110 protein-coding genes and 1 other RNA gene (2 of these 111 only partly in view) are annotated in these 115343 nt (G+C 53.2%); 59 read left to right on the top strand and 52 right to left on the bottom strand.

Annotated features, from left to right (window positions below; genetic code table 11):
• The 6 genes from WCT94_RS03915 to WCT94_RS03890 form a co-directional block, all read left to right on the top strand.
• Window positions 1-926, top strand: the 3' portion of a protein-coding gene (locus WCT94_RS03915; protein WP_336868059.1) for an ABC transporter substrate-binding protein. Its footprint begins 112 nt before the window's first position; the window shows 926 of its 1038 coding nt (coding positions 113-1038); the start codon falls outside the window, past its left edge; it ends in the stop codon at window positions 924-926.
• Entirely contained in the window at window positions 923-1918 is a 996-nt protein-coding gene (locus tag WCT94_RS03910) for a FecCD family ABC transporter permease (protein ID WP_336868057.1), read from the top strand. Before WCT94_RS03915 ends, WCT94_RS03910 begins: the two co-directional genes overlap by 4 nt.
• Window positions 1915-2673: an ABC transporter ATP-binding protein gene (locus WCT94_RS03905; protein WP_336868056.1), complete on the top strand. Its 759-nt coding sequence runs from the start codon at window positions 1915-1917 to the stop codon at window positions 2671-2673. The genes WCT94_RS03910 and WCT94_RS03905 overlap by 4 nt, the downstream gene beginning before the upstream one ends.
• Before the next feature lie 55 nt (window positions 2674-2728).
• Window positions 2729-3550, top strand: coding sequence for a class I SAM-dependent methyltransferase (locus tag WCT94_RS03900; RefSeq protein ID WP_336868054.1), 822 nt, complete (start codon window positions 2729-2731; stop codon window positions 3548-3550).
• Window positions 3547-4395, top strand: a complete 849-nt coding sequence (modD, locus tag WCT94_RS03895; RefSeq protein ID WP_336868053.1) for a ModD protein — start codon at window positions 3547-3549, stop codon at window positions 4393-4395. Before WCT94_RS03900 ends, modD begins: the two co-directional genes overlap by 4 nt.
• Window positions 4396-4488: 93 nt before the next feature.
• On the top strand, window positions 4489-6480 hold the full coding sequence (locus WCT94_RS03890; protein ID WP_336868052.1) for a TonB-dependent receptor plug domain-containing protein: 1992 nt from the start codon (window positions 4489-4491) through the stop codon (window positions 6478-6480).
• A gap of 72 nt (window positions 6481-6552) precedes the next feature.
• On the opposite strand, the gene accC is transcribed toward WCT94_RS03890, so the two are convergent.
• The 6 genes from accC to acuI all read right to left on the bottom strand — a co-directional run bounded on the left by accC (window position 6553) and on the right by acuI (window position 11915).
• A complete protein-coding gene (gene accC, locus WCT94_RS03885; protein ID WP_012772968.1) occupies window positions 6553-7896 on the bottom strand; it encodes an acetyl-CoA carboxylase biotin carboxylase subunit in 1344 nt (447 codons plus the stop codon).
• 11 nt (window positions 7897-7907) lie between these two features.
• A complete protein-coding gene (gene accB, locus WCT94_RS03880; RefSeq protein WP_010681551.1) occupies window positions 7908-8375 on the bottom strand; it encodes an acetyl-CoA carboxylase biotin carboxyl carrier protein in 468 nt (155 codons plus the stop codon).
• Between the two features lie 24 nt (window positions 8376-8399).
• Window positions 8400-8852: a type II 3-dehydroquinate dehydratase gene (gene aroQ, locus WCT94_RS03875; protein WP_180743609.1), complete on the bottom strand. Its 453-nt coding sequence runs from the start codon at window positions 8850-8852 to the stop codon at window positions 8400-8402.
• A gap of 254 nt (window positions 8853-9106) precedes the next feature.
• Window positions 9107-9706 (bottom strand): protein-methionine-sulfoxide reductase heme-binding subunit MsrQ, encoded by a 600-nt coding sequence (gene msrQ, locus WCT94_RS03870; RefSeq protein ID WP_014913834.1) that lies wholly within the window; start codon window positions 9704-9706, stop codon window positions 9107-9109.
• A 58-nt stretch (window positions 9707-9764) separates the two neighbouring features.
• Window positions 9765-10766 (bottom strand): protein-methionine-sulfoxide reductase catalytic subunit MsrP, encoded by a 1002-nt coding sequence (msrP, locus tag WCT94_RS03865; RefSeq protein WP_336868050.1) that lies wholly within the window; start codon window positions 10764-10766, stop codon window positions 9765-9767.
• A 171-nt stretch (window positions 10767-10937) separates the two neighbouring features.
• Window positions 10938-11915, bottom strand: a complete 978-nt coding sequence (gene acuI, locus WCT94_RS03860; RefSeq protein WP_039282849.1) for an acrylyl-CoA reductase (NADPH) — start codon at window positions 11913-11915, stop codon at window positions 10938-10940.
• Window positions 11916-12288: 373 nt separating this feature from the next.
• Here acuI and csrD point away from each other — a divergent pair, with 373 nt between their 5' ends.
• The 9 genes from csrD to tldD all read left to right on the top strand — a co-directional run bounded on the left by csrD (window position 12289) and on the right by tldD (window position 24664).
• Window positions 12289-14226, top strand: a complete 1938-nt coding sequence (gene csrD, locus WCT94_RS03855; RefSeq protein WP_336868048.1) for an RNase E specificity factor CsrD — start codon at window positions 12289-12291, stop codon at window positions 14224-14226.
• Window positions 14227-14391: 165 nt separating this feature from the next.
• Window positions 14392-14550, top strand: a complete 159-nt coding sequence (locus WCT94_RS03850) for a hypothetical protein (RefSeq protein ID WP_156890158.1) — start codon at window positions 14392-14394, stop codon at window positions 14548-14550.
• Window positions 14543-15586, top strand: a complete 1044-nt coding sequence (gene mreB / locus WCT94_RS03845) for a rod shape-determining protein MreB (protein ID WP_010300322.1) — start codon at window positions 14543-14545, stop codon at window positions 15584-15586. Before WCT94_RS03850 ends, mreB begins: the two co-directional genes overlap by 8 nt.
• Before the next feature lie 174 nt (window positions 15587-15760).
• Window positions 15761-16744 (top strand): rod shape-determining protein MreC, encoded by a 984-nt coding sequence (mreC, locus tag WCT94_RS03840; protein ID WP_319848670.1) that lies wholly within the window; start codon window positions 15761-15763, stop codon window positions 16742-16744.
• Window positions 16741-17229, top strand: coding sequence for a rod shape-determining protein MreD (gene mreD / locus WCT94_RS03835; RefSeq protein ID WP_010300327.1), 489 nt, complete (start codon window positions 16741-16743; stop codon window positions 17227-17229). Before mreC ends, mreD begins: the two co-directional genes overlap by 4 nt.
• Window positions 17230-17237: 8 nt before the next feature.
• On the top strand, window positions 17238-17831 hold the full coding sequence (locus tag WCT94_RS03830; RefSeq protein ID WP_012772978.1) for a Maf family protein: 594 nt from the start codon (window positions 17238-17240) through the stop codon (window positions 17829-17831).
• Window positions 17821-19290, top strand: coding sequence for a ribonuclease G (gene rng, locus WCT94_RS03825; RefSeq protein ID WP_319848673.1), 1470 nt, complete (start codon window positions 17821-17823; stop codon window positions 19288-19290). The genes WCT94_RS03830 and rng overlap by 11 nt, the downstream gene beginning before the upstream one ends.
• A gap of 41 nt (window positions 19291-19331) precedes the next feature.
• Window positions 19332-23162 (top strand): AsmA2 domain-containing protein YhdP, encoded by a 3831-nt coding sequence (gene yhdP / locus WCT94_RS03820; RefSeq protein WP_336868047.1) that lies wholly within the window; start codon window positions 19332-19334, stop codon window positions 23160-23162.
• Between the two features lie 56 nt (window positions 23163-23218).
• On the top strand, window positions 23219-24664 hold the full coding sequence (tldD, locus tag WCT94_RS03815; protein WP_336868045.1) for a metalloprotease TldD: 1446 nt from the start codon (window positions 23219-23221) through the stop codon (window positions 24662-24664).
• Window positions 24665-24701: 37 nt separating this feature from the next.
• Here the strand turns inward: tldD and aaeR are convergent, their stop codons facing one another.
• Complete coding sequence (gene aaeR, locus WCT94_RS03810; protein WP_320702957.1) at window positions 24702-25646, bottom strand: HTH-type transcriptional activator AaeR; 945 nt, start codon at window positions 25644-25646, stop codon at window positions 24702-24704.
• 426 nt (window positions 25647-26072) lie between these two features.
• Between aaeR and aaeX the strand changes: the two genes are divergently transcribed.
• From aaeX to aaeB, 3 genes are read left to right on the top strand one after another with little or no spacing between them, the layout of a single operon-like run.
• Complete coding sequence (gene aaeX, locus WCT94_RS03805; protein WP_005975424.1) at window positions 26073-26276, top strand: p-hydroxybenzoic acid efflux pump operon protein AaeX; 204 nt, start codon at window positions 26073-26075, stop codon at window positions 26274-26276.
• A 7-nt stretch (window positions 26277-26283) separates the two neighbouring features.
• Window positions 26284-27249 carry a p-hydroxybenzoic acid efflux pump subunit AaeA gene (gene aaeA / locus WCT94_RS03800; protein ID WP_336868044.1) on the top strand — a complete coding sequence of 322 codons (966 nt, stop codon included), beginning with the start codon at window positions 26284-26286 and terminating at the stop codon, window positions 27247-27249.
• A gap of 11 nt (window positions 27250-27260) precedes the next feature.
• Window positions 27261-29249, top strand: a complete 1989-nt coding sequence (gene aaeB, locus WCT94_RS03795; RefSeq protein WP_336868088.1) for a p-hydroxybenzoic acid efflux pump subunit AaeB — start codon at window positions 27261-27263, stop codon at window positions 29247-29249.
• Window positions 29250-29317: 68 nt separating this feature from the next.
• On the opposite strand, the gene WCT94_RS03790 is transcribed toward aaeB, so the two are convergent.
• The 3 genes from WCT94_RS03790 to yjgA form a co-directional block, all read right to left on the bottom strand.
• Window positions 29318-29641, bottom strand: a complete 324-nt coding sequence (locus tag WCT94_RS03790; RefSeq protein WP_219993356.1) for a type II toxin-antitoxin system RelE/ParE family toxin — start codon at window positions 29639-29641, stop codon at window positions 29318-29320.
• 5 nt (window positions 29642-29646) lie between these two features.
• Window positions 29647-29907, bottom strand: coding sequence for a type II toxin-antitoxin system Phd/YefM family antitoxin (locus WCT94_RS03785; protein ID WP_110162842.1), 261 nt, complete (start codon window positions 29905-29907; stop codon window positions 29647-29649).
• A gap of 168 nt (window positions 29908-30075) precedes the next feature.
• Window positions 30076-30627, bottom strand: a complete 552-nt coding sequence (gene yjgA / locus WCT94_RS03780) for a ribosome biogenesis factor YjgA (RefSeq protein ID WP_012772989.1) — start codon at window positions 30625-30627, stop codon at window positions 30076-30078.
• 296 nt (window positions 30628-30923) lie between these two features.
• Here yjgA and pmbA point away from each other — a divergent pair, with 296 nt between their 5' ends.
• On the top strand, window positions 30924-32264 hold the full coding sequence (gene pmbA, locus WCT94_RS03775; protein WP_012772990.1) for a metalloprotease PmbA: 1341 nt from the start codon (window positions 30924-30926) through the stop codon (window positions 32262-32264).
• 87 nt (window positions 32265-32351) lie between these two features.
• On the opposite strand, the gene rnk is transcribed toward pmbA, so the two are convergent.
• The 12 genes from rnk to WCT94_RS03715 form a co-directional block, all read right to left on the bottom strand.
• A complete protein-coding gene (gene rnk / locus WCT94_RS03770) occupies window positions 32352-32762 on the bottom strand; it encodes a nucleoside diphosphate kinase regulator (RefSeq protein WP_182100472.1) in 411 nt (136 codons plus the stop codon).
• 304 nt (window positions 32763-33066) lie between these two features.
• Window positions 33067-33339, bottom strand: a complete 273-nt coding sequence (gene npr, locus WCT94_RS03765; RefSeq protein WP_010296626.1) for a PTS phosphocarrier protein NPr — start codon at window positions 33337-33339, stop codon at window positions 33067-33069.
• A gap of 31 nt (window positions 33340-33370) precedes the next feature.
• Entirely contained in the window at window positions 33371-34228 is an 858-nt protein-coding gene (gene rapZ, locus WCT94_RS03760; protein WP_010296630.1) for an RNase adapter RapZ, read from the bottom strand.
• Between the two features lie 160 nt (window positions 34229-34388).
• Window positions 34389-34862 (bottom strand): PTS IIA-like nitrogen regulatory protein PtsN, encoded by a 474-nt coding sequence (ptsN, locus tag WCT94_RS03755; RefSeq protein ID WP_039279069.1) that lies wholly within the window; start codon window positions 34860-34862, stop codon window positions 34389-34391.
• Window positions 34863-34958: 96 nt separating this feature from the next.
• Window positions 34959-35246, bottom strand: a complete 288-nt coding sequence (gene hpf, locus WCT94_RS03750; protein WP_011091920.1) for a ribosome hibernation promoting factor — start codon at window positions 35244-35246, stop codon at window positions 34959-34961.
• A gap of 23 nt (window positions 35247-35269) precedes the next feature.
• Entirely contained in the window at window positions 35270-36703 is a 1434-nt protein-coding gene (gene rpoN / locus WCT94_RS03745; protein WP_336868043.1) for an RNA polymerase factor sigma-54, read from the bottom strand.
• A gap of 49 nt (window positions 36704-36752) precedes the next feature.
• Window positions 36753-37478: an LPS export ABC transporter ATP-binding protein gene (gene lptB / locus WCT94_RS03740; protein ID WP_336868042.1), complete on the bottom strand. Its 726-nt coding sequence runs from the start codon at window positions 37476-37478 to the stop codon at window positions 36753-36755.
• 3 nt (window positions 37479-37481) lie between these two features.
• Window positions 37482-38054 carry a lipopolysaccharide ABC transporter substrate-binding protein LptA gene (lptA, locus tag WCT94_RS03735; protein WP_336868041.1) on the bottom strand — a complete coding sequence of 191 codons (573 nt, stop codon included), beginning with the start codon at window positions 38052-38054 and terminating at the stop codon, window positions 37482-37484.
• Entirely contained in the window at window positions 38035-38601 is a 567-nt protein-coding gene (gene lptC / locus WCT94_RS03730; RefSeq protein ID WP_336868040.1) for an LPS export ABC transporter periplasmic protein LptC, read from the bottom strand. The genes lptA and lptC overlap by 20 nt, the downstream gene beginning before the upstream one ends.
• Window positions 38598-39164, bottom strand: coding sequence for a 3-deoxy-manno-octulosonate-8-phosphatase KdsC (kdsC, locus tag WCT94_RS03725; protein WP_010296644.1), 567 nt, complete (start codon window positions 39162-39164; stop codon window positions 38598-38600). Before kdsC ends, lptC begins: the two co-directional genes overlap by 4 nt.
• 18 nt (window positions 39165-39182) lie before the next feature.
• Window positions 39183-40274 (bottom strand): arabinose-5-phosphate isomerase KdsD, encoded by a 1092-nt coding sequence (kdsD, locus tag WCT94_RS03720; RefSeq protein ID WP_336868038.1) that lies wholly within the window; start codon window positions 40272-40274, stop codon window positions 39183-39185.
• A gap of 57 nt (window positions 40275-40331) precedes the next feature.
• The gene (locus tag WCT94_RS03715) at window positions 40332-41297 is read right to left on the bottom strand and encodes a calcium/sodium antiporter (protein WP_336868036.1); all 966 of its coding nucleotides are present in this window, start codon (window positions 41295-41297) and stop codon (window positions 40332-40334) included.
• Between the two features lie 301 nt (window positions 41298-41598).
• Here WCT94_RS03715 and mlaF point away from each other — a divergent pair, with 301 nt between their 5' ends.
• The 7 genes from mlaF to murA all read left to right on the top strand — a co-directional run bounded on the left by mlaF (window position 41599) and on the right by murA (window position 46441).
• Window positions 41599-42411 carry a phospholipid ABC transporter ATP-binding protein MlaF gene (gene mlaF / locus WCT94_RS03710; protein ID WP_336868034.1) on the top strand — a complete coding sequence of 271 codons (813 nt, stop codon included), beginning with the start codon at window positions 41599-41601 and terminating at the stop codon, window positions 42409-42411.
• Window positions 42412-42418: 7 nt separating this feature from the next.
• Window positions 42419-43201: a lipid asymmetry maintenance ABC transporter permease subunit MlaE gene (gene mlaE, locus WCT94_RS03705; protein WP_181848318.1), complete on the top strand. Its 783-nt coding sequence runs from the start codon at window positions 42419-42421 to the stop codon at window positions 43199-43201.
• A gap of 4 nt (window positions 43202-43205) precedes the next feature.
• Window positions 43206-43772 (top strand): outer membrane lipid asymmetry maintenance protein MlaD, encoded by a 567-nt coding sequence (gene mlaD, locus WCT94_RS03700; RefSeq protein WP_336868032.1) that lies wholly within the window; start codon window positions 43206-43208, stop codon window positions 43770-43772.
• Window positions 43773-43784: 12 nt separating this feature from the next.
• Entirely contained in the window at window positions 43785-44414 is a 630-nt protein-coding gene (gene mlaC / locus WCT94_RS03695) for a phospholipid-binding protein MlaC (RefSeq protein WP_319848687.1), read from the top strand.
• A gap of 13 nt (window positions 44415-44427) precedes the next feature.
• A complete protein-coding gene (gene mlaB / locus WCT94_RS03690) occupies window positions 44428-44718 on the top strand; it encodes a lipid asymmetry maintenance protein MlaB (protein ID WP_336868029.1) in 291 nt (96 codons plus the stop codon).
• Window positions 44719-44841: 123 nt separating this feature from the next.
• Entirely contained in the window at window positions 44842-45096 is a 255-nt protein-coding gene (ibaG, locus tag WCT94_RS03685; RefSeq protein ID WP_010280170.1) for a BolA family iron metabolism protein IbaG, read from the top strand.
• A gap of 82 nt (window positions 45097-45178) precedes the next feature.
• Complete coding sequence (gene murA / locus WCT94_RS03680) at window positions 45179-46441, top strand: UDP-N-acetylglucosamine 1-carboxyvinyltransferase (protein ID WP_336868027.1); 1263 nt, start codon at window positions 45179-45181, stop codon at window positions 46439-46441.
• 121 nt (window positions 46442-46562) lie between these two features.
• Here murA and degS read toward each other — a convergent pair whose 3' ends face one another.
• The 3 genes from degS to zapG form a co-directional block, all read right to left on the bottom strand.
• Window positions 46563-47660, bottom strand: a complete 1098-nt coding sequence (gene degS / locus WCT94_RS03675; RefSeq protein WP_336868025.1) for an outer membrane-stress sensor serine endopeptidase DegS — start codon at window positions 47658-47660, stop codon at window positions 46563-46565.
• Between the two features lie 203 nt (window positions 47661-47863).
• The gene (gene degQ, locus WCT94_RS03670) at window positions 47864-49234 is read right to left on the bottom strand and encodes a serine endoprotease DegQ (RefSeq protein ID WP_271875797.1); all 1371 of its coding nucleotides are present in this window, start codon (window positions 49232-49234) and stop codon (window positions 47864-47866) included.
• Between the two features lie 275 nt (window positions 49235-49509).
• On the bottom strand, window positions 49510-49914 hold the full coding sequence (zapG, locus tag WCT94_RS03665) for a Z-ring associated protein ZapG (RefSeq protein WP_005975485.1): 405 nt from the start codon (window positions 49912-49914) through the stop codon (window positions 49510-49512).
• Between the two features lie 215 nt (window positions 49915-50129).
• On the opposite strand from zapG, the gene zapE reads away from it, so the two are divergent.
• The 5 genes from zapE to sspB all read left to right on the top strand — a co-directional run bounded on the left by zapE (window position 50130) and on the right by sspB (window position 53840).
• Entirely contained in the window at window positions 50130-51281 is a 1152-nt protein-coding gene (gene zapE / locus WCT94_RS03660; RefSeq protein ID WP_336868024.1) for a cell division protein ZapE, read from the top strand.
• 237 nt (window positions 51282-51518) lie between these two features.
• Entirely contained in the window at window positions 51519-51947 is a 429-nt protein-coding gene (gene rplM / locus WCT94_RS03655; RefSeq protein ID WP_012773011.1) for a 50S ribosomal protein L13, read from the top strand.
• 15 nt (window positions 51948-51962) lie between these two features.
• Window positions 51963-52355 carry a 30S ribosomal protein S9 gene (rpsI, locus tag WCT94_RS03650; protein WP_039346610.1) on the top strand — a complete coding sequence of 131 codons (393 nt, stop codon included), beginning with the start codon at window positions 51963-51965 and terminating at the stop codon, window positions 52353-52355.
• Window positions 52356-52686: 331 nt separating this feature from the next.
• The gene (gene sspA / locus WCT94_RS03645; RefSeq protein WP_336868023.1) at window positions 52687-53328 is read left to right on the top strand and encodes a stringent starvation protein SspA; all 642 of its coding nucleotides are present in this window, start codon (window positions 52687-52689) and stop codon (window positions 53326-53328) included.
• A 5-nt stretch (window positions 53329-53333) separates the two neighbouring features.
• Complete coding sequence (gene sspB / locus WCT94_RS03640; protein ID WP_336868022.1) at window positions 53334-53840, top strand: ClpXP protease specificity-enhancing factor; 507 nt, start codon at window positions 53334-53336, stop codon at window positions 53838-53840.
• 76 nt (window positions 53841-53916) lie between these two features.
• Here sspB and WCT94_RS03635 read toward each other — a convergent pair whose 3' ends face one another.
• The gene (locus WCT94_RS03635; RefSeq protein ID WP_336868021.1) at window positions 53917-54690 is read right to left on the bottom strand and encodes a (S)-acetoin forming diacetyl reductase; all 774 of its coding nucleotides are present in this window, start codon (window positions 54688-54690) and stop codon (window positions 53917-53919) included.
• Between the two features lie 382 nt (window positions 54691-55072).
• On the opposite strand from WCT94_RS03635, the gene WCT94_RS03630 reads away from it, so the two are divergent.
• Window positions 55073-55501, top strand: a complete 429-nt coding sequence (locus WCT94_RS03630; RefSeq protein WP_039282809.1) for a GFA family protein — start codon at window positions 55073-55075, stop codon at window positions 55499-55501.
• Window positions 55502-55548: 47 nt separating this feature from the next.
• Here the strand turns inward: WCT94_RS03630 and WCT94_RS03625 are convergent, their stop codons facing one another.
• Entirely contained in the window at window positions 55549-56967 is a 1419-nt protein-coding gene (locus WCT94_RS03625) for a glutamate synthase small subunit (protein WP_012773016.1), read from the bottom strand.
• Window positions 56968-56976: 9 nt separating this feature from the next.
• The gene (gltB, locus tag WCT94_RS03620; RefSeq protein WP_336868020.1) at window positions 56977-61437 is read right to left on the bottom strand and encodes a glutamate synthase large subunit; all 4461 of its coding nucleotides are present in this window, start codon (window positions 61435-61437) and stop codon (window positions 56977-56979) included.
• A 651-nt stretch (window positions 61438-62088) separates the two neighbouring features.
• Here gltB and WCT94_RS03615 point away from each other — a divergent pair.
• The 5 genes from WCT94_RS03615 to WCT94_RS03595 all read left to right on the top strand — a co-directional run bounded on the left by WCT94_RS03615 (window position 62089) and on the right by WCT94_RS03595 (window position 68676).
• A complete protein-coding gene (locus tag WCT94_RS03615; protein ID WP_336868019.1) occupies window positions 62089-63018 on the top strand; it encodes a TIGR01212 family radical SAM protein in 930 nt (309 codons plus the stop codon).
• 111 nt (window positions 63019-63129) lie between these two features.
• Complete coding sequence (gene arcB, locus WCT94_RS03610) at window positions 63130-65499, top strand: aerobic respiration two-component sensor histidine kinase ArcB (RefSeq protein WP_336868018.1); 2370 nt, start codon at window positions 63130-63132, stop codon at window positions 65497-65499.
• A gap of 426 nt (window positions 65500-65925) precedes the next feature.
• Window positions 65926-66579 carry an isoprenoid biosynthesis glyoxalase ElbB gene (gene elbB, locus WCT94_RS03605; protein ID WP_336868086.1) on the top strand — a complete coding sequence of 218 codons (654 nt, stop codon included), beginning with the start codon at window positions 65926-65928 and terminating at the stop codon, window positions 66577-66579.
• A complete protein-coding gene (gene mtgA / locus WCT94_RS03600) occupies window positions 66576-67310 on the top strand; it encodes a monofunctional biosynthetic peptidoglycan transglycosylase (protein WP_336868017.1) in 735 nt (244 codons plus the stop codon). Before elbB ends, mtgA begins: the two co-directional genes overlap by 4 nt.
• A gap of 70 nt (window positions 67311-67380) precedes the next feature.
• Window positions 67381-68676 carry an alginate lyase family protein gene (locus WCT94_RS03595; protein WP_336868015.1) on the top strand — a complete coding sequence of 432 codons (1296 nt, stop codon included), beginning with the start codon at window positions 67381-67383 and terminating at the stop codon, window positions 68674-68676.
• A gap of 125 nt (window positions 68677-68801) precedes the next feature.
• Here the strand turns inward: WCT94_RS03595 and dolP are convergent, their stop codons facing one another.
• The 4 genes from dolP to WCT94_RS03575 are packed head-to-tail and all read right to left on the bottom strand — an operon-like array spanning window position 68802 to window position 72389.
• On the bottom strand, window positions 68802-69374 hold the full coding sequence (gene dolP, locus WCT94_RS03590) for a division/outer membrane stress-associated lipid-binding lipoprotein (protein ID WP_336868013.1): 573 nt from the start codon (window positions 69372-69374) through the stop codon (window positions 68802-68804).
• 11 nt (window positions 69375-69385) lie between these two features.
• On the bottom strand, window positions 69386-69976 hold the full coding sequence (gene diaA / locus WCT94_RS03585) for a DnaA initiator-associating protein DiaA (RefSeq protein WP_012773024.1): 591 nt from the start codon (window positions 69974-69976) through the stop codon (window positions 69386-69388).
• Window positions 69977-70017: 41 nt separating this feature from the next.
• Window positions 70018-70374: a YraN family protein gene (locus WCT94_RS03580; protein ID WP_256554951.1), complete on the bottom strand. Its 357-nt coding sequence runs from the start codon at window positions 70372-70374 to the stop codon at window positions 70018-70020.
• Window positions 70371-72389: a penicillin-binding protein activator gene (locus tag WCT94_RS03575; RefSeq protein ID WP_336868012.1), complete on the bottom strand. Its 2019-nt coding sequence runs from the start codon at window positions 72387-72389 to the stop codon at window positions 70371-70373. The genes WCT94_RS03580 and WCT94_RS03575 overlap by 4 nt, the downstream gene beginning before the upstream one ends.
• 61 nt (window positions 72390-72450) lie before the next feature.
• Here WCT94_RS03575 and rsmI point away from each other — a divergent pair, with 61 nt between their 5' ends.
• The 5 genes from rsmI (at window position 72451) to ygiD (ending at window position 76222) form a co-directional block, all read left to right on the top strand.
• On the top strand, window positions 72451-73338 hold the full coding sequence (gene rsmI, locus WCT94_RS03570) for a 16S rRNA (cytidine(1402)-2'-O)-methyltransferase (RefSeq protein ID WP_336868011.1): 888 nt from the start codon (window positions 72451-72453) through the stop codon (window positions 73336-73338).
• Window positions 73339-73363: 25 nt separating this feature from the next.
• Window positions 73364-73742: RNase P RNA component class A (gene rnpB, locus WCT94_RS03565), an RNA gene on the top strand.
• A 324-nt stretch (window positions 73743-74066) separates the two neighbouring features.
• Complete coding sequence (locus WCT94_RS03560) at window positions 74067-74480, top strand: hypothetical protein (protein WP_336868009.1); 414 nt, start codon at window positions 74067-74069, stop codon at window positions 74478-74480.
• Entirely contained in the window at window positions 74465-75256 is a 792-nt protein-coding gene (locus tag WCT94_RS03555; protein WP_336868008.1) for a hypothetical protein, read from the top strand. The genes WCT94_RS03560 and WCT94_RS03555 overlap by 16 nt, the downstream gene beginning before the upstream one ends.
• Before the next feature lie 180 nt (window positions 75257-75436).
• Window positions 75437-76222 (top strand): 4,5-DOPA dioxygenase extradiol, encoded by a 786-nt coding sequence (gene ygiD / locus WCT94_RS03550; RefSeq protein ID WP_336868007.1) that lies wholly within the window; start codon window positions 75437-75439, stop codon window positions 76220-76222.
• 69 nt (window positions 76223-76291) lie between these two features.
• On the opposite strand, the gene WCT94_RS03545 is transcribed toward ygiD, so the two are convergent.
• The 3 genes from WCT94_RS03545 to tolC all read right to left on the bottom strand — a co-directional run bounded on the left by WCT94_RS03545 (window position 76292) and on the right by tolC (window position 79796).
• Window positions 76292-77452 (bottom strand): glutathionylspermidine synthase family protein, encoded by a 1161-nt coding sequence (locus WCT94_RS03545; RefSeq protein ID WP_336868005.1) that lies wholly within the window; start codon window positions 77450-77452, stop codon window positions 76292-76294.
• 11 nt (window positions 77453-77463) lie between these two features.
• Window positions 77464-78138: a DUF1190 family protein gene (locus tag WCT94_RS03540; RefSeq protein ID WP_129702548.1), complete on the bottom strand. Its 675-nt coding sequence runs from the start codon at window positions 78136-78138 to the stop codon at window positions 77464-77466.
• Between the two features lie 266 nt (window positions 78139-78404).
• Window positions 78405-79796, bottom strand: a complete 1392-nt coding sequence (gene tolC, locus WCT94_RS03535) for an outer membrane channel protein TolC (RefSeq protein ID WP_336868003.1) — start codon at window positions 79794-79796, stop codon at window positions 78405-78407.
• A gap of 337 nt (window positions 79797-80133) precedes the next feature.
• On the opposite strand from tolC, the gene nudF reads away from it, so the two are divergent.
• From nudF to WCT94_RS03500, 7 genes are all read left to right on the top strand, one after another.
• On the top strand, window positions 80134-80766 hold the full coding sequence (nudF, locus tag WCT94_RS03530) for an ADP-ribose diphosphatase (protein ID WP_336868001.1): 633 nt from the start codon (window positions 80134-80136) through the stop codon (window positions 80764-80766).
• Window positions 80767-80770: 4 nt separating this feature from the next.
• Window positions 80771-81202, top strand: a complete 432-nt coding sequence (locus WCT94_RS03525) for a DUF1249 family protein (protein WP_336867999.1) — start codon at window positions 80771-80773, stop codon at window positions 81200-81202.
• A gap of 107 nt (window positions 81203-81309) precedes the next feature.
• Window positions 81310-82137, top strand: coding sequence for a 3',5'-cyclic-AMP phosphodiesterase (gene cpdA / locus WCT94_RS03520; RefSeq protein WP_336867998.1), 828 nt, complete (start codon window positions 81310-81312; stop codon window positions 82135-82137).
• Complete coding sequence (gene yqiA, locus WCT94_RS03515) at window positions 82137-82718, top strand: esterase YqiA (RefSeq protein WP_319848712.1); 582 nt, start codon at window positions 82137-82139, stop codon at window positions 82716-82718. Before cpdA ends, yqiA begins: the two co-directional genes overlap by 1 nt.
• 92 nt (window positions 82719-82810) lie before the next feature.
• Window positions 82811-84706, top strand: coding sequence for a DNA topoisomerase IV subunit B (parE, locus tag WCT94_RS03510; protein ID WP_256542518.1), 1896 nt, complete (start codon window positions 82811-82813; stop codon window positions 84704-84706).
• Window positions 84707-84899: 193 nt separating this feature from the next.
• Window positions 84900-85913 (top strand): aldo/keto reductase, encoded by a 1014-nt coding sequence (locus WCT94_RS03505; protein ID WP_336867996.1) that lies wholly within the window; start codon window positions 84900-84902, stop codon window positions 85911-85913.
• 177 nt (window positions 85914-86090) lie between these two features.
• Window positions 86091-86987 (top strand): LysR family transcriptional regulator, encoded by an 897-nt coding sequence (locus WCT94_RS03500; protein WP_336867994.1) that lies wholly within the window; start codon window positions 86091-86093, stop codon window positions 86985-86987.
• A 40-nt stretch (window positions 86988-87027) separates the two neighbouring features.
• On the opposite strand, the gene WCT94_RS03495 is transcribed toward WCT94_RS03500, so the two are convergent.
• From WCT94_RS03495 to WCT94_RS03465, 7 genes are all read right to left on the bottom strand, one after another.
• Window positions 87028-87609 carry an NAD(P)H-dependent oxidoreductase gene (locus WCT94_RS03495; RefSeq protein ID WP_336867992.1) on the bottom strand — a complete coding sequence of 194 codons (582 nt, stop codon included), beginning with the start codon at window positions 87607-87609 and terminating at the stop codon, window positions 87028-87030.
• A 202-nt stretch (window positions 87610-87811) separates the two neighbouring features.
• Window positions 87812-88675 (bottom strand): ketose-bisphosphate aldolase, encoded by an 864-nt coding sequence (locus tag WCT94_RS03490; protein WP_336867991.1) that lies wholly within the window; start codon window positions 88673-88675, stop codon window positions 87812-87814.
• 88 nt (window positions 88676-88763) lie between these two features.
• Window positions 88764-89615, bottom strand: a complete 852-nt coding sequence (locus tag WCT94_RS03485; protein WP_336867989.1) for a class II fructose-bisphosphate aldolase — start codon at window positions 89613-89615, stop codon at window positions 88764-88766.
• Between the two features lie 11 nt (window positions 89616-89626).
• Window positions 89627-90718, bottom strand: coding sequence for a PTS fructose transporter subunit IIC (locus tag WCT94_RS03480; protein WP_039510053.1), 1092 nt, complete (start codon window positions 90716-90718; stop codon window positions 89627-89629).
• A gap of 25 nt (window positions 90719-90743) precedes the next feature.
• On the bottom strand, window positions 90744-91058 hold the full coding sequence (locus WCT94_RS03475; protein WP_110162821.1) for a PTS fructose transporter subunit IIB: 315 nt from the start codon (window positions 91056-91058) through the stop codon (window positions 90744-90746).
• 13 nt (window positions 91059-91071) lie between these two features.
• A complete protein-coding gene (locus tag WCT94_RS03470; RefSeq protein ID WP_039282757.1) occupies window positions 91072-91551 on the bottom strand; it encodes a PTS sugar transporter subunit IIA in 480 nt (159 codons plus the stop codon).
• Between the two features lie 47 nt (window positions 91552-91598).
• Window positions 91599-93149, bottom strand: coding sequence for a BglG family transcription antiterminator (locus tag WCT94_RS03465; RefSeq protein WP_336867987.1), 1551 nt, complete (start codon window positions 93147-93149; stop codon window positions 91599-91601).
• A gap of 265 nt (window positions 93150-93414) precedes the next feature.
• On the opposite strand from WCT94_RS03465, the gene WCT94_RS20800 reads away from it, so the two are divergent.
• Window positions 93415-93567 carry a fibronectin type II domain-containing protein gene (locus WCT94_RS20800; RefSeq protein WP_442955473.1) on the top strand — a complete coding sequence of 51 codons (153 nt, stop codon included), beginning with the start codon at window positions 93415-93417 and terminating at the stop codon, window positions 93565-93567.
• A gap of 17 nt (window positions 93568-93584) precedes the next feature.
• Here WCT94_RS20800 and WCT94_RS03460 read toward each other — a convergent pair whose 3' ends face one another.
• Window positions 93585-95987, bottom strand: coding sequence for a TonB-dependent receptor domain-containing protein (locus tag WCT94_RS03460; RefSeq protein ID WP_336867986.1), 2403 nt, complete (start codon window positions 95985-95987; stop codon window positions 93585-93587).
• Window positions 95988-96237: 250 nt separating this feature from the next.
• Between WCT94_RS03460 and WCT94_RS03455 the strand changes: the two genes are divergently transcribed.
• From WCT94_RS03455 to WCT94_RS03430, 6 genes are all read left to right on the top strand, one after another.
• Window positions 96238-96573, top strand: coding sequence for a DUF2314 domain-containing protein (locus WCT94_RS03455; RefSeq protein WP_336867983.1), 336 nt, complete (start codon window positions 96238-96240; stop codon window positions 96571-96573).
• A gap of 100 nt (window positions 96574-96673) precedes the next feature.
• Entirely contained in the window at window positions 96674-97177 is a 504-nt protein-coding gene (locus tag WCT94_RS03450; RefSeq protein WP_336867982.1) for an SUKH-3 domain-containing protein, read from the top strand.
• A gap of 189 nt (window positions 97178-97366) precedes the next feature.
• Complete coding sequence (gene parC, locus WCT94_RS03445) at window positions 97367-99637, top strand: DNA topoisomerase IV subunit A (protein WP_336867981.1); 2271 nt, start codon at window positions 97367-97369, stop codon at window positions 99635-99637.
• A gap of 150 nt (window positions 99638-99787) precedes the next feature.
• Entirely contained in the window at window positions 99788-100525 is a 738-nt protein-coding gene (locus tag WCT94_RS03440; protein ID WP_336867979.1) for a 1-acylglycerol-3-phosphate O-acyltransferase, read from the top strand.
• A gap of 101 nt (window positions 100526-100626) precedes the next feature.
• On the top strand, window positions 100627-102042 hold the full coding sequence (gene ftsP, locus WCT94_RS03435; protein ID WP_336867977.1) for a cell division protein FtsP: 1416 nt from the start codon (window positions 100627-100629) through the stop codon (window positions 102040-102042).
• A gap of 343 nt (window positions 102043-102385) precedes the next feature.
• Window positions 102386-103123 carry a GntR family transcriptional regulator gene (locus WCT94_RS03430; RefSeq protein ID WP_336867976.1) on the top strand — a complete coding sequence of 246 codons (738 nt, stop codon included), beginning with the start codon at window positions 102386-102388 and terminating at the stop codon, window positions 103121-103123.
• Between the two features lie 49 nt (window positions 103124-103172).
• On the opposite strand, the gene dkgA is transcribed toward WCT94_RS03430, so the two are convergent.
• The 3 genes from dkgA to WCT94_RS03415 form a co-directional block, all read right to left on the bottom strand.
• Entirely contained in the window at window positions 103173-104000 is an 828-nt protein-coding gene (dkgA, locus tag WCT94_RS03425) for a 2,5-didehydrogluconate reductase DkgA (protein WP_336867974.1), read from the bottom strand.
• Between the two features lie 399 nt (window positions 104001-104399).
• Window positions 104400-105563, bottom strand: coding sequence for an alcohol dehydrogenase (yqhD, locus tag WCT94_RS03420; protein WP_336867972.1), 1164 nt, complete (start codon window positions 105561-105563; stop codon window positions 104400-104402).
• Between the two features lie 3 nt (window positions 105564-105566).
• Window positions 105567-106307 (bottom strand): NADPH-dependent oxidoreductase, encoded by a 741-nt coding sequence (locus WCT94_RS03415; protein ID WP_336867970.1) that lies wholly within the window; start codon window positions 106305-106307, stop codon window positions 105567-105569.
• A 289-nt stretch (window positions 106308-106596) separates the two neighbouring features.
• On the opposite strand from WCT94_RS03415, the gene WCT94_RS03410 reads away from it, so the two are divergent.
• On the top strand, window positions 106597-107529 hold the full coding sequence (locus WCT94_RS03410; protein WP_442955472.1) for an AraC family transcriptional regulator: 933 nt from the start codon (window positions 106597-106599) through the stop codon (window positions 107527-107529).
• Window positions 107530-107557: 28 nt separating this feature from the next.
• On the opposite strand, the gene WCT94_RS03405 is transcribed toward WCT94_RS03410, so the two are convergent.
• The 5 genes from WCT94_RS03405 to WCT94_RS03385 form a co-directional block, all read right to left on the bottom strand.
• Window positions 107558-108217: a DedA family protein gene (locus WCT94_RS03405; protein ID WP_039354736.1), complete on the bottom strand. Its 660-nt coding sequence runs from the start codon at window positions 108215-108217 to the stop codon at window positions 107558-107560.
• Between the two features lie 327 nt (window positions 108218-108544).
• Window positions 108545-109735 carry a cystathionine beta-lyase gene (metC, locus tag WCT94_RS03400; protein ID WP_336867968.1) on the bottom strand — a complete coding sequence of 397 codons (1191 nt, stop codon included), beginning with the start codon at window positions 109733-109735 and terminating at the stop codon, window positions 108545-108547.
• Between the two features lie 245 nt (window positions 109736-109980).
• Window positions 109981-111273, bottom strand: coding sequence for a TRAP transporter large permease (locus WCT94_RS03395; protein ID WP_336867966.1), 1293 nt, complete (start codon window positions 111271-111273; stop codon window positions 109981-109983).
• A 15-nt stretch (window positions 111274-111288) separates the two neighbouring features.
• The gene (locus WCT94_RS03390) at window positions 111289-111795 is read right to left on the bottom strand and encodes a TRAP transporter small permease (protein ID WP_336867964.1); all 507 of its coding nucleotides are present in this window, start codon (window positions 111793-111795) and stop codon (window positions 111289-111291) included.
• Between the two features lie 238 nt (window positions 111796-112033).
• Window positions 112034-113011 carry a TRAP transporter substrate-binding protein gene (locus tag WCT94_RS03385; protein WP_336867963.1) on the bottom strand — a complete coding sequence of 326 codons (978 nt, stop codon included), beginning with the start codon at window positions 113009-113011 and terminating at the stop codon, window positions 112034-112036.
• Window positions 113012-113709: 698 nt separating this feature from the next.
• Between WCT94_RS03385 and exbB the strand changes: the two genes are divergently transcribed.
• Both exbB and exbD read left to right on the top strand, forming a co-directional pair.
• Window positions 113710-114708 (top strand): tol-pal system-associated acyl-CoA thioesterase, encoded by a 999-nt coding sequence (gene exbB, locus WCT94_RS03380; protein WP_336867961.1) that lies wholly within the window; start codon window positions 113710-113712, stop codon window positions 114706-114708.
• 3 nt (window positions 114709-114711) lie between these two features.
• Complete coding sequence (gene exbD, locus WCT94_RS03375) at window positions 114712-115137, top strand: TonB system transport protein ExbD (protein WP_010280259.1); 426 nt, start codon at window positions 114712-114714, stop codon at window positions 115135-115137.
• A gap of 111 nt (window positions 115138-115248) precedes the next feature.
• Here the strand turns inward: exbD and WCT94_RS03370 are convergent, their stop codons facing one another.
• A protein-coding gene (locus WCT94_RS03370; RefSeq protein WP_336867960.1) for a substrate-binding domain-containing protein crosses the window boundary here: on the bottom strand, window positions 115249-115343 show its 3' end. It continues 925 nt past the right edge of the window; the window shows 95 of its 1020 coding nt (coding positions 926-1020); its start codon lies beyond the right edge, outside the window; its stop codon occupies window positions 115249-115251.

Here is a 115343-nt window from a genome sequence, read left to right as displayed (position 1 = left end):
AGATTCCCAACCCTTCTGATATTCAGCGTGTCATCAGCGCGGGGCCGCCTGCGGATCTGCTGCTGTTAGCCTTGGCACCAGAAAAGCTGCTTGGTTTTTCATCGTTTGATTTGTCGGGCGAATCGGGGGCGCTGTTTTCTGAAACTGTACGTCGATTGCCACGTTTGGGACGCTTGTCGGGCCGAGCCAGTACGTTATCGCTGGAAAAACTGCTGACGCTGAATCCAGATATCATCATTGACTGTGGAAGCGCCGATGAAACGTATCGCTCGTTGGCGCAGAGGACGTCACAGCAGACCGGTGTGCCTTACGTGCTGGTGGATGGCGGTTTGCTGGATACGCCTTCACAGCTTCGGCAGGTGGGGCAGTTACTGAATGTCACCGCGAGAGCGGAGCAGCAGGCGCAGTTTGCTGATGCTATTTTGCAGCGTGCAAATGCTTACCGTACCAGTGCACAAACCGAGAAGCCGCGCTTCTATTTCGCTCGCGGAGCGATGGGGTTGGAAACCGGCCTGCGTGGGTCTCTCCATACCGAAGCGGTGGAACTGCTGGGTTTTGAGAACGTCGCGACCGCAGGGGAATTAAAAACGCTGACTCAGGTTTCGATGGAGCACATTCTGCGGTGGAATCCGGAGCTTGTCATCACGCAGGATGTGCAGAGCTATCAGCACATTATGCACTCGGAGCAATGGCAAGGTGTGCAGGCGGTTGCACAGCAGCGCGTGATCCTGATGTCCGGCTTGCCGTTCGGCTGGCTGGATGCACCGCCCGGTCTGAACCGTCTGTTGGGGCTGTGCCGCTTACAAAGCCATTTTGACCCTGCCGCTGCTCAGCAGCTCAAAAGTGATACCCGAACGTTTTTCCGCCTGTTTTACCATACCGATCTGAATGATGCGCAGCTTGAGCAACTGCTGAGAGTGGTATGAAAAGCAATACCATTACTCTAGTTCTGGGGGTTTTACTGATCGGCAGCGCGCTGCTTGCGTTAGCGGTGGGGCACTATTCCCTCTCTGTGCATGAAATCCTGCAAATTATCGCTGCTCCGCAGGGAACGGCGTCGATCGAGCCACGTAAAGCGACGGTATTCTGGAACATTCGCGTGCCGCGCATGCTGGCGGCGACGCTGATTGGTGCCGGGCTGGCTGCCGCTGGCGCAGCTTATCAGGGCATGTTCCGTAATCCTCTGGTTTCCCCCGATATTCTTGGCGTCTCTGCCGGTGCTGGCGTAGGGGCAACACTCGGGATTTTCCTCGGATTGCCGATGCTGTTTATTCAGCTTCTGGCGTTTGTCGGTGGGCTAGGGGCGGTGACGCTGGTCTGCCTGATTGCCCGTATGGCGAAACGACACGATCCCGTATTGGCACTGGTGCTGGTGGGTATGGCGATCGGCGCATTAGGCGGCGCGGCGATCGCACTGATCAAGATCCTGGCCGATCCCTATACTCAGCTACCGTCTATTACTTTCTGGCTATTGGGTGGGCTCTCCGCCATCACCATTCAGGACTTAAACGTTGCCGCGATACTGATTGTGATTGGTTTAGCCCCGCTTATTTTACTGCGCTGGCGCATGAATCTGTTGAGCCTGCCGGATGAAGAAGCCCGCACGCTGGGAGTGAATATCCTTTATACGCGGCTGTTATTCATTTTTGCGGCGACGTTAATTACCGCCAGCGCGGTGTCAATTGCGGGAATCATCGGGTGGATAGGGCTGGTGGTGCCGCACATCTGCCGTTTGATCGTCGGAGACAATTTCAATCGGCTATTGCCTGTTTCTATTGCCGTTGGGGCGCTGCTGCTGTTACTCACTGATACGCTGGCACGTACGCTGGCTGCGATTGAACTGCCGCTAGGCATTCTGACATCGTCCATCGGGGCGCCCTTCTTCCTGCTCCTACTGTTGAGGGGGGAACGAGCATGACGGGCAGCAACCTCGCTACGCTTCAGGCGGTTAGCGTCGGATATGGTCGCACCGTTGTGAACCGCGACATCTCTTTTTCATTGCCATCCGGGCAGATTACCTGTTTGCTGGGCACCAATGGTAGCGGCAAAACCACCCTGATGCGCACCCTGTTGGGCTTGATTCCTGCCTTTTCCGGCCAGATACACATCGCCGAAAAACCCATTGGCGCATGGTCTGCCAAAGCGCTCGCACAGGTCGCGGCCTATGTGCCTCAGGCGCATGACTCCCCCTTTGCCTTTCGCGTGCTGGATATGGTGCTGATGGGATGTCATCCCCGTTTGTCGCTCTTCTCCACGCCCGGAAAACGTGAGATCGCGAGTGCTGAAGCGGTGTTATCACAGCTCGGTATTTTGTCGCTGAGCCAGCGTTCATACGCGACGCTGAGCGGAGGAGAGCGGCAGCGCGTACTGATTGCCCGTGCGTTAGTACAACAGCCTGCGCTGATGGTGATGGACGAACCGGCGGCCAGTCTGGATTTTGGCAATCAGATTCGATTATTGGCACACATCAAGCGGCTTAAAGAAAGCGGTATCGCGGTGCTGATGTCTACACACCATCCTCAGCATGCGCGAGCCGTGGCGGATAACGTGGTTTTGTTACATCCCGGCGCGGGGACGGAACAGGGATCCCCAGACGTGCTGCTGACACCAACGAGGCTGGCGGCGCTATACGGCGTACAAGAAGCGGATATTCACGCCCATTTTCGTACCTGATGCCCTGTGCGAGCAGGTAAACGGCATCGAATAAAAGAGAAGTCAGGAAGAGAATATGATTATCGACGAGATTGATTTTTCCGCGCTTTATCAGGCGCATATGGCGCGGGCGGCCAGAACCGCTAAAACCCCGGAAAACTGGGATAAGCGCGCAGAAAACATGGCAATAGAATGCGCGGGGCCACGCGATCCGTATCTGGATCGGTTCATCGCCAACATGGATTTTTCGGGGGCGACAACGCTGCTGGACGTTGGATGCGGGCCGGGGTCGGTGTGCCTGAATGTGGCGTCGCGGCTTGAACAGGTTTACGGCATTGATTACAGCGAGGGCATGCTGGACGTGGCGCGCCGTCGGGCAGAGGCAATGGGAATAGGAAATGCGGCATTTGCTCACCGTGCCTGGGAAGACGACTGGGCAGATCTGCCCGACTGCGACATTGTGGTGGCATCGCGATCGACGCTGGTCATGGATCTGGCGGCCGCGCTCTACAAGCTAAATCAGAAAGCCCGCCTGCGGGTGTACACCACCCACACGGTTTCCCCTACGTTTGTCGATCCACGGATTTCGGCGGCAATCGGGCGAACATCGACATCGCTACCGAACTATATCTATGCCGTGAATATTCTCTATCGCATGGGCATTCACGCCAACGTGAGCTTTATTCGTGGGCAGAATTGCCAAAGGCATGCCGAAACCTTCGAGCGTTTTGCGGAAGGCGTGGCTTGGTCATTAGGCAAGTTGAGTGAGGAAGAAAAGCAGCGCCTAAGAGCCTATTACGATGCGCATCAGGATGATGATATCCCGCTCGTTTCACCGACGCGGGATTGGGCGTTTGTCTACTGGGATGTGGTGCCACATGCGGAGTTCGCACGATGATTTATATCCCGGATGCGTACCTTGACCAGCTCTTGCAGGAGGATATTCAGTACGGTGATGTCACCACGCGAGCGCTGGGAATAGGGCAAGGGGAAGGGGAGATCACGTTTTTCCATCGTCAGGGCGGGTGTGTGAGCGGGATGCCGGTGGCGGAACGTCTGCTACAGCGGCTGGGGCTGCGGGTGACGCATTGCGTTCAGGAAGGGGGACGCGTGCAGCCCGGCGAAGCGATGCTTGCCGCAACGGGAAATGTCGCCGCGTTACATCAGGGATGGAAAGTCACGCAGAACGTGCTGGAGTGGTGCTGTGGCGTCAGCGAGTATCTGCATCAAATGAAAGCAATTTATACCCGCGAGGTGCCATTCGGGCAGATTGCCTGTACGCGCAAAATTATTCCGGGTACGAAGCTGCTTTCGATCTTAGCCGTGCTAGCCGGGGGCGGGATTGTGCATCGTTTGGGCTGTGCAGAAACAGTGCTGTTATTCACGAACCATCGTCGCTTTTTGCCGAATCAGGATGATTGGGCTACCCATGTTGCTCAACTACGCCACGCGGCACCGGAGAAAGCCATCATTGTGGAAGTGGATAGCCCCGATGAGGCGATGATGGCGCTCAGCGTCGGGCCTGACATCCTACAGCTTGATAAGTTTACGCCTGAACAGGTGATCGCCACGCTGTCTTACGCTGCCCGCCATGCGCCCGCATGTAAGGTGTCTGCTGCGGGAGGAATCAATCTGCAAACGGTTCAACGCTATGCTGAAACCGGTGTTGCCCTGCTCGTCACGTCTGCGCCTTACCACGCGTCCTCTGCCGATATCCGTGTCGTTTTAACGCCAAAACGCTAACGCCACCTTCCACACCCGGATGAAGGGAAGTGGCGACATTTATCGTTATATAAATTTTTATACAGCAATGTGTTTTTTTAAGGGAACAATGTCATGCAAATAAAAAAATTAAGTTGGTTGTTGTCCGCCAGTCTATTACCTGTCTCTTGCGTCTATGCCGCCTCTGGTGACGCGGTTGAGGCCACGAAGGATAAAGACGTGATGACGGTGTGGAGCAGCCCGGTCGCGGCGACCAACGATATTGTGAATCAGGAGCAGATTAATCAGCTAAATCGACGCAATGTGGCGGAAGCGCTGAATACCGTGCCGGGCGTGACGCTACAAAAGTCAGGCGGGCGCAGTGAGCAACAGGTGAAAGTTCGCGGCTTTGATAGCCGGCAGGTGCCGGTTTTCCTCGACGGCGTGCCGATTTATGTTCCCTATGACGGCAACCTGGATCTTGGCCGTTTTCAGGCTTCCGATCTGGCGGCGGTCGAGGTGTCTAAAGGGTATACCTCGCTGCTGCAAGGCCCGAATCAAATGGGGGGCGCGATTAACCTCACGACCTTGCGGCCGAAAAAAGAGCTGGAAGCGAACGTGCGCTTGAATCAGGGCTGGGCGCGCGGGCGTGACAATGCGCATAACATGGATGCGTCGTTTGGTGGGAAAAGCGATTTGGGGTTCTTCCAGATTAGCGGCAGTCGTCAGAAGCAGCGGTTTACCGGGCTGCCTCACGGCGTTGATAACGCGATTGCCGGTAGCGAAGGTCAGCGGATGAACTCCGGTAATGATGACAAGCGCGGCATGCTTAAGGTCGGGTTTACGCCGCGGGAATCCGATGAATATACGTTTACCTACATCAATCAGGAAGGCGAGAAGAATACGCCGCCTTATGCGGGCAACAACGGTCAGTCGGCACGCTATTGGCAGTGGCCGGACTACAACAAAGAAAGCTATTACTATCAGGGCACCACAAAGCTTAGTGACAGAATGACGCTGAAAAGCCGCTTCTATCACGATGAATTTGAAAATACCTTGCTGATGTATAAAACGCTGGCGGATTTCAAAAATAAGAGCGGTAACTATAGCCACTATGCAGATTTCAGTAACGGCGCGGGGCTGCAATTAGGGATTGATATGCGCGAACTGGATTTGCTGTCGTTCGCCGTACACTGGAAAGATGACGTGCATCGCGAGAAAGGGGCGATTAATGCGCCATACGACCGCTATAAGGACCGTACCTGGTCGATGGCAAGCGAATACCAGTGGAATGTCTCCGATAAGCTGGATGCGGTATTTGGCGTGAGCTACGACTGGCGCGACAGCAAGCAGGGCATGAAGTATGAGAAAAACGGCGCGCTAACGAATTATGACCAAAACAATCAGGATGCCTTTAACTGGCAGATGATGACGAAGTACCGCTTCGATAATCGCGATGAGCTGCAATTATCGTTGTCTGAACGTAGCCGTTTTCCTACTCTGAAAGAGCGTTACACCACCTCTAAGCCAGCCAAAAATCAGGATGCGCTGGTTAATCCGAACCTCAAACCCGAACGTGCGCAAAACCTTGAGCTGAACTATCGTGGCGGCTTGACCGAAAGCTGGGGTTACGACGCCAGCGTGTACTACAACCGGGTATCGAATGCGATTCTGTCACATAACATTACGCCAAGCCTGATCCAAAATCGTAACAGCGGCCGGGTAGATTACTACGGCATGGATCTGGGGATTCACGGTGATGTCAAAGACTGGCTAACCGTCGGGGTTAACTATGGGCTGATTCATAGCGATGTGAAACGCCAGGAAATCGGCAACATTGTCGATCTGCCGAAGCATAAGGTGTTCGCCTGGGCAACGATCACGCCTGTAGAACCCGTCAGCATTACGGTGATGGAAGAAGCGCGTAGCTGGGGATTCAATAATTCAGATAATAACGATAAAACGCGCGGATTTGCGGTGACGAATGTGCGGGTGGATTATCGTCTTGGCGCGGGTTTCAGTGTGAATGCGTCGGTCAACAATCTGTTTGATACGGCTTACACTTATCAGGAAGGTTATGTTGAGGAAGGACGTAATTATTGGTTAGGTGTTGCTTACCAGTATTAATCCTCAAGGGCATATATACCCTAAATAACAAAGGCCAGCATAAGCTGGCCTTTTGACTCGATTGCGCAGTATTTACTGCAAGCCGAGTTTCTTCTCCAGATAGTGGATGTTCGTGCCACCTCTCTGGAAGTTTTCGTCGCTCATGATCTTCATCTGAAGTTCGATGTTGGTTTTGATGCCATCGATGATCAGTTCAGCCAGCGCGTTCTTCATACGGGAAATCGCGATCTCGCGCGTTTCGCCGTAGGTGATCAGCTTGCCGATCATGGAATCGTAATACGGCGGTACGGTATAACCGGCGTAAATATGCGATTCCCAACGGACACCAAAGCCGCCCGGCGCGTGGAAACGCGTGATTTTACCCGGGCTTGGCAGGAACGTGTTCGGGTCTTCCGCGTTGATACGGCATTCCACCGCATGACCGCGAACCTTGACGTCTTTCTGCTTGATGGACAGTGGCAGACCGGCAGCGATGCGCAGCTGCTCTTTGATCAGATCCACGCCGGTAATCATTTCGGTTACCGGATGCTCCACCTGAATACGGGTGTTCATTTCAATGAAGTAAAACTCACCGTTTTCGTACAGGAACTCGAACGTACCCGCACCACGATAGTTGATATCGATACAGGCTTTGGCGCAGCGATCGCCGATATTGCGGCGTAGCTCGTCCGTAATGCCCGGTGCTGGCGCTTCTTCCACCACTTTCTGGTGACGACGCTGCATGGAACAGTCACGTTCGGCCAGATAGACGGCGTGGCCCTGACCATCAGCCAGAATCTGAATTTCCACGTGACGTGGGTTTTCCAGATATTTTTCCATGTAGACCATGTCGTTGTTGAAAGCCGCTTTGGCTTCCGCACGGGTCATGTTGATGGATTGTTCCAGCTCTTTGTCGCTGCGCACGACGCGCATACCACGACCACCGCCGCCGCCAGAGGCTTTGATGATGACCGGATAGCCGATGCGTTTTGCATGAACACGGTTAGCGTCCATGTCGTCGGTCAGAGGGCCATCAGAACCTGGTACGGTGGGGACACCCGCTTTTTTCATGGCGGTGATGGCAGACACTTTGTCGCCCATCAGGCGAATAGTTTCTGCGCGTGGACCGATGAAGATAAAGCCAGAGCGTTCAACCTGCTCGGCAAAATCCGCATTTTCGGACAGGAAACCGTAGCCAGGGTGAATCGCGACGGCACCCGTGATTTCCGCAGCGGAAATAATCGCAGGGATATTCAGATAGCTTTTTGTTGACGGCGCCGGGCCGATACACACGGTTTCGTCCGCCAGCAATACGTGTTTCAAATCGCGATCCGCACTGGAGTGAACGGCGACGGTTTTGATGCCCAGTTCTTTACAGGCACGCAAAATACGCAGCGCAATCTCTCCGCGGTTAGCGATAACGATTTTATCTAGCATGATAAGCCTCGTTATTCGATGACAACCAGTGGCTCGTCAAATTCAACCGGCTGACCGCTTTCGACCAGGATGGCTTTCACCACGCCTGATTTGTCGGCTTCGATCTGGTTCATCATTTTCATGGCTTCGACGATGCACAGGGTATCGCCAACATTGACGTGCTGACCCACTTCCACGAAGGCTTTAGCATCCGGGCTTGGGGTGCGATAGAAGGTTCCAACCATTGGAGAACGAACGATGTGTCCACTGATGGCAGCCGGTGCTGCTGCAGCTTCCACTGGCGCTGGTGCAACGGCGGCGGCCAGAGCAGGCTGTGGCTGCATCATTGGCGTAGCGTAGGCCTGTTGCATCATCGGGTAGTTAACCGCTGCTGGGGCACGACTGATACGTACTGATTCTTCACCTTCAGAAATTTCCAGTTCGGCGATGCCGGACTCTTCAACCAGTTCGATCAGTTTTTTGATTTTACGAATATCCATGGATGTGGTTCCGTACTCTTTTGTTTAATTGGAAGTTGACAGGCGTTTTACCGCCGTCTGTAAAGCATACTGATAACCATCTGCCCCCAGGCCACATATCACGCCTACCGCAACATCAGAAAGATAGGAGTGATGACGAAAAGGCTCGCGTGCGTGCACGTTGGACAGATGAATTTCGATAAACGGAATCGAGACCGCCAGCAGGGCATCACGCAGCGCAACGCTGGTGTGGGTGAATGCCGCCGGGTTAATCAGAATGAAGTCTGTGTTTCCTCTGGCCTGATGGATGGTATCGATCAGGACATGTTCCGCGTTGGATTGCAGATGGGAAAACTTCACGTTCAATGTCTGCGCCTGTGTTTCCAGTTCGCTGACAATGTCTGCTAGCGTCGTCTTACCGTATTTGTCGGGCTCTCGGGTTCCTAGCAGATTCAGGTTTGGACCGTTCAAGAGCAAAATGTGAAACTTTTCTGCCATTGTGCTGCTATCTCCCGCGATTGACCAAGATTGCCAAAACCGTGTCGCACAAAATAGCGCGAAGCTATTCGTTTGTCACCTTTCGTGACGCAAATTGTCCGGCCCGAGAAATTAAAGTCGTGCATTATAACTATATCGTGGCAATTCGCAGCTAAATACTGGTCTTATCTGCGGAGATATTCCTGCGCCAGACCGTGAGGCGGCGTGAATCTTGCTGCGGCTCATACCCGGCTTTTCCCCTGCTAGCGCGGTGTTTAGCGCCACCATTGACGAAATTTCTTATAACGGAACAGCAGCAATATCAGTGCCGCCAGCGCATACAAAATGGGCTGTGGAGACAGCGTTTTAACTGACCAAAGATAGTGGATAGGCGCAAGGATGGCGACTAAATAGACGAAATTATGCAGTTTTTGCCATTGCGATCCCAACTTGCGCATCATTATCTGTGGCGAGGTCACTGCCAGCGCCAGCAAAATCAGCCAGCTTATGATTCCCAACGTCAAATACGGTCGGGATATCAGCTCTTTGCCCAGCAGCGCCAGATGATCCAGACCCAGCTCCAGCAGCGCGTAACTCACCAGATGTAACGTCGCCCAGAAAAAGCACCACAGCCCGAGGAGTCGGCGGCAGCGAATGAGCAGCGGCTGTTTGCCGTAGCGCGCCAGTGGCGTGACCAACAGCGTCGCCAGCAGCAATTTCAGCGCCATTCTGCCGGTAAAGTGCTGGATATCCTTGGCCGGGTCGGCGCTGAACCACCCTTGGTCAACCGACAATATCAGCCACAGCAGCGGCAGAAAACCCGCCAGATGGAGTAGCACTTTTAACCGGGTAATGTGTTGTAGCGTCAGTCTCATGCTGCTGTAGATTCCTATCCTGGCAAGGTGTTATTGGCGAGGCGTTTTGTGTTATTCGCTAAAAGTTGTCGCGTAGGTTAAGGCCGCGATACAGCGAGGCAACCTGATCGGCATAGCCGTTGAACAACAGCGTGGGTTGGCGCTCAACGTTAAGCAGGCCGCCTGAACCGATGACGCGTTCTGTTGCCTGCGACCAACGCGGGTGATCCACATGGGGATTAACGTTGGCGTAGAAGCCATATTCGTCTGGAGCCGCCAGATTCCACGTGCAGGGTGGTTTCTCACGCGTGAACCGGATATGTACGATGGATTTGATGTTCTTGAAGCCGTATTTCCACGGCGTGACTAACCGGATGGGGGCGCCGTTCTGCGGCGGCAACGTTTTGCCGTAAACCCCGACGGCCAGCAGCGCCAACGGGTTCATGGCTTCATCCAGCCGCAGCCCTTCTACATAAGGATAATCTAACCCGCCACCCATGAAGCGATCTTTTTGTCCCGGCATCTGTTCTGGGTCGTAAAGCGTTTGAAACGCCACGTAGCGGGCATTGCTGGTGGGTTCGGCGAATTTAATCAGTTTGGCTAACTCAAACCCGACCCACGGAATCACCATTGACCACGCCTCGACGCAGCGGAAACGATAGATTCGCTCTTCCAGTGGAAAGCGTTTGAGTAAATCGTCGATATCCAGCGTGAGGGGTTTGGCGACATCACCGTCAATCTTGATGGTCCAGCCTTCGGTTTTTAACCCGCCGGCATTGGCTGCCGGATCGGCTTTATCCAGCCCAAATTCATAGAAGTTGTTATAGCCCGTAACCTTATCTTCCGGCGTGAGCGGCAAATCGAGCTTCCAGTCAGCAGGTTGGCTAAACGTGAGCGGTTTACCCGGCGGCGCTTTGGGTTTATCAGCACCTTTAAACCAGGCCAGCAGGTCGGCCTGTGCAGAAAAGGGTAGTGAAAGCGCGGCAGCGGAAATACCCAGCGCTTTTAATACACGTCGACGCTGATAGAAGAGGGATTCTGGAGTAACGTCGGCTTCAGTGAACTTGCGATGTTTTTGCATGTGAACTCCCGCCAGTCATTATTATTGTTGACGCAAAGTGGCGTTTTTACTGCTTACTGTTCACTTAGTTATAGATGAACTACGGTAGAAACCGCGATAGGAGAGATGAAATACTTTTTTGCAGGGTGTAACAGCCACCCGCGGCGCAGGTGGCTGGATCAACGAAAGGTGTTAGCTGATTTTCACCAGTGTGCGGCCAGTGACTTTGTTTTCCAGCAGTGCGGCAGCGACAGCAGGGACATCTTCCAACCCGATTTCCTGCGTCACCTGCTGATAGAACGACTCAGGCAGAATGGTAGCCAGACGCTCCCATGCCTGCTGACGGCGAGCCAGCGGTGCCATCACGGAATCCACGCCTTGCAGACGAACATTACGTAAAATAAATGGCATCACGGTAGTCGGCAGCGCAACGCCGCCAGCCAGACCGCATGCGGCGACTGTCGCGTTGTAATCCATCTGCGCCAGCAGCGTCGCCAGTACGTTATCACCGACGGTATCCACCGCGCCGGCCCAGCGTTGTTTCTCCAGTGGGCGAGGGCTTCCGCTGAATTCGCTGCGATCCAGTACCTGCTTCGCCCCGAGTTTTTTCAGGTAATCGGTGTTGTCGGCACGACCGCTGACGGCGGTGACCTGATAGCCTAGCTCTGCAAGCAGGGCGACTGCTGTGCTGCCGACGCCGCCGCTGGCACCGGTCACAATAATGTCGCCGCTTTCCGGGGTGATGCCGCCGTCCTCCAGCGCCATCACGCACAGCATCGCGGTGAAGCCTGCGGTACCCAGAATCATGGCCTTACGTGCATCCAGCGACGCGGGCAGAGGAACCAGCCAGTCGCTCTTCACGCGAGCCTGTTGCGCCAATCCGCCCCAGTGGTTTTCACCCACGCCCCAACCGGTCAGGATAACAGGTTGGCCGACGCTAAACCGATCGCTGTCGCTGTGGCGTACGGTTCCTGCGAAGTCGATTCCAGGAACCATCGGGAAGTTACGGATAATTTTACCTTTGCCGGTAATGGCAAGCGCATCTTTATAGTTAATGCCGGACCAGTTGATATCGACAGTTACATCCCCGGTGGGAAGCTGCTCTGCGTCAATCTCGCGAATCTGAGCGTGGGTCAGTCCGTCTGACTGTTCAAGAACTAAAGCCTGCATGGGCTATCTCCTGTAGCAGGATTAAAATGGGGAAGTCATTAACGACTATATACCCGTCATTCTTCAAGCCGCATGTGCGTTGGCATCGCTTAGTTACCCGAATCACTTACTTGAGTAAGCTCATCGGGATGCCCTCGCTTGCCGCGTTACGAGGCGCATAAATGAGCCTCGCCCTAGCGGGCCAACGCTTTGCGTTGTTCAAAACGCTAGCGTTTTGTCCTGGCACTCGAATTATTTAGGGTATAGTTATTACAGGTACTCTTTGTTAATAAGGTACTGTTTGTTAAAAAAGGTACTATGTTGCTGGCCTATGCGAACTGATAAAAAACAACAAACTCGCAGAAATAACAATTATTTGGAATAGGACGCAGGGATGGGATTTACGACCAGATTCTCGATACTCGTGGTATTGCTGACGGTTCTCGCCATTTTTCTTATGCTTTTCAGTAGTATATTTAGCCTCTGTTATTATAGTCAGTTGCGGACCGAACAGCAGCTGCGTGAGGTCACGGCCAGTATCGATCAGGCGTTATTAGTGCAATCGCCCGAAAATATCCAATATTGGCTGCCGGGTATGATGAAAACGGCAGGCATTGTTGTGCTGGATATTCAGGATAACGATTCGACCCTCTATTCAATACAGCTGCCTGAGGCCGGCTGGGAACGCACGCACCTCTATCATGAGGTCGAATTTCCGCTGATGCACCATCTGAACATGACGATCGCCATCAGGTATGTCGATCCGCTGATTGGTTTACCGCGCTTTGTGGTGTCGATGCTATCGGTGTTATTGGCCGCGGGTCTGATGCTCCTGATGCTGTATTTCTCCATCCGCTGGCTGCGTCGTCAGGCCGCCGGCCAGGAAGAGTTGGAAGAACGCGCACAGCGTATTCTCAAGGGCGAGCGTGAATCGGTTATGCAGGGGTCGGTACGTGAATGGCCGGTCAATACCAGTGGGGCGCTTGATCAACTGCTGTCTGATCTAGTGGAGGCACGGGAGGAACGTGGGCGGGTTGATACCTTAATTCGCGCGTTCGCCGCACAGGATGCCGAAACCGGGCTGAGTAATCGTCTGTTTTTTGATAATCAACTGACCACGCAGTTGGAAGATGGTGAAGAAGTAGGGACGCACGGCGTTGTCATGATGATCCGCGTACCCGATTTTGAAACCTTGCAGGAAACGCATGGCTATACCAGTGCACTTCAGGAATACCGTTTCACGCTGGTCAACCTGCTATCGACGTTTGTCATGCGCTATCCCTCTGCGCTGCTGGCGCGTTATTTCAGCAGCGATTTCACCGTATTGCTCCCCCACAGCACGTTAAAGGAAGCCACTGCAATTGCCACGCAGTTGGTGAAGTCTATCGATATTCTCCCCGCCTGTCCGTTGATCGATCGCGAGGACGTTCTCCACATTGGTATCTGTGCCTATCGCGGCGGGCAAAGTGCCGAGCAGGTGATGGAGAGCGTGGAGGACGCGACGCGCAATGCGGTGTTGCAGGGCGGTAATAGTTGGTGCGTGTTTGACAGGCAGGTGCCAGACAAAGGGCGTGGCAGCGTGAAATGGCGCACTTTGCTGGAACAGACGTTGGCGCGCGGCGGTCCGCGGCTGTATCAGAAGCCTGCGGTCACGAAAGAGGGTGTGGTACATCATCGTGAAATGATGAGCCGGATCTACGACGGAGAACAGGAACTGCTCGCCGCGGAGTATATGCCGCTGGTTCAACAACTGGGGCTAGCAGCCAGCTATGATCGGCAGTTGGTGGCGCGTATTATTGATTTATCAGCGAGCTGGCCGGGAGAAACACTGGCTTTGCCGGTAAGTGTTGACTCACTTTTGCAGAAGCCTTTCCTGCGTTGGCTGAAAGAAATCTTACTCCAATGTCCGAAAACGCAGCGGCAGCGCATTTTATTTGAACTTGCAGAGGCAGATGTTTGTCAATATATCGGCCGCCTGCGACCCGTTCTTAATGTGATCCTGGGATTAGGTTGTCGTCTGGCAGTAACGCAGGCGGGTTTAACGTTGGTGAGTACGACGTATATCAAGTCACTCCCCGTGGAGATCATCAAGCTTCATCCCGGTTTGGTACGTAGTCTTGAACGCCGCCCGGAAAATCAGCTGTTTGTGCAAAGCCTGACCGAAGCCTGTAAAGGCACGCAAACGCGGGTGTTTGCCGCTGGCGTGCGTACTAAAGAGGAGTGGCGAATGCTGTTGGGCAAGGGTGTCTATGGTGGGCAAGGGGATTTTTTTGCCGCATCAGTCCTTGTAACGGATGAGCTGAAAAAATATTCATCGCGGCATCGTGTTTAGTATAAACGTCCTGTGCAAATTGACGTAGAATGAGGCGGTTGTTAAATCGGTTAGTGTGTGCTTACGATAGCGGCAATCCGATTAAATGTTAGATTTTATGTCCTGTGTTAGCGCAATTCTGTCGGGTGGACAGTGGTAAGATGCCTTGCCGCCTGAGGAGAAAGCATGTTGTGCCTTCTCCCTGACGCCGACGTGCGCAACGCAGACTCATTTTTCACCGAAGCAGAGCCTTTTCGTGCCTTGTCGCTGCTTCGTGTGGTTGGTAAAGTAGGCGGATTTATTTTTCGCCCCCAGCTTGCAGGATTATCCTTTAGTTATGTTTAAGAAATTTCGTGGCATGTTTTCCAACGACTTGTCCATCGACCTGGGTACCGCCAATACCCTGATTTACGTTAAAGGGCAGGGCATCATACTGAATGAACCCTCTGTGGTTGCGATTCGTCAGGATCGCGCCGGTTCCCAAAAAAGCGTGGCGGCGGTAGGCCACGACGCTAAGCAGATGCTGGGCAGAACGCCTGGGAATATCGTGGCGATTCGCCCGATGAAAGACGGTGTTATCGCCGATTTCCAGGTCACGGAAAAAATGTTGCAGCACTTCATCAAGCAAGTGCATAGCGACAGTTTTATGCGTCCGAGCCCGCGCGTGCTGGTGTGTGTTCCGGTAGGAGCAACACAGGTTGAACGTCGTGCCATTCGCGAATCTGCACTAGGTGCGGGTGCCCGTGAAGTGTTCCTGATCGAAGAGCCGATGGCGGCTGCGATCGGTGCTGGCATGCCGGTATCCGAAGCGACAGGTTCCATGGTCGTAGATATCGGTGGTGGTACCACGGAAGTGGCGGTGATCTCGCTGAATGGTGTGGTGTACTCCTCTTCTGTCCGTATTGGTGGTGACCGCTTTGATGAAGCGATCATCAACTACGTTCGCCGTAACTATGGTTCACTGATCGGTGAAGCAACGGCGGAACGTATCAAGCATGAAATCGGCTCCGCGTATCCGGGCGACGAAGTGCTTGAGATTGAAGTGCGTGGCCGTAACCTGGCTGAAGGTGTGCCGCGTGGATTCACGCTGAACTCCAACGAAATTCTGGAAGCGCTGCAAGAGCCGTTGACGGGTATCGTCAGCGCGGTCATGGCGGCGTTGGAACAGTGCCCACCGGAACTGGCCTCCGATATTTCCGAGCGCGGTATGGTGTTAACCGGCGGCGGCGCGCTGCTGCGTAACCTGGATCGCTTGCTGATGGAAGAAACCGGTATTCCGGTCGTGGTGGCTGAAGATCCACTGACCTGTGTCGCCCGTGGCGGCGGCAAGGCGCTGGAAATGATCGACATGCACGGTGGCGATTTGTTCAGCGAGGAGTAATCCTGTCTGGAAAAGGGGGGACCGGATGGATGAACGCCTGCGTTTTTCATCTCTCGTGGTTACCCCTTTTTTATTTGCCTGAGCGAATGAAATCCGCCCTACGGGGTGCCGCTTTGTGACGTTAAAAATCGCCAGGAGCGATTTGAGGTTGCTGTCGAGGAATACGCAAATTTTATGAAGCCGCTTTTTAGCAGGGGGCCTTCCCTGCAATTACGACTTTTTCTTGCTGTCGTTACCGCGATTGTCGTGATCGTTGCGGACAGTCGGCTCGGTTCGTTCGTCAAAATCAGAACGTACATGGATACCGCCGTCAGCCCATTTTATTTTCTGGCGAATGGGCCCCGTCAGGTTCTGGACAATATGTCTGCCTCACTGGCAACCCGCGAGCAATTAGGCCTTGAAAACACCGCACTGCGTCAGGAACTGTTGATGAAAAACAGCGACCTGTTGCTGCTAGGCCAGCTCAAGCAGGAAAATGCGCGGTTACGTGAATTGCTCGGCTCGCCGCTGCGTCAGGATGAGCAGAAGATGGTGACGCAGGTGATGTCTGCCGGAACCGACCCTTACAGCGATCAGGTCGTGATCGATAAAGGTCAGGCGAACGGTGTGTATGAAGGGCAACCGGTCATCAGCGATAAAGGCGTGGTGGGTCAGGTTGTGGCGGTGGGGCAGTTTACCAGCCGGGTTTTGTTGATTTGTGATGTTTCCCACGCGTTGCCCATTCAGGTGCTGCGCAATGATATCCGCGTGATTGCTGCCGGTAATGGCTGCGCCGACGATCTGCAACTGGAGCACCTGCCTAACAATACCGATATTCGCGTCGGTGACGTGCTGGTCACATCGGGTCTGGGTGGACGTTTCCCTGAAGGGTATCCGGTAGCGGTTGTGTCATCGGTCAAAGCCGATACACAGCGCGCCTATACGATTATTCAGGCTCGCCCGACGGCGGGGCTACAGCGTCTGCGCTATCTGTTGTTGCTGTGGGGTGTGGAGAATAACTCCAATACGTCGCTGCCGCCGGCGGAAGTTCATCGGGTTGCCAATGAGCGACTGATGCAGATGATGCCGCAGGTTTTACCGTCGCCTGACGACATGGGGCCGCCGCTTCCTCCTGATGCCGCTGCGCCAACCGTCGAGCCGCAGAGAGGCCGTCAATGAACCGTTATCGCAGGCATGGCAACTGGATTATCTGGCTTTCTTTTCTGATCGCTATGGTTTTGCAGATTATGCCGTGGCCGGATGAAATCTACATGTTTCGCCCCTCCTGGCTGACGCTGTTCCTTATCTATTGGGTGATGGCATTGCCACATCGGGTGAATGTCGGCACAGGATTTATATTAGGTCTGATTATGGACCTGATTCTTGGGTCTACACTGGGAGTACGGGCGCTGGCGTTGAGCATTGTTGCTTATCTGGTCGCCTTTAAATTCCAGCTGTTCCGAAATATGGCGTTATGGCAGCAGGCATTAATCGTCATGCTGTTGTCGCTGCTGATGGACCTCACGGTATTCTGGGCAGAATTTTTAGTTATAAATGTCTCTTTCCGACCAGAAACATTCTGGAATAGCGTCGTGGATGGCGTACTCTGGCCGTGGCTGTTCCTGCTGATGCGTAAAATTCGCCGTCAGTTTACTGTGCAATAAGGTGATTCATGACCCAGCTTTATCTGGCCTCCGCTTCTCCCCGCCGTCGTGAACTGCTCACGCAGCTCGATATTCCTTTTGCTGTACTGAACGTCGCGGTGGAAGAGCAGCGGTTACCGGAGGAAGCGGCGGAAGTCTATGTCCGGCGTCTGGCGCATGAAAAAGCGGCAGCGGGTGTCGCGGCTGCACCGCTCGATTTGCCAGTGCTGGGGGCGGACACCATCGTGGTGCTGAACGGCCAGGTGTTGGAAAAACCGCAAGATGAAGCCCATGCTGCAGAGATGTTGAGTCAGCTGTCCGGGAAACCACACCAGGTGATGACGGCCGTCGCACTGGCAGATAAAGACGATATATTGAGTTGTCTGGTGATCACCGACGTCGTCTTCCGTCCGCTCTCGCAGCAGGATATCGAACGGTATATCGCTAGCGGCGAGCCGATGGATAAAGCTGGGGCTTACGGTATTCAGGGCAAAGGGGGATGCTTTGTCCGGTCGCTTAACGGGAGCTATTACGCGGTGGTAGGGCTGCCGCTGGTAGAAACCCATGAGCTATTCAGTAATTTTGCTGCGTTGCGGAGTGCAAGAGGAAAACATGACTGCTGAGTTACTGGTAAACGTTACACCTTCAGAAACGCGCGTTGCCTATATCGACGGCGGTATTCTGCAGGAAATCCACATTGAGCGTGATGCGAAGCGCGGTATTGTCGGCAACATTTATAAAGGCCGCGTGAGCCGCGTTCTGCCGGGTATGCAGGCGGCGTTCGTGGACATCGGTCTGGATAAAGCGGCATTCCTGCACGCGTCCGATATTATGCCGCACACCGAATGTGTTGCCGGTGACGAACAGAAGAATTTTCACGTCCGTGATATCGCCGAACTGGTGCGTCAGGGGCAGGATCTCATGGTGCAGGTGGTCAAAGATCCACTGGGAACCAAAGGTGCGCGTCTGACGACCGATATCACGCTGCCGTCGCGCTATCTGGTGTTTATGCCCGGCGCATCGCACGTTGGCGTGTCACAGCGGATTGAGAGCGAAGCGGAACGTGAGCGCTTAAAGAAGACGGTCGCCGAGTATTGTGACGATGACGGTGGTTTCATCATTCGTACCGCAGCGGAAGGGATCGGTGAAGAAGAACTCTCGCAGGATGCGGCGTTCCTGAAGCGTCTGTGGGGCAAGGTGATGGAGCGCAAAAAGCGCAACCAGACCAAATGCAAGCTCTACGGTGAAGTGGCGCTCGCTCAGCGAATTTTGCGTGATTTCGCCGGTGCGGCGTTGGATCGCATTCGGATTGACTCGCGACTGACGTATGAAGCGCTGCTGGAATTTACCTCCGAATATATCCCGGAGATGACCCGCAAACTTGAACACTATGCGGGTAAACAGCCCATTTTTGACCTGTTTGACGTGGAAAATGAAATCCAGCGTTCGCTGGACAGAAAGGTTGAACTGAAGTCCGGCGGTTATTTGATCATCGATCAGACTGAAGCGATGACGACCATCGACATCAACACGGGGGCGTTTGTCGGCCACCGTAATCTGGATGAAACCATTTTCAATACCAACACGGAGGCCACGCAGGCGATTGCGCGGCAGCTGCGTCTGCGTAACCTTGGTGGCATCATCATTATCGACTTCATCGATATGAATAATGAAGATCACCGTCGGCGGGTGCTGCATTCACTGGAGCAGGCGCTCAGTAAAGATCGGGTCAAAACCAGTATTAACGGCTTCTCTCAACTAGGATTAGTGGAGATGACGCGTAAACGCACGCGTGAGAGTATCGAACACGTGCTCTGCCATGAATGCCCGACGTGCCACGGTCGCGGCACGGTGAAGACGGTAGAAAGCGTCTGCTATGAAATCATGCGTGAAATTGTGCGTGTCCACCACGCATATGACACCGACCGTTTCCTGGTCTATGCCTCACCGGCTGTCGGGGAAGCGCTGAGAAGCGAAGAATCGCACGCGTTAGCTGAGGTTGAAATTTTCGTCGGCAAGCAGGTCAAAGTACAAATCGAACCCCTGTATAGCCAGGAGCAGTTTGACGTCGTCATGATGTAAATTCGTGCGCTCGTCGTCGGCGACGAAAGAAGGAGATATTAGTGAGGCGACTGCCCGGAATTGTAGTCATCACGGGTGCCACTCTTGTCGTGATGGTTGCGCTGTTAGTCAGCGGCTTAAGACTGGTGCTGCCGCAGCTCGATCACTTCCGGCCACAGCTGGTGGCCTGGGCGCAGTCTGCGGCGGGTGTTCCGTTGGAAATCGGCTCGATGACGGGGCGGTGGGAGTCCTTTGGCCCCACGCTGGAGATTGAAAAATTTCGCACGTCCCTGCCAGAATCAGACTGGCAGGTTGATCGCATTACGCTGGCGTTGGATGTGTGGCAGTCGCTGTTACACGGGCGCTGGCAGTTTCGCGATCTCACGTTTCACCAGTTAAAGCTCGATATTAATAGCCAATTCACCGGGCAGCAGCAGGACAGCAAACTGATGGAGTCAGGAAAGGTTAGCGACCTTTTCCTGCGCCAGTTTGATCACTTTGACCTGCGTGATAGCCACATTACCTTTCTTACCCCTTCCGGCGCCCGCGCGGAGCTGAGCATTCCACAACTGACCTGGCTGAACTCTGATAAACGTCATCGTGCGGAAGGTTTGATCAGCCTGTCGAGTTTTAACGGTCAGCACGGTGTGGTGCAAATGCGCATGGATTTGCACGATGAGCAGGGGCTGCTCAGCAACGGCACGTTCTACCTGCAGGCTGACAATATCGATATGAAGCCCTGGCTCAGCCGCTGGATGAAAAACACAACCGGGCTGGAAAGCGCCGATTTTAGCCTGGCGGCCTGGCTGAACGTTCGTGAAGGCGACATCCACAGTGGTGATGTGTTCCTGAATCAGGGAACGGCCAACTGGGGTGACGGCCGCGATGCACATCGCCTGAAGGTCGATGACATGGCGCTGCATGTCAGCCGTCAGGAGAATGGTTGGCAGGTGGATGTACCTGAATTGAATCTGGCAACGGATGGCGTCGCTTGGCCGAAAGGTCGTCTCTCGGCCCTCTGGCTGCCAAAAAATGAACACATGTTAGGGCCCGATCGGCAGGAAGAGCTGCGCATTCGAGCCAGTAATCTGGCGCTGGAGCGGGTAAGTACGCTGCTCCCGCTGCTGTCCAGCACAACGCCAGCGTTGAAAGAACGTTGGGCAGAACTGCAACCGACGGGCACCTTGAATACGGTTGCCGTCGACATCCCTCTGCAACAGCCGGAGAGAAGCCGCTTTCAGGCCAACTGGCAGGACGTGAGCTGGAAACAGTGGAAATTGCTGCCGGGGGTCGATCATTTCTCTGGTTCTGCCCGCGGTAGCGCCGAGCGTGGTCAGGTCAGCATAGCGTTAAAGCAGAGCACGCTGCCCTATGTTGATATGTTCCGCGCGCCGCTGGAAATCCAGCAGGCCAGCGGCACGATCGACTGGCGTAATGACGCACAGGGTTTGGCGCTTTGGAGTCATGGTCTGGACGTGCAGGCGAAATCGCTATGGGCGAACGGTGATTTCCGTTACGAACAGCCAGTCAAACAAGAGCCGAAGCTGGATATTCTGGCGGGTATTCGGCTGACCGATGCAGCGGATGCCTGGCGCTATTATCCTGAACGGTTTATGGGCACCGAGCTGGTGGACTATCTGAGCGGTGCGCTGAAAGGCGGTCGTGTCGATAACGCGACGCTGATCTTTGCCGGTAATCCGCAACATTTCCCGTATACGCATAATGAAGGTCAGTTTGAAGTCTGGGTGCCGGTTAAAGAGGCGACCTTTGAGTTTCAACCGGGCTGGCCTGCGCTGACGCCGCTGGATATTAATCTGGATTTCGCCAACAACGGCTTATGGATGTTTGCGCCACAAACCTGGCTAGGCAAGGTGGAAGGCAAGAATATTAGCGCGGTTATTCCCGATTATGAAAAAGAGATGCTGCTCATTGATGGCGAACTGGAAGGCCCGGGGCCTGAAGTGGGGAACTATTTTAATCAGACGCCGCTGAAATCCTCGTTGGGTACGGCGCTCGATGAACTGAAAATCGGCGGGCCGGTGAAAGGATCGCTGCATCTGGATATTCCGCTCGCCGGTGACGATGTTCACGCCAGTGGTGACATTGCGCTGAACAATAACAGTCTATACATCAAACCGTTGAATACCACGATTAAGAATCTCACGGGTAAATTCCGCTATGAAAACGGCAATTTACGCAGTGACACGCTTCAGGCGAATTGGATGAATCAGCCGATGGCGGTCAACTTCACCACAGAAGAGCAAGCGAAGGCTTTTCTGGTGAATGTTGGCTTGCAGGGCGATTGGCAACCTGCACGCTTGCCTGGTTTACCGACATCGGCAAGCAAAGACGTGTCCGGTTTGGCGGGCTGGAAGAGTACGGTTGCCGTTAACCTGCCGCATTCCGGTAAAACAACCTACGATGTTGATGTACAGGCTGATTTAAGCAAAGTAAGTAGTCACTTACCTAACCCACTAAGTAAACCTGCTGGTGAGAGCCTGCCGCTGGAGGTAAAAGCCAGCGGTGACCTGAATGGCTTCACGATGCAGGGACGGCTGGGCAAGGATAACCACTTCAATAGCCAATGGCTGCTGAAAGGCGACACCGTGACGCTGGCACGAGCAAGCTGGCAGAATGGAACAACGACGGCGCCTGCATTACCAGAAGACTCCTCGCTGGTGCTCGATCTTCCGCCGTTGGATGCGGAAAGCTGGCTGGGGCTCCTGCCATCGCTGCGTGCCTCGACATCGGCGGAAGGGAGAAAGGCACAGAGTTCCCTTCGTTTCCCAGAAGCGGTGACCTTGCGTACGCCTGAGCTACAGCTGCTAGGGCAGCAGTGGCACGATCTGGAAATTACGCGCAAAAATACGCTTGCTGGCAGCGAAGTGCGGGCAAAGGGGCGTGAAATTGACGGAACGGTCGAGATACCCAATCGTGGTATGTGGCGCAGCGACATCAATTATCTCTACTACAATCCTCAGTGGAAAGGGAATGAAGCGACCAATCCGGTGGCGCTAGCAGAGAAAAAATCGCCGCTGAACGACCCGAGCATTAGCTTTGAAGACTGGCCGTCGCTGGCGGTTAACTGTCGCCAGTGCTGGATTATCGGGCAGAATATGGGACGTATTCAGGGAACGCTGCTGCCAGAAAAGGAAAAATTAACGCTGACGGACGGCATTATTGATACAGGTAAAGCCCGTCTGACGATAAACGGTTCCTGGCAGGAAAATGCGGAAGGGGTACGGAGCGCGCTAAAAGGCCGCCTAACCGGGGATAGTCTGGAGCAGAATGCTAACTGGTTCGGCGTTGATTCACCGCTCAAGGCCGGTTCTTTCGATGTAGATTACGATTTGTACTGGCGCGGAACGCCTTGGGCGCCGGATATTGCCAGTCTGAGCGGAATATTGCACACGCGCATTGGTAAGGGTGAAATTGCCGAAGTCGGCGCGGGTCAGGCGGGCCAACTGCTGCGTTTATTGAGCTTCGATGCGCTGATGCGTAAGCTGCGGTTTGATTTTAGTGATACGTTTGGCCGTGGCTTTTACTTCGATTCGATTCGCAGCACCGCATGGATTAAAGACGGCGTGTTGCATACTGATGATATGCTGATCGACGGTCTGGAGGCGGATATCGCGATGAAAGGCGATCTCGACCTCGCTAAGCGACAGGTCAATATGGAAGCGGTTATCGCCCCGGAAATTTCCGCGACGGTGGGTGTGGCGACCGCATTTGCCGTCAATCCGGTTATAGGGGCCGCGGTGTTTGCTGCCAGTAAAGTGCTGGCACCGCTATGGAACAAGATTTCGCTGATTCGCTACCAGATTTCCGGTAGCGTCGATCAGCCAAAGATTCAGGAAGTGCTGCGTGAGCCGAACAAAAAGAAAGGCGAGTAATGCCGTTAGGGCAGCGCAGTGTACTCAACCGATTATCTGATAAAGAGTGAAAAACTATGAGCCTTTCGTTTGTCAGTGAGCAGTTACTCACCGCCAACAAATTGAATCTTGACGATCTCGCGGCTGTGCTGGGGTCGCTTAATGAGCGTCGTCTGGACTATGCCGATCTCTATTTCCAGTCCAGCTATCATGAATCCTGGGTACTGGAAGACCGTATCATTAAAGACGGTTCTTACAATATCGATCAGGGCGTGGGTATCCGTGCGATTGACGGAGAAAAGACCGGGTTTGCTTATGCCGATCAGATTACGCTGAACGCATTGCACCAGAGTGCGCAGGCTGCGCGCAGCATTGTACGGGAACAGGGTACAGGCACGGCGCACACGCTGGGAGCGGTATCGCATAATGCGCTTTATCCAACGTTGAATCCGTTGGATAGCCTGACGCGTGAGGACAAAATTGCGCTGTTGCAACGTGCCGACACAGTCGCGCGTGCCGCAGATGTGCGTGTACAGGAAGTGTCAGCCAGCCTGACCGGCGTGTATGAGCTGGTGCTGGTAGCGGCGACAGACGGCACGCTAGCGGCGGATGTACGTCCGCTGGTTCGCCTGTCGATCAGCGTGCTGGTCGAATCTGAGGGCAAACGTGAACGCGGTTCCAGCGGCGGCGGCCTGCGTGGCGGCTATGACTACTTCTGGGAAGTGGCGGACGGCGAAGCGCGTGTCGACGCCTGGGCCAAAGAAGCCGTGCGTATGGCGCTGGTAAACCTGTCGGCGGTGGCCGCACCCGCAGGGCCGATGCCTGTGGTACTGGGCGCAGGCTGGCCGGGCGTGCTGTTGCATGAAGCAGTAGGCCACGGTCTGGAAGGCGACTTTAACCGTCGCGGCACGTCAGTATTCAGCGGACAGATGGGGAAACTCGTCGCGTCAGAACTGTGCACGGTGGTAGATGATGGTACGTTGAGCGGGCGCCGTGGCTCCCTCTCAATGGACGATGAGGGCGTTCCGGGACAGTACAACGTCCTGATCGAAAACGGGATTCTGAAAGGCTACATGCAAGACAAGCTGAACGCTCGTCTGATGGGCGTTGCGCCGACGGGCAACGGTCGCCGCGAGTCTTATGCCCACTTGCCAATGCCGCGTATGACGAACACCTACATGCTGGCCGGAAAATCCACGCCGGAAGAGATTATCTCCAGCGTTGAATACGGCCTGTATGCGCCAAACTTTGGCGGCGGTCAGGTTGATATCACTTCTGGCAAGTTCGTCTTCTCGACGTCCGAAGCGTACCTGATCGAAAAAGGTCGTATCACCACGCCAGTCAAAGGTGCCACGCTGATTGGCTCCGGTATTGAAGCAATGCAGCAGATCTCGATGGTCGGCAACGATCTGGCGCTGGATAAAGGCGTCGGCGTGTGCGGTAAAGAAGGGCAAAGCCTGCCTGTCGGCGTTGGTCAGCCTACGCTGAAGCTGGAAAGCCTGACCGTTGGCGGCACGGCGTAATTTGCTCTGAATTCTTATTTCCTTTTAAAACCGCGCCTTATGAGCGCGGTTTTTTTTCCTCGCCATGATCCTGTCGGTAACCCTGATATGTCAGGGCGACATTTTTGAAGTATTCCGTCATGTAGTTAATGCAGACCTGTACTTTTAGCGGCAGATTGTCTTTGCGGGTGTAGAGCGCATAGACCGGGCGCGGATCGGAGTGGTAGCGGTTAAATAAGATCTCGATTTCGCCGCGATTGATTTCATCCACGACCCACATGAGCGGCACGTACGCGATACCTGCGCCAGCCTTGAGCCAACGTACCAGCGTTTGCGGATCGTTAGTGACAAAGCGCCCTTGTGGCGTGACGCGGGTTGAAATGCCTTCCGGGGCGATCAGCTCAAATTCGCTGTCGGGCCGCACGCTGTATTCCAGCCAGGAAAAATTCACCATATCTGCCGGTTTATCCGGCGTGCCGTGCTGTGCCAGATAGCTTTTGGCGGCACAGACCACCATTGGCATCGAGCCTAAGCGTTTTGAGAACAGGCTGGAATCCTGCAATGCGCCGACGCGGATAACGATATCCAGCCCGTCGGCAATCAGGTCGGGTGCGGGGATTCCCGTGACCAGATTGACGGACAAGCCGGGATATTCTTTCAGCATCGCGGCAGTCATGGTGGACAACACATTCTGCGCCATCGTAGAAGAACTGCCGATGCGCAGTGTGCCGATTGGCGTATTGTTGAAAGCGTACAGCTGCTCATGGACCTCATGCGCCTCATGCAGCATGCGGCGACAGCCGTGATAGTAAATTTTCCCCGCTTCCGTCAGCCCAATGCTGCGTGTACTGCGGTTCAACAGCTTAATCTGTAGTTCATCTTCAAGCTTGGTGACGGTCTGGCTGACGGCGGATACGCTCATCTGTAACTGGCGGGCGGCCGCGGTAAAAGAACCAAATTCCACCACGCGGGCAAACACCGACATACTCTTTAGTCTTTCCATTATTCACTCTGGCTTAAAAGTGATTTAGATCACACTATGTAGATAAGGTGATAATAAGCATCCATAATATAGCCTATCCGGTGATGCCGGGTGGAGCATTGTCCGCCATCGCTCAAATGGCAGCGTTACTTACAGGTGAACGCGAACAGATATCGTCCTTGCGGCTATACATGATTATTCACCGCCCAAGGCTACCCGATGATTGTGTTTATTTACCCAATATAGATCGTGCGCTGATTTCCCATCGCTAGTCAGCCCCTGCTGGCATCGCTATTCATCAGTTTAACGCTATCTCATTCGCTGGCAGCCAGCCTGCGGGATGAAGCGCTTTTGTCTATGCTGAACGTCAGTATCAGACAACATAATTTACCATCCGGTAGCGAACCTGCGCGCTACCGCTACCTAATAGAAAAAAAGGAAAAGAGGATGAGTTCACTCCCGGTTATGGTGCTGTTCGGGCTGTCATTCCCCCCCGTATTTTTTGTCCTGCTGGTGTCATTGACTCTGTTTTTTGTCGTGAACCGCCTGCTGCAACCGACGGGTATCTATGACTTCGTCTGGCATCCGGCGCTGTTTAACAGCGCGCTGTTCTGCTGTTTGTTCTATTTACTCTTCCGTTACGGTCTGTGAGGCGTCTGTGAAAGCGTTCTTTTTAACCTTATTTAGACAGCAGGCCGTGCTGATCAAAAAAATGAGCCGCGTAGCGATTACGCTGGTGATTGTGCTGTGCGCGATTGTCGCCATTTTCCGCGTCTGGGCGTTTTATACCGAATCGCCCTGGACGCGCGATGCCAAATTTACGGCGGATGTTGTCGCGATTGCACCGGACGTCAGTGGGTTGTTGAGCGATGTTCGCGTCACGGACAATCAACTGGTGAACAAAGGGGATGTGCTGTTTGTTATCGATCAGCCGCGTTACCACCAGGCTGTCGCACAGGCGGAAGCCGATGTTGCTTACTATCAGGCGCTGGTGACCGAAAAACGTCGGGAGTCAGGGCGTCGGGCGCGACTGGGCATCAGCGCGATGTCGCAGGAAAATATCGATCAGTCCAGTAATGCCTTAGAAACCGCGACGCACCAGCTTGCTAAAGCACAGGCGGTATTGTCACTGGCGCAACTGGAGCTGGAACGCACCGTGGTGCGTGCGCCTGCTGACGGTTGGGTGACCAACCTGCAGGTGCAAAGCGGTGAGTTCATTGAACGTGGCAATACGGCGGTGGCGCTGGTGAAGAAGGATTCATTTTACCTGCTGGCGTACATGGAAGAGACCAAGCTTGAAGGCGTTCGCCGCGGCTATCGTGCGGAAATCACCCCGTTGGGTAGCGAAAAGATATTTTACGGTACGGTCGACAGCGTGGCGGCTGGGGTAAATAACAGTAGCAACAGTGCGAATACGAAGGGCTTGGCTAACGTAGATTCCAATCTGGAGTGGGTGCGTTTAGCGCAGCGTGTGCCGGTAAAAATTCGCCTCGATCGTCAAATGGGCGACCTCTATCCGGCTGGCACGACGGCAACCGTGGTGATCACGGGTGAACAGGTCAACAATGACAAAAAGCCGTCGCCGCTTATCCGTCTCCTGTATCGCCTGCGTGAGTTTGGTTAAGTGAGGCGATGATGAAAACGCCGTCGTTGACAGGCCCCGTGTTCTTTACGACACCGAAGTTTGCGCGCTTGCGCTTTGCTTTCAAACTGAGCTTTGCGATTGTGCTGTCCCTGTTTTTGGGGTTCCATCTCCAGTTGGAGACCCCGCGCTGGTCGGTGCTGACAGCGGCGATTGTCGCGGCCGGTCCGGCATTTGCCGCAGGCGGTGAGCCATTTTCTGGCGCCATTCGCCATCGTGGCATGCTGCGTGTCGTCGGCACGTTTATCGGCTGTATCGGCGCACTTATCATCATTATTGCCACCGTTCGCGCACCGGTGGTGATGCTGATGCTGTGCTGTATTTGGGCTGGCCTCTGCACCTGGGTTTCCTCGCTGGTTAAAGTCGAAAACGCCTATGTGTTCGGGCTAGCGGGCTATACCGCGTTGATTATTATTGTGTCGACGCAGGGAACGCCGCTGCTGACGCCGCAGTTTGCCGTGGAGCGCTGTAGCGAGATTGTGCTGGGTATCGTCTGCGCCATTCTGGCGGATTTACTGTTCTCACCGCGTTCGATCAAACAGGATGTTGACCGCAGCATGGGTGAGCTGCTGGTGGATCAATACCGGCTACTGCAACTCAGCATGAACGGGGTGGAGAAAGACGCCATCGATGCGGCATGGCACGCGCTGGTGCGTAAAACGACCGCGCTAAACGGCATGCATAGCAGCCTGATGCTGGAATCCTCGCGCTGGCAGAACAGTAATCGCCGCTTAACGTCGCTGCATACGCAATCACTCACGATGATTACCCAGGCGTGTGAAACCTACCTGGTTTTGCAAGATGCTCCAACCCCTGTAAAAAGCAGCCTGAAACTGGTGTTGGATCAGCCCGTTGAGTCATTTCGCGATGTGCATTGCCGTGTGAAAGCATTGCGCCATCTGATTGCGGCTGATAGCCGCGATGTGCCGCCTACGCTGGTTAGCTGGGCGGGGGCTGCGACGCGCTATCTGCTGTTGGCAAAAGGGGTGCAGACCAACGGACGTATCACGACGATTGAAGCCGATGTGCTGAACAGCGAGGTGGAAATTAAAGCGCCATCAGCCGAAACCCATCATGCCATGATCAACGGCTTACGCACCGGCGTGGCGACGGCGCTGGGCTGCCTGTTCTGGCTGAGCACCGGCTGGACCTCTGGCAGCGTGTGTATGGTGATGATTGCGGTGGTGACATCGCTTGCCATGCGCTTACCGAATCCGCAGATGATGGCGAAGGATTTTCTTTTCGGGACGATCTACGCGCTGCCGCTGGGGGCGCTGATGTTCATGTTTATTATGCCGTCAACGCAGCAAAGTATGCTGCTGCTGTGCCTGAGCCTGGGAGCGATGGCTTTCTTCCTCGGGCTTGAAGTACAAAAGCGTCGGCTTGGTTCGCTGGGCGCATTAGCCAGTACGATCAATATCCTGGTGTTGGACAACCCGATGACGTTCCACATCAGCCAATTTCTGGACAGTGCGATCGGGCAGATCATCGGCTGTTTTCTGGCGTTGATGGTGATCCTGCTGATCCGAGATAACACCAAGGCGCATACGGGGAGAACGCTGCTGAACCGTTTTGTGTATGGCGCGGTTTCAGCGCTGACGACCAACACGACGCGGCGCAAGGAAAACCACCTGCCTGCGCTGTATCAACAGCTGTTCCTGCTGCTGAACCGCTTCCCTGACGATATTGCCAAGTATCGTCTCGCACTGTGGCTGATCATCATGCACCAGCGTCTGAGAACGCTGGATATTCCACAAAACGCGGCACTCTCTGCCTTTCATCGCCAGATTCGGGCGACGGCGGAGCAGGTGATTTTGGCCCGACGCGACACCACGCGCAGTCGCTATTTCACGCAGCTGTTAGGCGAGCTTGAACGCTATCAGCAGATGCTGACGGAACAGCAACTCCCCACGAGCGTCACTGTGCCGGTGGGACGATTGACCGGGATCCTGCGTGATTACCAGCACGCGCTGAGCAACTAATGTTGGGGGGATACGGCATGCTCAGGGTTCTATCTATCTGGCGAGTTTTATTCAATGGGGAATGTTATTTATTGAATTAAAAGCCTTTTGAATAGATGAGTTCTGAAGTCCCTTCTGGTATTGATAAACAGATGAATTAGAACGATGTTGTCGTCAAATTCGTACACGACTCTTGTTTGTCTGACCAGTATGTATTTGACGTTTGTGACGCCAAGTTCTTTCAGTTCGTCAATATAGCTGCCACTTTGAGGAGTTTGCTTAATGCGCTGGATGGCTGCTTTGTATTCTGCATTGATCGTGTTCCATACAGAATCGCCAAATTTTGCTCTGACATACTGCTTAATGTCTTTGAGTTCTTCCTTGGCACTGTCAAGGATGACAATGTTTCTCATCACCATCAGTCGTCCATTTCATCCAAAAAAGATTCCGCATCGGAATATTTACCTTCCGTAAACGCTTTTCTCCCCAACGCTAACAGCTTCAGCAAAGCAAATGTTTCTTGTTGTTTTTCATATTCCGTGATGTCCATAACCACCATTTTAGCTTCACCATTTTGGGTGATAATAATGGGTTCGGGGTTGACAGCGAACTCCTTGACGATCTCCGCTGCACTGGATTTTAGGTAGGTGATAGGTTTGATTTGCTCGGCAAGGGACATGATAATTCCTTGGTTTCTTTTTGTACATAATGTGGCTTTTGGACAGAATACGAACCGAATTCTGTCCTGTCAAGAAATTACCCGATGGTGCAAGAAAGCCAAAATATCTCTCATTGCGAGTATTAATAAAGCACGGGATGAGTCATTCAGCTCATCCCACGTTAGCCGTTAGTCTGTGGTTTCAGCCAGTTCGCGCAGATATTGGAAGATCTGGCGGGCAGATTTCGGTGGCTTGTTTGCCGCTTTCTCTTTCTGGGCATTACGCACCAGAGAACGCAGCTGCTGACGGTCAGCATGGGGATACAGCGCCAGAATATCGGGGACCACGTCGTCACCCTCTTCAATCAGACGGTCACGCAACTGCTCCAGCTTGTGGAATAACGCCACCTGCTGATTATGGCGGTTGTTCAGTTTATCCAGCGCGGTTTGGATCGGCTCGGGATCGCGGGCGCGCAGCATTTTACCAATCAGCTGTAGCTGACGGCGACGGCCTTCTTTCTTGATCCGCTGTGCCAGTTCCACCGCCGCACGCAGATCGTCATCCAACGGGATCTTCTCCAGCGCGTTTTTGCCCAGATCGACCAGTTCCGCGCCGAGATCTTTCAGCGCTTCGGCATCGCGCTTTATTTCACTTTTGCTGACCCAGATAATTTCATCATCTTCGTCGTCTTCTTGGTTATCTGGGACGTCATTCAGCCAGTCTTCGTACTTTTGCTTCATGGTTGGCTCCTAAAAAGTGTCCAGGAGCAATGTCTAACGCTACGCGTAGCGGCTCCGGGATGGTGAACAGCGTGCCCACCAGAAAAAAAGAGGCTGATACTAACAGGTTTGGGCTTTGTGCGAAATTGTCCGTAGATCCTGTTAGACTAGAAAGCATCATGCTACACCATTTTATGCTCCTCATTCTTCACGTTACCTACGTGTTGGCTGTGTGAAGTATAGAGAGTATACGCCCCTTTTGTGCTCGTTGCGGGGATGATGATGGTGAGCTTTCTTCCACTCATTATGGCAGAACAATGACGATAACTACTCAGGTTGCAGAGCAGCGTAAAGCGCTGGAGCTCGCGGTTGCTCAGGCGCTGGAACTGGCGCGTGCCGGTTCTGATGCGGCAGAAGTCGCGGTGACAAAAACGACAGGCATTAGCGTCAGTACCCGCTATGGTGACGTTGAAAATGTTGAATTCAATAGCGATGGTGCGCTGGGCATCACAGTTTATCATCAACAGCGTAAAGGCAGCGCATCGTCTACCGATCTCAGCCCGGATGCGATAGCGCGCACCGTACAAGCCGCGCTGGATATTGCGCGCTATACCTCTGTCGATCCGTTTGCTGGCCCGGCGGATCGCGATCTTCTGGCGTTTGACGCGCCGGATCTGGATCTGTTCCATCCGACCGAGTTGGATGCGGATCGCGGCATTGAGTTAGCCGCTCGCGCAGAACAGGCCGCATTACAGGCTGACAAGCGTATCACCAACACCGAAGGCGGCAGTTTTAACAGTCATTATGGCGTTAAGGTGTTCGGCAATAGCCATGGCTTGCTGAAAAGCTACTGCTCCAGCCGTCATTCCATGTCCAGCTGTGTGATTGCCGAAGTGAATGGCGATATGGAGCGGGATTATGCCTATACCGTTGGCCGTGCGCTGGATGATTTGCTTAGCCCTGAATGGGTGGGCGAAGAGTGCGCGCGCCGCACATTATCCCGTCTGTCACCGCGTAAACTGCCCACGATGCAGGCTCCCGTGATGTTCTCTGCCGAAGTGGCGACAGGCCTGTTTGGCCATTTGGTTGGCGCGATCAGCGGCGGTAGCGTTTACCGTAAATCGACCTTCCTGCTGGACAAACTGGGTCAGCAGATTCTGCCAGAGTGGCTGACGATTGAGGAACAGCCGCATTTGCTCAAAGGGCTGGCTTCTACGCCGTTCGACAGCGAAGGCGTGCGGACGCAGGCGCGCGAAATTGTGAAGGCGGGCGTGTTGCAGACCTGGCTGATGACGAGCTACTCCGCACGTAAATTGGGGATGAAGAGCACCGGTCATGCGGGTGGTATTCATAACTGGCGGATTGCCGGACAAGGCCTGGATTTCAACGGCATGCTGAAACAGATGGGCAAAGGCCTGCTGGTGACCGAGCTGATGGGGCAGGGTGTGAGCGGTGTGACGGGGGATTATTCCCGCGGGGCATCCGGCTTCTGGGTCGAAAACGGCGAAATTCAGTATCCGGTTAGTGAGATTACGATCGCGGGTAACCTGAAAGACATGCTGCGCAATATTGTGACGGTGGGGAATGATATCGAAACCCGAAGCAATATCCAGTGTGGTTCCGTGCTGTTGCCTGATATGAAGATCGCTGGGGAATAAATCGGTTTTTCGTTGAGTAACCGTCGCCGTCGGCAGTGTCCGACGGCTGTTACTCTATGCCGATAGTGGGCATCGTACCCCGCGGCTTTAGCGGTGGTACTCGCCTGCGGCTTCAGGCTGATAGAGTAGTTCTAGTACTTCAATTCGCGTTTCTTCACCGTTTGGCAACTGCCAGGTGATCGAATTTCCCACATGCATTCCCAATAGTGCCGCGCCCAGCGGAGCCATCACCGACAGCGGTTCTTGGCTGTCCTTCACCGCGGCTGGATAAACCAGCGTGCGGATGTGCTCTTCGTTGGTATTCAGATCGCGGAAACGCACCCGACTATTCATGGTGACGACATGTGAGGGAATCGAGGCTGAAGGCAGAATTTCCGCCCGATCCAGCTCCTCATTCAACGCCTGTGCGATATCGCTGTCCGCAAAGGCGGGCTGCTCCAATAACATATCCAGACGTTCTGCATCCAATTCACTGATTGTCAGGTTAGGTTTCGTCATACTCCTCTCCAGTTGGTATTTTCAGATGATATAAAAATAACCCCCGCGCCCAAAGGAGCAGGGGTATAAGAAAATATTATGATTTATGTAGGTAGATAGTAGGAGGTTCGGAAGAGAAAGTGAAGCGATCCTTGTCACGAAGGCTGGCAGATACCCGTCATACTTCAAGCTGCTTGTGCGTTGGCTTCCCTTAAATACTCGGTCCGTCGTGGGCCTCGCCCTAAAGGGTCAACGCTGAGCGTTGTTCAAAACGCTAACGTTTTGTCACGCAACTCGAATTATTTATACCCTGCTAAGAAAATCGCTAGTCTTCGTCGAACCCGGCTTCGAACAGCCCGATGACGGCGGCAAGTGCCTGTTCTTCATCTGGGCCAGTGGCTTCTACTTCGATGAGGCGCCCTTTGGCGGAGTCCAGCATCAGCATGGCAATCACGCTGCTGGCTTCGGCTTCGGTGCCGCTGTCATTGCGCAGTATCACTTCTGCATCAAAGCTCTGCACCAGTTCGAACAGCTTCATGGCTGGGCGAGCGTGCATACCCAGCTTGTTTTTGATTTCAACCGTTTGCCGGACTGTCATGGGTTACCTGGCTGTATTGGGTTGCCGATGATTACGAGGGTTTACGCTTTTCCAGCGTACGGTGGCGCGACTGGACGTTCTTACCGCGTGAACGGAAGTAGTCTGCCAACTGCTCGGCGACGTAGACGGAACGGTGTTTACCGCCGGTACAGCCAATAGCGACAGTCAGATAGCTGCGGTTATTGGTTTCCAGCATCGGCAGCCACAGTTCCAGATAGCTGCGGGTCTGGTAGATGAAATTGTGAACTTCGGTATGCCTGTCGAGGAAGGACGCAACGGGCTTATCCAGACCGGTCATCGGGCGCAGTTTTGGATCCCAGTGCGGGTTCGGCAGGAAACGTACGTCAAAGACGTAATCCGCATCGATGGGGATGCCGTGCTTGAAGCCGAACGATTCGAACACCATCGTAAGCTCACGCTCCCGCTTGCCGAGCAGACGAGTACGCAGCATCTCGGCCAGCTCATGTACCGACATCTCGGAGGTATCGATAATCAGGTCGGCGCGTGAACGCAGTGGCTCCAGCAGATCGCTTTCTTCATCAATGGCGCTTTCCAGCGACAGATTCTTGCTGGAGAGCGGATGCAGGCGACGGGTATCGCTATAGCGGCGGATCAACGTATTGCGATCGGCATCCAGAAACAGCAATTGAGGCGAGAAGCTGGGTGGCAGTTGCTCCATGGCATGCTCGAAGATCTCTGGCGATTCCGGCATATTGCGCACGTCAATGCTGACTGCTGCGGAAATATTACGTGCCGCAAGCGTATTAGCCAGCTCTGGCAGTAAAACCACAGGCAGGTTATCTACGCAGTAGAACCCCATATCTTCCAGTGCGCGCAGGGCGACAGATTTCCCTGAACCTGAGCGACCACTGACAATCATCAGCACCATCTGACGACTCCCCTCTGGCAACGTGATGGCGAATTCTCATTGCCACTGTTTTTATAAAGTGATGTATAGCTAAAAAAATGACGGCTTCGCGCACGGATTGCAAGCATTCTCTGAACGTGACGCGAATCTCCTGCCATCGTGAGCATGACGATCGTCCGGCTTAACCAGCTTCCGTCATAATCTGGTACAGCTCTTCATCGCTTTGCGCCGCACGCAGGCGTCGGCAAACCGTTTTATCCGCCAGCCGCTTGGCAACAAGCGACAGGGTATGCAAATGGGTTTTACATTGTTCCGCCGGAACCAGCAAGGCAAAAAGCAGATCAACAGCCTGATTATCAATAGCATCGAAAGCGATCGGTTGCTCTAACTGGATGAAAACACCGATGGCGCCCAGCGCATTATCGTCCTCCAGCTTGCCGTGAGGAATGGCAATGCCGCCGCCGATTCCTGTGCTGCCCATCCGCTCCCGGGTCAGGATGGCATCAAAGATAATCTGCGAAGGAATGTTAAGCTGTCTGGCGGCCAGCTCACTGATAATTTCCAATGCCCGTTTCTTACTCTGGCAATGGACGGTGCTTCGGGTGCACTCAGGACGTAATACGGTGCTGAGTTGCAATACGGGATCGTGGTTCATTTTATTTTCACTTAACGACGCTTTCACTTCTGGTGATCCCGACCCATCCGATGGATGGGTCGAGTTTGTTCCTGTGCCAAACGGCAAAGGAGAAAATTAGTGCTGCTTGAGTTTATCTTTATGCTTATTGAGCTGTCTTGCCAGCTTATCAATCAATAAATCTATCGCGGCGTACATATCTTCCGCTTCTGAGGTTGCATGCAGCTCGCCACCATTAACGTGGAGCGTGGCCTCGGCAATTTGCTGAACTTTTTCCACTCTCAATACCACATTGACCTGATTAATCCGGTCAAAATACTGCTCTAATTTGGCAAACTTGCCATTCACAAAATCACGCAGCGGTTCAGTGATCTCGATGTGGTGTCCGGTAATGTTGAGCTGCATAGTGTCTTCCTTCTCTGTTGAGATCAAATCAGTTGTTTACGCTGATTTGATGGTGGGATAGATAAAGACTCTCGGTATTTTGCCACGGTACGACGCGCCACGATGATGCCCTGATCGGAGAGCAGCGCCGTAAGCTTGCTGTCGCTTAGTGGTTTGACGGGGTTTTCCGCCGCAATAAGCTTCTTGACCAGCGCGCGAATTGCCGTTGACGAGGCTTCTCCGCCGCTATCGGTATTCACATGGCTGGAGAAGAAATATTTTAGTTCAAAAATGCCGCGCGGGCTGTGCAGGAATTTCTGTGTCGTCACGCGTGAGATGGTGGATTCATGCATATCCACCGCCTGGGCGATATCTGCCAGTACCATGGGCTTCATGAATTCTTCACCCTGCTCGAAGAAATCCTGCTGCTGTTCGACGATGCAGCGGGTCACTTTCAGCAGCGTGTCATTACGACTTTCCAGACTCTTGATGAGCCAGCGCGCCTCTTGCAGATTACTGCGGATAAATTGCCCGTCACTGTCGTTGCGTGCGCTGTTGCCCAGCGCCGCATACTGCTGGTTAATCTGCAGGCGGGGAATGCTGTCGGTGTTCAGTTCAACGGCCCAGATGCCTTGAACTTTGCGTACCAGCACGTCAGGGATCACGTATTCGGATTCGCCGGTGTTGATCGACTGCCCTGGCCGTGGATCGAGTGATTGGATCAGCGCCAGCGCTTCTTTCAGCACGTCTTCTTTCAGGCGCGTGACGCGGATCAGGCTACGGAAATCATGATTGGCCAACAGATCGAGATGATCGCTGACGATCAGGCGGGCTTCGACCAGACGCGGTGTGCTGTCAGCAAACTGGGAAAGCTGCACCAGCAAACAATCGCGCAGATCGCGGGCGGCGACGCCAACAGGATCAAAGCGCTGCACGCGTTTAAGTACGGCTTCGACTTCTTCCAACGTCACATCGTCGTCGCCGATGCTGTCAAGAATGTCCTCTAGCGGCACGGTCAGGTAGCCGGTGTTGTCCACGGCATCGACGATAGAGGTCGCGATAGCTGCGTCGGTGTCTGAAAACGGTGTCAGCTCAACCTGCCACATCAGGTAATCCTGAAGCGTTTGCGTGGTTTCGCCTTGATAAATAGGCAGTTCTTCATCGCGATAATCGGTGCCGGTGCCCGACGGCGTGCCTGCGGAGTAGATCTCATCCCAGGTCGCGTCGAGCGGCAATTCTTCCGGCATGTCCCTTTGTTCAAGCGCTTCACCGGTATCTAGTGAATCGCTGTCTGCCTTTTCGAATGACTCGATTTCGTCGTGCTGATCCGTTTGTTCGAGCAACGGATTGCTTTCCAGCGCCTGCTGAATTTCCTGTTGCAATTCAAGCGTGGACAGTTGCAACAGGCGGATGGCCTGTTGGAGCTGTGGGGTCATGGCCAGTTGCTGGCTAAGCCTGAGTTGCAAACCTTGCTTCATAAATCGCGCTAACGTCCCATAAGTACTGCAAAGATAAAATATTACCCTATCAGAGTCGGAAGCCTTCGCCCAGATAGACGCGCTTCACCTGTTCATCGGCCAGAATATCGGTCGGTGAACCGTGGGCGATCAGGTTGCCCTGACTCACGATATAGGCTCGTTCACAGACATCAAGCGTTTCGCGGACGTTATGATCGGTAATCAACACGCCAAGTCCGCTGTCACGCAGATGCTCAATGATTTTTTTAATATCCAGTACGGAGATCGGGTCTACGCCCGCAAACGGTTCATCCAGCAGGATGAACTTCGGATTCGCCGCCAGCGCACGCGCAATCTCTACGCGGCGTCTTTCCCCACCGGACAGCGATTGTCCCAGACTATCGCGCAAATGAATAATATGGAATTCTTCCATTAGCTCATTGGCACGATCTTCCTGCTGCTCGGCCGTCAGATCTTTGCGGATCTGCAACACGGCCATCAGGTTGTCATAGACGCTTAAGCGACGAAAAATAGAGGCTTCCTGCGGCAGATAGCCGATGCCGCGCAGCGCACGTTCATGCAGAGGAAGCAGGCTGATGTCGTCGTCGTCAATGACAATACGCCCTTCATCACGGGGGACGATACCCACAACCATGTAGAACGTTGTCGTTTTGCCAGCACCGTTCGGCCCGAGTAGGCCGACGATTTCACCTGAATTGACGGTCAGGCTGACATTTTCGACAACCTTACGGCCTTTGTACGCCTTGGCCAGATTTTCTGCGGTTAATGTTGCCATAACTTACTCAGTGACCCGTGGTTGCGATTGTTGAGAACGAGAAGGCTGGCTCTTGTTCTCTTTCTCCTGAAGCTGAGAGGGAACCAACACCGTCGTCACGCGCTTTCCTTTTTCGCTGGTCGCTTCCATCTGCTGCTGTTTCACCAGGTAAGTGATGCGATCGCCTTTGACATTGCTGTCCTGCTGTTCCAGATAGGCATTGCCTGTCAGCACCAGAAAGTCTTTGGCCAGCTCGTAGCGGATTTTCTGCGCGTGACCTTTCACCGGTTTGCCGTTGTCCTGCATCTGATAGAACGTCACAGGATTACCGTAACCTTCCACCACTTCACTGCCTTGCGTGCCTTGTGGACGCGTCACGACGACTTTGTCGGCTTTCACTTCAATCGTCCCTTGCTTCACGACAACATTGCCGGTGAACGTCACCGTGTTGCCCTGCATGTCCAGAGACTGCTGTGCTGAATCAATGCGAATAGGTTGGTTGCTATCGCCCGTGACGGCAAAGGCGGAAACGCTGACGGCGAACAGCGAGCTGGCGATCAGGGTGTTACGCATCGGATTATTGGTTTTGGATTTCATAAGAGGTTTTTACCTTTTCGATCAACTCGGCCGTTTTGTTACGCAGATTTCCGCGCATTTTCATTCCGCTTGAGGTAAAGCTGGTCCCGTACAGGGTGACTTCATCATCGGATGAAACGTCCTGCGTCACCAGATTCACCTGGGCATTATTTGTTGTGATGCGCTGAAGCTGTGCGTCGTTCGTCAGGCTATTCACCTCGACGTGGCCGTACAGGTAGAGCATCTTGTCTTTTGTCAGTTTGGCGCGATCGGCGCGTACTGACCAGGTTGCCGTCCCCTGTTCGTTGAACAGCGTGGCAACGGGAGCGGTAAACCAACTCAACTGCTCGTCGTTGAAATACTCCGCTTTTTCCGAAATCAGTCGGTAGCTCAGCTTACCCGCAGGGCTGTATACCTGAGTGTTGGTCTTTTCGCTGGTATAAACCGGCACAGCAGGGTCGTTTGCATCCGGTGCTGCTACCGTGTTGTCATCCGCAATATTCCAGCCGATAAGGATAAGCACCAACAGGGCCAGAAAAGCGGTGAGCCAACGTTTGGTTTTACTCATATTGACAACCCTTTGGCATGCTCCAGCTTGTCCTGCGAGAACAGAATCAAATCACACAGCTCACGTACTGCGCCACGCCCTCCCGCAATGCGGGTGACATAATCTGCGCGTGGTAACAACAGCGGGTGGGCGTCAGCCACAGCGACGCTCAACCCAACCTGCGCCATCACTGGCCAGTCGATCATATCGTCACCGATATACGCGACCTGATTTGCCGTTACTGATAGTTTATCCAACAGATCGTTGAAGGCCAAAACCTTATCCGATTGCCCCTGATAAAGATGGTTAATGCCCAGTGTTTTACACCGATCTTCCAGCAGTTTTGCCGAGCGTCCGGTGATGATGGCAACCTCAATGTCAGAGGTCAGCAAGCAGCGAATGCCATAGCCGTCGCGGACGTTAAAGGCTTTCAGCTCTTCGCCGTGGTTACCCATATAAATCAGACCATCGGACATCACGCCGTCAACGTCGCAGATTAACAGGCGAACTTCACGGGCTTTATCCAGTACCTGTTGATCGACAGGCCCATAGCAGGTATCGGTTTGCGCCCTGACTTCACTCATTCACAATTATCCTTTCTTTTAAACCACGCCAGCCCGCAGCATATCGTGCATATGGACGATCCCGACCAGACGATCGTTTTCTGCTACCAGCACTGAGGTGATGTGGCGTGACTGCATCAGGTTAAGTGCATCCACCGCCAGCGTTTGCGGTGCGACCCGGATGCCGCCTGCGGTCATCACATCAGCAATGCGCGCGCTGTTCAAGTCAATATTCATGTCGAAGATGCGGCGCAGGTCACCATCGGTAAAGATGCCCTGAATTTTCATATCCGCCTCGCAGATTACCGTCATACCCAGATTTTTGCGCGTAATTTCCACCAGTGCATCACGGAGTGAAGCATCGTGTGGGACGTGCGGAATCTCGTCGCCTGAGTGCATGATATCGCTGACGCGCAGTAAAAGTTTGCGGCCGAGTGCGCCACCAGGGTGAGAAAGGGCAAAATCTTCGGCGGTAAAGCCGCGCGCCTGTAGCAACGCCACGGCTAGCGCATCCCCCATAACCAGCGTCGCGGTCGTGCTGGAAGTGGGTGCCAGGCCGAGTGGGCAGGCTTCCTGCGGGACGTGCACGCACAGGTGAATATCCGCCGCTTTACCCATTGTACTTTCTGGCGCGCTGGTCATGCAGATCAGGAACACTTTCTGACGTTTCAGGACGGGAATCAGCGACAGAATCTCATGGGACTCGCCAGAGTTGGAAATGGCGATCACGATATCGTGCGGCGTTACCATACCGAGGTCGCCGTGGCTGGCTTCGCCCGGGTGAACAAAAAAAGCAGGCGTACCGGTGCTGGCGAAGGTCGCGGCCATCTTACAGCCGATGTGGCCGGATTTGCCCATTCCCATCACCACCACTTTGCCCTGGCAATCGAATATCTTTTTACAGGCGAGGGTAAAATTATCATCAATGTACTGATCTAATTGCGCAAGCCCATCGCGTTCGATGCTTATGACCTGTTTGCCCGCCTGCTGGAAGTCGAAATCTGCTGGTAGTTCATGAGACTTTTGTCGCGTATGAGCGGCTTGTGGTGCGTGATCGGCTTGTGTTGCATGATCGGATAGTGCACGGTCAGACTGCTGTTTTAGACGAGCATCTTGTTCAAACTGTGACATACCAATAGTCCTGATTATGATGAAAAACGGAACAGCGTAATTATGAAAAACAGTTTCTTATGAAAAAAAGAACAACACCGTCAGGTAGGCGATAAACGCGCAGCATAATAATGCGCCCGCGCCCTGTCCTATACGGCGTTTTTTGCTGAGGCACAGTGCGGTTAACAGCACGCTCGCCGCCAGCATGACCCAATAGTCGCGCTGAAAAACCTGAGGGTTCAGTGCGCCCGGCGAGAGCAGTGCGGGGACGCCTAGCACAATCGCGATATTAAAAATGTTCGAGCCAATCAGGTTGCCCAGCGCAATATCATCTTCTTTCTTCAACGTCCCGACGATGGCGGTAGCAAGCTCGGGCAGGCTGGTGCCGATAGCCAATATCGTCAGCCCAATGGTCAATTCGCTGACATCGAAGTAGCGTGCAATGACGGTGGCGTTATCCACCACCATCCGGGCGGCCATGGGTAAAATAATCATGCCGAGTATCAGCCACAGCACGGCGACCATCTGGCTGCTGTCGTCCTGTGGCAGTTCCGCCAACTGTTCCCGGGTCAGGCTATCGCCGCCTTCCCGCTGCGCCTGTTGCGCCATGCGAAGTATCAACACCAGGCACAAAACGGCGGCAAAGAGCAGCATCATGCCGTCGGCACGGCTCAGGTAGCTATCATGCAGTAAAACGCCACACAATAAAGTGACGGACAACATGAGCGGCAATTCCCGGCGCAGGATGGCTGAATGTACCGTTAGCGGCCGAATGAGCGCCGCGCTGCCGAGAATGAGTAAGATATTGGCGATATTAGAGCCGATAACATTACCGACGGCCATATCGTTCTGATCGTTTAAGGCGGCGGTAACGGAAACAATCAGTTCGGGTAGAGAGGTGCCGAAGCCGACAATGGTGATACCGATGATGAAAGGCGGTAAGCCAAGAGAACGCGCAAGCACGGCGGCGCCATAGACAAGACGATCGGCACCGTAAACCAGTAGTAGCAAACCAACGAGCAAGAGTAGTGTTGCAAAAAGCATGCAGCGTCCTTTAATAGGATATAATCACTGGCTTGTTGTCGAATAAGTCAGCATTTCTGGACGAATTTCGCACAAAAAGCATTTTTCTGTGATGAATGCTAATTCTGACGGTGCTAGGCGAAAAAGTAAAACCTGTCGCGATAAGTAAAACCAGGTAACGGTTTATGCCGCCATTTTGGACAAGAACTTACGGTAAGTTTTTGTAAAACTCGCACCTTGATGATAGTCAGCCGTTAGGCTGGAGTGAAAGACGCTACATAAGCGTACTGACTGGCGTACTGATTGGTAAGGAATGGAAATAATGCACCATGAGGCAACTAATCTGGTTGAGATCCGTGGTCTTAGCTTTCGGCGCGGAGAGCGAGAGATCTTTACGGACATCACGCTGAATGTGCCTAAAGGCAAGGTCACCGCGATCATGGGGCCTTCCGGCATTGGTAAAACCACGCTGTTGCGCCTGATTGGCGGGCAGCTACAGCCGGACAGCGGCGACATCTGGTTTGATGGCGAGAATATTCCGACGCTGTCGCGCAGCGAACTGTACAACGCGCGCAAGAAAATGAGCATGTTGTTTCAGTCCGGGGCGTTATTCACCGATTTGAACGTGTTTGATAATGTCGCCTGGCCGCTGCGTGAACATACTAAGCTGCCGGAATCGCTGCTGCGCAGCATCGTGATGATGAAGCTGGAAGCGGTGGGGCTACGCGGTGCATCGGAACTGATGCCTGCGGAACTGTCCGGCGGTATGGCGCGGCGCACGGCGCTGGCGAGAGCCATTGCGCTCGACCCGCAGTTGATTATGTTTGATGAGCCTTTTGTCGGGCAGGACCCGATCACGCTGGGGACACTGGTGAAGCTCATCGATGAGTTGAACCATGCATTGGGCGTGACCTGCGTTGTGGTTTCTCACGATGTACCAGAGGTGATGAGCATCGCCGATTACGCGTATATCGTGGCCGACAAACGGGTGGTAGCAGAAGGAACGGCAGATGAATTGCGGGCGAACAATGATCCGCAGGTTCGTCAGTTCTTGGACGGTATCGCTGACGGGCCAGTGCCTTTCCGTTTTCCGGCGGGCGACTATAAAACGTCGCTGCTAGGTTCAGGGGGTTAACGCAGTCATGTTATTACGGACGTTGGCGTCGCTTGGGCGTCAGGGAATCTCCACCAGTGCGGCGTTTGGGCGCGCCGGGCTGATGCTGTTTAATGCGCTGGTGGGTAAACCCGAATTCAGAAAACAGTGGCCGCTGTTGGTGAAGCAGCTTTACAGCGTGGGTGTGCAGTCGCTGCTGATCATCATGGTTTCCGGCCTGTTCATCGGTATGGTGCTGGGGCTGCAGGGCTTTATCATTCTGACGACTTACAGCGCCGAGGCCAGTCTGGGCATGATGGTGGCGCTGTCGCTGCTGCGTGAGCTCGGTCCGGTGGTAACGGCGCTGCTGTTCGCCGGACGTGCCGGTTCTGCGCTGACGGCGGAAATCGGCCTGATGAAGGCAACGGAACAGCTCTCCAGCATGGAGATGATGGCGGTTGATCCGCTACGCCGCGTTGTGGCGCCACGCTTTTGGGCGGGACTCATCAGCATGCCGCTGCTGGCGGTGATTTTTGTCGCCGTAGGCATTTGGGGGGGCGCGCTGGTCGGTGTGGACTGGAAAGGCATCGATAGCGGGTTCTTCTGGTCCGCTATGCAGGGCGCGGTTGACTGGCGTCAGGATGTCTTGAACTGCGTGATTAAAAGTGTCGTATTTGCGATTACTGTTACCTGGATTGCACTGTTTAACGGCTATGACGCGATCCCGACGTCTGAAGGGATTAGCCGTGCAACGACCCGAACTGTCGTGCACTCGTCGTTAGCGGTACTGGGATTGGATTTTGTGCTGACAGCACTGATGTTTGGGAACTGAGTCGATGCAAACAAAGAAAACTGAAGTCTGGGTTGGTGTGTTTATGTTGATCGCGCTGGCTGCCATCCTCTTTTTATGTCTGAAAGTGGCCGATCTCAAATCGATCGGTAGTGAGCCGACGTACCGTCTGTACGCGACGTTTGACAACATTGGCGGGCTGAAAGCGCGTTCTCCGATCCGCATTGGCGGCGTGGTCATTGGCCGCGTGGCGGATATTTCGCTGGACGAGAAAACGTATCTGCCGCGCGTAGCGATGGATATTCAGCAGCGCTACGATCATATTCCTGATACCAGCTCTCTGGCTATTCGTACCTCTGGTTTGCTGGGCGAACAGTATCTGGCGCTGAACATTGGGTTTGAGGATGAAGAAATGGGCACCGCGATCCTGAAAGACGGTGGTGTGATTCAGGACACCAAGTCAGCGATGGTGCTTGAAGATCTCATCGGTCAATTCCTATATAAGAGCGGCAGCAATAGCGAAGATAATGCCGGTCAAGCGGGTACGGAGCCGGGTGCCGATCCTGCGGCAACCCCTGAGCACAACAACGAACCTGTTCCTTCACATCCATAAGAGGATATCTGCATGTTTAAACGTTTACTGATGGTGGCTTTACTGGTGGTTGCGCCATTAGCCAACGCGGCGGATCAAACGAACCCTTATCGTTTAATGAATGAAGCGGCGGAAAAAACCTTTGATCGTTTAAAGAACGAGCAACCAAAAATCAAACAAAGCCCCGACTATTTGCGTACTGTCGTACGTGAAGAACTGCTGCCGTATGTACAGGTGAGATACGCCGGCGCGCTGGTTCTGGGTCGCTACTACAAAGATGCGACACCGGCACAACGTGATGCCTACTTCAAAGCGTTTGAAGCCTATCTGGAGCAGGCTTACGGTCAGGCCCTGGCGATGTATAACGGGCAGACTTACCAGATTGCGCCAGAACAGCCGCTGGGCAATGCCGATATCGTTTCCATTCGCGTTACCATCATTGACAACGGTGGCCGCCCTCCCGTACGTCTGGATTTCCAATGGCGTAAGAACAGCAAAACGGGTAACTGGCAGGCGTATGACATGATTGCCGAAGGCGTCAGTATGATCACCACGAAGCAAAACGAGTGGGCGACCATTCTACGTCAGAAAGGCGTTGATGGCCTGACTCAACAGCTGGAATCCTCAGCGAAGCAGACCATCACGTTGGATCAGAAAAAGTAATTTGGGTATGAACATGGCGAACGCATTGAACTGGCAGGCGCAGGATTCCACGTTGGCGTTAACGGGCGATCTGGATCGTGAAACGCTGTTACCGTTCTGGCAGCAGCGTGAAGCGTTGCTCGCGGGTAAAACCGTGTTGGATGTGTCGGGGTTAAACCGCGTTGATTCTGCCGGGTTGGCATTGCTGATGCACGTTTATCAGCAGCCATCTTCAGGTAGTGAGATAACGATTGTCGGTGCCAGCGATCGGCTAAAAACGCTCATTGCGCTCTATAACCTGAATGAAATCATCCCTGTGTCTTAACCTGTCACGCCGATGCCTGATTTCCCCTTCAGGCATCGGCGCATTCTTTGTTTAAGATAGCGCCATATTCATCTAAGATACCTCCCTGTAAATCATCTCCCCCTGACATAGAAATCGAGAGCGATGGAAAATAACGAAATTAAAGACGTGCTGATGAACGCATTAGCACTGGAAGAAGCCCATGTTTCTGGTGATGGCAGCCATTTTCAGGTCATCGTGGTGGGCGGACTTTTTGCTGGAATGAGCCGAGTAAAAAAACAGCAGGCTGTTTATGCGCCGCTGATGGAGTACATCGCGGATAACCGTATTCATGCACTGTCAATCAAGGCCTATACGCCGGAAGAGTGGCAACGCGACCGTAAACTGAACGGCTTCTAAATACTCTCCGTGTGTGAGCAGAGAGAAATCGCCTGTATCAGTGTGATGAAATAGTGAATTAAGACATCGAGATACAAAGACTATGGATAAATTTCGTGTTCAGGGCCCAACCCGCTTAGCGGGGGAAGTGACCATTTCCGGCGCCAAGAATGCTGCGTTGCCCATCCTGTTCGCTGCGTTGCTCGCAGAAGAACCGGTAGAGATTCAAAACGTACCGAAACTGCGCGACATTGATACCACCATGAAGCTGCTTGGTCAGTTGGGTGCGCGCGTTGAGCGTAATGGCTCCGTCCATGTGGATGCCAGCGAGGTAAACGTATTTTGTGCGCCGTACGATCTGGTGAAAACCATGCGCGCATCCATCTGGGCTCTGGGGCCGCTGGTGGCACGTTTTGGTCAAGGTCAGGTATCGCTGCCCGGTGGCTGTGCGATTGGTGCCCGCCCGGTAGATTTGCACATTTACGGCCTTGAGCAGCTTGGTGCGCAGATCGTGCTGGAAGAAGGCTATGTAAAAGCGACGGTTGATGGTCGTCTGAAAGGCGCACACATCGTGATGGACAAAGTGAGCGTGGGCGCCACGGTCACCATCATGAGCGCAGCGACGCTGGCGGAAGGGACTACGATTATTGAGAACGCCGCGCGTGAGCCGGAGATTGTCGATACGGCAAACTTCCTGAATACGCTGGGTGCGAAAATCAGCGGCGCAGGCAGCGATAAAATCACCATTGAAGGTGTTGCGCGTTTGGGCGGCGGTGTATACCGCGTGGTGCCTGACCGCATTGAAACCGGGACATTTCTGGTCGCGGCTGCGGTATCCCGCGGTCAGATTATCTGTCGCAATACCCGCCCTGACACGCTGGATGCGGTATTGGTGAAGCTGCGCGAAGCGGGGGCGGAGATTGAAATCGGCGAAGACTGGATCAGTCTGGATATGCACGGCAAACGCCCGAAAGCGGTTACTGTTCGCACGTCGCCGCATCCGGGTTTCCCGACCGATATGCAGGCGCAGTTCAGCCTGCTGAATCTGGTTGCGGAAGGAACGGGCGTGATTACCGAAACCATCTTCGAAAACCGCTTCATGCATGTACCTGAGCTTATCCGTATGGGCGCACAGGCGGAAATTGAGAGCAATACGGTGATTTGTCACGGCGTTGATAAGCTGTCTGGTGCGCAGGTAATGGCGACTGACCTACGTGCGTCAGCCAGTCTGGTATTAGCCGGTTGTATCGCGGAAGGTGTGACGACAGTGGATCGTATTTATCACATCGATCGTGGCTATGACCGCATCGAAGATAAGCTGCGTGCGTTAGGTGCAAACATCGAGCGCGTTAAAGAACACGAATAAGCGTTTCTGTCGTTTAATCTTCAAATGCTGTTTTCAGCCGGGTGGGTTCCCACCCGGTTTCTTATTTACCTACTGCTTATTTACCTACTAATAGTGTTTTATCAACTCGCCTTGGATACCGCTATTGGGTGGGAAATTCCTGAATCGTCATTTGTAGCGTGATTTGCTTAGCATCGCGCTCAATGGTGACCGGAATGACAGTTCCAGGGCGTATTTCTGAAACTTGTTCCATGGTTTCAATAATCGAACGTGCAGGCTTATTGTTCACGCTCACGATGACGTCTTCGATACGGATCCCCGCTTTATCTGCTGGCCCGCCTGGGTCGATAGTCTGCACGAGAATACCGGTTAATCGCCCTTGTGCATTACGGCTGTTGGTCGACGTACTGTTCTCAAAGTTTTCGAGCTGCACACCGTTGACGCCAATATAGCCACGCACTACGCGACCATCGCGGATGAGCTTGCCCATCACCTTGGTCGCCAGCGTGACGGGAATCGCGAAGCTAATGCCTTCCGGCGTTTCGCCGTTGCTGCTTTTATCAAAAGAGAGGGTATTAATACCGACCAGTTCACCGAGCGTGTTGACCAGCGCGCCGCCGGAGTTGCCGTGGTTAATGGACGCATCGGTTTGCAGCAAGTTTTGACGTCCAACCTGGCTTCGTTGCTGACCATAAGCGCTGAGGCTGACGCGGCCAGTGGCGCTGATGACACCCTGCGTGACAGTTTGCCCCAGATTATAAGGGTTGCCGATCGCCATCACGACATCACCAACGTGCGGGAGACGGTCGGCATTTATCGGAATAACGGGCAGATTGACACCATCAATTTGCAACACAGCCAGGTCGGTCAGGGAATCGGAACCGATCACGCGGGCTTCGTACAGTCTGCCGTCTGACAGTTCTATCTGGATCTGCTGCACGTTATTAATCACGTGCTTGTTGGTTAAAATATACCCTTTTTCATTCATGATAACGCCAGACCCCAGAGGGTGAATAGCGACTTCACTGGGTTTTTCTTGATTGGCAACCCGGTTGTAAATGTTAACCACAGCAGGCGCCGCACGGCTCACTCCCTGATGATAGCTGACAGGCGAACCATCAGTCAGTCTGTCACTACTTTTCAGAAACGACGAACCAGACCCGATAAAGGGGAGTACGGCCAGAATAATACCGGCGACGAGGGCACCAAATAGTGCTGAACGTAATAACTTAGCAAGCATGGCCGTGATTTACTGTGGAAAAAGGAGGTAGGGGGAGGATATCACGAGAAGTTCGGACACCGCATGACTCGGTATCCGATTTTTTATGGCGTGCCATCCTTGGCCGCCACCCTTACGGGCCGTTGCTGGTACAACGTTAAAAATTTCTCCCGGAAATTTTTTAACATCAGCGAGGTTAAACTGCCGAAAAAGACGACAGGTGATTAACGTAACAGCAGATAAATCGTTTCTTCGCCCCGAACGATATTCAAGGCCAGAACGGAAGGCTTCGCTTCCAGCAGCTTGCGCAACTGCGTGATGTTTTCAATACGCTCACGGTTTACGCCGATAATGATATCGCCTTTTTGCAGGCCAACCTGCGCCGCAGGTGTGTCTTTAGCGACGTTATCAATCTGCACGCCCTTGCTGCCGTCTTTCAATTGACCATTGGTCAGGGAAGCACCCTGCAATGACGGTGAAAGCGTTTCGGCGCTGGTTGATGCCGATGAGCTGTTATCCAACACGACGGACACTTCCTGCGGTTTGCCATCACGCAGCAGGCCGATTTTCACGGTCTTGCCTGGCGCAGTGGTGCCGACTTTCGCCCGCAATTCCGCAAAGCTGCTGATCGGTTTACCATCCAGCGTCGTCAACACGTCGCCTGCCTTGATACCGGCTTTCGCGGCGGCAGATTTCGGTAAGACTTCGCTGACGAAGGCACCACGTTGTGCATCGACGTTGAAGGCTTTCGCCATCTCAGACGTCATTTCGCTGCCTTTAATACCCAGCAGCCCGCGTTTGACCTCGCCAAATTCAACCAACTGCTGTGCCAGATTCTGAGCCATGTTGCTGGGGATAGCGAAACCGATACCGATGTTCCCGCCGCCCGGCGCCAAAATCGCCGTGTTAATACCGATCAGCTCACCATTGAGGTTAACCAACGCACCGCCGGAGTTACCACGGTTGATAGACGCATCGGTCTGGATGAAGTTTTCCAACCCTTCCAGATTCAGCCCGCTACGCCCCAGTGCAGAGATGATGCCGGAGGTCGCTGTTTGACCAAGGCCAAATGGGTTACCCACGGCAACGGCGAAATCACCGACGCGAAGTTGATCGGAGTCAGCCATTTTCACCGCGACCAGATTCTTGGCGTCATTCAGCTGTAGCAGGGCGATATCGGTTTGCTCGTCGCGACCAATCAGTTTCGCTTCATACTCGCGCCCATCATTAAGCTGGACGCGAATTTTGTCGGCGTTATTGATGACGTGATTATTAGTGAGCACGTAACCTTTTGCGGCATCAATAATGACGCCAGAGCCCAGCCCTTCAAACGGACGAGAGCTTTGCTTGTCCGTTGGGAAGTTCGGGCCAAAGAAGAACTTGAACTCTTCCGGTACGCGCTGACGCTGCACCTGTGTACCTTCAACATGCACGCTGACAACGGCTGGCAAAACTTTTTCCAGCATCGGGGCCAGGCTTGGCGTCTGTTGCCCTTGTACCACGGCAGGCAGCGCAGCATGCGCTGCGGGAAGCGTGGACAGGGTCAAACCTATACTCATTGCCAGTGCACTAAATAATAATGATGTTTTTTTCATTGTTATTAACTCTCTCACGGCCTGCGGATGAATAAAACGATGATATATAAACTTAAAGACACGGTGAAGAGTCAGACTGGCGATCAATGTGTAAAGTTCACTGCTGTTTCGTCAGCAGATTGTAACTATCGCTTTTATACAACGTGTTACCGAACGGTGGTGTTATCGAACGATGGCAGCCTACGGTGCGCGTCTTAAACGGACAAGCGCTTTAAGCGTAGAGCATAGGAAGGGAAAACGTGAGGCCAGAAAGCCTCACGCTGGAAGAGGCAGAATTATTTGCGAATCGGGCGTTCGCCCCGCAGCAGGCCTGATGCACCGTCGGAATAATCACGCGGTGGCATGTTCACCGGAGCCTGATCGTTATCCGCTTCGGATTCGGTCAGACGATATTTAAACGGATTATCCTGGCCCGGAACGTTAGGTAACAGGTTATTGGAGCTTTTCGCCATGTGCTGATAAAGCTGACGATAATCATCCGCCATGTTATCCAATAGCTCCGCACTGCGAGCGAAGTGACCAACCAGTTCCTGACGATAGTCTTCCAGTTCGGTTTTGCTTTTCTCCAGCTCATTCTGCAAGACCTGCTGTTGCCGCAGCTTACGGTTACCAAAGCGCATGGCTACAGCACCAATAATAATACCGACTACTAAACCTATCAGCGCATACTCCCAAGTCATAATAGCTCCTATTTTGACGTCGTTGTCCCGTAGGGTTTTTCACTTAATAATAGTCACTATAACCGTTAACCTTGCCTGAGTGGAATCCTGATACTCGATGACTGAAGGGAATGTTGAGCCACCGCAGACATCAAGGTTGTTAACTGCGACGATTACGGCTTAAATCGACGGCAACACACAGCAAAACACGACTAACTTTTTTCTCAGGGATTGCGATGGCTACTCCACAGACAACACGGCAGCAAACAACACCCTTGGCACGTTATCAGCAGGCGCTTTCCGCCGGTGAATATCAACCGGATGACGTGCAACGGCAGACGGTTATGCGCCTGGACGCGATACATCAGGCGTTATGCGCTCGTGCTGCTGCTGACAATTCGGGGGCATCCGGCCGCGTGGGGAAATGGCGTAGCTGGCTGGGGCTGAATGAGAAACGCGAATCTGCGCCAGTTCAAGGGCTGTACATGTGGGGCGGCGTCGGGCGCGGTAAAACCTGGCTGATGGATATGTTTTTTCACAGCCTGCCTGCTGAGCGCAAGATGCGCCTGCATTTTCATCGTTTTATGCTGCGTGTGCATGAAGAACTGAACCAGTTTCAGGGGCAGGAAAATCCGCTGGAAAAAGTGGCCGACGGTTTTAAAGCTGAAACCGACGTGCTGTGTTTCGATGAATTCTTCGTCTCTGATATTACCGATGCGATGCTGCTGGCCGAACTGCTGCGTGCGCTGTTTGCCCGCGGCATTGCGCTGGTGGCGACATCAAATATTCCGCCGGACGATCTCTACCGCAATGGATTACAACGTGCACGTTTTCTTCCAGCGATTGAGCTGATTAAACAGCACTGTGAAGTGCGTAATGTTGATGCGGGTATCGATTATCGTCTGCGCACGCTGACGCAGGCACACCTTTACCTTTCTCCGCTGGATGAAAAGACGGATGCCGCGATGCAGCAGATGTTTACTCGCCTGACAGGCAAACAGTGGCAGACGCCGGGGCCGGTGCTGGAAGTCAATCATCGCCCGTTGGCGACACTCGGTGTGAGTGAGGGCGTGCTGGCGGTTGATTTCCACACGCTGTGTACTGAAGCGCGTAGCCAGAATGATTACATCGCGCTTTCGCGTCTCTACCACACGATGCTGTTGCACAATGTGACAGTGATGGAAACGAAGGAAGAAAACACCGCTCGTCGTTTTCTGGCGCTGGTAGATGAGTGCTACGAGCGTCGTATCAAATTGATTATTTCTGCGCAGGCATCCATGTTTGAGATTTATCAGGGAGAACACCTGAAATTTGAATATCAGCGCTGTCTGTCCCGTTTGCAGGAAATGCAAAGCGAAGAGTACTTACGACAGCCCCATTTGGCGTAATGCAGGCTGCGGTTTTTTAGTCATTTGCGTGTGAAAAAAGGTCGATCTTTGGGAATGACTTCTCTATAATCTTGCGACCCCACGTTACAACAAAGTTTTTTTCCCAAAAACTTTATAGTGCCGGCAATGGCTATTCGAAGGGGTAGGTTTGCTGGACTTGATGGTCGTGTGAGCCTCAACTGTTTTTGAGCGTTTGGGTGTTCACCAACGTGTAACTAATTATTGGGTAAGCTTTTAATGAAAACTTTTACAGCTAAACCAGAAACCGTAAAACGCGACTGGTACGTTGTTGATGCGAACGGTAAAACTTTAGGCCGTCTCGCTACTGAACTGGCTCGTCGTCTGCGCGGCAAGCATAAAGCGGAATACACCCCGCACGTTGATACAGGTGATTACATCATCGTTCTGAACGCTGACAAAGTTGCTGTAACTGGCAACAAGCGTAACGACAAGATTTATTATCACCACACCGGCCACATCGGTGGTATCAAACAAGCGACCTTTGAAGAGATGATTGCCCGCCGTCCTGAGCGTGTGATTGAAATCGCGGTTAAAGGCATGCTGCCGAAGGGCCCGTTGGGTCGTGCTATGTTCCGTAAACTGAAAGTTTACGCGGGCACCGAGCACAATCACGCGGCACAGCAACCGCAAGTTCTGGACATTTAATCGGGATTATAGGCAATGGCTGAAAATCAATACTACGGCACTGGTCGCCGCAAAAGCTCCGCCGCTCGCGTGTTCATCAAACCGGGCAACGGTAACATCGTTATCAACCAGCGTAGTCTGGAACAGTACTTCGGTCGCGAAACTGCCCGCATGGTAGTTCGTCAGCCGCTGGAACTGGTCGACATGGTTGAGAAACTGGATCTGTACATCACCGTTAAAGGTGGTGGTATCTCTGGTCAGGCTGGTGCGATCCGTCACGGTATCACCCGCGCTCTGATGGAGTATGATGAGTCTCTGCGTAGCGAACTGCGTAAAGCTGGCTTCGTTACTCGTGATGCTCGTCAGGTTGAACGTAAGAAAGTCGGCCTGCGTAAAGCACGTCGTCGTCCTCAGTTCTCCAAGCGTTAATTTCTTGCTGCTTTGCAGCGAAATCAATGCAAAAAACCCGGTGCTGGTCACCGGGTTTTTTATGTCTGAAAATAAATTTCCTCGAAATATACGCTTTACTTTCCGTATGTTAGCGATGAAGTTACGCTTATATCCCCACAAAACGAACAAAATCTGATAAGCTATTCGCCGATTTTATGCCTGTGTGCCACCTATCGCGTCGCTGTTTAAAACGCCAGATATGGTCGGGCGATGTTTACACACATTGGCGAGCAGAATTTCGAATAGCGGTTTGCAGGTTATTGACTGCGCGGTTATTCGCCATATTTTCTCGATAAACTTGGAGGTTTTCATGGCTGTCGCTGCCAACAAACGTTCGGTAATGACGCTGTTTTCTGGTCCATCCGACATTTTTAGCCATCAGGTGCGCATCGTATTGGCGGAAAAAGGTGTGAGTGTCGAGATTGAGCAGGTAGACATGGATAATCTGCCTCAGGATCTTATTGACCTCAATCCTTACGGTTCCGTGCCGACGCTGGTCGATCGCGAACTGACGCTCTATGAATCACGCATTATCATGGAGTACCTGGATGAACGTTTTCCTCATCCGCCATTAATGCCTGTTTATCCAGTGGCGCGCGGTAACAGCCGCCTGATGATGCATCGCATTGAGAGCGACTGGTATTCTTTACTGAAGAAAATTACCCATGGCAGCGCGCAGGAAGCAGACGTGGCACGTAAGCAACTGCGTGAAGAGCTGCTGGCCATTGCCCCGGTGTTCAATGAAGCGCCTTATTTCATGAGCGAAGAGTTCAGTCTGGTGGATTGCTATCTGGCTCCGCTGCTGTGGCGTTTGCCGCAGTTAGGCATTGAACTGAGTGGTTCGGGCGCGAAAGAGCTGAAAGGCTACATGACTCGCGTCTTTGAGCGTGATGCGTTCCTGGCTTCCCTGACGGAAGTGGAACGTGAAATGCGTTTGCAAACCCGAGGTTAAACTGTATGGCGTTGTCTCAACTGTCTCCGCGTCGTCCGTATTTATTACGGGCTTTTTATGATTGGTTGCTGGATAACCAATTAACGCCCCATCTGGTGGTAGATGTCACTCTGCCGGGTGTTATGGTGCCGATGGAGTTCGCCCGTGACGGCCAGATCGTGCTGAATATCGCACCGCGCGCTGTTGGCGGCCTTGAGTTAGCTGATGACAGCGTTCGTTTCAATGCCCGTTTTGGCGGCGTACCGCGCCAGGTCTACGTGCCGATGGCGGCCGTCATGGCGATTTATGCGCGTGAGAACGGGGCTGGAACGATGTTTGAGCCTGAACCTGCTTATGAAGAATCCGCAGGTGAATTTGAAGACTTCCAGGAAGGTGCTCCCTCTTCAGGGACGGTGATGTCGATTGTCGAGAGTCCGCCTGATTCTGAAGCCCCTGACGATGGCCCCGGTTCTGATGATGAACCGCCACAGCCGCCTAAAGGTGGTAGACCGTCGCTGCGGGTGGTTAAATAATTCATTTTCAAGGGCACCACTGCGGTGCCCTTTTCTATTCCTGTTGTTAGATAACCACTTGTTAGCTAAATAGTGGTTAACTGAACACCATTCCGCCATCAATCAATAGTGATTGCCCTGTCATATAGTCGGAGTCGTGGCTGGCCAGATAGGAGACGCAGGCCGCGACATCTTCTGGTTCGGAAAGGCGACCCAGCGTAATGCGTTTGGCGAATTCTTCTGTCGCATAGCCACGCGGTTTCCCTGCGGATTCGGAGATCTTCCGATCGATCTCATCCCACATTGGCGTTTTTACGATACCTGGACAGTAGCCGTTGACGGTGATGCCCAGCGGCGCTAAATCACGTGCCGCTGTTTGTGTCAGGCCGCGCACCGCAAATTTACTTGAGCTGTAGACGGCGAGTTCAGGGTTACCCACATGCCCGGCCTGCGAGCAGGCGTTGATGATTTTTCCGCCGTGCCCCAGAGATTTAAAGGCATCGAGCGCTGCCTGAATACCCCAGATAACGCCTTTGACGTTGATGTTATACACGCGATCGATGACTTCCGGCGTGATGTCTTCAATCAGGGTTGAGGGGGCAACACCGGCGTTATTGACGATGACGTTAAAGTCACCAAAGCGTTTTTTAGCTGCGGCAACGGCTGCGAAAACGGCATCACGATCCGCGACGTCTGCCTGTAGTGCGATGGCCTGTCCGCCAGCTTTTTCGATTTCCTGCGCCACACTGCGCGCCGTTTCCTGATTGTAGTCCACGATGGCGACGGCAAAACCGTCGGCCGCCAGTCTGAGAGCAATAGCGCGGCCAATACCTTGACCGGCTCCTGTTACAAGGGCCACTTCGACTGTCATAGTTCCTTCCTCCTTAATGAAATCCAATCTCAATAAAGACAAGTAAATGCCGGAGGTAAGTGTAGGCCTTTAACGTGATATTGCAGGATTTATTACGAAAAGTTCTTTAGAGAGAAGTGGAAAGATAAAGGTTTTATTGGACTTTCTGGTGTGATATTCCGCAGGGATAAGTGGCTGATTGTCATTGGCTGTTACGGAGCGGCTCACTTCAACTTCTGACCACGACGTTGAGGGAACTATCGATGAAAGTTGAGCGCTGTCCGACTTCCTGAGAGTAAGAGCAAAGGCGTATATAACCTATGCTATAACCGAAACCAGCGGCGATATTCCTTGTTTATGGGATATTGCGATTCCAGAACGCAGAACATTAGGAGAGGGAGTTATGCATCAAGGTCGTTGTTTATGCGGCGGGGTGACGATTTCCACGACGCATTCTGTCAGTGAAGTGGGTGTCTGCCATTGTGGTATGTGTCAGACGTGGGGCGGCGGGCCGCTCATGGCGGTGGAGTGCAAAGATCCGGCGATTAAAATAGAAGGCGAGGAAAACATTACGGTATGGCAGTCATCGGAATGGGCCGAGCGCGCGTTTTGCCGCGTGTGCGGCACACATCTGTTTTACCGTCTGCGCGGTACGGATGCTTATGAAATTCCAGCAGGTTTTTTTGCCGATGAAGCCAACAAGAAGATGGTCACGCAGATTTATATCGATAACAAACCGAGCTACTACTCGTTTGCGGAAAAGACGCCGATGCTGACAGAGCAGGAGGTGATTGCGCTGTATTCCGGTAAAGACGAATCTGGTAAAGACTAAAAAAGAAAAGGGCAGCCTACGCTGCCCTTAAGAGAAGTGGGTCGTTCTTACACTTCCAGATAGTTCATGATGCCATCAGCGGCTTTACGGCCTTCTGCGATGGCAGTGACCACCAGATCGGAACCGCGTACTGCATCGCCGCCTGCAAAGATTTTCGGGTTGCTGGTCTGGAAGGCGTTATCGCAGCTTTCCGGTGCGACAATGCGACCCTGATCGTCCAGCTTGACGTCATGTTCTGCCAACCACGCCATTTTGTGCGGACGGAAACCGAACGCCATGATGACCGCATCGGCTTCCAGAACGTGCTCGGAACCCTCTACGATTTCAGGACGACGACGCCCGTTGGCATCCGGTGCACCCAGTGCAGTCCGCGCCATTTTCACACCGCACACTTTGCCAGCGCCGTTGATCTCGACGCTTAACGGTTGCAGGTTGAATTTGAACTCGACGCCTTCTTCACGCGCGTTTTTCACTTCGCGCTTGGAACCCGGCATGTTTTCTTCATCACGACGATAGGCACAGGTAACGTGCGTTGAACCCTGGCGAATCGAGGTACGCACGCAGTCCATCGCGGTGTCACCACCGCCCAGCACCACAACGCGCTTACCTTGCATGCTGACGTAAGGCTCGTCTGCTGCGGCTTCAAAGCCCATCAGTTGCTTGGTATTGGCGATCAGGAACGGTAGCGCATCGTAGACACCCTGAGCATCTTCATTGTCCAATCCGCCACGCATAGACTGATAGGTGCCGACGCCGAGGAAGACGGCATCGTATTCGTCCAGCAGCGCTTTCATCTGCACGTCTTTGCCGACTTCGGTGTTCAGGCGGAATTCGATGCCCATCTCGGTGAAAATCTCGCGACGTTTCACCATCACTTCTTTTTCCAGTTTGAAAGAGGGGATACCGAAGGTTAGCAGGCCACCGATCTCTGGATGACGATCGAAAACGACGGCTTGTACGCCATTGCGTGCCAGCACGTCGGCACAGGCCAGCCCTGCCGGGCCAGCGCCAATGATAGCGACGCGTTTGCCGGTCGGTTTGACGTTGGCAACGCTCGGCTTCCAACCCATCTCGATCGCTTTATCATTGATATAGCGTTCGATGTTGCCGATGGTAACCGCGCCGAACTCATCATTCAGCGTACAGGAACCTTCACACAGACGATCCTGCGGACACACGCGACCGCAGACTTCCGGCAGGCTGTTGGTCTGGTGCGATAACTCAGCCGCTTCGATAATGCGGCCTTCGTTCGCCAGCTTCAGCCAGTTCGGGATGTAGTTATGTACCGGACACTTCCACTCACAGTAAGGGTTACCGCACGCCAGGCAGCGGTCTGCCTGGGCTTTGGACTGGCTTTCTGAGAACGGCTCGTAGATCTCAACAAATTCAATTTTACGAATCTTCAGCGGCTTCTTGGGCGGATCAACGCGCTGTAAGTCGATAAACTGGTAAACATTCTGACTCATGATGACCTCTTACTGCGCCTGAACCCGCAGCTCGGCTGCGGAACGACTACGGTGACCCAACAATGCCTTCACATCACTTGACTTCGGTTTCACCAGAGCAAACTTCGGTGCCCAGATCGGCCAGTTAGCGAGGATCTCTTCTCCGCGGTGTGAACCGGTATTCTGTACATGCTCGGTGATCAGGCCACGCAGATGCTCTTCGTGAATAGCCAGCTCTTCCACATCCAGCACTTCCACCAGTTCCGGGTTAACGCGTTTGCGGAATTCACCGTCTTCATCCAGCACGTAGGCGAACCCGCCGGTCATGCCTGCGCCAAAGTTCACGCCGGTACGACCCAGTACGCAGACGATACCGCCCGTCATGTATTCACAACCGTTATCACCGATGCCTTCTACCACGGTGATACAGCCGGAGTTACGCACGGCGAAACGCTCACCTGCGCGGCCTGCGGCAAACAGCTTACCGCCGGTAGCGCCGTAAAGGCAGGTGTTACCGATGATGCTGGCTTCGTGGCTGCGGAAGGCTGAACCTACCGGAGGACGCACGGAGATGCTGCCGCCTGCCATGCCTTTGCCCACGTAGTCGTTGGCATCGCCAGTTAATTTCAGTTCCACGCCGCCTGCGTTCCAGACGCCAAAGCTCTGCCCTGCGGTACCGGAGAAGTGCGCTTTAATTGGATCGCCCGCCAGCCCTTGATCGCCATGTTTCTCAGCAATTGCGCCAGAGAGCGTCGCGCCGACGGAGCGATCGGTGTTGCGGATATCGAAGTAGAGCGCTTTGCCCTGTTTCGAATCGATGTGCGGCTGTGCCTGTGCCAGCAGCTCTTTGTTCAGCAAGCCCTTATCGAACGACAGATTGCTTTCCGTGCAGTACAGCGCTTTGCCTGGCTGAGGCTGTGCAGCGTGCAGCAGCGGCGACAGATCCAGCTTGTTCTGTTTCGCGCTGAAACCGTCCAGTTCAACCAGCAAATCGGTACGACCAATCAGATCGACCAGACGGCTGACGCCCAGCTCTGCCATCAGCACGCGAGTTTCATGCGCGATGAACTGGAAGTAGTTGGTCACACGCTCAGGCAGGCCGTGGTAGTGATCGCGACGCAGCTTCTCATCCTGCGTTGCAACGCCTGTCGCACAGTTGTTCAGGTGACAGATACGCAGGTATTTACAGCCCAGCGCAACCATCGGTCCAGTGCCGAAGCCGAAGCTTTCCGCACCCAGAATTGCGGCTTTGACGATATCCAGACCGGTTTTCAGGCCACCGTCCACCTGCAGGCGGATTTTGTGGCGTAGACCGTTGGATACCAAGGCCTGCTGTGTTTCTACCAGACCCAGTTCCCACGGGCAGCCCGCGTATTTTACGGAGGACAGCGGGCTGGCGCCGGTACCGCCGTCGTAACCGGCGATGGTGATCAGATCGGCATACGCTTTGGCAACGCCCGTAGCGATAGTTCCGACGCCCGGTTCGGACACCAGTTTTACCGAAATCATCGCTTTCGGGTTAACCTGCTTCAGATCGAAAATCAGCTGAGCCAGGTCTTCGATAGAGTAAATATCGTGGTGCGGCGGTGGTGAAATCAACGTCACGCCCGGCACGGAATAGCGCAGACGGGCAATGTACGGCGTGACTTTATCACCCGGTAACTGACCGCCTTCGCCCGGTTTCGCACCTTGTGCCACTTTAATCTGAATTACATCGGCGTTGACCAGATAGGCTGGCGTCACACCAAAGCGACCAGAAGCAACCTGCTTGATACGGGACACTTTATTGGTGCCATAACGCGCGGGATCTTCACCACCTTCACCGGAGTTGGAGAAACCGCCCAGCCCGTTCATCGCTTCTGCCAGCGATTCGTGGGCTTCTGGGCTGAGTGCGCCGATAGACATGGCTGCGGTATCGAAACGTTTGAACATTTCAGAAGCAGGTTCAACGCTGTCGATCGCGATGGCTGCGCCTTCTTGCGGTTTCAGTGCCAGCAGGTCGCGTAAGGTTGCTGCTGGACGCTCGTTAACCAGTTTGGCGTATTGCTCGTAATCGCTGTATTCCCCGGTTTTCACCGCGGTTTGCAGCGTGGTGACCACGTCTGGGTTGTAGGCATGGTATTCGCCGCCGTGCACAAACTTCAGCAGGCCACCCTGTTCCAGCGTTTTACGCTTCAGCCAGGCGCGTTTGGACAGGTTCAACAGATCCTGTTCGAAGTCGCTGTAGTTTGCACCGCCGATGCGGCTGACGACGCCCAGGAAGCATTGCGTCGACACATCTTTATGCAGGCCCACGGCTTCAAACAGCTTGGAACAGCGATAAGACGCAATCGTCGAGATGCCCATTTTGGACATGATCTTGTACAGGCCTTTGTTGATGCCGTTACGGTAGTTCAGCATCACGGCACGATAAGGTTTGTCGATCGTGTGGTTATCCACCATCCGCGCCAGTGTTTCGTAGGCGAGGTAAGGATAGATAGCCGTCGCACCAAAGCCTAACAGCACGGCAAAGTGGTGCGGGTCGCGTGCACTGGCGGTTTCGACAATGATGTTGGCATCACAGCGCAGGCTCTTTTCCACCAGACGGCGCTGAACGGCACCTACGGCCATCGGCGCAGGGACAGGCAGGCGTGATTCGCTAATGCCGCGGTCGGACAGCACCAGCAGCACAGCACCGTCTCTGACTTTGCTTTCTGCTTCGTCACACAGTTTCTCGATGGTCTGTTGCAGGGTGTGCTGCGACGGATCAAACGTCAGATCCAGCGTGTCGGCACGATAGTGCAGCTCATCCTGCGACGTCAGCTGTGTGAAGTCGGAGTAAAGCAGGATCGGCGATTTAAAGCTCAGGCGGTGAGCCTGACCTTCCGCTTCACAGAACACGTTCATTTCACGACCAATGCTGGTCGCCAGTGACATGACATGTGCTTCACGCAGCGGGTCGATCGGCGGGTTGGTTACCTGCGCGAACTGCTGACGGAAGTAGTCATAAATGATGCGTGGACGGCTGGACAGCACGGCGAACGGCGTGTCATCGCCCATCGACCCCGTGGCTTCCTGACCATTTTCGCCCAGCACGCGGATGACCTGATCCAGCTCTTCGCTGCTGTAACCGTGCTGCTTCTGGAAGGTCTCCAGCAGCTCATCGTCGAATTCACGGTTGCCGACCTGATCGTCTGGCAACTCTTCAAACGGCACCAGACGCTTAACGTTTTTCTCCATCCACTCTTTGTAAGGGTGGCGGCTTTTCAGATCGTCATCGGTTTCAGCAGAGTGCAGGATACGACCGCTGCGGGTGTCGATTACCATCAGTTCGCCCGGACCGACGCGGCCTTTTTCAACCACTTCATCCGGCTGATAATCCCAGATACCGACTTCAGACGCGCAGGTGATCAGCTTGTCTTTGGTGATAACGTAGCGCGCAGGGCGCAGGCCGTTACGATCCAGGTTACAGGCGGCATAGCGCCCGTCGGACATCACGATACCAGCTGGGCCATCCCACGGCTCCATGTGCATGGAGTTAAAGTCGAAGAAGGCGCGCAGCTCAGGATCCATATCCGGGTTGTTCTGCCAGGCTGGCGGAACCAGCAGTCGCATGGCGCGGATGATATCCATCCCGCCGCTCAGGAACAGTTCCAACATGTTATCCAGCGAGCTGGAGTCAGAGCCGGTTTCGTTGACGAACGGCGCGGCATCCTGCAAGTCTGGGATCAGCGGGGTTTTGAATTTGTAAGCGCGCGCGCGTGCCCATTGGCGGTTACCGGCAATGGTGTTGATCTCACCGTTGTGCGCCAGATAGCGGAATGGCTGCGCCAGCGGCCAGCGTGGCACGGTGTTGGTTGAGAAACGCTGGTGGAACAGACAGATCGAGGATTCCAGACGCAGATCGGCCAGATCGAGGTAGAAGCGCGGCAGATCCGCCGGCATACACAGACCTTTATAGATCGTGACCAGATTGGAGAAGCTACAAACGTAGAATTCTTTGTCTTCGATACGCTTTTCGATACGGCGACGCGCCATGAACAGACGGCGTTCCATATCACGTTGACGCCAGCCTGCGGGGGCGTTAACGAAAATTTGCTCGATACGCGGCATGGACGACAGGGCGATTTCACCCAGCACATCCGGGTTGGTCGGCACTTCACGCCAGCCCAGTACGGACAGCGTTTCGTTCTGCAACTCTTCTTCTACAATCCGGCGCGTGGCGCGAGCCAGCTCCTCGTCCTGATTGAGAAACATCATGCCAACGGCGTAGTTTTTGGCTAAGCGCCAGCCGTGCTCTTCCGCCACCAGACGAAAGAAACGGTCTGGCTTCTGAAGTAATAAACCGCAGCCGTCGCCAGTCTTGCCGTCAGCAAGGATTGCGCCACGGTGCTGCATGCGTGCGAGTGCGTGAATCGCGGTACGCACTACTTTATGGCTCGGCTCACCTTCTATATGGGCGATTAATCCGAAACCACAGTTATCTCTCTCTTGGGATGCATCGTACAACATATTAGTGAACCTCCCCAGGCTCTGTGTGACTCTCACAACCTACTGCGAGAAAGCACCGTGGCGTCGAGCGGCTAGTATTACGCTCTCTTCTTCGGCCTCTCGTGACGGTCTCACAAGTGGTAAATGACTTGTTTTTAGAGGGAGTCTTCATTTACTGCATAAATATGACGAGTCATGGACCCGTCAGGAAAGCTTCCAGCGGATTTCCAAATTAGCGAGAAAGCCTGTTCAGGTCAAATACCAGTGCAAAATGTGCTGATAAACGATAATTTTTAATTATACCTATGAAAGATAATGATTTTTTTAGAAAAACTATCTCGGGAAATGAATATGGCGTTTAATTGAAGTGTGAGCTGTATCACTATACAAAAGCGCGAGAACCCTTATCCGTGCTGCGTTATTTCTGCGTTGCAGCATATTATGCTGTATATGGCTACTTTTAGATTTCATGAAACTATTTTTAAGTATTGCTTCATCTTTTCATTAAGCGAGCATACGGGATAAGAAAAATTAATTAGCACCGACGTGAGTTTATTTTCACTAAAAGCGAATAAAAATGCATTTCGTTGGGGTGTGTGTGATTGATCGCGGTCATCGCGAAGGGGGCAAGAGAAAGGTAGTCTGCTGTTCCTCAAGGGAGCAGGTTAGAATATGCAATTGCAAAAATTAATCAATATGTTTGGCGGAAATCTTCAACGCCGCTATGGCGAGAAGATCCACAAGCTGACGCTGCATGGCGGGTTTAATTGCCCAAACCGTGATGGCACGCTGGGGCGGGGCGGTTGCACGTTCTGTAATGTGGCCTCGTTTGCCGATGAACAGATGCAGCAACGCAGCATCGCGCAGCAGCTGGAAACGCAGGCGGGAAAGGTAAATCGGGCCAAACGCTATCTGGCGTATTTTCAGGCTTATACCAGTACTTATGCCGAAGTTCAGGTTCTGGAAAGCATGTATCAGGAAGCGCTGAAGCAGGCCGAAATGGTGGGGCTGTGCGTGGGGACTCGCCCTGACTGCGTGCCTGATGCGGTGCTAGATTTGTTGTCCCGCTATCATGAGCAGGGTTACGAGGTCTGGCTGGAACTAGGGCTGCAAAGCGCGTGTGACAAAACGCTGCACCGAATTAATCGCGGACATGACTTCGCTTGCTATCAGGAAACCACCCGCCGTGCGCGTGAACGCGGTCTGAAAGTGTGTAGTCATCTGATTGTCGGTTTGCCGGGAGAAGACGCCCAGCGTTGCTTGTCGACGCTGGAACAGGTGGTCGAGACCGGCGTGGAGGGCATCAAGCTGCACCCTCTCCATATCGTGGAAGGCAGCACAATGGCGAAAGCCTGGCGAGCGGGAAGGCTGCCCGAGCTGGCGCTGGAGCGCTACGTGGAGACGGCGGGAGAAATGATTCGCCATACGCCGCCGGAGGTGATCTATCACCGCATTTCCGCCAGCGCTCGCCGTCCTACCCTTCTGGCGCCGCTGTGGTGTGAAAACCGCTGGACGGGCATGGTGGAGCTGGATCGCTACCTGCAAACGCATGGCGTACAGGGTTCCGCGCTGGGGACGCCCTATCGCTATGCTGATGTGTAATGTGCCACAGGGCATTGGTGGCTGATGCTGTGCCGTGAATCTGTGCGGCAGCACCGTATAAGCCGTCGTTTTACGTTATGATGCGCGGGTGGGTGACTAAGGGAAATCGCTATGAAGCAAATTCGTCTGTTGGCGCAGTACTATGTTGATTTGATGGTAAAACTGGGGCTTGTCCGTTTTTCACTGCTGCTGGCCTCGGTGTTGGTGCTGCTGGCGATGGTGGTGCAAATGGCCGTCACCCTGTTGCTCAGCGGGGAAGTCGAGAACATCGACGTCGTCCGTTCCATTTTCTTCGGGCTGTTGATTACGCCCTGGGCCGTTTATTTTCTCTCCGTGGTGGTGGAACAGCTCGAAGAGTCGCGCCAGCGGCTGTCGAAGCTGGTAGCGAAGCTGGAAGAAATGCGCCATCGGGATCTGGAGCTGAACGAGCAGCTTCAGGAGAACATCGCGCAGCTCAATCAGGAAATCGCCGACCGTATCAAAGCGGAAGACGCGCGTGCGTTGGTGATGAGCCGACTCAAAGAAGAGATGTCCCGCCGCGAACAGGCGCAGATTGAGCTGGAGCAACAGTCGGCGTTGTTGCGTTCGTTCCTCGATGCTTCACCGGATTTGGTTTACTACCGTAACGAAGATAAAGAGTTCTCCGGCTGCAACCGCGCGATGGAGCTGCTGGTGGGCAAAAGCCAGAAGCAACTCATTGGCCTGACGCCGCAGGATGTTTACTCCCCTGATATTGCCGAGAAAGTGATGGAGACGGACGAAAAAGTGTTCCGTCATAACGTTTCTCTGACCTATGAACAATGGCTGGTGTATCCCGATGGTCGTAAAGCCTGTTTTGAGCTGCGTAAGGTGCCGTTTTATGACCGGATGGGTAAACGTCACGGGCTGATGGGATTTGGACGCGATATAACGGAGCGTAAGCGTTACCAGGACGCGTTAGAGAACGCCAGTAGGGAGAAGACCACTTTTATCTCAACAATCAGCCACGAGCTTCGTACGCCGCTTAATGGCATTGTCGGGTTAAGTCGCATCCTGCTGGATACGCAACTTGACCCTGAACAGCAAAAATACCTGAAAACCATCCACGTCAGCGCGATTACGCTGGGCAATATCTTTAACGACGTGATTGAGATGGACAAACAGGAGCGCCGCAAGGTGCAACTGGATAACCAGCCGATCGATTTCACCGGCTTTCTGGTGGATCTGGAGAACCTCGGCGGCCTGCTGGCGGAACCGAAAGGCCTGAAGCTGATTATGGACCAGCATCAGCCTTTGCCGCAGAAAGTCATTACTGATGGAACGCGCCTGCGGCAGATTCTGTGGAACCTGCTTAGTAACGCGGTGAAATTCACGCCGAAGGGTGAGAACGGCAAAAAAGGCGAAATTGTGGTGCGCGTCTGGCATGAAAAAGGCGATCGTCTGCGCTTTGAAGTGGAAGATTCCGGGATGGGCATTCCGGCGGATGAGCTGGAAAAAATCTTCGCCATGTATTATCAGGTCAAAGACCAGCACGGCGGAAAGCCCGCAACGGGCACAGGAATCGGTCTGGCGGTGTCGAAGCGTCTGGCGCAGAACATGGGGGGCGATATCCAGGTTTCCAGCACGCAAGGCAAGGGTTCCTGCTTCACTCTGACGGTGACGGCACCGAGCGTCGATGAAGCGGGAAGCGGCCTGGACGACGATGATGATTTGCCGTTACCGGCGCTGCACGTCCTGCTGGTGGAAGATATCGAACTGAACGTGGTCGTCGCGCGTTCGGTGCTGGAAAAGTTGGGCAATAGCGTGGATGTCGCCATGACCGGACAGGAAGCGCTGGATATGTTCGACCCCGATGAGTTCGATCTGGTGCTGCTCGATATTCAATTGCCGGATATGACCGGACTGGACGTCGCGCGTCAGCTGCGTTCGCGCTATGGCAACCACAGCCTGCCACCGCTGGTGGCGCTGACGGCGAACGTGCTGAAAGATAAACGCGAATATCTGGATGCGGGTATGGATGACGTGCTCAGCAAACCGCTGTCGGTGCCGGCGCTGACGGCTGTCATCAAACAATTCTGGGATACTCACACCGTGTGGACGGAAGAACCGGTGGTCGAGGAGGGCCATGAAATGGCAAAAGCAGAAGAAGATCTACTGGATATTCCGATGCTGGAACAGTATCTGGATTTGGTGGGGCCGAAATTGATTCACCAGAGTCTGGAGATGTTTGAACAGATGATGCCGGGCTATCTGGCGATTCTGGATTCCAACATGACGGCGCGTGACCAGAAAGGCATTACGGAAGAAGGGCACAAAATCAAAGGAGCCGCGGGTTCCGTCGGGTTACGGCATCTGCAGCAAGTCTCTCAGCAGATTCAGACCTCATCGTTACCAGCATGGTGGGATAACGTGCAGGAATGGGTCGATGAACTTAAGCACGACTGGCGTCACGACGTTCAGGTACTGCGTGATTGGGTGGCAAAAGCAGAAAAAGAATCCTGATACGTTCTGTTGCGGCCACAGGGACGTGGCGAGTAAAACGGCTGAAAAATTTTTTTCGTCTCATGCGATATCATGCAAAAAAGCGGCAGATTGAGCAGGGTTTACGAGTAAAGAGGGACGGGAATGCGAGGTTTTGCACGTTTTCATACGGTAGAAAAAAATGACCCCGGCCGAAGCCGGGGTGCGCGAATTATGCGCCAACACCAGGGAAAACATGCACCTGCATTTAGATTTCAGGTTTTGTAAACTCGCAAGTGCGGATATTCGTGTCTTAACTTACTACCTAACTACTTTACATCTTCATCAAGCAACAAAATAGCAAATGTAGAAATCTTTGTTACAAGAATCATTAAAATGTGTGATGTAGATTAGTGTTTGTCAATTAAAAAATCAATTAGTTGATGTAATGAAATGAAGGAAAAGATGATGAAACGAGTCGGCATTGTCCTTAGTGGCTGTGGTGTTTATGACGGTTCCGAGATTCATGAAGCCGTGTTGACGTTACTTGCGCTGGATCGCGCGGGCGCACAAGCGGTTTGCTTTGCACCAGATAAGCCGCAATTACAGGTGGTTAATCACCTGACGGGTGACGTAACTGGTGAGAATCGCAACGTTTTAGCAGAATCGGCACGGATCGCCAGAGGAAAAATCCAGCCCCTTTCTACGGCGAATGCACAAGATTTAGATGCGCTGATTGTGCCGGGTGGTTTTGGCGCCGCGAAAAATTTAAGTGACTTTGCGACGCAGGGAACGTCATGTCAGATTGATGAAACACTGCAATTGCTCACACAGGAAATTTATAAGCAAAATAAACCAATTGGTTTTATTTGCATCTCACCTGCGCTGTTGCCGAAGATTTTGGGTGAATCTGTTCGCGTAACCATTGGTAACGATATTGACACCGCAGAGGCCGTGGAAGAGATGGGCGGTATCCATGTTGTTTGTCCGGTCGATGATATCGTAGTTGATGCGGAACATAAAATCGTGACGACACCTGCTTACATGCTGGCTAACTCCATCAGCGAAGCGGCAAAAGGCATTGATAAGCTCGTGGCCCGCGTTTTGGATCTCACCGAATGAGGTGGAACCGAGGGCGTGGAGGCTTACTAACGTGGCTGAAGCGCCTGATTGTTCGCAGTGTGTTGGTCGTCATCGGTGCGTGGCTGGCTGGCATCCTGCTGTTCTCTTTCCTGCCCGTACCGTTCTCCGCAGTGATGGTCGACAGGCAGATCAGCGCATGGCTGAAAGGCGAATTCTCCTATGTTGCCCATTCTGACTGGGTTTCGATGGAGAAAATTGCACCGGAAATGGCGCTGGCGGTGATAGCGGCGGAAGACCAAAAGTTCCCCGATCATTGGGGCTTCGATCTGGATGCGATCGGTCAGGCATTGAAGCACAACGAACGCAACACACAGCGGATTCGTGGTGCTTCTACGCTCTCGCAGCAGATGGTGAAAAACCTGTTCTTGTGGGACGGGCGTAGCTGGGTGCGTAAGGGTCTTGAAGCGGGAATTACCACCGGGGTCGAGCTGGTCTGGACAAAACGGCGGATTCTGACCGTGTATCTGAATATCGCCGAATTTGGCCCCGGTATCTTTGGCGTAGAGGCCGCTGCCAAACGTTATTTCAACAAGCCAGCCAGCAGGCTGACGGCAAGCGAATCCGCTTTGCTGGCGGCGGTGCTGCCGAACCCCATTCGCTTTCGCGCAAATGCGCCCTCCGGCTATGTTATTCAACGCCAGCAGTGGATTTTACGCCAGATGAGACAGATGGGCGGCGACGCGTTTTTGCGAGATAACAATCTGAATTAAACCGTATTGTTCGTTAGTATACCGATAAATTTTTGCGTTAACGGTCGTGTTTTCGACATCAGGAGAAAGTATGCGGTTACGTTATTGGTCAGGTTTACTGGTTGCATTGTGTTGTGTGGCTTCCGTTGCCCGTGCGGATGCGGAGCCTAAAACGTCACCCCCCGATAATCCCTACGCCTTCTTGCAGCAGCCCCAGCTATCTTCGGTAAAACGGCAGTTACAGCAGAAAACGGAAAAGCCACAGACGCGAATGGCGTACGAGCAGCTTATTTCGGAAGCCGATCGCGCGCTGAAAATGGATAACCCCAGTGTGACGGAAAAAAAATCTACTCCACCTAGCGGCTCAAAGCATGATTATTTGAGCCTCAGCGCCTACTGGTGGCCCGATCCCGACAAAGCTGATGGTTTGCCTTGGATTCGTCGTGATGGGCAGGTAAACCCTGCCAGCAAGGATGAAGAGACGGATGGCGTTAGGCTGGCAAAATTCACGGCCCAAACGCAGGCGTTGACGCTGGCGTGGTACTTCTCGGGCAAACAGGCTTATGCCGATAAGGCCATATCGATGATCCGTACCTGGTTTATCGACCCCGAGACGCGCATGAACCCTAATCTCGATTTCGCGCAAGGCGTGCCGGGCATCGCGCCGGGCAGAGGGTCGGGCGTGTTGGACGGACGCTATTTTTCCACCCGCATTGTCGATTCGCTGATTATGTTGCGTCACGCTCCGGGCTGGACGGCGCAGGATGAGCAGCAGATGCAGAAATGGATGAGCGATTATTTGCACTGGCTGCAAACCAGCAAACTGGGAAAAAAAGAGGCAACGGCGCAGAACAACCACGGTAGCTGGTATACCGTACAGGTGGCGGGGATTGCCTGGTATCTGGGCAAAATCGACGTGGTGAAATCCATGGCGCAATTGCAGCGGGAAAAGTTGGATCACCAGTTGCAACCGGATGGTTCTCAGCCGGAGGAACTGGCGCGCACGCGATCTTTCCATTACAGCTATTTCAACCTCCAGGCGATAACGGATATGGCTATTCTGGCGTCCCGCGTTGGGGAGAATATCTGGCAATACCAAACACCGAAGGGAAGCAGTGTGATAAAGGCGCTGGATTTTATGGCACCGTATCTGGATGAAAATAAGGCGTGGCCGCGCAAGACGATGGACAGACAAAGCAGCCGCCTTATTCCGCTGTTATTACAGGCGGAGCGAGGTGTAAAAGCGCCGCGTTATCAGACGCAAATCAAACAGGCGGGTTTTACGGAATTACTTACCGGGGCTGTAGGCAAACGGGATAAAGAACCGAGCCATATCAGCGTGGAAACCCGCCGTGCGCTCTGGCTGCTGAATCCGGCCACACCGTAATTCGGTTGTACCCTGATTCCATCGGGCGACGGTACGTGCCTGTCTATTCGAGATAAAAAAACCGCTGATGTTTTCATCAGCGGTTTTTACTTTTAAAAAGACAAACGAATTAAAGAGATAAAGCGTTATTGCAGGTAGGTGAAGGCCGTTGTTACGTGCTTCACGCCGCCAACTTTACTGGCGATTTCTGCGGCGGAGGTGCCTTCACGCTGTGTTACCAAGCCTAACAGGAAGACTTCGCCGTTTTCCGTGGTGACTTTTACGTTAGAAGATTTAACCGTGTCGCTTGCCAGAATCTGTGAGCGAACCTTGGTGGTGATCCAGGTATCCATGGAGGCGGTTCCCATTGAGACTGGAGTGCCTTGACGTATTTCGTTGTAGACTTCGACTGCACCTTCCACGCCGAGGGCGATTTGCTTAGCTCGGTTTGCCATTTCTGTGTTCGGGGCTTGCCCTGTTAACAAGACTTTCCCCTGATAAGCCGTCGCAATAATACGGGCTTCTTTTTTCAGCTGCTCGTCTTTGCTGATTGCATTCGTCACGCGGACTTCCAGTGTGCCATCGTCAACCTGCGTGCCAACAGTACGCGGATCTGTGGCTGTTTTGGTCGCCACGGCACTGCCAACAGCAACAACCCCGACACAGCCTTGTAGCAGCAGGGCGATAGACAGCACGGCAAATGCAGAACTTATCCTCATGTAGTGCTCCTTCAATCGTTCTGGTGTGGAAAAAGTGTGTTATCAATCAAGTCGCACAGGCAATTTACTGTCAGCATGTGCATTTCCTGAATACGGGCGCTGCGGTGTGACGGGATGCGAATCTCCACATCCTGTGGCCCGAGCAGCCCAGCCAGTTCTCCGCCATCGTAGCCAGTCAGGGCGACAATTGTCATGTCGCGAGTAACGGCAGACTCTACGGCTTTAACAATATCGCGGCTGTTGCCACGGGTTGAAATAGCCAGTAATACGTCGCCTGCCTGACCTAATGCTCTGACTTGTTTGGCATAGACCTCTTCATGCAAGCGGTCGTTTGCTATCGCAGTTAAGACCACATTATCCGCATTAAGTGCGATAGCCGGTAAGCTAGGGCGTTCCGCCTCGAAGCGGTTAATCATGCTGGCGGCAAAATGCTGCGCATTGGCGGCTGATGTTCCGTTGCCACAGCACAGAATCTTGTTGCCGTTCAGCAGGGACTGCACCATCGCAATCGCGCCACGGGAAATGGCGTCTGGCAAGGCTTCTGCCGCTGCAATCTGCGTTTGAATACTCTCGGTAAAACAAACTTTTATTCTATCCAGCACGTTGAGTTAACCTACGTAAATTGAAGTCCATTAAAGATGAATTATCCCTGTGCGGCAAAGGCGTTCGGGAGCCAATCGAACCGATCGCCCGTAATTGCCAGCACGTCAAAACGGCAGTCTACCGTGTCAAAACTGGCGCCTCGCTGCGCCAACCACACGGCAGCGGTATGCAGCAATCGCTGCTGTTTGCGTCGGGTGACGCTGGCTGCCGCATCGCCAAAATGAGCGTTGCGCCGATAGCGCACTTCAACAAACACCCAGATATGACGGTCACGCATAATTAAATCCAGCTCACCGCCGCGTAGCGTAACATTTGCGGCGGTGAAGGTCAGACCCGCGCGTTCAAGATAACGCCGGGCCTGTTGTTCATAAACTGCGCCAGCGGCCCGCTGGTTCAGAGAACGGGCACCAACTGGCCCTGACGATATTGCTGCCAGGTTAACTGCCGATTGATGGTGCAATCCGGCCCTGAGCTTAGCATCCCCGTTGCGCCGGGAATCTGGTGACCCGGAATCTGGCGCATTTCACCAAAGTGGCTGGCGAGCGTCCAGGCATCCATCCCCATGGCATACAGGCGGACTAACGAGTAATCGTTTTTAAACTGGCTGCTGACCTGCTGCATCAGTGCCGGGTTCGCGCCTGCTAACAGCGGGATATCGCTGAACTGCAAACCTTCCATTTCGAGGCGGAAGTCAGGACCTAATCCAGCCTGGAAGCTACGTGAGCTGGCATAAAGCGCTGGACGTGCGCGTGAGGTGGTACGCATATCGATCATCGGCTTAATCAGTGCCAGCTCGTCTGGCGTTGCGATGATGTAGACCGCATCGATATTGCCACTAACGGATGAACTGACCGTCGGTTGGACCTGTGACGGAATGGTTAAGCCCCCGATGGTGGTACCCGGCTGCGCCTGCTGTTGCGACACGCTAACCGGCTGGCCGCTCAGGCTTAAGCCTGCGCCGCTATTGATAGCCTGTTTTAACTCCGCGGTGTTGCCAAAGCGCTGTTGCAGAGGGCTGGTGCCGCTTTGCTGGTTCCAGGCCTGAGCAAATGCGTTGACGATTCGATCGCCCAGCGCACCGCGAGGGGCCAAGACCAGCGGCTGCTGTTTACCCTGCTGATGGATGAATTTTGCGGCGTCTCTGGCTTCATCTTCCGGAGAGAGCGCGAAATAGCAGATGTTAGGGCTATTTTCGACGTGTTCCGGCTGGTTCAATGCCAAAATATTCAGCGGTGATTGGCTGTTTGCCAACTGATCCACTTCATTTTTCAGCAGAGGACCGATGACCAGCGATGCGCCATCTTGCTGTGCCTGTGTGAGAATATTCGCCAGCGGCTGTGAAGAGGTGTCATACACTTTAACCGGGAGCGAGCTGGACAGCCCAGCGCTCGTTGCCTGTGGTTCCGGTGCGGGTGCCGGAGAGGCTGCCGCCTGATTGCTGTATGGCGCGGGCGATTGGGTATTCTGACCGTCGGATGATGGGACTACCTGTCCGTCCTGCGCAGCGTCCGCTGAAGGTGCAGTAGGCGCAGATACGGGGGCGGTGGCTATCTGACCGTTCTTGGCCGCGTTAAAGCCTTGCTGAATGGCATTAGCGAAAACCTGCGCCTGACCGTTAAGTGGTAACAGCAGCGCGATGCTGTTCACCGATGACTGCTGGTAGTTGAGTACCTGATTCAACTGCGTAGGCAGCGTTTTCGCTGCAGGGTGATGTGGGTAGCGCGTTTGCCAGTCCTGAATCGCACTCTTCAACTGATCGGGGGAAGTCCGGTTGTCCTGATAGTTATTGAGCAGATCGACCCAGCCTTGCAGCACATTTTCATTCGCATTAATCAACAGCGAGCTGGATTCCTGCGGTGACATTTGCGTCAACATCAGCCAGGTCTGATCGAGATTGATCTGATGTTCGTCGCCTTTCAGCAGCGGCTCCTGAGCGATATAGGCCCGCAGCAGCTCAATGGAAGGACGCCCTTGTGCTGTCTTGATCTGTGCCTGGTAATAACGCTGTTTCTGCTGATCGGAAAGCGCGCCCACATCAAGCTGGCTCAGCGCTGCCTTGGCGGCATCCATGTTGTTTTGGACGACGGACAGTTCTGCGCTAAGTAGCTGCTGTTCTTGTTTTTGCGCCGCGCTCAATTTTTCTGGCAGCGCGTTGAACTGCTGGCTTGCCTGAGGGGCTTTCCCTTCCTGTAATAGGGAACGAATAGCAAGTAATTGCCAGTCAGCCTTGTTATTATCGCTACTTTGCTGCATCTGTTGCAGATAATAATCGGATGAGCCGTCGGCTTTGCCCTGAACCTCGGGTGGTGGGCTCTGCGGGGCGTGACTTGGACAGCCTGCGAGAAACAGTGCCGCTAACAAAACAGGGATAACTCGCCCTGCCTGGGTACGGACGAAATGAAAGGGAAGCATACTGTATCCAGTGATTTTTTTTAAAGATGCTCAATATTAAATCGGCAACCCGGATGAAACAATGAATCAAGACCAACAAGCAGACATTTCTGCATCTACCCTCTACATTGTCCCCACGCCAATCGGCAATCTGGGCGACATCACGCAGCGTGCGCTGGCGGTATTGGCGAGCGTTGATTTGATCGCCGCAGAGGATACCCGCCATACCGGTCTGCTGTTACAACATTTTGCGATTAATGCGCGGCTGTTCGCATTACACGATCACAACGAACAACAAAAAGCGGATGTGCTACTGGCTAAATTGCAGTCAGGGCAAAGCATCGCGCTGGTTTCAGATGCAGGTACGCCGCTGATTAACGACCCCGGTTACCATTTGGTTCGGCGCTGCCGTGAAGCTGGCGTTCGCGTGGTGCCGCTGCCGGGCGCGTGCGCGGCGATAACGGCGCTCTCCGCGTCCGGTCTGGCGTCTGACCGCTTTTGCTATGAAGGTTTCCTGCCTGCCAAGACCAAGGCGCGTAAAGATACGCTACGCGATTTGGGGGAAGAACCTCGTACGCTGATTTTCTACGAATCCACACATCGCCTTTTGGACAGCCTGCAAGATATCCGCGAAGTGCTGGGGGCCGAGCGCTATGTCGTATTAGCGCGTGAAATCACCAAAACCTGGGAGTCGATTCACGGCGCGCCTGTGGGCGACTTGTTGGCCTGGGTGAAAGAGGATGAGAATCGTCGCAAAGGGGAAATGGTGCTGATTGTGGAAGGGTTCCAGGCTGATGACAGCGCACTGTCGGCGGAAGCGCTGCGCACGTTGACGTTATTACGCGCCGAGCTGCCGTTGAAGAAAGCGGCGGCGCTGGCGGCGGAGATTCACGGTGTGAAGAAAAACGCGCTTTACCGCTATGGGCTGGAGCAAGAAGGCGATAGCGGTGAATCGGGGGATGACAAGTAGGGCAATTTGCCCTATCATCCGCGCCGGAGTTGACCAGACAGTCGCCGCTTCACTGCCGTCCCTTTCGGGGGAGACAGGTGGAGGGGAGGAAAGTCCGGGCTCCATAGGGCAGGGTGCCAGGTAACGCCTGGGAGGCGCAAGCCTACGACTAGTGCAACAGAGAGCAAACCGCCGATGGCCCACGCGAGTGGGATCAGGTAAGGGTGAAAGGGTGCGGTAAGAGCGCACCGCGCGACTGGCAACAGTTCGTGGCACGGTAAACTCCACCCGGAGCAAGGCCAAATAGGGGTTCACATGGTACGGCCCGTACTGAACCCGGGTAGGCTGCTTGAGCCAGTGAGTGATTGCTGGCCTAGATGAATGACTGTCCACGACAGAACCCGGCTTAACGGTCAACTCCCTTCATCATAAAACCCCGCTTCGGCGGGGTTTTGCTTTATGGGGATGAGGCTCTTTGCCATTAGCGGAGATACAGAGTAAAGGGCAGATAAAGGTATCTGAAAAAGCACCTTATAAAAGACACTGCTTACTGCGTAAATCCCTTATGTTTGCTGGATTGAATCCTATCAATGGCTTGATCATTTTTGAGTAATGACGTAGATTTAGCCAACAGTTGGCGAACACGTGAACAATTTTTTTACACCTACGACGCATACTCGTAGCCTCTAAATCTTCCTGAGAGGAAGGTCGCTGAGCTCGCTCTATGAGCACTCAGCTAAGGTGGACACATGCACGACGCTCTTATCTCAGAACGTTCAGTTACGACGATCAAAAACAGTACAAGCATGATTGCAACGTTGCCGCTGCATCATAGTTCTGATTCGCTTGAGATTCGTCATCTGAACAAAAGTGGCGCGCTCAAGCATCAGCTTTTCATCATCACTATGAAGAGTGATGTTGATAACGCTAAGTACACCATTAAGCCATTTGCAGAGCTTAAAGTGTTTAATGATAGCCTGCGATTCGTTGTTCAGCCGGAAAAACAGTACCCTGAAATTGTAGACACCGAACAGGAAGTGTTTCCAGAGATTGAACGTAGCATTGTTATGTTTTTGAAGAAAAATTATAGTGTTAATGTTAATCTAGTGCGCAATAAATCCGCATCGGAGAGGCGTGTAGCTAACCAATGGCACCATCGTTAATCGACAGCTATTCAAAAGAGCTCGACAAATTTCCTGACTGTGATTCTAAAACTTTGATTCGAGAGGGCTATATCATAGCCCCTCGCACTTTTTCATTTATACGCCTTTCTGAATACCAACTGACTGGTCTTAATGCACCACCGTATTGTCTCGTAGCCACCGAAGTTGGTTGTGGTACAGAAGGGTGGTTTGAATTGCATAGCCAAGAACTTTCTTCTGAAGGCCAAAGTGAGCAAGAAATCATTGAAAAGTTGCTTACTTCCGGTATGGAAAATGAAGAGCACGATACTGTGATAGCGAGATTTGCTTACCGACCTTACCGTTTTTTGGCCCAAAATGGTGAACAAGTTGGTATGCAAATTAAAGGTGCGTTTGTTCATTCCGATTTAGAGCAATTCGGGCTTGCCAGAACCGTCTATGGTTTTTTGCTGAACTGGTATGATCATATTGTCTGTGATAACAAACAGACTGTTTACGGTGCGAGAATATGGGCAAGGGGTATGCTGGCCGTTGGTCGTGTTCAGATTTATGATGCAAATCTGCCAGGCTTTGTAGATGTGCTTGCAGAAGGTGGTATTGGGTATGGTCGATTCAAACCTTGGGACGGTTTAAATCTCAGTCAGGCTCAACTCTCAGATTGGGGAGATAACCATCTGAATGTCGAGTCTTGTACGCAGATCGTTAATATCATATCGGCATGTGACAAAAAGTGTGTGATAGGCAAAATCACTTATGTGCGAGAGCCTGAAAGGACACGGATGGTCGTCATCCGTTGAAATTAAAAACCGCCGATTTGGCAGGAGGTTTCTCCCTTGTCCTGCCATGTATGTAATACCTTTCAAATTAATTGATGTTCTTCATCACATAACTCTGACTTTTTCTGTGTCATAAAGCGCGTAAAGTAAGGCCATCGCGTGCGGCTGCACGCTCGCTGACATCTTTCAGAGGATATGACTATGAACAACACTTCCCGGATGCCTGCACTGTTCCTCGGCCACGGTAGCCCGATGAACGTGTTGGAAAACAATGTGTATACGCAGGCGTGGCAAACGTTGGGTGAGACGCTGCCGCGCCCGAAAGCGATTATTGCCGTTTCTGCCCACTGGTATACCCGTGGCACCGCCGTAACGGCGATGGAAAACCCACGCACCATCCATGATTTTGGCGGTTTCCCGCAGGCGCTGTTTGATACCCAGTATCCAGCACCGGGTTCGCCTGAATTGGCGGCGAGAATCCAGCAGGTGCTGGCGCCGTATCCCGTGACGGCCGATCAGAGCCAATGGGGTTTGGATCACGGTTCTTGGGGCGTGCTGATCAAGATGTATCCCGATGCGGATATTCCCGTTGTGCAACTGAGCGTAGACGGCACACAGCCTGCTGCGTACCACTACGAATTAGGGCGCAAGCTGGCGGCACTGCGTGATGAAGGCTTCATGATTGTCGCCAGTGGTAACGTCGTGCATAACCTGCGGATGGTGAAATGGGATGGTGATGCGGAGCCGTATCCGTGGGCAATCTCGTTCAATCAATTTGTGCGTGATAACCTGACTTATCAGGGTAATGACCATCCGCTGGTTAATTTCATGCAGCATGAAGGTGCCGCATTATCTAACCCGACGCCCGATCACTATTTCCCGCTGCTCTATGTGCTGGGAAGCTGGGACGGTAAAGAGGCGATCGGCATTCCGGTCGATGGGCTTGAAATGGGATCGTTGAGTATGCTGTCGGTGCAGGTGGGATAATCCGCTTTTGGCGTCAGTAATGAATAAGGCACGGTGAAAACCGTGCCTTATTAGTTTCAATTGTTCTGCTTAATCCAGAATGGTGTGCGGATAGAAACGCGAGAGATCCTGAGTGATCAGGGCGCGATCTTCACGTACGCCGATACCGCAAGGTTGATCGTTTACCAGCCAGCTACCAATCAGCGTGTAGCTATCGCCAAATTTCGGCAAAGGGTGATATTGCTGGACGATCATGCCTTCTTCGCCGTAAGGGCCATCGGCTGACGCAATCTCTTTTCCATTTTCGATAATTTGGATGTTTGCCCCTTCGCGTGAAAACAGCGGCTTAGTGACATAGCTGTCCAGCTTGGGATGTTCATCTTCCGCAAAGTAGGCAGGAAGCAGATTGGGGTGATTCGGGAACATTTCCCACAGCATCGGCAGCAGCGCTTTATTGGAAATGATGCTTTTCCAGGCGGGCTCCAGCCAGCGCACGCCAGCATCTTCCAGTTTGGTGGAAAACATCTCGCGCAGCATGAATTCCCACGGATACAGCTTGAACAGATTACCAATCACCTGATTTTCAGGATCGGTAAACTGGCCTTTCTCACCGAGGCCGATTTCCTCAATGTACAGAAACTCGCTCGGCAGACCTGCCTCCAGCGCACAATCCTGAAGGTATTGCACCGTGCCGCGATCTTCTTCCGTATCCTGACAGCAGGCGAAGTGCAGCAGGCCGAAGCCATGATTCAGCTTTAACTCTTCAAAGCGTTCGATCAGCTTTTCCTGAATGCTGTTGTACTGGTCAGAATTCTGCGGCAGATTCCCAGCGTTGATTTGATCTTCCAGCCAAAGCCATTGGAAAAAGGCGGCTTCGTACAGCGACGTTGGCGTATCCGCATTATTTTCGAGCAGCTTGGCTGGAGACTTGCCGTCATACGCCAGATCGAGGCGTGAATACAGCGAAGGCTGATTGGTACGCCATGAGTGTCTGACGAACTCCCAGGTGTGTTTGGGAATACGGAACTTGGCGAGCAGCGCGTCGCTATTGATGACTTTTTCCACCACTTGCAGGCACATCTGGTGCAGTTCCGCCGTGGTTTCTTCCAGCTCTTCGATCTGAGCAAGGGTGAACTGGTAGTAAGCCTCTTCACTCCAGTAGGGCTCGCCGTACATAGTGTGGAAACGAAAACCAAACTCGGTCGCTTTTTCCTGCCAGTCAGGACGCGCTGTAATATCTATCCGCTTCATTCAATACGTCCTCAGCCGCCCATACTGCGGGAAGAGCTGGAACTTGAGCTGGCGCTGCTGCGCTGCATGCTGTTTTGTTTCGCGACGGTTTCACCAAAGCCACCACGCGTGATGGTGGAGGTCGTTGCAGGCTTCGGCGCCAGTGCGGTTTTTGGCACGGTCATCGTACGGCCTGTTGTCGCGTTGCCGTAGTTTTTACCCGCAGCATCAACGAACTGACCATTGGCTGGGCTGGCTGGCGTTTTTGGGCTAAATAGCGGCTGTTGTGCGAAACCAGCACCACCACCCATCATGCGGCCCATCATGTAGCCAGCCATCAATGGCATCCATGACATACCGCCGCCCTGCTGGGATTCTGCGGCCATACCAGCCTGTGCTGGGGCAGGTGTTTGAGTACACTGCGCTTCGCCGAATTCTGCTACGCAGTCTTCTTTCGTTGCGTATTTGGGTGCCGTTTTTTCCGCTTCTTTTAACGCATTATTGTACGCGGTGGTGCACTGGGCTGCCATTGACGGGTTAGCTGACGAACAGTCATCTGCATTCTGATAGAGAGAGACGGTTTCATCGGTTTGTTCACAGCCCGCGAGGAAAAATACGGCGCTGACGGCCAAAGCGACAGGTGCCAGACGGTGCGTTCGCCACTCCTTGCGGAACATTTCCTGATTAATATTTTTTGTACGTTTCATCGTGTTTATCCCAGAGCAAAGCATCACGGCTAATAACCAATAAGTGTGCCTAAGAATAGGGGAACGCTGCTTGAATTTAAAGCGGCAATAGGTGTAACGGAGGGGGTCTTTACGTTGCTATACATTCTGTTGTGCAACGTTTCGCTTTATGGTGAGAGAAGATGGCTCCCGCCTTCTGATACCACGACGTTATTCTGCTGGAAAGGTGTGGGGATGAAAAAGGGGAACCGTAGTTCCCCTCTGTATCGGTAAACGCTGCTAGCCGATTAACGCTGTGCCGAGGCGGTGGTTGCCTGCGGAGCGCTGTTGTCCGTTACGGTTGGTGTGGTGGAAACCGGCTGACCCAGTGATGCGTTCAGCGCTTGTAGATCGGCTTCATTCAGCGTGCCCTGCGCGGATTTGATGTTTAACTGATTGATCAGGTAATCATAACGTGCGCTGGAGAGTTGCTGTTTCGCGTTATACAGCGTGGTGGTGGCATCCAGAACGTCAACGATGGTACGTGTTCCTACCTGATAACCCGCTTCCATTGCATCCAGAGAGCTTTGTGCAGATACTTCAGCCTGCTTGTAAGCGTTGATGCTGCTGATGGAGGCAGAAATATTGTTAAACGATGAACGTACGGTCTGGATAACAGAACGGTGTGCGCTTTCCAGCAGTTCACTTGAGCTAACATAGCTGTGCTGTGCTTGTTTCACCTGTGAGTTGGTCGCGCCGCCGCTATAAAGTGGCAGAGTGAAGTTAATGCCAACTCGGTGTTGCCCTGCGTCGGTATCATTGAAGTTGCCGCTATTCGTGCGGGAACCAGAATAACGAGTATCGCTGACCCCTGTAGACGCGGTGAGATCCAGCGTTGGCATGTAGCCTGTTTCGGCGGAGCGAATCTGCTCACGCGCCAAATCCTGGCTCAAACGTGCGGACAACAGGTTCAGGTTGCGGTTTTCCGCTTCTTTCAGCAGGTTGTTAACGGCCTCAGGCTTCTGCGTAGAGAAACGCTCGATATTCAGGCCGGCCAACTGCGGGTAGAAATTACCGGTAATCTGGCGCAATGATTCCAACGCGTTATCCAGCGTATTACGCGTCAACACTTCATTGGCCAACACGCTGTCATACTGGGCACGAGCGTTCTGGACGTCGGTAATGGCAACCAGACCCACGTTGAAACGCTGTGTCGTTTGGTCTAACTGGCGATAAATCGCCTGCTTCTGCGCATTGATGTAGGACAGTGAGTCAATCGCACGCAGAACGTTGAAATAGGCGGTCGCCGTGTTCAGCATCAGGTTTTGCTGGGCTGTCTGATAGGTGACGTCTTCAATACCCGCCTGTTTTTCCTGCAACGTCAGGGCGCGCCATTTGGACATGTCGAACAGCGTCTGGGTTAACTGCAATGTTGCGCTTTTCTCGTTGTTGTTGACGCCATTGCTGTCACGGTAACCTTTGTTATAGGTATAACCGGCGTTGATTCCCAACTGCGGCAGTAACGGGCTACGTGATTCGTTAATCTTTTCAAACGCGGCGTCGCGGGTTGCCGCAGCGCTGCGTAAATCAGGGTTGGTGCTTTTTGCCTGCTGGTAGACCTGTAACAGGTTTTCCGCCTGACTCATGGCGCTAAAACCGCCCAGGCTCAGACCAATCAGAAGAGGGAGCAATTTCTTCATTTGCATTCCTTGTTGTGCAGCAATCTCGCTATGGTAGCGCTGTCTGTAGACGAATAATTGTCGATTCTATCAGAATCTGCCAATAGGATAAGGTAGCTGAACGTGCCATCTTTCAGCGGAAGATGTCCAAATGGTCAGGTAAATTGACCTCTTGGATGATCCAGTGCGACGTTTTGCTGTTCAGTAAGGTACCGAAACGTGATGCGATGGATGGGAATTCCCTTCACTTCGCCAACGTCACGCCTAATAAACGTTCAAAAACAATGATGAGTATAATGACAGCGGATTCCGCCATACAATACCGGATTCCATTAATACTTGTTACAGGAGTGCAGCCATGTCGTCTTCCGCATCCGGTCCGGTTACTTTCACCAAAGATGATGTAGAAATTATTGCACGCGAAACGCTGTACGACGGTTTTTTTTCTCTGGAGCGTTACCGCTTCCGCCATCGCCTGTTTAATGGCGGCATGAGCGGTGAAGTCAGTCGTGAGATCCTGGAGCGCGGCCATGCCGTGGTGTTGTTGCCTTACGATCCAGTGCGTGATGAAGTGGTATTAATAGAACAGATTCGGATTGCTGCCTATGACACCAGTGCGTCTCCCTGGCTGTTTGAGCTGGTGGCTGGCATGATTGAACCAGGAGAAAGCCACGAAGAGGTGGCGCGGCGCGAAGCACAGGAAGAAGCCGGATTAAGGGTTGGCCGTTGCCGACCGATAATCAACTATCTCGCCAGCCCCGGCGGCACCAGCGAACGTCTGGCGGTGATGGTGGGTGAAGTGGATACCAGAACGGCGCAAGGCATTCACGGCCTGGCGGACGAGAATGAAGATATTCGTGTACATGTCGTGAGTCGTGAACAAAGTTATCAATGGGTTGAAGAAGGCATCGTTGATAACGCCGCGTCTGTCATTGCCTTGCAATGGTTGGCGTTGCACCATGAAGAACTGAAACGCGCGTGGGTGGATTGAATTTATGAAACGTTATACTCCGGATTTCCCGGCCATGATGAGGCTATGTGAAACCAACTTCATGCAATTACGGCGTTTGCTGCCAAAAATTGATGAAGTCGGTGAAATCGCGGTTTATCACGCCAATAATGCGGTCTATCAACTGACGATTCTTGAGTCTACCCGCTATACCTCATTGGTCGAAATCAAGCAGACAGCGCCCACTGTCAGCTACTGGAGCCTGCCAATGATGAGCGTTAGGCTGTATCATGATGCACTGGTTGCGGAAGTGTGTGCCAGCCAGCAGATCTTTCGCTTCAAAGCACGTTATGATTATCCTAATAAGAAGTTACATCAACGTGACGAAAAGCATCAAATTAATCAGTTTCTTGCTGATTGGCTAAAGTATTGTTTGGCGTATGGTTCGATGTCGATACCGGTTTTCGATACCCAATAGATTTCAAGGCGCAGGACGGCGACAGTCGGGCCATCAAGGGAAGCTAACGTATTCTGCAATTTGAGAGATGACGGGTAGAGACAGATTTACGTAACCAAGGACACCATTTGGAAAGCCTGTTGACACTGCCTGTGGCGAGTGGCGCCAGAGTCAGGATTTTACAAATAACGGATACCCATCTTTTTGCGGGCGAGCATGAAACCTTGCTGGGTATCAACACCTATCGTAGCTATCACGCTGTGCTGAATGCCATCAGGGCTCGGCAGGATGCGTTTGATTTAATCGTGGCGACGGGCGATTTGGCGCAGGATCACACGCTGGAGGCCTATCATCACTTCTCGCGCGGCATTGCGCAGATCCCTGCACCTTGCGTATGGCTTCCCGGTAACCATGATTTCCAACCGGCGATGGTTGATGCATTGGCTGAGGCCGGTATCGCGCCATCTAAGCATGTGCTGCTGGGTGACAAGTGGCAGATTATTTTGTTGGATAGTCAGGTGTTTGGCGTCCCGCATGGTGAGCTGAGCGAATACCAGCTTGAATGGCTGGAGCGCAGCCTGAAAAGTCAGCCTGACCGCTTTACGCTGTTACTGCTACACCATCATCCGCATCCTTCCGGCTGTACCTGGCTCGATCAGCACAGCTTGCGTAATGCACATAGCCTGTCTGCGGTGCTGGATCGCTATCCGCAGGTGAACACCGTGCTGTGTGGACATATTCATCAGGAGATGGATTTTGACTGGCATGGCCGCCGCTTGCTGGCTACGCCGTCGACCTGCGTGCAGTTTAAACCGCATTGTACTAACTTCACGATTGATGACGTAGCGCCGGGTTGGCGCTATCTGGATCTGCTGCCGGATGGTCGCCTGGAAACCGAGGTCTATCGTCTGTCGGGCAGCGAATTCCTGCCTGACATGGATTCGGACGGTTACTAATGCCCACGCTTCTTTATCTGCACGGCTTCAACAGTACGCCACAGTCGGCGAAAGCGACCGCGCTGAAAGCGTGGCTGGCGGAGCAGCATCCTGAGATTGACATGGTGATTCCACAGCTTCCGCCTTATCCGGCGGAGGCCGCCGAGATGATGGAATCGTTGATTATGGAGCGTGCTGGTCGCCCGGTAGGTATTGTTGGTTCTTCCCTCGGTGGTTATTATGCCACCTGGTTATCCCAGTGTTTTATGCTGCCTGCCGTAGTGGTGAATCCTGCGGTGAGGCCGTTTGAGCTATTGCTGGACCATCTGGGCGAATACCAGAACCCCTACACCGGTGAACAATATGTGCTAGAGTCTCGGCACGTTTACGATCTGAAGGTCATGCAGGTTGACCGACTGGAATCGCCGGATTTGCTCTGGCTGCTGTTGCAGACGGGGGATGAGGTTCTGGATTATCGTCAGGCAGTCGCGTATTACACGGCCTGCCGTCAAACTGTGGAGTCAGGGGGCAATCATGCCTTTGTCGGATTTGAGCACTTTTTCACGCCGATTGTGAATTTCTTAGGGCTCACGACAGACTGAATCGCCACCTATGCATTATGGATTGAAAAACGACTCGCGAAGGTGCGGCTCGTTAAACCCCATTCACTGAACTCAAAGAATTAACGCAAACTATGGCTCAATCAAGTTATAACGCTGATGCGATTGAAGTACTCAGCGGACTGGAACCGGTGCGCCGTCGTCCGGGAATGTACACCGATACCACGCGTCCTAACCATCTGGGGCAAGAGGTCATAGACAACAGCGTTGACGAAGCGCTGGCGGGTCATGCGCGCCGTATTGATGTGATTCTGCACGCCGATCAGTCGCTGGAAGTGATTGACGATGGCCGTGGGATGCCGGTGGACATTCACCCGGAAGAGGGTGTGCCTGCCGTTGAGCTGATTCTGTGTCGTCTGCACGCAGGCGGTAAATTTTCCGGTAAAAACTACCAGTTCTCGGGTGGCTTGCACGGCGTAGGGATTTCCGTGGTGAACGCCCTGTCTACCCGTGTTGAAGTCACTGTTAAACGCGACGGTCAGGTGTATGACATCGCGTTTGCCAACGGCGATAAAGTGCAGGATCTCACCGTAACGGGCACCTGTGGGCGTCGTAACACCGGGACGCGCGTGCATTTCTGGCCGGATGAGACGTTCTTTGACAGTGCCCGCTTTTCCGTCTCCCGTTTGACGCATCTGCTGAAGGCCAAAGCGGTCTTATGCCCCGGTGTGGAAATCATCTTTAAAGACAAAGTTAATAATACCGAGCAGCGTTGGTGCTATCAGGATGGTCTGAACGACTACCTGTGTGAAGCGGTGAATGGCCTGATCACGCTGCCGGAAAAACCGTTTCTGGGGTCGATTGCTGGCGAGACCGAAGCCGTAGACTGGGCGCTGCTCTGGCTACCGGAAGGCGGTGAACTGCTGACGGAAAGCTACGTTAACCTGATTCCGACGCCAATGGGCGGGACACACGTTAACGGCCTGCGTCAGGGGCTGCTGGATGCGATGCGTGAATTCTGTGAGTTCCGCAATATTCTGCCGCGCGGCGTGAAGCTGAGCGCAGACGATATCTGGGAACGCTGTGCTTACGTGCTGTCAGTCAAAATGCAGGAACCGCAGTTTGCCGGGCAGACCAAAGAACGTCTTTCTTCTCGTCAATGCGCCGCGTTTGTGTCCGGCGTCGTGAAAGACGCGTTCAGCCTGTGGCTGAACCAGAACGTGCAGGCGGCGGAACAGTTGGCCGAGCTGGCGATTTCCAGCGCGCAGCGCCGTATGCGTGCCGCCAAGAAAGTGGTGCGTAAAAAGCTGACCAGCGGGCCTGCGCTGCCGGGCAAACTGGCCGATTGTACCTCACAGGATCTCAGCCGAACCGAGCTGTTTCTGGTGGAAGGGGATTCGGCGGGCGGATCGGCGAAGCAGGCGCGCGAGCGTGAATTCCAGGCGATCATGCCGCTGAAAGGTAAGATCCTGAATACTTGGGAAGTCTCCTCCGATGAGGTTCTGGCGTCACAGGAAGTGCACGATATTTCGGTGGCGATCGGCATCGATCCTGACAGCGACGATCTCAGCCAACTGCGTTACGGTAAGATCTGTATTCTGGCGGATGCGGATTCCGATGGCCTGCACATCGCGACGCTGTTGTGTGCGCTGTTTGTTCGCCATTTCCGGGCGCTGGTTCAGGGTGGTCACGTTTATGTCGCGATGCCGCCGTTGTACCGCATCGATCTGGGCAAAGAGGTGTACTACGCGCTGGACGAAGAGGAAAAAGCGGGCGTGCTGGAACAGCTTAAGCGCAAGAAAGGCAAGCCGAACGTTCAGCGCTTTAAAGGATTGGGCGAAATGAACCCGCTACAGCTGCGCGAAACCACACTGGATCCGAATACGCGCCGTCTGGTGCAGTTGACCATCAAAGAAGACGACATCGATCAGACGATGGCGATGATGGATATGCTGCTGGCGAAGAAACGTTCGGAAGATCGCCGCAACTGGCTGCAAGAGAAAGGTGACAAGGCGGAGATCGAGGTCTAACCGTCACACGATTCACCGTACGCTCAGAAGCGATTCGTTAATCCGTATTATTGCCTGTTTTCGAGATGTTCACTCGAACTGTGGAAACAGGCACATTTCTCTGCTTTATCCTGATTCCGCCAGTAACCTAACCTGATAACCCAGCAACGGAAAAGCGCTGTCTCAATCAGCGTATTCAGCACAGGGAGAAACCATGCAATACACCACACTCGGCAACAGCGACCTCACCGTTTCCCGAATATGTATGGGCTGTATGGGGTTCGGTGACGCATCTACAGGGCAACATAGCTGGACGCTCGGAGAAGCGGAGAGTCGTGAGATCATTCGTTATGGTCTGGAAAATGGCATCAACTTTTATGACACCGCCATCGCCTATCAACGCGGTTCCAGCGAGCGCTATGTCGGCAAGGCCTTGCGCGATATGGCGAAACGCGATGATGTAGTGGTCGCCACCAAGTTCCTGCCGCGCACTCAGCAACAGATTTCAGACGGGATCAGCGGGCAGCAGGCTATCGCACAGTCGCTCGACCAAAGCCTGCAAAACCTCGGGATGGATTATGTCGATCTCTACATCTGCCATATTTGGGATTACAACACGCCGATCCTGGATGTGCTCGATGCGCTGCATTATGCGGTGAAAGTGGGAAAAGTGCGCGCCATTGGAATTTCCAACTGCTACGCGTGGCAACTGGCGAAGGCAAATGCGATAGCGGAACGTGAAAACCTGACGCCATTCGTCTCAGTACAAAGCCATTACAACCTGATTATGCGCGAAGATGAACGCGAGCTATTCGGTTTATGCGCTGAAGACAATATCGCGCTGACGCCTTACAGCGCGTTGGCAAGCGGGCGTCTGTCGCGTCTGGAGGGAGTAGAGTCCCTGCGTTTAAAGGAGGATGCCTACGCCAAAGGGAAATACGATACAACGGCCGATCAGGATCGAATCATCATCGACCGCGTGGCTGAACTGGCCGCCCGACGCCGCGTTTCAATGACCGAAATTTCACTGGCGTGGCTGCTCACCAAAGTTACCGCCCCTGTGGTCGGGGCAACGAAGAAACACCATATCGACGGCGCGGTGAAAGCGGTGAATTTGACGCTGAGCGACGATGAAATTTGTTATCTGGAAGAAGGCTACCAGCCACATAGACTGGTCGGCGTCATGGTGCAGAATATCCCGCAGGCGAAGACCAAAAAGCAGGCGTGAACACGTTGATGTGTCATTGCCTAAAACATTTCTCGGCGCTTTTCATCCCTGCGGGGCGAATAAGTTGCTTCGGCAGAGCGGTGTTTCACGTGGCAGCCATTTACAGGTGACTGCGGTATGATGCGAGCACACGATACCATTTGGTGAATACCGAATCGACGGCAGGTTTACGCGCTTATGAAAGTCACGCTTGAGGAACTTCAGGCTTTTGTGGTGGTGATCGACACCGGTTCGATCACGGCGGCAGCGGAACAGCTGGGGCAAACCACGTCGGGCATCAGCCGGGCGCTGCGGCGTCTGGAGGACAAGCTGGGGACGACCTTGCTGCACCGTACCACGCGACGCCTCTCGCTGTCCGAAGAAGGCACGATGTTTCTTGAACACGCCCGTGATGTGATTCACGCTGTGGAACACGCTGAAGAGCAGGTACTGCTGCGCCACGAGCAACCGAGCGGACGGCTGCGGGTCAATTCGGGATCGGCATTTATGCAGCATGTGATTGTGCCGCTGGTGCCGGAATTTCGCCGCCGCTATCCCAAGATCGTTCTTGAACTCAACGCTGACGATTTCATTATTGATTTGCTTGAACAGCATACCGATATCGCCATTCGCATCGGCACGCTCAAAGATTCCACCATTCATGCCCGGCTGCTCGGTGCAAGCAAGCTGCGTATTGTCGCTAGTCCTGAATATCTACAGCAAAATGGTACGCCCAAGACGGTCGAGTCGTTGGCCGATCATCTTTGTCTGGGGTTTACCCAGTCGGAGTCGCTGAATCACTGGCCGCTACGGCACGGGCTTCAGGACTTCTATACCATCAAGCCAGTACTATCAGCCTCAAACGGTGAGATCTTGCGTCAACTTGCGTTGCAAGGCGAAGGGATTATGCGTATGTCTACCTTCCTGATCCGGGATGATTTGGCGGCGGGGAGGCTGGTACCGATCCTCACCGAGGAGACGCTGGACGCCAGCCTGCCGGTTTACGCGGTGTATTATCGCAATAGCCAATTGGCGGCGCGCATTACCTGTTTTCTGGATTTCATGAGCGAGAAGCTCACGGAAAACCCGCTGTGAGGCGTGGCCCACAGCGGTAGAGAAGTGAGCCTAATACCGATTAGGCCATGTGTTCGTCCAGATGCTGGCGGTAATTTGCAAGATAAGCAGGAACGTCCGGTTCTTTCATCACATCGTTGCAGATGAAGGTCGGCAAGGGGGATAGCCCGATGAACTGGTTCGCTTTATGGAACGGTAGATACACGCCATCCACGCCCACACCGTGGAAGAACTGTTCGGGATCGTTGAAGGCCTCCAGCGGCGCATTCCACGTCAGAGACAGCATATATTTGCGGCCTTGTAGCAGCCCGCCTGAACCGTATTTCTTGCTGGCATCCGAACGGCTACGGCCATCGCTGGCATAAAGCGAACCGTGACCGGCGGTAAATACCTCATCAATGTATTTCTTCAGGATCCACGGCGTATCCATCCACCATCCCGGCATCTGGTAAATGATGGTGTCCGCCCACAGGTAGTTCTGAATTTCCTGTTCAATATCATAGCCGTTGTCCACGACCGTCACGCGGACGTCGTGACCTTTGTCGCGCAGGAAACTGGCTGCGACCTCGGTAAGGGTATGGTTCAGTTCACCTTTGGAGTGAGCGAATGATTTGCCTGCATCAATCAGTAAAATGTTTTGCATAAGTCTGCTCTCGAATCGGTTATCAACGATGATGTTGGGCGTAGTCTAGAGGAGAGATTCGGGCAGAAAAATGTGCGGTAGCGCATAACACTGTTGACTGAATATCAACAATAAGAAGCAGAATGGTGCTCTATTGAAATAATATGGTCGGAGGAAAAGGCAAGAGAATCCTCTCTTGCCTTGGTCAGATGGTGTGGCGTAGCTATCGATATAAACTGGCTTTTCCCGTTGAGCCGAAGAGCGCCATTTTATAGCGAATCACCTCTTTTGCCGCCTTAATCGGTTCCGGGTAGATGGCATTAGGGTCCCACCAGGTTTCACGGCTGAGGATTTCTCGCGCTTTCTGGAAATAGGCGAATTTCATGTCGCTGGAGATATTGATTTTGCCCACGCCAAGCGTCACCGCTTCGGCAATTTCGGCGTCTGGGTTGGCCGAACCGCCGTGCAAGACAAGCGGAATAGAAACCCGCTGCGAAATATTCCGCAGGATATGCATTTGCAGCTCTGGCTTCAGGTCTTTGGGATAGATACCGTGCGCGGTGCCGATAGCGACGGCTAACGTATCAACGCCCGTCCGGTTGACGAAATCTTCCGCTTGCTCGGGGTCGGTGTAGATCACTTTGCTGACGCCGCCTTCTATCGTGGTGCCGGTGTCGCCAATCGTGCCTAATTCTCCCTCCACGGAAACCCCAACGGCATGCGCCAGTTTCACCACTTCGGTGGTGAGTGCCACGTTCTCTTCATAAGGCAGCAGCGAGCCGTCGATCATGACGGAGGTAAATCCGCACTGAATAGCACGCAGAACGTGTGCGATCGAGGCGCCATGATCGAGGTGGATGACAAACGGTACGGGGCTGCGCAGCGTTCTTTCTCGCACATAGGCGAAGAACTCATCGGTAACGAATTCCAGCTCGCTCGGGTGGATAGAGATAATGGCCGGGGTATTCGTCGCTTCGGCTTCTTCCACTACGGCGCGGATAAAGCAGCTATCGGCCACGTTAAAGGCGCCGATAGCGAAACGGTGTTCACGCGTGGGTTTCAGGATGTCAGTCATTGAAATCAACATGTTATGTCTCTCCTGTGTCGGATAAAGGGCAAAGCGTTCCTATACCAGTGGAAAACCACTGATGGCGAAAGCGGGTAAAGGCGAACGGTCAGGCTTTGTTGGCGGAACCTGACCAACCGAGATAATCGACGACCACGTCGCGGCAGGCAGATTCCATCGTTGCCAGTAAGTCGGATAACTCCGTCGTTGGATGCTGATGCAGCGCCTGCTGCAATGCCGTTTTTCCTGCCTCAAAAACGGCCGCACCGACGTTGATTTTGGCGACGCCGTGGCGGCTGACGCGGCGAATATCGTCTGCCTTGGTGCCGCTGCCGCCGTGCAGCGCTAACGGCACGGTCGATTCCCGATGCAGGGCTTCAAGACGTTCAAAATCAATCCGTGGCGTCACCCCTGGCGGATAAATGCCGTGGGCGGTGCCGACTGACACGGCAAGCAGGTCGATACCGGTTTGACGGATAAAGGGAACGACATCCTCCACCTGCGTCATTTTCACTGCGGCGTCCTCTTGGTCGTAGACGGGCGCGTCAGCGATATGACCCAGCTCGCCTTCCACACAAACGCCCGCTGTCGCAGCGATGGTCACCACCTGCTGCGTGCGCAGGATGTTTTCCGCCAGTGGGTGACTGGAGGCATCGATCATCAGCCCGGAAAAACCGGCGCGGAACGCCTGCCCAATCAGGCTGAATGCCGTACCGTGATCCAGACTGAGCGCCACGGGAACGGCGGCCTGCTCGGCCAGCGCCTTGACCAGCGGCACCGCGAGGTGCGGCGGAAAGTGCGCGCAGTGACCCTGATACACATTAAGAATCAGCGGCGCACGCTGTTGCTCGGCGGCGGCAATGGCCGCACGGGCGGTCTCCAGATTGAAACAGTTGATGGCGAGCACGGCATACTGACGTTGATACGCGTCATCAATGAGGGCTTTCATTGCGGCATACATAGCGGCTCCTGCTATTCGAGAGTGAATTTAATGTCTTCGTCACGCACGCTGCTGTCGTCAACGTCGTCGAACTCTTCATCTGCCTGCGTCACGCGTTTCTTAATCAGCGACAGCATCACGCCGCAGATTGCCGTGCCGATTCCGAGCGCCAGACAGAACATCAGCGGCTTGGTAAACAGCGGGACGACAAACATGCCGCCGTGTGGCACGGGCGCCTCCACGCCCCAGACCATGATGAGCCCGCCTGCAATGGCGGAGGCGACGACACAGCTGGCGACGACTCTGAACAGGTCACGTGCGGCAATCGGGATCACCCCTTCGGTAATCATGCAGATCCCCATCGGGAAGGCGGCTTTCAGCGCCTCTTTTTCTGCACGGGTATATTTGTAGCGGGTTAGCAGGAAGGAAAGCGTAATGCCGAAAGGCGGAATCATTGAGCCGACAAATTTGACGGCCTCCGGCCCGTAGATGCCATCGACCAGCATGCCATCCGCGAAGAGCGACATCGTCTTGTTCACTGGTCCGCCGAAATCGAAGGTCGCCATCGCGCCTAAAATCGCTCCCATCAGGAATTTCGAGCCGCCCTGCATGGATTCCAGCAGATGAATCAGCGCTTTTTGCAGCCAGACGATGGGCTGACCGATAAACGTCATCATTAGCAGCCCGGCGATAATGGTGCTGAGCAGCGGCAGGATCATGACGGGCATCAGCCCTTGCATCGAGGTAGGCAGTTTGATGTAGCGGCGCAACAGCAATACGGTGTAGCCGACTAAGAAGCCGCCGAGAATACCGCCGATAAACCCGGTTTGAATCTGACCGCAAATGAAACCAACGATCAGGCCGGGAGCGAAGCCGGGGCGGTCGGCAATGGAGTAAGCGATGGCGGCGCTGATGAGCGGAACAATCAGCCCCATGCCCCAGCCGCCGATCTGGTTGAGCATCCACGCAATACTGCCGGTTTGCTTACCGACATCCGGGCCGCCGATCACCTGACCGAGAGCAATACAGATCCCAGCGGCGACAATGAGCGGGATCATCCAGGAAATACCGGTAAGAAGATGCCGCTTTATTTCCTGTCCAACGGTGATTTTTCTGGTGTTCATAATTATTACCCCGAAATTGAGATATTCAGGCACCCGCTAAAGAACTAGCGACTTTTTCCAGAAATTTAATCGGAGATTTAATAACGACCTCCGTTTTTACCCGAACAATAGGCTTGCCTTTAAATCGCTCTTCGCCTGTTATTTTTATATCGATGGCCAGAATAACAACATCGGCTGCGGCTATTTCATCAGGCGTCAATTCATTCTCCGTACCAATGGTGCCCTGAGTTTCTACTTTGATAGCGTAATGTAAGGCGTTGGCACCCTTAATGAGTTTCTCGCGTGCGATATAGGTATGCGCAATGCCTGCCGTGCAGGCGGCAACACAAACAATATTCATTTTGAGCCTCGTCTTATGTCGGAGTGACGGGAGCTGTTTCTGCATACTGACTAAACAGCCGAATAATTTTATGGGGATCGGATTCGTCCAACAGTTGAGCAATCACCTCATCATCGGCCAGCGCGCTGGCAACCTGAGACAGCAGGCGAATATGTGTCGTGTTCTGATCTTCCAGACGCACGGCAAAAAGAATAATGCAGCGAACCTGGCTACCGTCCAGCGTCTCCCACGGAATATCCTGACGGGTGCGGCCAATCGCGAGCGTGGTCTGTTTTACGGCGGAGGATTTTCCGTGGGGGATCGCAATATGGTTTTCAAAACCGGTCGATCCTTCCGCTTCACGTAGCCAGACGTCATGAATAAAATCCTGTTTATTGGTAATAGCGCCATCGGCATACAGCAAGTCGGTTAATTCATTAATGGCTTCGTCTTTATTGGTCGCGGACATAGTTAGCTTTACGCGATTCGCATTCAGTATTTTATTGATATCCATTTATCACACCTCATCTATAAATGTTAAAAGTAACGTTAGGCCAATAATCAATGGGGGATGGCCTGATGCAGTTGATTAGAGATAACTTTTTCGGTAACACGTTTAATGTCATCATCATTAAAAAAGGCGGAAACGTAGACGACAGGAATGTGTTGTTCTTCCAGATGAATCGTGGAAATAATCAGCTCAATCTCTTCCTGCTGACAAAATATCTGCATATTGCTGGCTGAGATCACGCCAACAATAATCCAGTCAGGAAACGCGCGCAGAATACGGTTTTTTAACAGGTGTGACGTCCCTACGCCGCTGGAGCACACCACCAGAATACGTTTATGGGCAATTTGGCGTTCCAATGCGGCTTGAAAATGAATGGTCAGATAGCCGACTTCATCCTCAGCGACCGGTTTTAATTGAAACTGCTGGCAGACTTCACTCATCGCCTGCTGAGTCATTTCATAAATATCGATAAATTCGCTTTTGATATCGTCTAATAACGGGTTGCGAATGTGTATTTGGTATTTTAAGCGGTTAAGCAATGGCTTGATATGAATCAGCAACCCTTCATGCAATAATTTATCCGTGCTCAGGTCGATATTGATTAACGCAGAAAATATCTGCGTCAAGGCGCGCGTGATTCTGCGTGATTCACCATTAGAGAATTGATAGCGGAGCAGTTGATTATTCGCCCGTTCCTCCATCACAATGCCGGAAGAAATAATATATTGGTAAATGAACCAGACTTCATCAGAGGGCAGCGTGCTCTCGACGCGCTGCTCTATTTGGCTCACCATATTTTGAGCGATGGAGAAGATGCGATTATCAACCTGATGATGAACGGATTCTTCCGCCATTATTAACGCTTTTCCCTGCGCAATACGATGCATCATAATTAAGGTATGCGTGAAAATATTAATGTAATAAGGCTCACCGAGCGGATAAGAAAGTTGACGCTCCATGCTCTGTAACAGCGATTCGACGAAGGACACATTTTCTTCACCGAAATAATTAATCAGCGCTTTATAGCTGCCGGGGTCGAGACGGGAATGGCTAAGCGGGCCGGGTTCTTTATGGTGCATGACGTCATTAATGAGCGAGGCCATCGCCTGACGCACCTGATTCTCACTGCCTTCAATGTGCGTGCCGCTCTGGCTGCGCACCAGCGCCAGCCCCAGTGGATGTAGCCAGCTTTCGATGATTTTCAGGTCGTTAACGATAGAGGCGCTGCTGATAAAATAGCGCTCTGACAGCTTGCTAATGGACGTTTCATGAGGCGTATCGCTTAATAGCTGTGAGGCAATTTTGACGCGACGCGCATTGTTGATCAGCGCATCGGTATCCCCGTCGTCCACGACAATTTGCTGTTCCAGTAATGCGAGGTGCCGGTCGTCATCGGTGATTAACATGAGTCCCGCACCGACCTTTTTGTCTGGATAAATATTCCAGACAGAAAGGAAGGCTTCAACAAATTGCATATCACGATAGACGGTTTTTTCAGACACATCGAGGTAATGTGCAATATCTTTAACCGTTACATATCCCTGGTGTTGTAACAGATATTTCAATAAACGGTTCTGACGGGAGGTGAGTGGCTGCATCATATTACCCTCATTTGTCTTTAGATTTTCTGATGCTTATCGAATTGATAATTTTTTCTAAATAATTTCCTGTTTTATTTTCTCTGTCGGTTTATTTAAATGGCGTGCTGTAATCATTAATCTAGTCGCGATAGTCGAGAGGGACAATACTAAATGCTGTCCGCTGAATAGGACAAAATTAAAACATAGTGCTGGCTGAATATTAATTGAGATCGCGATCACGTTATAGCGAGAGGGAAATTAGCCATTCTGAACGGAATCGTCATTAATTAATGCTGTAGAAATAACGATATCGGCGCAATTAAACGGAGCGTGGCGGGAAGAGTGTATAGAGAAAAATAAAAAGGCAAGGAAGCCGTGGTGCGCGCTCTTGCCTGATTACGATGGCGATGCCTCATGCAGACATCGCCTTTTTCATTGAATCGTGAGCGACGCGGATTAGAAGTCCACGTTCACGCCCAGTTGGAAGGTACGACCAGGCTGCACGGAGAGGGCGCGGTCATACTGCCCCTGCCGATCGTTGGTCTCAATCTGGCGGCTGCTGAGGTAATCCCAGTATTTACGGTCAGTCAGGTTATACACGCCGCCGTTGATTTTCACGTTTTTGGTCACGCGATAGTAGGCGGTCAGATCCACCATTCCGTAGCCGGGAATGCGCATATATTCGACATTCGAGGCGGTGATAGCGTTGCCTGCATTGGTGTAGCTTTCACGGCTGGTATCTTTCGCCTGTTTCCCTTTCTGGAAGGTAGACGTCACGGCGGCACCGTAGCGCTGGGAAGGATCGTCGTAGGCGATACCTATCACGGCTTTCATCGGGGCCACGCTGTCGAGATCGACATAGCGGTCGCCAAGGTAGCGGGATTGCGACTGGCCTTTGGTGTAGCCAAACGCCAGCGTGGTGCTGAGCCCATCAACCGCTGGGAACCAGGTGCCTAGCTGTATTTTGCTGCTGACCTCACCACCGTAGATGTAGGCTTTATCGCGGTTTTCCGCCTGATATATCGTACTGATATTGCTAGGAACATTAGTAAATTTATCGGGGTTGGCGCTACGACGGTAGCGGGTATTGGCGATAAAGTTCTTATACGTGTTGTAGAACAGCGCGGTACGGAAGGTGATTCCCTCCGTTGCTTCGCCTTTTAATCCCCATTCTACGTTGTTGCTGGTTTCCGTCTTGAGGTCGCTATTGCCGATAAAGGCATACTGAGCTGGTCCGGCATAGTTAGCGTCCAGATTGGTGCTGCCATAAAGCTGGCTGGCATCCGGGAACTGTGCGCCACGGCGGTACTGCAAATAGGTTGTCAGCGTCGGGGTGATGTCATAGAGGAAGCTCAGTGAAGGCAAGACTTGCGTATCACTGTTGGCTTTACCGTACAGTCTGTTGACATCGGATTCACTGATGACACTGCCGTCACCGCTCAGGCGAACCGTATTGGTCGGTTTGGTACGCTGGTGGATGGCGCGCACGGCAGGGACAACCGAGAAGGCGTGCCCCGCCAGCTCCCACGTAGCGGTATCCTGCACAAAGCCGCCGACGGTGTAGCTGTTGCTATCGGCTTCTGGCTGCATGATGTTATTGGCACCCGTTTGATTCGGTGATTGCCTGAACGGGCGTTCTGTCTTGCTTTGGCTGGCATTAAGACCCCAACTGAATTCGTGGCGATCCCAGCTTTTCACCATATGGGTATCGAACCCATAGGTGGTGACATTGTAGTCGGAATAGACCCGGTGGCTATCCGCTGCCGCCATCCCTGTGGTTGCGGGTAGCCAGGTATTGTCATGTGATTCGCTGTTCTGGAAGTAAATGCGGCTATCAACCAAATCGACCAGCGTATTGTTAACGGGCGTCCAGCGATCTTTCAGGCTGGCGGTCCAGCGGCGTGTCTCGCTGCTTTGTTGCGCCGTGCCATAAATGGTGTTGTTGCCGCTTGGCAAACTACCCCAGTAGTCATAATGGGCGTGGTTGGTTTTATGGTAATAATCCAGCGTACCGGTGAGCTGGTGCTCGTCGTTGGCCTGCCAAATACCGGACGCCAGAATGGCGTTAGAGTGCCAGTTGGCGGGGTAAGCGGCGATCTCGTCGCTGTTATTACGCGTTTGCTGGCCGTCGCGGCGGCTGAGCACGACCACGCCGCGCAGTTCGTCATCACCGCCTGCGGCGGTGATGCCATTATGCCAACCATGGTTGGCGGAGTCGAAGTCACTCTGGAGACCAAAGTAGTCCTGTTTGCCTGCTTTCAGATAATCATCGGCAGATTTTGGCCGAAAGGAGACGCTGCCTCCGAGCGCGTTGATGGTATTTTCTGCGGAGGTGACGCCTGACTCAATATCGACGCTGCTGTACACGTAAGGGTCGATATAGTCGCGTCCCATGCCGAACGTATTGAATCCGGCACGGCTGGCGTAGCTGCGGCCTGTGGCATTGGGCAGAGCGATGCCATCGGTATCGATCGCAACACGGTTGCTTTCAATCCCACGAATGTTGTAGCCCGTGTAACCGCCGCGGTCAAAGCCGCTTTTCCCGGTATTACTGCCGCCGCTGGCACCCGTTGCGCTCACCAGAGGTTGATAACGCATGATGGTGCCAAAATTGTTGCCGCCTTCTTTTTGCATATCTGCGGCCGTCAGCGTTGTACTCGATCCCGCTTTTTTCTCGATTTTTGGCGATTTCACCGTCATCACATCGTCGGTTTGTTCCGCTTTCGCCGCTGAATTATCCTGATTCTTCCCGCTGAGTGCGTTGTTGCCCGTGGTGCTATCCGCTGCCATGCTGTTCAGCGCGACGCCAGTCAAGATGCCGGTGAGAAGAATTTTATTTAAATTCTTGTTAATTAACATAGTGATACTCTGCTATAAGGTTGTTCTGGCCAGCGGCGTTGGGGAAACATGGCGTGCTGGTCGCTAGCGTCTGCAAGGGAAATGCAAAACGGCGAATAACATTAATTATCATATGGTAATGATAATTATTATCAATATGCTAAGCATTATCATCTGTTGTTGCAATGATGATGAATAATTCTTAATGAAACGCTATGTTCGCTATCCAATCGAAGGCGATGGTGTAGGCGTTCTGTATCAAGGAGGTGTCATGAAACTACCGACTTATGAAACCGATCACTACGAGCTGGACGATGGCGAAGCGCTTAACCGTGAGTATCCTGATTCATTCTGGATTCCAGACAACGGAGTACGTGAGTCACTCGTCCCCGACGATTTTGTTAAGCTAATCTTTCGTATGGAAAAAACCGCAGGCGCGGATGAGCTGTCGGTGGAAAGGATGTGGGTCAGAGTGACGAAAAAGCATCACGCATTTTATCAAGGTGTTTTAGACAATACTCCCACGGGAAGCGACTGTGTGCGATGCGGACAGGTTGTTACGTTCCATCCTTGTCACGTGATTGGCATTTATGGAAAGGATGAATAGCCGCATTATTCACACTGACGATGTCCGCGCGGATGCCACCATGTTTAGTGCCTGCATCGCGTCCATTAATGATGGTGATCTGCTCATAAGATGCTGAACGATGTCGATTGAAATACCCGAATCTGTTTTTCCACTGTTTCAGGCGGCAGGCTGGCCGGATGTCGCGCCACAATCAGTCCCGCCGTTTGTGCCTGAGAGCCACCCTGCTTTTGCTATCCTGCACGCGTTTGGCGGGCTGACGGTTGGGCAGTGCGGCGCAGGAGAAGAATGCGCGAGTGGCGATATTATTTTTGGCTGCAACGAGGATGTGCAGGAGGATGAAACGCTGCTGGAGTGGCAGGGCATTCTGAATACGACGCTGATTCTGATCGGCGAAACCCATCATTCACACGGTGCTCTGCTGATGGATAGCGAGGGAGTCTGCTACGGAATGAGCTTTATACATGAGGCATTCTGGTTTGAAGGGGCCGCTTTCGGCACGGCCATTGAACGCATTTTGCTTGGCCGTAGGGGGAAACCGATGCTGCGGCCAGACGAGGCGTCACTATCCGTATATGGCGAGACGATTACCGCAGACCATCCGAACGTTTATCGCTACCGCTAGCCCTCTTTTCGCGCCGCAGCCAGATTCACATCGGTCATTATCGGCGTGGAGCCGCAACACGGTTTTCTGCGAGATTGTTCCCTGTGACATCACCTCATCAGATAAGGTACTATTCCCGCCAAACATACCGCCGCTATGGCGTGCCGGAAAGCGTAACCATCGCGCCGCGATGTGAGGGAAATGAGATAAATGAGTGAGATGACTCATGACGGCGCAGAAAGCCTTGCGCTGCGCACGTTTACCGAAAATGCATACCTGAATTATTCCATGTACGTCATCATGGACAGGGCATTGCCGTTCATTGGCGATGGCCTGAAGCCTGTGCAGCGTCGCATTGTGTATGCGATGTCCGAACTGGGGCTGAATGCCAGCGCCAAATTTAAAAAATCCGCCCGTACCGTGGGTGACGTGCTGGGTAAATACCATCCGCACGGCGACAGCGCCTGCTATGAAGCAATGGTGCTGATGGCGCAGCCGTTCTCGTACCGCTATCCGCTGGTGGATGGTCAGGGGAACTGGGGCGCGCCGGACGATCCGAAATCCTTCGCCGCCATGCGTTATACCGAATCGCGGTTGTCCAAATACGCTGAAATCCTGCTGTCGGAGTTAGGGCAGGGCACGGTCGATTACACCCCGAACTTTGACGGGACGATGCAGGAGCCGAAGATGCTGCCTGCGCGTCTGCCGAATATTCTGCTGAACGGCACCACCGGTATCGCTGTTGGTATGGCAACGGATATTCCACCGCATAACGTGCGTGAAGTCGCCGCCGCTGCGGTCATGTTGCTGGAAAATCCGAAGGCTTCGCTGGACGATTTATTGCAGCATGTGCAGGGGCCGGATTTCCCGACGGAAGCTGAAATCATCACGCCGCGCGATGAAGTGCGCAAACTCTACCAGAATGGCCGTGGCTCGGTACGTATGCGCGCCGTCTGGAAGAAAGAAGACGGTGATGTCGTCATTACCGCGTTGCCACATCAGGTTTCCGGTGCCAAAGTGCTGGAACAGATTGCCAGCCAGATGCGCGCGAAGAAGCTGCCGATGGTGGAAGATCTGCGCGACGAATCCGATCACGAGAATCCAACTCGTCTGGTGCTGGTGCCGCGCTCGAACCGTATCGATATGGATCAGGTGATGAATCACCTGTTCGCCACGACCGATCTGGAAAAGAGCTACCGCGTTAACATGAACATGATCGGTCTGGATGGTCGCCCTAGCGTGAAAGGGCTGGTCGAGATCCTGAGCGAGTGGCTGGTATTCCGTCGTGATACGGTGTGCCGCCGTCTGAACTACCGTCTGGAAAAAGTGCTCAAGCGCCTGCATATCCTTGAAGGCTTGCTGATTGCGTTCCTGAATATTGATGAAGTCATCCATATCATCCGCACGGAAGATGAGCCGAAGCCGGTACTGATGCGCCAGTTCAGCCTGAGTGAGACACAGGCTGAAGCGATCCTGGAGCTGAAATTACGCCATTTGGCCAAGCTGGAAGAGATGAAAATCCGCGGTGAGCAGGACGATCTGGCAAAAGAGCGCGATCAGCTGCAAGCGCTGCTGGCGTCAGATCGTAAGCTCAGCAATCTGATTAAGAAAGAAATTCAGGCGGATGCGCAAACCTATGGCGACGATCGTCGTTCGCCGCTGTATGAACGCAGCGAAGCGAAAGCGATGAGTGAACATGACTTTGTGCCGTCCGAACCGGTCACCATTGTGCTGTCGGAAATGGGCTGGGTACGCAGCGCCAAAGGGCATGACATCGATCCTGCCGGACTGAGTTACAAAGCGGGTGATAGCTTCCGCGCCGCTGCGAAAGGTAAGAGCAATCAGCCTGTGGTGTTTATTGACTCCACCGGACGCAGCTACGCGCTGGACCCGATCACGCTGCCTTCCGCACGCGGTCAGGGCGAGCCGCTGACGGGCAAACTCACGCCGCCGCCGGGCGCGACGATTGAACAGGTGCTGATGGCCGCAGACGATCAGCCGCTGCTGATGGCATCGGATGCAGGCTACGGCTTCGTGTGTACTTTCAACGATCTGGTCGCGCGCAACCGTGCGGGTAAAGCGATTATTACGCTGCCGGATAATGCGAAGGCGCTGGCGCCTATCGAGATCCACGGTGACGATAACCTGCTGATGGCGATCACCGCCGCTGGCAGAATGCTGTTGTTCCCTGTCTCCGATCTGCCACAGCTGTCGAAAGGCAAAGGCAACAAGATTGTGTCCATCTCCTCGGCTGATTTTGCTGAAGGTAAAGACCGTCTGACCTGGCTGTATCTGCTCCCGCCACAGGCTTCCGTCACGCTGTATTTCGGTAAACGTAAGCTGGTGCTGCGTCCGAACGAGCTTCAGAAGTATCAGGGTGAGCGCGGGCGGAAAGGCACGTTGCTGCGTGGGCTACAGCGCATCGACCGGATTGAGGTGGATGCACCGCAGCAGATTAGCACCGGCAGCAGCGAAGAATAACCCCTCCGTATTGTCCTGTGCATGTTGAGAAAGGCGGTGTAATACCGCCTTTCTTTAGTTTCCGGTTGCCATCTTGCAGCAAATTGAATCACCGTGTGTTTTAGCGCGAAATCGCTATACTAGCGGCGGCTGTCGGCTAATGAGGTTGCTATGTTATCCATTTTGCGTTTTTTTATTGTCGTTATATTTTCTATTTTGGTCTGTGTTTTTGGCTTGTTTTACTGCCTGTTCAGCCCTAGAAATCCCCGTCATGTGGCGACCTTCGGCCATCTTTTTGGACGCTTGTCCACGGTGTTTGGCCTGAACGTAGAAATGCGGATACCGGAAGAAGCCGCGCATTACGGCAACTGCATCTATATCGCGAATCATCAGAATAATTACGATATGGTCACGGTATCCAAAGCCGTCCAGCCGCGTACGGTTACCGTAGGTAAGAAAAGCCTGCTGTGGATCCCGTTCTTCGGGCCGCTTTACTGGCTGACGGGTAATTTGCTGATTGATCGCGAAAACCGTGCGAAAGCGCACGGCACCATCACTCAGGTGGTGAAACATATTAAAGAACGAAACACCTCCATCTGGATGTTCCCCGAAGGTACACGCAGCCGTGGACGCGGCCTGCTGCCATTCAAAACCGGTGCCTTTCATGCCGCGATTAGCGCAGAAGTGCCGATTGTGCCGATTTGCGTTTCTACGACCAGCAATAAAGTAAAATTGAACCGCTGGAATAACGGCCTCGTTATCGTAGAAATGTTGCCGCCCATTGATACCCGCGCGTATACCAAAGATCAGGTTCGCGAGCTGGCTTCACATTGCCATGATGTGATGGCGGCCAAGATTGCCGAGCTGGATGCAGAAGTGGCGGCGCGCGAAGCGGCAGACAAAAAATAAACTTACCTCATCGGGTTACGCGATTATTTCTTCCGATTGTCTATTCAAGAACGAATCGGAAGTTAAACTTTGCTTACGGTTAATGGATTTACGGAGTCATTATGTCACTCAGCCGACGTCAGTTTATTCAGGCATCGGGCCTTGCGTTATGTGCGGGAATGACGCCACTGACGGCTAAAGCCAGTGGGAGTTCCGCCGCATTGCCGATACCGCCGTTACTGGAGTCGCGCCGAGGCCAGCCTCTTTTTCTGACCATGCAGCGTGCCCATTGGGCATTTTCCGGCGATCGTAAGACATCCATTTGGGGCATCAATGGCCGTTATTTAGGGCCGACGGTACGCGTCTATGACGGCGATGACGTTAAGCTGATTTACAGTAACCGGTTGAATGAGCCTGTCGCGATGACGATCGGTGGGTTGCAGGTGCCGGGTCCGCTGATGGGGGGGGCCGCCCGCATCATTGCTCCGGGAACCGACTGGTCGCCGGTATTACCCATTCGTCAGCCGTCGGCGACCTGCTGGTATCATGCGAATACGCCGAACCGCATGGCGCCACATATCTATAACGGGCTGGCTGGACTATGGCTGGTGGAAGACCGAGCCAGTAAGGCCCTGCCGCTGCCCAATCACTACGGTGTTGATGATTTTCCATTGATTATTCAGGATAAACGACTGGATAACTTTGGTGTTCCTATTTATAGCCCGCCTTCTAACGGCGGCTTCGTGGGGGATTCGCTATTAGTCAACGGCATCCAAAATCCCTTTGTTGAAGTGTCCCGTGGCTGGGTGCGTCTGAGATTGCTGAACGCGTCGAACTCCCGGCGTTACGTGATGCGGCTGAGCGATGGTCGGGCGATGCATGTGATTGCCAGCGATCAAGGATTGCTACCGGCACCGATGGCGGTGAACCAGCTTTCTCTCGCACCCGGCGAACGGCGTGAGATTCTGATCGACATGTCGCAGGGCGAAGACGTCACGCTGACGGCAGGGGAATCGGCTGGGATTATGGATCGCCTGCGCGGCTTATTTGAGCCTTCCAGCATCCTGATTTCTACTCAAATACTCACCCTTAAGCCGACGGGCCTGCTGCCATTGGTGACGGACAACCTGCCGATGCGCCTGCTGGCCGACAACATCATTGAAGGTAGCATCAGCCGCACGCGCGAATTCCGTTTGGGTGACAGCTTGCCCGGCATCAACGGTGCGATGTGGGACATGACACGTGCTGATGTACAAACGCAGCTTGGCCGCTGCGAACGCTGGATTATCCACGCCGATACGCCACAGGCTTTCCATATTCAGGGCGTTAAATTCCTCGTGCGTAGCGCGAATGGTGGCCCGCCGGCGGTGGAAGACAGCGGCTGGAAAGATACGGTGTGGGTGGATAACGATGTCGAGCTGCTGGTTTATTTCATGCAGCCTTCCTCAATGGCGTTCCCCTTCCTGTATTACAGCCAGACGCTGGAATTGGCCGACCGTGGTTCAACGGGACAGCTCATCGTACAGCCTGCGATGTAAACTGCCTGCCATCCCCTTCCGCCCTTATCCCTCTGCCGTGACACGTGTGACGGCAGTGTTTCTGGTATCCACCTGTTTCTTAATGTGATCCACCTCTATTCAGACAAACCAAGATTAAAGATGCGAAGCCGTGAGGACGATACCTTATAGATTGATGTTGTTATGAATTAAGGGTGAATCACGTTTTGAACCGCATGCTGTTCCAGGTCTGACAGGTGCTAAAAAACACGCTTTATTACAACCATTTCAGAGTCGGGGCGTTTCGTTTCGCGATGAAATCAGGTTCACTCCCTGTTTTAACCTGCACGCAGCCAGAATGCTGCGTCACTAAAAAGGCTGCACTATGCGGGAATTACTGCTTTGGGTCAGGGATCAACTGGCTGAGGCATCATCGGCGCCTCGCTATATGCAGCTCGCGTCGTTGCTTGAATCAGAAATCAGCCGTCGGAAGGCGTTAGCAGGCCAGTTCTTACCTGCGGAAAGATTGATTGCGCAACAGCTGGGATTATCGCGCGTAACAGTTTCCCGTTCCCTGTCGCTGCTGGAAGAAAAGGGGCTGATTGTTCGCCAGCAAGGGGTGGGAACCCGCGTCGCTCAACGGCTCCACTACGCGTTGAGCGACGAAGATGAAGGGTTCACCGCGCTGGTACTGAAACAGGGCGGCGTCGCTGGCAGCCTATGGCTGGAGAAGACGATACAGGTTCCGCCTGCTGCCATCGCGGCAAAAATGTCGTTGCCGGAAGGTGAGGCCGTTACCTATCTGCGGCGCGTGCGGCTAAGCAATGGCGAGCCAGTCTCGCTGGAAACGACCTGGATACCGCAAAAATTCCTGCCTGACCCAGAAGCGCTTGAACAGTCTCTCTATCAATATTGGATGACGTGCGGGATCACGCCGGACAAAAAGCGCTATCGTTTCAAAGCGATTGCCTGTGCGGCAGAGATCGCCGCGCGTCTTGGTATCGCGGTGGAAGCACCGATACTGTATTGCCAACTGCATGTTTATAACGAACAGGGTGAACTGTTGGAATACAGCGAGGCGCATTGCCGTAGCGATGTGTATGAGATTCAGTTTGCCGATTAGAAGAAACATGCCAGCACGGTGAATGCTGGCATTAAAGGTGGATGAGCTCTTAGTCGTTTCTCGGTTCGTCAGGGTCCGAACCCAGTCGCTTCCCGCTGTCCAGCTTGGCAATTTCACCCAGCTCGTCTTTATCCAGACGGAAATCGAACACCTCGAAGTTTTCTTTGATGCGGGAAGGCGTCACCGATTTAGGAATCACCACCAGCCCGCTGTCCAAATGCCAGCGAATCACGATTTGTGCCGGCGTTTTTCCGTATTTTGTCGCCAGTTTGCGGATAGTCGGATGGTCAAAAACCCCCTCGCCGCCCTGTGCCAGCGGGCTCCAGGATTCGGTCTGGATGTGATGCGTCGCATTCCAGGCGTGAAGCTGTCTTTGCTGGAGAAGAGGATGCAGCTCGACCTGATCGATGACCGGCAACACGCCCGTTTCTTCTTTTAACCGTTGTAAGTGGTGAATGTGGAAATTGCTGACGCCAATGCTTTTTGCCAGCCCCTGTTCCTGGAGTTTGATGAGCCCGCGCCAGGCATCCACAAAAGTGTTCTGCTGCGGGAGCGGCCAGTGAATCAGGTAGAGATCGATATAATCTAACCGAAGTTGTCTCAGGCTCTCTTCCAGCGCCTTCTGGGGATCGGTGTGATCGCCATTCCAGAGCTTGGTGGTGATGAATACCTCTTCACGCGGCAGATTCGCGGAACTCAGCGCCTGACCCACGGCCTCCTCGTTCTTATAAATAGCGGCGGTATCGATCGCCCGATAACCGATGGACAATGCTTCAGTTACGGCTCTCACCGTATCCTCACTGCTTGCTCGCCAGACACCAAGGCCCAACTGGGGCATGATATTGCCGTCCGCCAGCTTAACTTTCGGTTGCGTCATCTCATTCTCCTTTTATATCCGTTAATCCATAAAAATATCATAGGGTTAACTGGATGGGCGACCTGTTCATATCACGGAAATAGGACAATGTGATCCCTCGCAGGAACAGGCATATGATTTCAGTCTAGTAGAAAAATTGGTCGGTTATAGGTTGCCTGATGATAAAGGGAGCCGATCGGCTTCATGCAGATCGTTTAAGCATCGAGATACACGGGGTGACCACAGGGGTGAGGCCTCCCTGCGGGAACCTCCCCCTGTGTTTCCCCTAATAACAGGCTTAAGCGATCAGTATTAGCTGAGCGGCTCCCCTTAACAGACACAGCATTGAGGTGAGGGTATAAGTGTTGTTTAAACGGTAGTGTTTTCTCCTCTAACTTGAATAATTTGGTGCAGAGGCACTTAACGTGCCGCTTCGTAAATCTTCTGGCTTTCTTCCAGCGTAATGTCGCGGTGCTCGCCTAGGGCAGTCAGGCCGTGCTCGCTAAGTTTGGCGACCAGTGTCGGGATAGAACTGCCATCCAACTGGTAGTCAGACATACGGGTCGGTACGCCCATTTTCTCGAAGAAGTCACGCGTAGCGGCAATCGCGCCGTCGATGCGCTGGTCTTCACTACCGTCGCGCAGGTTCCAGACGCGCTCGGCGTATTGCAGCAGTTTGTCGCGTTTCTGGGCTTTTCTTGCCGTCAGCATAGCGGGCAGAACGATAGCCAGCGTCTGGGCATGGTCGAGGCCGTGCAGCGCCGTTAATTCGTGTCCCAGCATGTGGGTTGACCAGTCCTGCGGCACACCTGCGCCAATCAGGCCGTTCAACGCCATCGTAGCGCTCCACATCACATTGGCTCTGACCTTATAGTTTTCTGGTTCCGCCAGCGCGCGTGGGCCTTCTTCAACCAGCGTTAGCAGTAGGCCTTCCGCAAAACGATCCTGTACTTTGGCATCGACGGAATACGTCAGGTACTGCTCAACGGTGTGAACGAAGGCATCAACCACGCCGTTTGCAATTTGGCGAGCGGGCAGGGTGTAGGTCACCACCGGGTCGAGTACGGCGAAAAGCGGCTGGGTGTAACGTGAACGGAAGGCGAGCTTATCGTTGGTCGATTTACGGGTGATGACCGCGCCGTTATTGGATTCCGAACCGGTCGCTGGCAGGGTAAGCACGGCTGCCATTGCGACGCCGCGATCGATTTCCGCCCCACCGGTTTGCAGAATATGCCACGGGTCCTGTGCAGCCTGATAATCTGCGGCGGCAGCGATAAATTTCGTGCCATCAACCACAGAGCCACCGCCAACCGCCAGCAGGAAATCAATCTTCTCCGCACGGACGACCTCGACGGCTTTCATCAGCGTTTCGTAAGTCGGGTTCGGCTCAATGCCGGAAAACTCACGTACGTTGCGGCCTTCTAGTGCGCGATAGACCTGATCCAGTACGCCATTGTGCTTCACGCTGCCGCCGCCGTAGGTGATGAGGATACGGGCGTTGGCAGGAATTTCTTTGCCTAATTCAGCAATCTGGCCTTCGCCAAACAAAATCTTGGTAGGGGTATGAAGTGTGAAATTTAGCATAGGTTATTTGTCCAGTTTAAAGCCCTGTTGGAGGATCGCGGGTAAGACTTTCGGGAAATAAATGTGCTGATAGTAGCTGGCGGTGTTATCACCCCAGTTGTCACCGTCTGCGCGGCCGGTTTGCTGCCAGTGTGCCACCAGCGTTTGGTTATATTGCTCAATCGCCGCAGGCAGAACGTCCTGATGATAGGTTTCATCATGGCGGAATGAATTCAGCGGCAGACGCGGTTTCTGATGTGCAGGGGTGTCGACGTAACCGATAGCGACGCCTGCGACGGGGAACGTCAGTTCAGGCAGTTCCAGAAAATCGATCATCGCCTGCGGTTCGCGACGAATACCGCCAATTGGGACGATGCCCAGCCCAAATGAGCGTGCGGCGGCCATCAGCGTGCCGAGTGCGATACCGACATCCGTTGTGCCGGCGATCAGGCTTTCGAGGCTTTCATGCGCGTGCTGCTGCTTTCCGCTCATGGCAATCCCGACCTGCGTTTTATGCATGTCCAGCACCACGGTAATGAAGACGGGCGCCTGGGCAATCCACGGCTGGCCGCCAGCCAATTCGGCAATGCGCGCTTTGCGTTTCGGGTCGCGGGTGACGACGAGCGAGACCTGCTGAGAGTTCACGGAGGTCGGTGCCAGATGTGCGGACTGAATAATGGCATCCAGCACGTCATCGGGGATCGCTTTATCAAGATAGCTACGTTCACTGCGGTGTGAGGTGAACAGTTCAATCGTTTTATTCATGTCTTTTCCCAGGTGATGAAGGGGCGAATGTATGCTGAGTATTGTCATCAACCCGTGAAAGCCGTTCAATGCACATTTCTGTTTGCTTATTGCCTATTTCTCCAAAATACAGGAGAAAAGGGTGATAATAATTCGCAGGTATGTCATTTTGTTTCTTCTGTCAGGAGAGAGGCTTCGGGCAGGAAAAGCGAACCAGTAGCGAGATAACACCATTGTGACGCAAACTCAAAGTATGTCGACGGAAAGCCAATGTGAGCGGCTTGTTCAAACACCAACGGTTCAGAAGCCGATGGAGCAGCAACAGGCGACGCCGCAGCAGACAGTACGGCAACGCATCGTGCAACAGGCTATCCGTTGTTCAACCAAAAACTGGGCCACGCCTTCGCTCGTGCCTCAGGTCAAAATTCTGTATACGGAACAGCACCACCCGCGCGTGCCGGTCATGTATGAGCCGACGATCGTCATCATTTTTCAGGGCCAGAAAATTGGCTATCTGGGCGGGAAAACCTTCCAGTATGACCCTGAAAACTACCTGCTGATGACGGTACCGCTGCCGTTCGAATGTGAAACGATAGCCAGCGCTGAACATCCGCTGGTGGGGATGGCGATCCGTATCGATATCCAGATGCTTCAGGATTTGCTGATCGACATTGGTGACGACGATAGCGCGGTTCGCCCCTGTTCCTGTACGTGCGGGGTGAACAGCGCGCCGCTGACCGATGAGATTCTGTGTGCGGTTGAGCGGCTATTGGATGCGATGGATAACCCGCGTGATGCTCGTGTACTGGGGCCGACGATTGTGCGCGAGATTATCTATCATATGCTCTGCGGCGAGCGCGGTGCGGCATTACAGGCGCTGGTTAATCGGCATACGCACTTCAGCCAGATTGCCAAGTCTCTGCGACGTATCGAAAATCACTATGCCGATAGCCTGAACGTGGAACAGCTGGCGGCGGAAGTGAACATGAGCGTCTCGGCATTTCACCATAACTTCAAAGCGGTCACCAATACATCGCCGTTGCAGTACCTGAAATCCTACCGCTTACATAAAGCGCGCGTGCTGATGATCAACGAGGGGCTGAGAGCGGGTGTGGCGGCCGTTCGCGTAGGGTATGAGAGCGTGTCGCAGTTTAGCCGGGAGTTTAAGCGCTATTTCGGTGCGACGCCGGGCGATGAAGTGGCGAGATTAAAGGCCAGCAATATAGCGGTTGAGGGAAGCTGAGGGCGCTAAGAAAGCGTGTGGCTGCCGATTAGGCGACAGCACGTTTTTTACGCCACACCACGACAGCCATGCCAATCAGGCCGCTGACCAGCAAAATAATCGGGAGCAGGATCAGCGCGGTCATCACCTGATCTTCATAGCGTTTGACCAGCGGAATGTGGCTGAGCGCATAGCCGAGGGTGACAATGCCCCCGACCCACAGCAGCCCGCTAAGCCAGTTGAAAATTTGGAAGCGCGTATTATTTAACCCGGAAATACCCGCCATCGTCGGCAGCAGCGTGCGGATAAACGCTAAAAAGCGGCCAACCAGCAGCGCCATCAGGCCGTGGCGGTGGAACAGGTGATGGGCACGCTGGTGGTAATGCGCGGGAAGCTGCAACAGCCAGCCCTTTACCAGACGCGTATCGCTCAGCCAGCGCCCTTGGAGGTAGCTGAGCCAGCAGCCGAGGCTGGCGGCGACGGTGAGCAAAATCATCGTAGGGAAAAAGCTCATCACGCCTTTGGCAATCATGGCACCGGTGAGCAACAGCAGGCTATCGCCGGGCAGAAAAGAGGCCGGCAGCAGGCCGTTCTCCAGAAACAGCGTCGTGAACAGAATGCCGTAAACCACCCAAATGACGTGGGGATCGGCCAGTGCACTAAAATCCTGCTGCCAGAGCGCCTGAATAATGTCGTGAACCACACTCATATTACTTCCCGCCAGTGACGATATTCACTATCTTTCAGGCAGCGGCGGTGGAACGCTGGGTTACCTGAAATCTACTGCCTATCAAGCCCTAAAATCAGTATGGGCAAAACGCCTTGCCGCATTGCTGTGAGAATACGATAAAGCTTAATGCTTAATTTTTGGTTAAGGTAACGCGGTTTTTTAGTAAGCGTTGACTCATGATTATCATAACGCATTACCCACCGCCCCGCAGGGGAAATCAAGATGCGGCGGCATTATGGCCGTCACACTTCCTGTATTTTATTTCCTATCGGTTGGCTGCGGTGAGCGTGCTGATGCCTTACCAGACTAGGCGTTTAGCCTGCTGAAACCCGCGGCCAGATCGTCGATCAGATCGTCACTGTCTTCAAGTCCAATATGTAACCGAATAAGTGTGCCGGTAAAATCCACACCGTTCACCGGGCGGATCGCTGCGAGTTCTTCTGGCTGATTCGCCAGAATCAGAGATTCGAAGCCTCCCCAGGAATACGCCATGCTGAAGTGTTCAAAATGATCCAGATAGTGCGCCAGCGTTTCTTTGCTTAATTTCTCCTTCAACACAAAGGAGAACAAGCCGTTGCAGCCGTTAAAATCGCGGACGTAGAATTCATGCCCTTTGCATTCTGGCAACGCAGGGTGATTAACGACAGCGACTTCCGGGCGTTCTGCCAGCCACTGCGCAATGCGGATACTGCTTTCCTGATGCTGTTTGAGTCTGACGCCCAGCGTGCGCAGGCCACGGCTGGCGACATAGGCGGTATCGGCATCCACCATTTGCCCCATCAGATAAGAGTGCTCACGCAGTTGCGCCCAGCAGCGCTCATTCGCCACCGCCGTGCCGATCATGGCATCGGAATGGCCGACGATGTATTTCGTACCCGCCTGAATGGAGATATCAATATCGAAGTCGAGCGCTTTGAATAAAATACCCGCAGCCCAGGTATTATCGATCATGATAACGATTTCGGGATTGATGCGGCGCACGGCTTGTACGATTGCCGGCACATCATGGACTTCCATAGTGATGGAGCCCGGCGATTCGAGAAAGACGACTTTGGTATTAGGCTGGATCAGTTCGGCAATGCCGGCACCGATGAGCGGATCGAAATAGGTGGTGCTGACGTTCATTTTTTTGAGCACTTTTGTGCAGAAATCCTGTGTGGGTTCGTAGGCCGACTCCGTCACCAGAATATGAGCGCCCGCTGCGACGAAAGAGAAGATCGCGTTAGAAACGGCAGCCGCTCCACAAGGATACAGCGCGCAGCCTGCGCCGCCTTCCAGCTCCACCATCGCTTCCTGAAATGAGAAATGGGTCAGCGTACCGCGGCGTCCGTAGAACAGCGCACCTTTGGCTCGGTTAATGGTGGCGTGCTTCTTGTCCTGCACGGTATCGAATACCAGCGAGGAAGCGCGCTGAATAACGGGGTTGACGGAGCCGTGGGTGAATTTCTTGCTGCGTCCTGCGGCGACTAACGCTGTTGCCGTTTTTTTGCTTGTCATAACCACTATTACCTTTTCTATTCAATCCTGCCGGATGACCCAATACGCCAAATATTCCCGATAGTGAAAGTGTGAGGAACAAGAAGGCGCTATTCGATGTATTAACCCTACGTTATCACGGCTTGGGCGGCGTGTGGGCGTAAGGAGGATAAGATGAGGGGTAGATGAAAACATTTCAGGAAGAAAGCAAGAAGCGCCATGTTGTTCTGTATTGCGTTGAACAACATGGCGCAATTGTGCGTGCGTTAACCCGTATGGACGCCAAAGAGCTTAGGAAGCCAGAGTGAGATAGCCGGAATATAGGTGACCAGCATCAGCACAAAGAAGAGCCCGCAGTAGAAGGGCAGCATCGCTTTAACGACCTGTTCTATCTTCTGTTTACTCACCGCACTGGCAACGAAAAGCACCGATCCCACTGGCGGCGTAATTAGTCCAACTCCCAGGTTGACCATCATAATCATGCCGAAATGTACCGGATCAATACCGAGTGAAAGCGCCACTGGGAGCAGTACCGGGGTTAGGATCAGGATAAGCGGCGCCATATCCATCAGCGTACCCAGCAAAAGCAGCATGATGTTAATCCACATCAGGATGACGTATTTGTTATCCGAGATGGAGGTGAAAAACTCGGTAATGCGGGCAGGCAACTGCATGTAGGTCATGATGGCACCGAATGCGGCAGCGAAGCCGATCAGGATCATCACGATTGTGACGGTTTTCACCGTGCGGTACATCAGCGTAGGCAGTTCCGACCACTTATAATCTTTATAGATAAACATGGTCACGAAGAAGGACCACAGACAGGCGATGGCCGCAGACTCGGTTGCGGTAAAAATACCGGATAAGATCCCGCCCATAATAATGACAACCGTCATCAATCCCCACAGGGTATCGACAAAGATTTTCAGCGCCTGACGGAACGGTACGCGTTCGCCTTTCGGATAGCCGCGCTGATGGGCGAAACCGACGCACATCACCATGAGAGTCAAACCGAGTAAGAGCCCTGGCAATACGCCAGCGATAAACAGAGCGGCGATGGAAACGGAACCACCAGCAGCCAGTGAATAAATAACGGAGTTATGGCTGGGGGGGATCAATATTGCCTGAACGGAACCGCTGGCAGTAACGGCTGCGGCGAAATCGCGCGGGTAACCTTTCTTTTCCATTTCTGGGATCATGACGGAACCAATCGAGGCAGTATCTGCCACGGACGACCCCGAAATCGCACCAAAGAAGGTGGATGCCACAATATTGACCAGTGATAATCCGCCGCGAATAAAGCCAACAAAGATATAAGCAAAATTGACCAGACGGCGGGCAATGCCGCCTTCGGCCATAATGGCACCAGCTAAAATAAAGAAAGGAATAGCGAGCAGTGAGAATTTATTCACTCCGCTGGTGATTTGGATCATCACGGCTTCCAGAGGAATGTCGATCCAGAACGCACCGACGATAGCACTCAAACCGACTGAATAGGCTACAGGAACACCCACGGCAAGCAAAACCGCCAGTGTTGCAAGTAAGACGAAAGCATCCATGGTATTGGCTCCGGGTTAAGAATTGCCGAGCATGACTACGGGACGTTTATCCTGTGAGCCAAAGCAAATTCGTTCGATGATGAACAATAATGTAATGAGCGAACCAATCGGTAAGGGGAGGTAAGTTTCCCCAGCGCTTAATAGAGGGAATTCGGCGACGGGTTGTTCCCAGAGTTCAATACACAGCATCGTGCCGTAGTAAAGAATAAAGACGCTTATGATCATCATCAAAAGTTCAGCGATAAAAGCACAGACGCTTTTTAATTTTTCAGGTAAGCGATCGGTTAACATGGTCACCGCAATGTGCGTACAGGCTCGATAGCTAACAGCTGCACCGACAAAGGTAAATGTCACCATACATATAATAGAGATGGGCTCTGGCCATGAAATTCCCTCATTCATTACATAGCGGGAAAATATTCCCATGGGAATAATGAGTGTCATAATTAATAATGAAATACCAGAGACCCACATAGCAATTCTGTATAACAGGTCCATGGCTGAAATGTATGCGTTGGCCATATTCTCTACCCGATGAAAAGAATGGCAGATAAAGCCACGAGTGCTTTATCCCTATTAACTATCCGTTTTATATCAAGCAGATTGTGTGAGTGCGGCATGTTTTCCCCAAAAGGTGGCATGTCGTACTATGGAATACATCACCCTGCTTTATTCGTACAAAGGGCCAACACGTTGCATGGTAAAAAATGACGCCGTGTGGCCCTATCTCGACAACGGAACTATTTTAGATATAAGTTTTTTATTGGACGTCAGCGACGGCTTTAATCAGATCCTGATATTTGGCACCAAACTGATCGCGTACGGGTTGCGTGGCTTTGAAATAGTACTCGGTATCAATGTCATGGAACTGAACGCCGCCGGCTTTCATTTTATCCAGAGATTGCTGCGTATATTCTTTCCACAGTACGCGCTGTTCCTGTTGCGCTTCTTTCGCCAGCTTCAGGATCAGATCCTGATCTTCTTTGGATAGTTTGTCCCATTTGGCTTTGGAATACAGGAACAACTCAGGGATAATGAAGTGGCGGCTCCAGGTATAGTTTTTCACGACAGGCAGGTAGTTGTGTGCGACAAACGTTGGCGGGTTATTTTCGGTACCGTCAATGACGCCAGTTTGCATACCGCTGAAGACTTCACTGACGCCCATCGCGATTGAGTTGGCACCCATGGCTTTTAACGTGGCGAGCGCAACTGGGCTACCCTGGACGCGAATCTTCATGCCCTTGAGGTCTTCTGGTTTCACCACTGGCTCTTTGGTGATTAAGTTACGCGTTCCTGCGTCCATCCAGCCCAGAAAAACTAATTTTGATTTACTGCTTTGGGTAATTTTGTCACCAATTTCCTGACCGATTTTTCCATCCAGTACTTTATGCATATGATCTTCATCACGGAAAATATAGGGCAGCGTGAAGACTTCTATTTCCGGTAAAATCGCGGCAACGGGCGTCATCGATACACGGATAATATCAATCGCACCGAGCTGCGCCTGCTCAATCATCTGTTTCTCATCGCCCAATACACCGCCGGGGAAGGTTTTAATTTCCAACCTGCCACCTGTGGCAGTTTTTAATTTCTCTCCCATTTTTTGAACCGCGACGACATTAGGGTAACCTTCAGGGTGAACATCGGAGGCTTTAATTTGTTGTGCCTGAATCGCGTGGCTCATCAGGAGTGCAGTAGAACCCAGACAAACACCGATCAATGTTTTCGACAGCTTCATTGAATTATCTCCAGAGGTGGGGTGACATTATCGATAATCAAATGGTGACTTATAAAATATAAACCCATGAAAAAAGAATATAAGTAGTGGGTTTAATGACGAGAGTACGGCTGCCTATTAGGTATTATTGTGGCGCACATCGGTATTCTCTGCGAGTTAAGCTAACCTATTATACAACTTCGTAGAATGACTCGCGTCACAAAAGAAAAAGCTAATATGAAATGCTGTTTTATATGGATTTTATTCCTGTTCTCCTCATGGGTTATGTATAACGTGATGTTTTTATTTATCTTATTCTCTTCTTATGTGTCTGTTTATTTCAGTAAACTTATCGTCAGTCATTGTGAAATGGTGTGATAACTTAATGTTGATCACAAAAAGCCGATAATAAAAATTCGATTATAAAAGCTGGGATATCACGCCGTGTTTTAGGGGGATCCCGGCTGAGATATTCCGTAATGCGCTTCTTCCTTCTCGTTTTTATGCTTTTTCTGCCGATATGCGGGCAATACCCCCAAAAACCCTGTTAGAACGCAAGAAAAGTGCATTATCTTGTGTAAATAATAATGAGAACGACTATCAATTCGTTCAGGGTTTGGTATCATTTCAGGCTGCGTTATTGCGGCATTATACCTGCGGGTGTGTGCGGATATTGTACAGAACAGATGATTGTACAGAACGAATGGTGGAGGCACAGCGTGAAGACGGCTGTCAGTAATACAACTCAACAGGTGTTATCGGCCTGGCAAAAAAAACGTGGCGCGTTCAGCGCATTTTCCCGTAGCGTGCTGGTTATCCTGCTGTGTACGGCGGGACTAAGTGGAAATGCGTTTGCGGCTCCCGCAACGGCACCGTTATCGACAGAGAATACCGCACCTGCTGCGGCGTCCCCCTCTGCTCCTGTGGTGACTGATGCACTGGCGCCGACGTCAGCCCTCGCGTTGCCTGCCAGTGCGGCACCGGGCACGAATAACCTGATGAAAACCGATTTGTCCGTCTGGGGTATGTACCAGCACGCTGATGCCGTGGTGAAAACGGTGATGATCGGCTTGCTGCTGGCTTCCGTGATTACCTGGGCGATCTTCTTCAGTAAAAGCGTTGAGATGTCTGGTGCGAAACGCCGTCTGCGCCGCGAATATCTGGCGTTGGAACAGGCGAGAACGCTGGACGATGCGCTGGAAACGGCCGACACGTTCAAAGCTGGCAGCGTCGCACAGCAGCTGCTGGTGGATGCGCAGAACGAACTGGAACTTTCCGCACGTTCTGATGACAACAATGGGATTAAAGAACGTACCGCATTTCGTCTGGAACGTCGCGTGGCGGCTACCGGTCGTCATATGGGACGTGGTAACGGCTATCTGGCCACGGTTGGTGCGGTCGCGCCGTTCGTGGGGCTGTTTGGTACGGTATGGGGCATCATGAACAGCTTCATTGGGATCGCACAGACGCAAACCACCAACCTGGCAGTGGTTGCACCGGGGATTGCAGAAGCTCTGCTGGCGACGGCGATTGGCCTGGTTGCCGCGATTCCTGCGGTGGTTATCTATAACGTCTTTGCTCGTTCGATTGCCGGCTACAAAGCGATGGTCGGCGATGTGGCTGCACAAGTGCTGCTGTTGCAAAGTCGCGATCTCGACGTGGCTGCCAGCAACGATAACCGGGCGTCTTCAGCCGCGCATAAACTGCGGGTGGGTTAAGCCATGGCAATGCATTTGAAGGAGGACGTGAGTGATGACGGTGAAATGCATGACATTAACGTCACGCCGTTCATTGACGTCATGCTGGTTCTGCTGATTATCTTCATGGTGGCGGCCCCGCTGGCAACGGTGGACATTCGTGTCGATCTGCCCGCGTCATCAGCAGCGCCGCAGCCACGACCAGAAAAACCGCTTTATCTGACGGTAAAAGCGGATAAGCAAATGTTCCTGGGGGAAGAGGTGGTTAGCGAGCAGTCGCTGGCGCAGGTGCTGGACGCAAAAACCAGCGCTAACAAAGAAACGACGATCTTCTTTCAGGCGGATAAAAGCGTCGATTATGAAACCATCATGAGCGTGATGGATTCACTGCGTAAAGCGGGCTACCTCAAGGTTGGTCTGGTCGGTGCGGAAACCGCAGCCGCTAAATAACGGCTGAGGGTTGTGTGTTAAGAAGGAATGCGGGATGAATGTCCAAACCGCGTTCCTTTTTTTACGTCTGTAGATTGATGTCTGGATGATGGCGGGGCTTTGGACGTTAGCCTACGCCCGCGAGTCAGGGTGACGCCAGTGAATCCGTGTCGGGATATAGCGCCGATCTTCTTCAAGCGGCTGTTGTGCAATCAGGCTGGTCACCA

Origin of the sequence: Pectobacterium sp. 1950-15 (genome assembly GCF_037136835.1) — a bacterium.
Classification (GTDB): Bacteria; Pseudomonadota; Gammaproteobacteria; order Enterobacterales; family Enterobacteriaceae; genus Pectobacterium.
Note: the sequence above shows the minus strand (reverse complement) of the source record. Positions and strands in the feature narration are given on the sequence as shown.

Bases quoted from the DNA above. Each gene is read 5' to 3' on its own strand.
- WCT94_RS03910 (WP_336868057.1), top strand. From the start codon at position 923: ATGAAAAGCAATACCATTACTCTAGTTCTGGGGGTTTTACTGATCGGC.
- WCT94_RS03905 (WP_336868056.1), top strand. From the start codon at position 1,915: ATGACGGGCAGCAACCTCGCTACGCTTCAGGCGGTTAGCGTCGGATAT.
- WCT94_RS03900 (WP_336868054.1), top strand. From the start codon at position 2,729: ATGATTATCGACGAGATTGATTTTTCCGCGCTTTATCAGGCGCATATG.
- modD (WP_336868053.1), top strand. From the start codon at position 3,547: ATGATTTATATCCCGGATGCGTACCTTGACCAGCTCTTGCAGGAGGAT.
- WCT94_RS03890 (WP_336868052.1), top strand. From the start codon at position 4,489: ATGCAAATAAAAAAATTAAGTTGGTTGTTGTCCGCCAGTCTATTACCT.
- accC (WP_012772968.1), bottom strand. From the start codon at position 7,896: ATGCTAGATAAAATCGTTATCGCTAACCGCGGAGAGATTGCGCTGCGT.
- accB (WP_010681551.1), bottom strand. From the start codon at position 8,375: ATGGATATTCGTAAAATCAAAAAACTGATCGAACTGGTTGAAGAGTCC.
- aroQ (WP_180743609.1), bottom strand. From the start codon at position 8,852: ATGGCAGAAAAGTTTCACATTTTGCTCTTGAACGGTCCAAACCTGAAT.
- msrQ (WP_014913834.1), bottom strand. From the start codon at position 9,706: ATGAGACTGACGCTACAACACATTACCCGGTTAAAAGTGCTACTCCAT.
- msrP (WP_336868050.1), bottom strand. From the start codon at position 10,766: ATGCAAAAACATCGCAAGTTCACTGAAGCCGACGTTACTCCAGAATCC.
- acuI (WP_039282849.1), bottom strand. From the start codon at position 11,915: ATGCAGGCTTTAGTTCTTGAACAGTCAGACGGACTGACCCACGCTCAG.
- csrD (WP_336868048.1), top strand. From the start codon at position 12,289: ATGGGATTTACGACCAGATTCTCGATACTCGTGGTATTGCTGACGGTT.
- WCT94_RS03850 (WP_156890158.1), top strand. From the start codon at position 14,392: ATGTTGTGCCTTCTCCCTGACGCCGACGTGCGCAACGCAGACTCATTT.
- mreB (WP_010300322.1), top strand. From the start codon at position 14,543: ATGTTTAAGAAATTTCGTGGCATGTTTTCCAACGACTTGTCCATCGAC.
- mreC (WP_319848670.1), top strand. From the start codon at position 15,761: ATGAAGCCGCTTTTTAGCAGGGGGCCTTCCCTGCAATTACGACTTTTT.
- mreD (WP_010300327.1), top strand. From the start codon at position 16,741: ATGAACCGTTATCGCAGGCATGGCAACTGGATTATCTGGCTTTCTTTT.
- WCT94_RS03830 (WP_012772978.1), top strand. From the start codon at position 17,238: ATGACCCAGCTTTATCTGGCCTCCGCTTCTCCCCGCCGTCGTGAACTG.
- rng (WP_319848673.1), top strand. From the start codon at position 17,821: ATGACTGCTGAGTTACTGGTAAACGTTACACCTTCAGAAACGCGCGTT.
- tldD (WP_336868045.1), top strand. From the start codon at position 23,219: ATGAGCCTTTCGTTTGTCAGTGAGCAGTTACTCACCGCCAACAAATTG.
- aaeR (WP_320702957.1), bottom strand. From the start codon at position 25,646: ATGGAAAGACTAAAGAGTATGTCGGTGTTTGCCCGCGTGGTGGAATTT.
- aaeX (WP_005975424.1), top strand. From the start codon at position 26,073: ATGAGTTCACTCCCGGTTATGGTGCTGTTCGGGCTGTCATTCCCCCCC.
- aaeB (WP_336868088.1), top strand. From the start codon at position 27,261: ATGAAAACGCCGTCGTTGACAGGCCCCGTGTTCTTTACGACACCGAAG.
- WCT94_RS03790 (WP_219993356.1), bottom strand. From the start codon at position 29,641: ATGAGAAACATTGTCATCCTTGACAGTGCCAAGGAAGAACTCAAAGAC.
- WCT94_RS03785 (WP_110162842.1), bottom strand. From the start codon at position 29,907: ATGTCCCTTGCCGAGCAAATCAAACCTATCACCTACCTAAAATCCAGT.
- yjgA (WP_012772989.1), bottom strand. From the start codon at position 30,627: ATGAAGCAAAAGTACGAAGACTGGCTGAATGACGTCCCAGATAACCAA.
- pmbA (WP_012772990.1), top strand. From the start codon at position 30,924: ATGACGATAACTACTCAGGTTGCAGAGCAGCGTAAAGCGCTGGAGCTC.
- rnk (WP_182100472.1), bottom strand. From the start codon at position 32,762: ATGACGAAACCTAACCTGACAATCAGTGAATTGGATGCAGAACGTCTG.
- npr (WP_010296626.1), bottom strand. From the start codon at position 33,339: ATGACAGTCCGGCAAACGGTTGAAATCAAAAACAAGCTGGGTATGCAC.
- rapZ (WP_010296630.1), bottom strand. From the start codon at position 34,228: ATGGTGCTGATGATTGTCAGTGGTCGCTCAGGTTCAGGGAAATCTGTC.
- ptsN (WP_039279069.1), bottom strand. From the start codon at position 34,862: ATGAACCACGATCCCGTATTGCAACTCAGCACCGTATTACGTCCTGAG.
- hpf (WP_011091920.1), bottom strand. From the start codon at position 35,246: ATGCAGCTCAACATTACCGGACACCACATCGAGATCACTGAACCGCTG.
- rpoN (WP_336868043.1), bottom strand. From the start codon at position 36,703: ATGAAGCAAGGTTTGCAACTCAGGCTTAGCCAGCAACTGGCCATGACC.
- lptB (WP_336868042.1), bottom strand. From the start codon at position 37,478: ATGGCAACATTAACCGCAGAAAATCTGGCCAAGGCGTACAAAGGCCGT.
- lptA (WP_336868041.1), bottom strand. From the start codon at position 38,054: ATGAAATCCAAAACCAATAATCCGATGCGTAACACCCTGATCGCCAGC.
- lptC (WP_336868040.1), bottom strand. From the start codon at position 38,601: ATGAGTAAAACCAAACGTTGGCTCACCGCTTTTCTGGCCCTGTTGGTG.
- kdsC (WP_010296644.1), bottom strand. From the start codon at position 39,164: ATGAGTGAAGTCAGGGCGCAAACCGATACCTGCTATGGGCCTGTCGAT.
- kdsD (WP_336868038.1), bottom strand. From the start codon at position 40,274: ATGTCACAGTTTGAACAAGATGCTCGTCTAAAACAGCAGTCTGACCGT.
- WCT94_RS03715 (WP_336868036.1), bottom strand. From the start codon at position 41,297: ATGCTTTTTGCAACACTACTCTTGCTCGTTGGTTTGCTACTACTGGTT.
- mlaF (WP_336868034.1), top strand. From the start codon at position 41,599: ATGCACCATGAGGCAACTAATCTGGTTGAGATCCGTGGTCTTAGCTTT.
- mlaE (WP_181848318.1), top strand. From the start codon at position 42,419: ATGTTATTACGGACGTTGGCGTCGCTTGGGCGTCAGGGAATCTCCACC.
- mlaD (WP_336868032.1), top strand. From the start codon at position 43,206: ATGCAAACAAAGAAAACTGAAGTCTGGGTTGGTGTGTTTATGTTGATC.
- mlaC (WP_319848687.1), top strand. From the start codon at position 43,785: ATGTTTAAACGTTTACTGATGGTGGCTTTACTGGTGGTTGCGCCATTA.
- mlaB (WP_336868029.1), top strand. From the start codon at position 44,428: ATGGCGAACGCATTGAACTGGCAGGCGCAGGATTCCACGTTGGCGTTA.
- ibaG (WP_010280170.1), top strand. From the start codon at position 44,842: ATGGAAAATAACGAAATTAAAGACGTGCTGATGAACGCATTAGCACTG.
- murA (WP_336868027.1), top strand. From the start codon at position 45,179: ATGGATAAATTTCGTGTTCAGGGCCCAACCCGCTTAGCGGGGGAAGTG.
- degS (WP_336868025.1), bottom strand. From the start codon at position 47,660: ATGCTTGCTAAGTTATTACGTTCAGCACTATTTGGTGCCCTCGTCGCC.
- degQ (WP_271875797.1), bottom strand. From the start codon at position 49,234: ATGAAAAAAACATCATTATTATTTAGTGCACTGGCAATGAGTATAGGT.
- zapG (WP_005975485.1), bottom strand. From the start codon at position 49,914: ATGACTTGGGAGTATGCGCTGATAGGTTTAGTAGTCGGTATTATTATT.
- zapE (WP_336868024.1), top strand. From the start codon at position 50,130: ATGGCTACTCCACAGACAACACGGCAGCAAACAACACCCTTGGCACGT.
- rplM (WP_012773011.1), top strand. From the start codon at position 51,519: ATGAAAACTTTTACAGCTAAACCAGAAACCGTAAAACGCGACTGGTAC.
- rpsI (WP_039346610.1), top strand. From the start codon at position 51,963: ATGGCTGAAAATCAATACTACGGCACTGGTCGCCGCAAAAGCTCCGCC.
- sspA (WP_336868023.1), top strand. From the start codon at position 52,687: ATGGCTGTCGCTGCCAACAAACGTTCGGTAATGACGCTGTTTTCTGGT.
- sspB (WP_336868022.1), top strand. From the start codon at position 53,334: ATGGCGTTGTCTCAACTGTCTCCGCGTCGTCCGTATTTATTACGGGCT.
- WCT94_RS03635 (WP_336868021.1), bottom strand. From the start codon at position 54,690: ATGACAGTCGAAGTGGCCCTTGTAACAGGAGCCGGTCAAGGTATTGGC.
- WCT94_RS03630 (WP_039282809.1), top strand. From the start codon at position 55,073: ATGCATCAAGGTCGTTGTTTATGCGGCGGGGTGACGATTTCCACGACG.
- WCT94_RS03625 (WP_012773016.1), bottom strand. From the start codon at position 56,967: ATGAGTCAGAATGTTTACCAGTTTATCGACTTACAGCGCGTTGATCCG.
- gltB (WP_336868020.1), bottom strand. From the start codon at position 61,437: ATGTTGTACGATGCATCCCAAGAGAGAGATAACTGTGGTTTCGGATTA.
- WCT94_RS03615 (WP_336868019.1), top strand. From the start codon at position 62,089: ATGCAATTGCAAAAATTAATCAATATGTTTGGCGGAAATCTTCAACGC.
- arcB (WP_336868018.1), top strand. From the start codon at position 63,130: ATGAAGCAAATTCGTCTGTTGGCGCAGTACTATGTTGATTTGATGGTA.
- elbB (WP_336868086.1), top strand. From the start codon at position 65,926: ATGAAACGAGTCGGCATTGTCCTTAGTGGCTGTGGTGTTTATGACGGT.
- mtgA (WP_336868017.1), top strand. From the start codon at position 66,576: ATGAGGTGGAACCGAGGGCGTGGAGGCTTACTAACGTGGCTGAAGCGC.
- WCT94_RS03595 (WP_336868015.1), top strand. From the start codon at position 67,381: ATGCGGTTACGTTATTGGTCAGGTTTACTGGTTGCATTGTGTTGTGTG.
- dolP (WP_336868013.1), bottom strand. From the start codon at position 69,374: ATGAGGATAAGTTCTGCATTTGCCGTGCTGTCTATCGCCCTGCTGCTA.
- WCT94_RS03575 (WP_336868012.1), bottom strand. From the start codon at position 72,389: ATGCTTCCCTTTCATTTCGTCCGTACCCAGGCAGGGCGAGTTATCCCT.
- rsmI (WP_336868011.1), top strand. From the start codon at position 72,451: ATGAATCAAGACCAACAAGCAGACATTTCTGCATCTACCCTCTACATT.
- WCT94_RS03560 (WP_336868009.1), top strand. From the start codon at position 74,067: ATGCACGACGCTCTTATCTCAGAACGTTCAGTTACGACGATCAAAAAC.
- WCT94_RS03555 (WP_336868008.1), top strand. From the start codon at position 74,465: ATGGCACCATCGTTAATCGACAGCTATTCAAAAGAGCTCGACAAATTT.
- ygiD (WP_336868007.1), top strand. From the start codon at position 75,437: ATGAACAACACTTCCCGGATGCCTGCACTGTTCCTCGGCCACGGTAGC.
- WCT94_RS03545 (WP_336868005.1), bottom strand. From the start codon at position 77,452: ATGAAGCGGATAGATATTACAGCGCGTCCTGACTGGCAGGAAAAAGCG.
- WCT94_RS03540 (WP_129702548.1), bottom strand. From the start codon at position 78,138: ATGAAACGTACAAAAAATATTAATCAGGAAATGTTCCGCAAGGAGTGG.
- tolC (WP_336868003.1), bottom strand. From the start codon at position 79,796: ATGAAGAAATTGCTCCCTCTTCTGATTGGTCTGAGCCTGGGCGGTTTT.
- nudF (WP_336868001.1), top strand. From the start codon at position 80,134: ATGTCGTCTTCCGCATCCGGTCCGGTTACTTTCACCAAAGATGATGTA.
- WCT94_RS03525 (WP_336867999.1), top strand. From the start codon at position 80,771: ATGAAACGTTATACTCCGGATTTCCCGGCCATGATGAGGCTATGTGAA.
- yqiA (WP_319848712.1), top strand. From the start codon at position 82,137: ATGCCCACGCTTCTTTATCTGCACGGCTTCAACAGTACGCCACAGTCG.
- parE (WP_256542518.1), top strand. From the start codon at position 82,811: ATGGCTCAATCAAGTTATAACGCTGATGCGATTGAAGTACTCAGCGGA.
- WCT94_RS03505 (WP_336867996.1), top strand. From the start codon at position 84,900: ATGCAATACACCACACTCGGCAACAGCGACCTCACCGTTTCCCGAATA.
- WCT94_RS03500 (WP_336867994.1), top strand. From the start codon at position 86,091: ATGAAAGTCACGCTTGAGGAACTTCAGGCTTTTGTGGTGGTGATCGAC.
- WCT94_RS03495 (WP_336867992.1), bottom strand. From the start codon at position 87,609: ATGCAAAACATTTTACTGATTGATGCAGGCAAATCATTCGCTCACTCC.
- WCT94_RS03490 (WP_336867991.1), bottom strand. From the start codon at position 88,675: ATGTTGATTTCAATGACTGACATCCTGAAACCCACGCGTGAACACCGT.
- WCT94_RS03485 (WP_336867989.1), bottom strand. From the start codon at position 89,615: ATGTATGCCGCAATGAAAGCCCTCATTGATGACGCGTATCAACGTCAG.
- WCT94_RS03480 (WP_039510053.1), bottom strand. From the start codon at position 90,718: ATGAACACCAGAAAAATCACCGTTGGACAGGAAATAAAGCGGCATCTT.
- WCT94_RS03475 (WP_110162821.1), bottom strand. From the start codon at position 91,058: ATGAATATTGTTTGTGTTGCCGCCTGCACGGCAGGCATTGCGCATACC.
- WCT94_RS03470 (WP_039282757.1), bottom strand. From the start codon at position 91,551: ATGGATATCAATAAAATACTGAATGCGAATCGCGTAAAGCTAACTATG.
- WCT94_RS03465 (WP_336867987.1), bottom strand. From the start codon at position 93,149: ATGATGCAGCCACTCACCTCCCGTCAGAACCGTTTATTGAAATATCTG.
- WCT94_RS03460 (WP_336867986.1), bottom strand. From the start codon at position 95,987: ATGTTAATTAACAAGAATTTAAATAAAATTCTTCTCACCGGCATCTTG.
- WCT94_RS03455 (WP_336867983.1), top strand. From the start codon at position 96,238: ATGAAACTACCGACTTATGAAACCGATCACTACGAGCTGGACGATGGC.
- WCT94_RS03450 (WP_336867982.1), top strand. From the start codon at position 96,674: ATGTCGATTGAAATACCCGAATCTGTTTTTCCACTGTTTCAGGCGGCA.
- parC (WP_336867981.1), top strand. From the start codon at position 97,367: ATGAGTGAGATGACTCATGACGGCGCAGAAAGCCTTGCGCTGCGCACG.
- WCT94_RS03440 (WP_336867979.1), top strand. From the start codon at position 99,788: ATGTTATCCATTTTGCGTTTTTTTATTGTCGTTATATTTTCTATTTTG.
- ftsP (WP_336867977.1), top strand. From the start codon at position 100,627: ATGTCACTCAGCCGACGTCAGTTTATTCAGGCATCGGGCCTTGCGTTA.
- WCT94_RS03430 (WP_336867976.1), top strand. From the start codon at position 102,386: ATGCGGGAATTACTGCTTTGGGTCAGGGATCAACTGGCTGAGGCATCA.
- dkgA (WP_336867974.1), bottom strand. From the start codon at position 104,000: ATGACGCAACCGAAAGTTAAGCTGGCGGACGGCAATATCATGCCCCAG.
- yqhD (WP_336867972.1), bottom strand. From the start codon at position 105,563: ATGCTAAATTTCACACTTCATACCCCTACCAAGATTTTGTTTGGCGAA.
- WCT94_RS03415 (WP_336867970.1), bottom strand. From the start codon at position 106,307: ATGAATAAAACGATTGAACTGTTCACCTCACACCGCAGTGAACGTAGC.
- WCT94_RS03410 (WP_442955472.1), top strand. From the start codon at position 106,597: ATGGAGCAGCAACAGGCGACGCCGCAGCAGACAGTACGGCAACGCATC.
- WCT94_RS03405 (WP_039354736.1), bottom strand. From the start codon at position 108,217: ATGAGTGTGGTTCACGACATTATTCAGGCGCTCTGGCAGCAGGATTTT.
- metC (WP_336867968.1), bottom strand. From the start codon at position 109,735: ATGACAAGCAAAAAAACGGCAACAGCGTTAGTCGCCGCAGGACGCAGC.
- WCT94_RS03395 (WP_336867966.1), bottom strand. From the start codon at position 111,273: ATGGATGCTTTCGTCTTACTTGCAACACTGGCGGTTTTGCTTGCCGTG.
- WCT94_RS03390 (WP_336867964.1), bottom strand. From the start codon at position 111,795: ATGGCCAACGCATACATTTCAGCCATGGACCTGTTATACAGAATTGCT.
- WCT94_RS03385 (WP_336867963.1), bottom strand. From the start codon at position 113,011: ATGAAGCTGTCGAAAACATTGATCGGTGTTTGTCTGGGTTCTACTGCA.
- exbD (WP_010280259.1), top strand. From the start codon at position 114,712: ATGGCAATGCATTTGAAGGAGGACGTGAGTGATGACGGTGAAATGCAT.